114 protein-coding genes (1 of these 114 only partly in view) are annotated in these 109,347 nt (G+C 64.2%); 60 read left to right on the top strand and 54 right to left on the bottom strand.

What is annotated here, in order from left to right:
• The first annotated feature begins 1,542 nt into the window (after positions 1-1,542).
• From EJ071_RS39365 to EJ071_RS11335, 3 genes are read left to right on the top strand one after another with little or no spacing between them, the layout of a single operon-like run.
• A complete protein-coding gene (locus EJ071_RS39365) occupies positions 1,543-1,905 on the top strand; it encodes a hypothetical protein (RefSeq protein WP_245460202.1) in 363 nt (120 codons plus the stop codon).
• Positions 1,859-2,218, top strand: a complete 360-nt coding sequence (locus EJ071_RS39360; protein ID WP_245460201.1) for a sugar ABC transporter permease — start codon at positions 1,859-1,861, stop codon at positions 2,216-2,218. Before EJ071_RS39365 ends, EJ071_RS39360 begins: the two co-directional genes overlap by 47 nt.
• The gene (locus EJ071_RS11335; RefSeq protein WP_126097940.1) at positions 2,215-3,075 is read left to right on the top strand and encodes a carbohydrate ABC transporter permease; all 861 of its coding nucleotides are present in this window, start codon (positions 2,215-2,217) and stop codon (positions 3,073-3,075) included. The genes EJ071_RS39360 and EJ071_RS11335 overlap by 4 nt, the downstream gene beginning before the upstream one ends.
• A 60-nt stretch (positions 3,076-3,135) precedes the next feature.
• Here EJ071_RS11335 and EJ071_RS11330 read toward each other — a convergent pair whose 3' ends face one another.
• Positions 3,136-3,795 carry a methyltransferase domain-containing protein gene (locus tag EJ071_RS11330; protein WP_126097939.1) on the bottom strand — a complete coding sequence of 220 codons (660 nt, stop codon included), beginning with the start codon at positions 3,793-3,795 and terminating at the stop codon, positions 3,136-3,138.
• A gap of 235 nt (positions 3,796-4,030) precedes the next feature.
• On the opposite strand from EJ071_RS11330, the gene EJ071_RS11325 reads away from it, so the two are divergent.
• The gene (locus tag EJ071_RS11325) at positions 4,031-4,657 is read left to right on the top strand and encodes a TetR/AcrR family transcriptional regulator (protein ID WP_126097938.1); all 627 of its coding nucleotides are present in this window, start codon (positions 4,031-4,033) and stop codon (positions 4,655-4,657) included.
• Here the strand turns inward: EJ071_RS11325 and EJ071_RS11320 are convergent, their stop codons facing one another.
• On the bottom strand, positions 4,658-5,305 hold the full coding sequence (locus EJ071_RS11320) for a hypothetical protein (protein WP_245460200.1): 648 nt from the start codon (positions 5,303-5,305) through the stop codon (positions 4,658-4,660).
• Positions 5,306-5,389: 84 nt separating this feature from the next.
• Positions 5,390-6,574: a Gfo/Idh/MocA family oxidoreductase gene (locus EJ071_RS11315; protein ID WP_126097937.1), complete on the bottom strand. Its 1,185-nt coding sequence runs from the start codon at positions 6,572-6,574 to the stop codon at positions 5,390-5,392.
• A gap of 428 nt (positions 6,575-7,002) precedes the next feature.
• Between EJ071_RS11315 and EJ071_RS39355 the strand changes: the two genes are divergently transcribed.
• The 4 genes from EJ071_RS39355 (at position 7,003) to EJ071_RS11285 (ending at position 11,405) form a co-directional block, all read left to right on the top strand.
• Entirely contained in the window at positions 7,003-8,847 is a 1,845-nt protein-coding gene (locus tag EJ071_RS39355; protein WP_245460199.1) for an ATP-binding cassette domain-containing protein, read from the top strand.
• Positions 8,844-9,830 carry an ABC transporter permease gene (locus EJ071_RS11295; RefSeq protein ID WP_126097936.1) on the top strand — a complete coding sequence of 329 codons (987 nt, stop codon included), beginning with the start codon at positions 8,844-8,846 and terminating at the stop codon, positions 9,828-9,830. Before EJ071_RS39355 ends, EJ071_RS11295 begins: the two co-directional genes overlap by 4 nt.
• A complete protein-coding gene (locus tag EJ071_RS11290; protein ID WP_126097935.1) occupies positions 9,827-10,813 on the top strand; it encodes an ABC transporter permease in 987 nt (328 codons plus the stop codon). Before EJ071_RS11295 ends, EJ071_RS11290 begins: the two co-directional genes overlap by 4 nt.
• 70 nt (positions 10,814-10,883) lie before the next feature.
• Positions 10,884-11,405: a hypothetical protein gene (locus EJ071_RS11285; RefSeq protein WP_189521444.1), complete on the top strand. Its 522-nt coding sequence runs from the start codon at positions 10,884-10,886 to the stop codon at positions 11,403-11,405.
• Between the two features lie 55 nt (positions 11,406-11,460).
• Here EJ071_RS11285 and EJ071_RS11280 read toward each other — a convergent pair whose 3' ends face one another.
• Complete coding sequence (locus EJ071_RS11280; RefSeq protein WP_126097934.1) at positions 11,461-12,960, bottom strand: ATP-binding protein; 1,500 nt, start codon at positions 12,958-12,960, stop codon at positions 11,461-11,463.
• Between the two features lie 424 nt (positions 12,961-13,384).
• On the opposite strand from EJ071_RS11280, the gene EJ071_RS11275 reads away from it, so the two are divergent.
• Positions 13,385-13,639, top strand: coding sequence for a hypothetical protein (locus tag EJ071_RS11275; RefSeq protein WP_126097933.1), 255 nt, complete (start codon positions 13,385-13,387; stop codon positions 13,637-13,639).
• A gap of 320 nt (positions 13,640-13,959) precedes the next feature.
• Here EJ071_RS11275 and EJ071_RS11270 read toward each other — a convergent pair whose 3' ends face one another.
• Positions 13,960-14,445 (bottom strand): hypothetical protein, encoded by a 486-nt coding sequence (locus tag EJ071_RS11270; protein WP_126097932.1) that lies wholly within the window; start codon positions 14,443-14,445, stop codon positions 13,960-13,962.
• Between the two features lie 202 nt (positions 14,446-14,647).
• Here EJ071_RS11270 and EJ071_RS11265 point away from each other — a divergent pair, with 202 nt between their 5' ends.
• Both EJ071_RS11265 and EJ071_RS11260 read left to right on the top strand, forming a co-directional pair.
• A complete protein-coding gene (locus tag EJ071_RS11265; RefSeq protein ID WP_126097931.1) occupies positions 14,648-15,013 on the top strand; it encodes a RidA family protein in 366 nt (121 codons plus the stop codon).
• 28 nt (positions 15,014-15,041) lie between these two features.
• Complete coding sequence (locus EJ071_RS11260; protein WP_126097930.1) at positions 15,042-16,268, top strand: amidohydrolase/deacetylase family metallohydrolase; 1,227 nt, start codon at positions 15,042-15,044, stop codon at positions 16,266-16,268.
• 156 nt (positions 16,269-16,424) lie between these two features.
• Here EJ071_RS11260 and EJ071_RS11255 read toward each other — a convergent pair whose 3' ends face one another.
• Positions 16,425-18,215, bottom strand: coding sequence for an NAD(P)/FAD-dependent oxidoreductase (locus EJ071_RS11255; RefSeq protein WP_126097929.1), 1,791 nt, complete (start codon positions 18,213-18,215; stop codon positions 16,425-16,427).
• An 83-nt stretch (positions 18,216-18,298) separates the two neighbouring features.
• Entirely contained in the window at positions 18,299-19,246 is a 948-nt protein-coding gene (locus EJ071_RS11250; RefSeq protein WP_189521443.1) for a MurR/RpiR family transcriptional regulator, read from the bottom strand.
• Positions 19,247-19,522: 276 nt separating this feature from the next.
• Here EJ071_RS11250 and EJ071_RS11245 point away from each other — a divergent pair, with 276 nt between their 5' ends.
• From EJ071_RS11245 to EJ071_RS11185, 11 genes are all read left to right on the top strand, one after another.
• Positions 19,523-20,356, top strand: coding sequence for an ABC transporter ATP-binding protein (locus EJ071_RS11245; protein ID WP_126097928.1), 834 nt, complete (start codon positions 19,523-19,525; stop codon positions 20,354-20,356).
• Complete coding sequence (locus EJ071_RS11240; RefSeq protein ID WP_126097927.1) at positions 20,353-21,213, top strand: ABC transporter permease; 861 nt, start codon at positions 20,353-20,355, stop codon at positions 21,211-21,213. The genes EJ071_RS11245 and EJ071_RS11240 overlap by 4 nt, the downstream gene beginning before the upstream one ends.
• Positions 21,214-21,290: 77 nt before the next feature.
• Complete coding sequence (locus EJ071_RS11235; protein WP_126097926.1) at positions 21,291-22,463, top strand: ABC transporter substrate-binding protein; 1,173 nt, start codon at positions 21,291-21,293, stop codon at positions 22,461-22,463.
• A 320-nt stretch (positions 22,464-22,783) separates the two neighbouring features.
• Positions 22,784-23,875, top strand: a complete 1,092-nt coding sequence (locus EJ071_RS11225) for a Gfo/Idh/MocA family oxidoreductase (protein WP_126097925.1) — start codon at positions 22,784-22,786, stop codon at positions 23,873-23,875.
• 624 nt (positions 23,876-24,499) lie between these two features.
• On the top strand, positions 24,500-24,589 hold the full coding sequence (locus EJ071_RS11215; RefSeq protein WP_036257910.1) for a K(+)-transporting ATPase subunit F: 90 nt from the start codon (positions 24,500-24,502) through the stop codon (positions 24,587-24,589).
• Between the two features lie 21 nt (positions 24,590-24,610).
• The gene (kdpA, locus tag EJ071_RS11210) at positions 24,611-26,314 is read left to right on the top strand and encodes a potassium-transporting ATPase subunit KdpA (RefSeq protein WP_126097924.1); all 1,704 of its coding nucleotides are present in this window, start codon (positions 24,611-24,613) and stop codon (positions 26,312-26,314) included.
• Positions 26,298-26,552, top strand: a complete 255-nt coding sequence (locus EJ071_RS11205) for a hypothetical protein (RefSeq protein WP_245460198.1) — start codon at positions 26,298-26,300, stop codon at positions 26,550-26,552. Before kdpA ends, EJ071_RS11205 begins: the two co-directional genes overlap by 17 nt.
• Positions 26,549-28,645: a potassium-transporting ATPase subunit KdpB gene (kdpB, locus tag EJ071_RS11200; RefSeq protein WP_126097923.1), complete on the top strand. Its 2,097-nt coding sequence runs from the start codon at positions 26,549-26,551 to the stop codon at positions 28,643-28,645. The genes EJ071_RS11205 and kdpB overlap by 4 nt, the downstream gene beginning before the upstream one ends.
• 12 nt (positions 28,646-28,657) lie before the next feature.
• Positions 28,658-29,221, top strand: coding sequence for a potassium-transporting ATPase subunit KdpC (gene kdpC, locus EJ071_RS11195; protein ID WP_126097922.1), 564 nt, complete (start codon positions 28,658-28,660; stop codon positions 29,219-29,221).
• A gap of 56 nt (positions 29,222-29,277) precedes the next feature.
• A complete protein-coding gene (locus EJ071_RS11190; protein WP_126097921.1) occupies positions 29,278-32,001 on the top strand; it encodes a sensor histidine kinase KdpD in 2,724 nt (907 codons plus the stop codon).
• The gene (locus EJ071_RS11185; protein WP_126097920.1) at positions 31,998-32,690 is read left to right on the top strand and encodes a response regulator transcription factor; all 693 of its coding nucleotides are present in this window, start codon (positions 31,998-32,000) and stop codon (positions 32,688-32,690) included. The genes EJ071_RS11190 and EJ071_RS11185 overlap by 4 nt, the downstream gene beginning before the upstream one ends.
• A 46-nt stretch (positions 32,691-32,736) precedes the next feature.
• Here EJ071_RS11185 and EJ071_RS11180 read toward each other — a convergent pair whose 3' ends face one another.
• Both EJ071_RS11180 and EJ071_RS11175 read right to left on the bottom strand, forming a co-directional pair.
• Positions 32,737-33,678, bottom strand: coding sequence for an IS110 family transposase (locus tag EJ071_RS11180; protein WP_126097919.1), 942 nt, complete (start codon positions 33,676-33,678; stop codon positions 32,737-32,739).
• A 427-nt stretch (positions 33,679-34,105) separates the two neighbouring features.
• Positions 34,106-34,699, bottom strand: coding sequence for an invasion associated locus B family protein (locus EJ071_RS11175; RefSeq protein WP_126097918.1), 594 nt, complete (start codon positions 34,697-34,699; stop codon positions 34,106-34,108).
• Positions 34,700-34,961: 262 nt separating this feature from the next.
• Here EJ071_RS11175 and EJ071_RS11170 point away from each other — a divergent pair, with 262 nt between their 5' ends.
• The gene (locus tag EJ071_RS11170) at positions 34,962-35,213 is read left to right on the top strand and encodes a hypothetical protein (protein ID WP_320221957.1); all 252 of its coding nucleotides are present in this window, start codon (positions 34,962-34,964) and stop codon (positions 35,211-35,213) included.
• A gap of 248 nt (positions 35,214-35,461) precedes the next feature.
• Complete coding sequence (locus tag EJ071_RS11165) at positions 35,462-35,929, top strand: NUDIX hydrolase (RefSeq protein WP_126097917.1); 468 nt, start codon at positions 35,462-35,464, stop codon at positions 35,927-35,929.
• A gap of 9 nt (positions 35,930-35,938) precedes the next feature.
• On the opposite strand, the gene EJ071_RS11160 is transcribed toward EJ071_RS11165, so the two are convergent.
• The 5 genes from EJ071_RS11160 to EJ071_RS11140 form a co-directional block, all read right to left on the bottom strand.
• Positions 35,939-36,781 carry a citryl-CoA lyase gene (locus tag EJ071_RS11160; protein WP_126097916.1) on the bottom strand — a complete coding sequence of 281 codons (843 nt, stop codon included), beginning with the start codon at positions 36,779-36,781 and terminating at the stop codon, positions 35,939-35,941.
• The gene (locus tag EJ071_RS11155; RefSeq protein ID WP_126097915.1) at positions 36,778-37,962 is read right to left on the bottom strand and encodes a CoA transferase; all 1,185 of its coding nucleotides are present in this window, start codon (positions 37,960-37,962) and stop codon (positions 36,778-36,780) included. The genes EJ071_RS11160 and EJ071_RS11155 overlap by 4 nt, the downstream gene beginning before the upstream one ends.
• 15 nt (positions 37,963-37,977) lie before the next feature.
• On the bottom strand, positions 37,978-39,501 hold the full coding sequence (locus EJ071_RS11150) for a tripartite tricarboxylate transporter permease (RefSeq protein ID WP_126097914.1): 1,524 nt from the start codon (positions 39,499-39,501) through the stop codon (positions 37,978-37,980).
• Positions 39,502-39,505: 4 nt separating this feature from the next.
• The gene (locus EJ071_RS11145) at positions 39,506-40,042 is read right to left on the bottom strand and encodes a tripartite tricarboxylate transporter TctB family protein (protein WP_126097913.1); all 537 of its coding nucleotides are present in this window, start codon (positions 40,040-40,042) and stop codon (positions 39,506-39,508) included.
• Between the two features lie 125 nt (positions 40,043-40,167).
• Positions 40,168-41,133 (bottom strand): tripartite tricarboxylate transporter substrate-binding protein, encoded by a 966-nt coding sequence (locus tag EJ071_RS11140; protein WP_126097912.1) that lies wholly within the window; start codon positions 41,131-41,133, stop codon positions 40,168-40,170.
• A gap of 201 nt (positions 41,134-41,334) precedes the next feature.
• Here EJ071_RS11140 and EJ071_RS11135 point away from each other — a divergent pair, with 201 nt between their 5' ends.
• The 7 genes from EJ071_RS11135 to EJ071_RS11105 all read left to right on the top strand — a co-directional run bounded on the left by EJ071_RS11135 (position 41,335) and on the right by EJ071_RS11105 (position 44,597).
• Positions 41,335-42,087 (top strand): IclR family transcriptional regulator, encoded by a 753-nt coding sequence (locus EJ071_RS11135; RefSeq protein ID WP_126097911.1) that lies wholly within the window; start codon positions 41,335-41,337, stop codon positions 42,085-42,087.
• A 97-nt stretch (positions 42,088-42,184) separates the two neighbouring features.
• Positions 42,185-42,508, top strand: a complete 324-nt coding sequence (locus EJ071_RS11130; RefSeq protein WP_126097910.1) for a metalloregulator ArsR/SmtB family transcription factor — start codon at positions 42,185-42,187, stop codon at positions 42,506-42,508.
• Positions 42,505-42,915, top strand: coding sequence for an SRPBCC domain-containing protein (locus tag EJ071_RS11125; RefSeq protein ID WP_126097909.1), 411 nt, complete (start codon positions 42,505-42,507; stop codon positions 42,913-42,915). Before EJ071_RS11130 ends, EJ071_RS11125 begins: the two co-directional genes overlap by 4 nt.
• A 77-nt stretch (positions 42,916-42,992) precedes the next feature.
• Positions 42,993-43,385 (top strand): VOC family protein, encoded by a 393-nt coding sequence (locus EJ071_RS11120; RefSeq protein WP_126097908.1) that lies wholly within the window; start codon positions 42,993-42,995, stop codon positions 43,383-43,385.
• 37 nt (positions 43,386-43,422) lie between these two features.
• The gene (locus tag EJ071_RS11115) at positions 43,423-43,656 is read left to right on the top strand and encodes a hypothetical protein (protein ID WP_126097907.1); all 234 of its coding nucleotides are present in this window, start codon (positions 43,423-43,425) and stop codon (positions 43,654-43,656) included.
• Positions 43,656-44,120, top strand: a complete 465-nt coding sequence (locus EJ071_RS11110) for a DUF1801 domain-containing protein (RefSeq protein WP_126097906.1) — start codon at positions 43,656-43,658, stop codon at positions 44,118-44,120. Before EJ071_RS11115 ends, EJ071_RS11110 begins: the two co-directional genes overlap by 1 nt.
• 78 nt (positions 44,121-44,198) lie before the next feature.
• The gene (locus tag EJ071_RS11105; RefSeq protein ID WP_126097905.1) at positions 44,199-44,597 is read left to right on the top strand and encodes a DUF1801 domain-containing protein; all 399 of its coding nucleotides are present in this window, start codon (positions 44,199-44,201) and stop codon (positions 44,595-44,597) included.
• On the opposite strand, the gene EJ071_RS11100 is transcribed toward EJ071_RS11105, so the two are convergent.
• Positions 44,598-45,152, bottom strand: a complete 555-nt coding sequence (locus EJ071_RS11100; RefSeq protein WP_126097904.1) for a GNAT family N-acetyltransferase — start codon at positions 45,150-45,152, stop codon at positions 44,598-44,600.
• Between the two features lie 223 nt (positions 45,153-45,375).
• Positions 45,376-45,651 (bottom strand): YdeI/OmpD-associated family protein, encoded by a 276-nt coding sequence (locus EJ071_RS11095; RefSeq protein WP_245460197.1) that lies wholly within the window; start codon positions 45,649-45,651, stop codon positions 45,376-45,378.
• Between the two features lie 97 nt (positions 45,652-45,748).
• On the opposite strand from EJ071_RS11095, the gene EJ071_RS11090 reads away from it, so the two are divergent.
• Entirely contained in the window at positions 45,749-46,204 is a 456-nt protein-coding gene (locus EJ071_RS11090; RefSeq protein WP_126097903.1) for a DUF2214 family protein, read from the top strand.
• Between the two features lie 82 nt (positions 46,205-46,286).
• Here EJ071_RS11090 and nth read toward each other — a convergent pair whose 3' ends face one another.
• A complete protein-coding gene (gene nth, locus EJ071_RS11085; RefSeq protein ID WP_126097902.1) occupies positions 46,287-47,093 on the bottom strand; it encodes an endonuclease III in 807 nt (268 codons plus the stop codon).
• Positions 47,094-47,115: 22 nt separating this feature from the next.
• On the opposite strand from nth, the gene EJ071_RS11080 reads away from it, so the two are divergent.
• From EJ071_RS11080 to EJ071_RS11045, 8 genes are all read left to right on the top strand, one after another.
• Entirely contained in the window at positions 47,116-47,610 is a 495-nt protein-coding gene (locus EJ071_RS11080; protein ID WP_126097901.1) for a DUF2244 domain-containing protein, read from the top strand.
• 158 nt (positions 47,611-47,768) lie between these two features.
• Positions 47,769-48,674 (top strand): methylated-DNA--[protein]-cysteine S-methyltransferase, encoded by a 906-nt coding sequence (locus tag EJ071_RS11075; RefSeq protein ID WP_189521442.1) that lies wholly within the window; start codon positions 47,769-47,771, stop codon positions 48,672-48,674.
• A gap of 232 nt (positions 48,675-48,906) precedes the next feature.
• Positions 48,907-49,377, top strand: coding sequence for a hypothetical protein (locus tag EJ071_RS11070; RefSeq protein ID WP_126097900.1), 471 nt, complete (start codon positions 48,907-48,909; stop codon positions 49,375-49,377).
• Between the two features lie 23 nt (positions 49,378-49,400).
• Positions 49,401-49,796, top strand: a complete 396-nt coding sequence (locus tag EJ071_RS11065) for a hypothetical protein (protein WP_126097899.1) — start codon at positions 49,401-49,403, stop codon at positions 49,794-49,796.
• On the top strand, positions 49,763-50,284 hold the full coding sequence (locus tag EJ071_RS11060) for a hypothetical protein (protein ID WP_126097898.1): 522 nt from the start codon (positions 49,763-49,765) through the stop codon (positions 50,282-50,284). Before EJ071_RS11065 ends, EJ071_RS11060 begins: the two co-directional genes overlap by 34 nt.
• Positions 50,259-50,741, top strand: coding sequence for a hypothetical protein (locus EJ071_RS11055; protein WP_126097897.1), 483 nt, complete (start codon positions 50,259-50,261; stop codon positions 50,739-50,741). Before EJ071_RS11060 ends, EJ071_RS11055 begins: the two co-directional genes overlap by 26 nt.
• Positions 50,742-50,893: 152 nt before the next feature.
• Positions 50,894-51,796: a ribokinase gene (locus EJ071_RS11050; RefSeq protein ID WP_126097896.1), complete on the top strand. Its 903-nt coding sequence runs from the start codon at positions 50,894-50,896 to the stop codon at positions 51,794-51,796.
• Between the two features lie 5 nt (positions 51,797-51,801).
• Complete coding sequence (locus tag EJ071_RS11045; RefSeq protein ID WP_126097895.1) at positions 51,802-53,253, top strand: amidase; 1,452 nt, start codon at positions 51,802-51,804, stop codon at positions 53,251-53,253.
• Positions 53,254-53,350: 97 nt separating this feature from the next.
• Here EJ071_RS11045 and EJ071_RS11040 read toward each other — a convergent pair whose 3' ends face one another.
• The 3 genes from EJ071_RS11040 to EJ071_RS11030 form a co-directional block, all read right to left on the bottom strand.
• Positions 53,351-53,827 (bottom strand): YbaK/EbsC family protein, encoded by a 477-nt coding sequence (locus tag EJ071_RS11040; protein ID WP_126097894.1) that lies wholly within the window; start codon positions 53,825-53,827, stop codon positions 53,351-53,353.
• The gene (locus EJ071_RS11035; protein ID WP_126097893.1) at positions 53,824-55,257 is read right to left on the bottom strand and encodes a tryptophanase; all 1,434 of its coding nucleotides are present in this window, start codon (positions 55,255-55,257) and stop codon (positions 53,824-53,826) included. The genes EJ071_RS11040 and EJ071_RS11035 overlap by 4 nt, the downstream gene beginning before the upstream one ends.
• 61 nt (positions 55,258-55,318) lie before the next feature.
• Positions 55,319-56,146 (bottom strand): AraC family transcriptional regulator, encoded by an 828-nt coding sequence (locus EJ071_RS11030; protein WP_189521441.1) that lies wholly within the window; start codon positions 56,144-56,146, stop codon positions 55,319-55,321.
• A 205-nt stretch (positions 56,147-56,351) separates the two neighbouring features.
• Here EJ071_RS11030 and EJ071_RS11025 point away from each other — a divergent pair, with 205 nt between their 5' ends.
• The gene (locus EJ071_RS11025) at positions 56,352-56,966 is read left to right on the top strand and encodes a LysE family translocator (protein WP_126097891.1); all 615 of its coding nucleotides are present in this window, start codon (positions 56,352-56,354) and stop codon (positions 56,964-56,966) included.
• Between the two features lie 41 nt (positions 56,967-57,007).
• Here EJ071_RS11025 and EJ071_RS11020 read toward each other — a convergent pair whose 3' ends face one another.
• Positions 57,008-57,949 carry a nucleoside hydrolase gene (locus EJ071_RS11020; RefSeq protein WP_126097890.1) on the bottom strand — a complete coding sequence of 314 codons (942 nt, stop codon included), beginning with the start codon at positions 57,947-57,949 and terminating at the stop codon, positions 57,008-57,010.
• A 141-nt stretch (positions 57,950-58,090) separates the two neighbouring features.
• On the opposite strand from EJ071_RS11020, the gene EJ071_RS11015 reads away from it, so the two are divergent.
• Both EJ071_RS11015 and EJ071_RS11010 read left to right on the top strand, forming a co-directional pair.
• Complete coding sequence (locus EJ071_RS11015) at positions 58,091-58,516, top strand: Hsp20 family protein (protein WP_126097889.1); 426 nt, start codon at positions 58,091-58,093, stop codon at positions 58,514-58,516.
• A gap of 65 nt (positions 58,517-58,581) precedes the next feature.
• On the top strand, positions 58,582-58,839 hold the full coding sequence (locus tag EJ071_RS11010; protein ID WP_126097888.1) for a DUF1150 family protein: 258 nt from the start codon (positions 58,582-58,584) through the stop codon (positions 58,837-58,839).
• 87 nt (positions 58,840-58,926) lie between these two features.
• On the opposite strand, the gene ptsN is transcribed toward EJ071_RS11010, so the two are convergent.
• From ptsN to lptC, 6 genes are all read right to left on the bottom strand, one after another.
• Positions 58,927-59,391: a PTS IIA-like nitrogen regulatory protein PtsN gene (gene ptsN, locus EJ071_RS11005; protein ID WP_027165361.1), complete on the bottom strand. Its 465-nt coding sequence runs from the start codon at positions 59,389-59,391 to the stop codon at positions 58,927-58,929.
• A gap of 61 nt (positions 59,392-59,452) precedes the next feature.
• Positions 59,453-60,037, bottom strand: coding sequence for a ribosome-associated translation inhibitor RaiA (gene raiA, locus EJ071_RS11000; protein WP_126097887.1), 585 nt, complete (start codon positions 60,035-60,037; stop codon positions 59,453-59,455).
• Positions 60,038-60,352: 315 nt separating this feature from the next.
• Positions 60,353-61,882: an RNA polymerase factor sigma-54 gene (gene rpoN, locus EJ071_RS10995; RefSeq protein ID WP_126097886.1), complete on the bottom strand. Its 1,530-nt coding sequence runs from the start codon at positions 61,880-61,882 to the stop codon at positions 60,353-60,355.
• Positions 61,883-62,070: 188 nt separating this feature from the next.
• The gene (lptB, locus tag EJ071_RS10990) at positions 62,071-62,889 is read right to left on the bottom strand and encodes an LPS export ABC transporter ATP-binding protein (RefSeq protein ID WP_126097885.1); all 819 of its coding nucleotides are present in this window, start codon (positions 62,887-62,889) and stop codon (positions 62,071-62,073) included.
• Positions 62,889-63,491, bottom strand: coding sequence for an LptA/OstA family protein (locus tag EJ071_RS10985; RefSeq protein WP_126097884.1), 603 nt, complete (start codon positions 63,489-63,491; stop codon positions 62,889-62,891). Before EJ071_RS10985 ends, lptB begins: the two co-directional genes overlap by 1 nt.
• Positions 63,478-64,191: an LPS export ABC transporter periplasmic protein LptC gene (gene lptC / locus EJ071_RS10980; RefSeq protein WP_126097883.1), complete on the bottom strand. Its 714-nt coding sequence runs from the start codon at positions 64,189-64,191 to the stop codon at positions 63,478-63,480. Before lptC ends, EJ071_RS10985 begins: the two co-directional genes overlap by 14 nt.
• Before the next feature lie 294 nt (positions 64,192-64,485).
• On the opposite strand from lptC, the gene sppA reads away from it, so the two are divergent.
• The 4 genes from sppA to EJ071_RS10960 all read left to right on the top strand — a co-directional run bounded on the left by sppA (position 64,486) and on the right by EJ071_RS10960 (position 67,345).
• The gene (gene sppA / locus EJ071_RS10975; protein WP_126097882.1) at positions 64,486-65,439 is read left to right on the top strand and encodes a signal peptide peptidase SppA; all 954 of its coding nucleotides are present in this window, start codon (positions 64,486-64,488) and stop codon (positions 65,437-65,439) included.
• A 77-nt stretch (positions 65,440-65,516) separates the two neighbouring features.
• Complete coding sequence (locus EJ071_RS10970; protein WP_027165368.1) at positions 65,517-65,801, top strand: integration host factor subunit beta; 285 nt, start codon at positions 65,517-65,519, stop codon at positions 65,799-65,801.
• Between the two features lie 164 nt (positions 65,802-65,965).
• Entirely contained in the window at positions 65,966-66,298 is a 333-nt protein-coding gene (locus tag EJ071_RS10965; protein WP_126097881.1) for a LapA family protein, read from the top strand.
• A gap of 84 nt (positions 66,299-66,382) precedes the next feature.
• Positions 66,383-67,345 carry an ornithine cyclodeaminase family protein gene (locus tag EJ071_RS10960; protein ID WP_126097880.1) on the top strand — a complete coding sequence of 321 codons (963 nt, stop codon included), beginning with the start codon at positions 66,383-66,385 and terminating at the stop codon, positions 67,343-67,345.
• 81 nt (positions 67,346-67,426) lie between these two features.
• Here EJ071_RS10960 and EJ071_RS10955 read toward each other — a convergent pair whose 3' ends face one another.
• The gene (locus tag EJ071_RS10955) at positions 67,427-67,798 is read right to left on the bottom strand and encodes a VOC family protein (protein WP_126097879.1); all 372 of its coding nucleotides are present in this window, start codon (positions 67,796-67,798) and stop codon (positions 67,427-67,429) included.
• 70 nt (positions 67,799-67,868) lie between these two features.
• Complete coding sequence (locus EJ071_RS10950) at positions 67,869-68,579, bottom strand: YafY family protein (RefSeq protein WP_126097878.1); 711 nt, start codon at positions 68,577-68,579, stop codon at positions 67,869-67,871.
• A 124-nt stretch (positions 68,580-68,703) separates the two neighbouring features.
• On the opposite strand from EJ071_RS10950, the gene EJ071_RS10945 reads away from it, so the two are divergent.
• The 6 genes from EJ071_RS10945 to EJ071_RS10920 all read left to right on the top strand — a co-directional run bounded on the left by EJ071_RS10945 (position 68,704) and on the right by EJ071_RS10920 (position 75,712).
• Positions 68,704-69,765, top strand: a complete 1,062-nt coding sequence (locus EJ071_RS10945) for a class I SAM-dependent rRNA methyltransferase (protein ID WP_126097877.1) — start codon at positions 68,704-68,706, stop codon at positions 69,763-69,765.
• Position 69,766: 1 nt separating this feature from the next.
• The gene (locus tag EJ071_RS10940; RefSeq protein WP_126097876.1) at positions 69,767-70,627 is read left to right on the top strand and encodes an RNA methyltransferase; all 861 of its coding nucleotides are present in this window, start codon (positions 69,767-69,769) and stop codon (positions 70,625-70,627) included.
• 10 nt (positions 70,628-70,637) lie between these two features.
• On the top strand, positions 70,638-71,126 hold the full coding sequence (gene lspA, locus EJ071_RS10935) for a signal peptidase II (RefSeq protein ID WP_126097875.1): 489 nt from the start codon (positions 70,638-70,640) through the stop codon (positions 71,124-71,126).
• Positions 71,127-71,237: 111 nt separating this feature from the next.
• A complete protein-coding gene (locus EJ071_RS10930) occupies positions 71,238-72,227 on the top strand; it encodes an MDR family oxidoreductase (RefSeq protein WP_126097874.1) in 990 nt (329 codons plus the stop codon).
• A gap of 134 nt (positions 72,228-72,361) precedes the next feature.
• Positions 72,362-74,641 carry a PAS domain-containing sensor histidine kinase gene (locus EJ071_RS10925; protein WP_126097873.1) on the top strand — a complete coding sequence of 760 codons (2,280 nt, stop codon included), beginning with the start codon at positions 72,362-72,364 and terminating at the stop codon, positions 74,639-74,641.
• Between the two features lie 186 nt (positions 74,642-74,827).
• On the top strand, positions 74,828-75,712 hold the full coding sequence (locus EJ071_RS10920) for a GNAT family N-acetyltransferase (protein WP_126097872.1): 885 nt from the start codon (positions 74,828-74,830) through the stop codon (positions 75,710-75,712).
• 168 nt (positions 75,713-75,880) lie between these two features.
• Here EJ071_RS10920 and EJ071_RS10915 read toward each other — a convergent pair whose 3' ends face one another.
• Positions 75,881-76,513 carry a trimeric intracellular cation channel family protein gene (locus EJ071_RS10915; RefSeq protein WP_126097871.1) on the bottom strand — a complete coding sequence of 211 codons (633 nt, stop codon included), beginning with the start codon at positions 76,511-76,513 and terminating at the stop codon, positions 75,881-75,883.
• Positions 76,514-76,611: 98 nt separating this feature from the next.
• A complete protein-coding gene (gene grpE / locus EJ071_RS10910; protein WP_126097870.1) occupies positions 76,612-77,274 on the bottom strand; it encodes a nucleotide exchange factor GrpE in 663 nt (220 codons plus the stop codon).
• A 218-nt stretch (positions 77,275-77,492) separates the two neighbouring features.
• On the opposite strand from grpE, the gene EJ071_RS10905 reads away from it, so the two are divergent.
• Entirely contained in the window at positions 77,493-77,693 is a 201-nt protein-coding gene (locus tag EJ071_RS10905; RefSeq protein WP_126097869.1) for a hypothetical protein, read from the top strand.
• A 156-nt stretch (positions 77,694-77,849) separates the two neighbouring features.
• On the opposite strand, the gene EJ071_RS10900 is transcribed toward EJ071_RS10905, so the two are convergent.
• The 6 genes from EJ071_RS10900 to cysG form a co-directional block, all read right to left on the bottom strand.
• Positions 77,850-78,470 (bottom strand): DJ-1/PfpI family protein, encoded by a 621-nt coding sequence (locus EJ071_RS10900; RefSeq protein WP_126097868.1) that lies wholly within the window; start codon positions 78,468-78,470, stop codon positions 77,850-77,852.
• A gap of 220 nt (positions 78,471-78,690) precedes the next feature.
• Positions 78,691-79,224, bottom strand: coding sequence for a DUF934 domain-containing protein (locus tag EJ071_RS10895; RefSeq protein WP_126097867.1), 534 nt, complete (start codon positions 79,222-79,224; stop codon positions 78,691-78,693).
• 97 nt (positions 79,225-79,321) lie between these two features.
• Entirely contained in the window at positions 79,322-80,086 is a 765-nt protein-coding gene (locus EJ071_RS10890; RefSeq protein ID WP_126097866.1) for a phosphoadenylyl-sulfate reductase, read from the bottom strand.
• Positions 80,061-81,731: a nitrite/sulfite reductase gene (locus tag EJ071_RS10885; RefSeq protein ID WP_126097865.1), complete on the bottom strand. Its 1,671-nt coding sequence runs from the start codon at positions 81,729-81,731 to the stop codon at positions 80,061-80,063. Before EJ071_RS10885 ends, EJ071_RS10890 begins: the two co-directional genes overlap by 26 nt.
• Positions 81,732-81,774: 43 nt before the next feature.
• A complete protein-coding gene (locus EJ071_RS10880) occupies positions 81,775-82,080 on the bottom strand; it encodes a DUF2849 domain-containing protein (protein ID WP_126097864.1) in 306 nt (101 codons plus the stop codon).
• A complete protein-coding gene (cysG, locus tag EJ071_RS10875) occupies positions 82,077-83,540 on the bottom strand; it encodes a siroheme synthase CysG (RefSeq protein ID WP_126097863.1) in 1,464 nt (487 codons plus the stop codon). Before cysG ends, EJ071_RS10880 begins: the two co-directional genes overlap by 4 nt.
• A gap of 431 nt (positions 83,541-83,971) precedes the next feature.
• On the opposite strand from cysG, the gene EJ071_RS10870 reads away from it, so the two are divergent.
• Entirely contained in the window at positions 83,972-84,418 is a 447-nt protein-coding gene (locus tag EJ071_RS10870; RefSeq protein WP_126097862.1) for a host attachment family protein, read from the top strand.
• A 219-nt stretch (positions 84,419-84,637) separates the two neighbouring features.
• Complete coding sequence (locus EJ071_RS10865; RefSeq protein ID WP_126097861.1) at positions 84,638-86,419, top strand: cation:proton antiporter; 1,782 nt, start codon at positions 84,638-84,640, stop codon at positions 86,417-86,419.
• A gap of 43 nt (positions 86,420-86,462) precedes the next feature.
• On the opposite strand, the gene EJ071_RS10860 is transcribed toward EJ071_RS10865, so the two are convergent.
• Positions 86,463-87,272: a helix-turn-helix transcriptional regulator gene (locus EJ071_RS10860; RefSeq protein WP_126097860.1), complete on the bottom strand. Its 810-nt coding sequence runs from the start codon at positions 87,270-87,272 to the stop codon at positions 86,463-86,465.
• 125 nt (positions 87,273-87,397) lie between these two features.
• On the opposite strand from EJ071_RS10860, the gene EJ071_RS10855 reads away from it, so the two are divergent.
• Positions 87,398-88,318, top strand: a complete 921-nt coding sequence (locus tag EJ071_RS10855; RefSeq protein WP_126097859.1) for a zinc-binding dehydrogenase — start codon at positions 87,398-87,400, stop codon at positions 88,316-88,318.
• Positions 88,319-88,345: 27 nt separating this feature from the next.
• Here EJ071_RS10855 and EJ071_RS10850 read toward each other — a convergent pair whose 3' ends face one another.
• The 3 genes from EJ071_RS10850 to EJ071_RS10840 form a co-directional block, all read right to left on the bottom strand.
• Complete coding sequence (locus tag EJ071_RS10850; protein WP_126097858.1) at positions 88,346-89,095, bottom strand: SDR family oxidoreductase; 750 nt, start codon at positions 89,093-89,095, stop codon at positions 88,346-88,348.
• Positions 89,096-89,190: 95 nt separating this feature from the next.
• Positions 89,191-91,443, bottom strand: a complete 2,253-nt coding sequence (locus EJ071_RS10845; protein WP_126097857.1) for a transglycosylase domain-containing protein — start codon at positions 91,441-91,443, stop codon at positions 89,191-89,193.
• A gap of 532 nt (positions 91,444-91,975) precedes the next feature.
• Complete coding sequence (locus EJ071_RS10840; protein ID WP_126097856.1) at positions 91,976-92,977, bottom strand: ribonuclease Z; 1,002 nt, start codon at positions 92,975-92,977, stop codon at positions 91,976-91,978.
• Between the two features lie 42 nt (positions 92,978-93,019).
• Between EJ071_RS10840 and EJ071_RS38420 the strand changes: the two genes are divergently transcribed.
• Both EJ071_RS38420 and EJ071_RS10830 read left to right on the top strand, forming a co-directional pair.
• Positions 93,020-93,325: a hypothetical protein gene (locus tag EJ071_RS38420; protein WP_189521440.1), complete on the top strand. Its 306-nt coding sequence runs from the start codon at positions 93,020-93,022 to the stop codon at positions 93,323-93,325.
• A gap of 16 nt (positions 93,326-93,341) precedes the next feature.
• The gene (locus EJ071_RS10830; protein WP_126097855.1) at positions 93,342-93,608 is read left to right on the top strand and encodes a hypothetical protein; all 267 of its coding nucleotides are present in this window, start codon (positions 93,342-93,344) and stop codon (positions 93,606-93,608) included.
• Here EJ071_RS10830 and acs read toward each other — a convergent pair.
• The 7 genes from acs to EJ071_RS10795 form a co-directional block, all read right to left on the bottom strand.
• Entirely contained in the window at positions 93,605-95,635 is a 2,031-nt protein-coding gene (gene acs, locus EJ071_RS10825; RefSeq protein ID WP_126097854.1) for an acetate--CoA ligase, read from the bottom strand. The two genes, EJ071_RS10830 and acs, sit on opposite strands and share 4 nt — an antisense overlap.
• Before the next feature lie 393 nt (positions 95,636-96,028).
• Positions 96,029-96,277, bottom strand: a complete 249-nt coding sequence (locus EJ071_RS10820) for a hypothetical protein (RefSeq protein ID WP_126097853.1) — start codon at positions 96,275-96,277, stop codon at positions 96,029-96,031.
• Positions 96,278-96,909: 632 nt separating this feature from the next.
• Positions 96,910-97,293, bottom strand: a complete 384-nt coding sequence (locus tag EJ071_RS10815; RefSeq protein WP_126097852.1) for a hypothetical protein — start codon at positions 97,291-97,293, stop codon at positions 96,910-96,912.
• A 166-nt stretch (positions 97,294-97,459) separates the two neighbouring features.
• Positions 97,460-97,606, bottom strand: coding sequence for a hypothetical protein (locus tag EJ071_RS10810; RefSeq protein WP_126097851.1), 147 nt, complete (start codon positions 97,604-97,606; stop codon positions 97,460-97,462).
• Positions 97,607-97,663: 57 nt separating this feature from the next.
• Positions 97,664-97,867, bottom strand: coding sequence for a hypothetical protein (locus tag EJ071_RS10805; RefSeq protein WP_126097850.1), 204 nt, complete (start codon positions 97,865-97,867; stop codon positions 97,664-97,666).
• 61 nt (positions 97,868-97,928) lie between these two features.
• A complete protein-coding gene (locus EJ071_RS10800) occupies positions 97,929-98,549 on the bottom strand; it encodes a ribonuclease D (RefSeq protein ID WP_126097849.1) in 621 nt (206 codons plus the stop codon).
• Between the two features lie 136 nt (positions 98,550-98,685).
• Positions 98,686-100,071 (bottom strand): M20/M25/M40 family metallo-hydrolase, encoded by a 1,386-nt coding sequence (locus EJ071_RS10795; protein WP_126097848.1) that lies wholly within the window; start codon positions 100,069-100,071, stop codon positions 98,686-98,688.
• A 447-nt stretch (positions 100,072-100,518) separates the two neighbouring features.
• On the opposite strand from EJ071_RS10795, the gene polA reads away from it, so the two are divergent.
• Positions 100,519-103,479: a DNA polymerase I gene (gene polA, locus EJ071_RS10790; RefSeq protein ID WP_189521439.1), complete on the top strand. Its 2,961-nt coding sequence runs from the start codon at positions 100,519-100,521 to the stop codon at positions 103,477-103,479.
• Positions 103,480-103,720: 241 nt separating this feature from the next.
• On the opposite strand, the gene EJ071_RS10785 is transcribed toward polA, so the two are convergent.
• The 6 genes from EJ071_RS10785 to EJ071_RS10760 all read right to left on the bottom strand — a co-directional run.
• Positions 103,721-104,125 carry a Fur family transcriptional regulator gene (locus EJ071_RS10785; RefSeq protein ID WP_126097846.1) on the bottom strand — a complete coding sequence of 135 codons (405 nt, stop codon included), beginning with the start codon at positions 104,123-104,125 and terminating at the stop codon, positions 103,721-103,723.
• Between the two features lie 126 nt (positions 104,126-104,251).
• Complete coding sequence (gene mgrA / locus EJ071_RS10780) at positions 104,252-105,298, bottom strand: L-glyceraldehyde 3-phosphate reductase (protein ID WP_126097845.1); 1,047 nt, start codon at positions 105,296-105,298, stop codon at positions 104,252-104,254.
• A 168-nt stretch (positions 105,299-105,466) separates the two neighbouring features.
• Positions 105,467-106,609 (bottom strand): Gfo/Idh/MocA family oxidoreductase, encoded by a 1,143-nt coding sequence (locus tag EJ071_RS10775; RefSeq protein ID WP_126097844.1) that lies wholly within the window; start codon positions 106,607-106,609, stop codon positions 105,467-105,469.
• Between the two features lie 12 nt (positions 106,610-106,621).
• Positions 106,622-107,368 (bottom strand): sugar phosphate isomerase/epimerase, encoded by a 747-nt coding sequence (locus EJ071_RS10770; protein WP_126097843.1) that lies wholly within the window; start codon positions 107,366-107,368, stop codon positions 106,622-106,624.
• Positions 107,369-107,398: 30 nt separating this feature from the next.
• On the bottom strand, positions 107,399-108,508 hold the full coding sequence (locus EJ071_RS10765; RefSeq protein ID WP_189521535.1) for an ABC transporter ATP-binding protein: 1,110 nt from the start codon (positions 108,506-108,508) through the stop codon (positions 107,399-107,401).
• Positions 108,508-109,347, bottom strand: partial view of a carbohydrate ABC transporter permease gene (locus EJ071_RS10760; protein ID WP_126102534.1) — the 3' portion only. It continues 87 nt past the right edge of the window; 840 of the gene's 927 nt are visible here — the last part of the coding sequence; its start codon lies beyond the right edge, outside the window; the stop codon is at positions 108,508-108,510. Before EJ071_RS10760 ends, EJ071_RS10765 begins: the two co-directional genes overlap by 1 nt.

Below are 109,347 nucleotides of genomic sequence, written 5' to 3'. Positions count from 1 at the left end.
TCCACGCGTAGCGCAGCGGTTCCCTTCGGCGATCTTCTGTACCTCCGCTGCGCTCGGCAGGTGTGGCGGCCTCCGCCGAAACGGGCACGACAGATAGACGGCGGCATCTACGATTCTGTGGCTCCAAGGAACTGGGCAAGTGGACAAACTCGTCGCCCTCGCCCGAAGCGATGCCAATGAAGGGAAGTAGCGCTGCTGGCCGCGGCGTCGTCCACGCCGCTCGGTCGCGCGGCACGCTCTTCGGCATCCCGAACGGATATCGCGTCTAACGCGCTGAGACTCACAACATAGGATGTTCAGGAGGTCAGGCATGTGCCGCGCCCGCCAAGACGCTGGGCGACTTCAAGGATGTGGCCGCGCAAACTGACCAACAAGGATAGGGCCACAGGGTTTTGGCATGAATCACACTCATGGGCGGCAGGCTGGGTCTCATCCTTTCGCCTCGCTGCTGCGTGTGCTCATGGTGGCAACGCTGGTCGAGGATGTGCAAGGACCGGGCGCTGGACTATCCGCCAGGGCGCGGCGAGACTTCGGGCTCTTACGAAGACTTGATAAAGTTCCTGGAGCTAAGCAATCCGGCGATGGCGACGGCCGACGCCAACAGCCAAACCGGTCCCGGTTCCTCGTAAATGGTACGTCTCCGCAAGGACACGGCCGAGTGATATCATGGCCAACTGGGTGAGAAAGCGTGCGCTACGCGAAGGACCAGGCTAGGGACAAGGTCGCAAACGCTCGCCACCAGCGCTGCGGCGTGGCGGCCAGTCCGCCGATCCCCAGTACGTGGTTCCGCGAGGCCGCGACAAGGCCCGCATCATCTCCTATCTCTGGATGACCGTGGTCCACGCCAAGGGCGCGAGCACGGGAGCAGAAGGCCCGGCCCTGCCCGGGAATGTCCTCGCCGCGGGCTAGAGCAGCCCGATTAATCGGCAGAAGGCGCTTGGCCTATGTTCCCTGACATTCTCGTGATTGTCGAATTGTTGTGCTTATATCGCTGGCGTCTGGGCGCCAGCTGCGCCGAGATATCGAGGCGACACACAAGGACAGGCTCGCTCCGAATTTCCATCCCTCGGCTAATTGGTCGGCCAGGAGGCGTGCCGGACGCTCGGGCACCTTCCAGGACCCGTACCGTGCCCTAGTCCGGCCTGAGTTCTCGTGAATCCCTGCCAGCTCACAACGTCCCGAGGCGTTGCAGTATGGCCAGGTCCTCGGCCTCAGGATAAGCGCAACGTGAGCGACTGAGACGGCCAGAGCTACGTGCCACGTCGATCCTGGAGCGCGCGGCGAAATAGGCTCGGGTCTTCGACCCGTAGCCATCGGAAGCATAGGAATGGCCAAAGCTTTTCGTGCCCCGGCGGGCATCATGCTTGCGCCCGCCGTGACATTGATCGGCGTCTTCGTGCTCTTGCCGATGCTGCTCACCATCTGGCTCTCCTTCCACGACTGGTCGACGCAGACGCCTTTTTCCGAAGCGAGCTTCGCCGGCTTGGTAATTTCCGCGAGATTTTCGGCCCGACCTCGGTCGGGCGCGATTTCAAGACCGCCTTGCTCAACACCGCAGTCTATACCGCGCTTTCGGTCGTCCTCATCCTGCCGCTGTCGGTCGTCTTCGGACTGATGGTCTACCAGCGTGACGTGCCCGGCGGCACGGCGCTGCGGACGGTGCTGTTCTCCACCTACATGGTGCCGATGATCGCGGTGGCCCTGGTCTGGTCGAAACTCTATTCGCCGAGCGAAGGCCCGCTCAACCATTTGCTCGGGCTGATCGGCATCGGCCCGCAGCCCTGGCTCTCCTCGCCGCGCTCGGCCGCTGGTGTCGATCGTCCTGCTCAATGTCTGGCAGCAGGTCGGCTACTTCACCGTGCTGGCGATCGCCGGGCTGACGCAGATTCCCGGCAGCCTCTATGAAGCCGCGACGCTCGACGGCGCCAACGGCAAAGAGCAGTTCCGCTTCATCACGTTGCCCTTGCTTCGCCGCACGCTTTTGTTCAGCGCCGTCATCGCCATCATCAACGCGGTGCAGGTTTTCGAGCCGGTGGCGCTGATCACCCAAGGCGGGCCGGTGGGCTCGACCAATGTGCTCACCTACCATATTCGCCGCGTCGGCATCGAACGCGCGCAGGGCGGGCTGGGCTCGGCCATGGCTGTGATGCTGATGCTGTCGCTGATCGTCTGCGTCTCGGCGCTGTTCTCACTTGTCAACCGCAAGGACGGCGAATGAGTACGGCCGCCCGTTCGCTCACCCGCAAGCGCCCCTCGGGCCGCAAGGCCTTGCTTGCAACGGCGATGCTCCTGGTCGCCGTGGCCTCCGCCTTTCCACTGGCCTGGATGGTGCTTTCCAGCCTGAAGACGCCGGCCGAGACCATGCAGGTGCCGCCAGTCTGGATCCCGCACGCGCCGACGCTCGAGGCGTACGAAAAGGTCGCCGGCGTCATCAATCTCGGCCGCTCGATGTGGAATTCCTTGGTCATCGCTTCGGTCACCACCGCCGGCATCCTGGCGACCAGCATGATGGCCGGCTATGCCTTTGCCAAATATTCCTTCCCAGGCCGCTCGCTGCTGTTCTCGCTGCTGATCGCCACCATGTTCCTGCCGCCGATCGTCACGCTGATCCCACTCTACCGCATGGTCGGCTCGCTCGGGCTCAACGCCAGCCTCGCCGGCATCATCGTGCCCAACCTCGCCAACGCCTTCGGCATCTTCCTAATGCGCCAGTTCATCGCCGGCGTGCCGGACGACCTGATCGACGCCGCGCGCATGGACGGCGCCTCCGAACTGCTCATCCTGTTCAAGATCGTGGCGCCGAGCGTCGCGCCGGCGATCGCCGCCCTCGCGTTGTTCGCCTTCGTCTACCACTGGAACAGCTATCTCTGGCCGCTCACCGTGCTGCAGGGCAATGCCGACGCCTATCCGATCGTCATCAGCCTGAGCCGGCTGCTCAGCTACAACCGCGGCGCTGTCAACACCGGCCTGGTGATGGCCGGCGCAACGCTCGCCGTGCTGCCGCCGCTCGTCCTGTTCGTCTTCCTGCAGCGCTTCTTCGTCGACTCGATCGTGGGTTCAGCTATCAAGGGGTAAGTCGTTCGGCCATAGGTTCATGTCGGACGCCTGCAGCCACCAGCGGCGTTGCCGCAATCCTCACACCTTGATACCGCGCAGGAAATGCAGGCCGAGCCAGCCGAGCGGGCCACTTTCAATGCGCTCGAAGCCCGCCGCCGCCAGCGGTTCGCGGAGGCGATGCAGGTCGAACTGGCCATGCAGGCCGTGCTTTGCCGACATGTGTCCACGCTCGCTGACGGGGCCGGCATAATCGATCAGCAACAGCCGTCCGCCGGGCGGCAGGACGCGAGCCGCCTCGCGCAGGCAAAGGCTGCGTCGTGCTTCCGGCACCATGTGCAGCACCGTGGTGAAAGTGACCGCATCGAAGCGTCCGTCCTCGAAGGGCAATTCGGCCGCATCGGCATGATGAAACGCGATATCGAGGCCAGCCCGGCTCGCCTTGCGGCGAGCGGCGGCAAGCATCTTTTCGGAGACGTCGACGCCAACCACCGATCCACCGGGTTGCACGCGGCGCCAGGCCGAAATCGCCTGCGTGCCGGTGCCGCATCCGACGTCCAGCAGTTGGAAGCCCGGCGCCAGGCCGGCCAGATCGAGCAGAGCGTCGCGATAGGCCAGGTCCCGCCCACGCGTCAGCACGAGAACGAGCAGGTCGTAAAGACGCGGGAAGCCGATGCCCTTGTTGGCTTCCGGGCCGATTGCGGTTTCAGCGGTACGCACTTCGCTTCGCATATGATGCATGTCCGTCACGTCCTTTCTTCGAAAGCGCCAGATCTTCAACAGCGCCAAGCTGGCGAATGCCGGTACAGTGGCTGCCAACTGGTGAAGCTTCGAAACAATGCGTATGATAATGGACACTCTGTCCGGAATTTTCGACGGACGATGCAACTGGAACGTCCGTTAGTGGACAATCCGGGCCTGCCGTCCTGGAAAACGTGCAGAGAAGGGAGCGGATTGGCAAAGGGAGGAGTGATTCATGCCGCGCGGAATCGATCGACGGGCCGCCCGTACGCGCAAGGCCCTTCACCAGGCGCTGCTGGCGCTCATGCTGCGCAAGGGCTATGAGGCCCTCTCGGTGCAGGACATCATCGATGAAGCCGATGTCGGCCGCTCGACCTTCTATGCGCACTATACCGGCAAGGAGGATCTCCTGCGCAGCGGCTTCCAGCTGCTTCGGGAAGAGCTGAAAGAGGCGCAATCCGCGGCGCCTGCAACAGCTGAAGCATCACACGACGACCCGCTTGGCTTCAGCACGGCCATGTTCGAACATGCGGCCCGGTATGCCGACCACTACCGGACGATGATCGGCGGGCGAGGCGGCGCCGTGACGGACAACGAGATCCGCCTGATCCTGTCGGAAATGGTCCGGCAAGAGCTGTCCTCGACGCTCCGAGACGATGCCATCCCGCGCGACTTCGTCGTGCAATTCATCGTCGGAGCCTTCCTGACGGCTCTGAGCTGGTGGTTCGAGCGGAAGCCTGGACTGCTGCCGTCTGAGGTCGACGCCATGTTCCGGAGCCTGGTGCTTGACGGGCTTTCACCCTTAATCGGCGACGAGCGCGGACGGACGGATCCCCCTGCCGCAAATGGGCATGCTGAGTGATCAATCCGAAGGGCCAGGCCCCGCCCGCAAGAGCCGATCAGAGAGAACTGTCACGCCGGGTGCTTGCCCATCGACATTCGGCAAGTCGAGCGCGGAACGCAGCAAGCCGGCATCCCGCTGGTAGAGCGTCGAATAGCGGACCGGTGCCAGGAGGTCGGCGTAAGGTTGGAAATCCGCAATACGCTTGTTGAAGGGTATCGCTCCGCAACCGGGAACCAGACAGTCTTCCTTTCCTTTCGGACATTGGCTGAAGGAACAGAGCCGGCCAAGGTAGCGGTCGCTGCCGGGCTCGAACAGGAATACGTCGAGCTGATGGTTGGCGACGCTGATGCCCACGCCTGCCTCGAAGGCCTTTCGCAGCGAGGCGGCTCCCGCGCGGCGCAACTCGCCGAGCCGATGTTGCGAGTCGATCCACACCGCCAGATCGAGATCGCCGCACTCGTGCCAGACCTCGATGCGCGCGCGGCGGAATTCGCTGAACCGGGGGACCTCCTTCCAGAGCGGTTTTGCCACTGACCCTATGACAGCGATCGCCTCGATCTCGGGGAACGCCATCCAGGACTGCGTGACGACATCGGCGGCCTGGCGGAATTCGCGCTGGCGCCGCAGGAGGTAACGGTTCTGCTCTTCGATCTGCGCGCGCTTCATGGTTCACCCAAGCAGCTTCATCAAACTGCGTTTGCGGCCATCGGAGGCCGAGTTCGGCAAGCCGTCAAGAGTGCGACTGCCCCCTCACTCAAACCTCGCCGCTATCCACACGCCGCCTGCCGCGTTCGACTCCACCGCCGCCGCCACGAACTTCACGCCGCGCGCACCGTCGACCACGTCGGGCACCTGCGCCACGCGTGCCGTATCGACCACCTCGCCCGAACGATGCGCGCGGATGATGTCGGCGGCGTCGCGGTAGAAATTGGCGAAGGCCTCGATATAGCCCTCGGGATGCGCGGCCGGCGTGCGCGAGACGCGCCGGGCTTCCGCCGTCGATCCGTGGCCGCCGCGCACCAGCGTGCGCGTCTCCTCGCCATAGGGCGAGAAGCGCAGCTCCTCCGGCCGCGTGCCCGACCATTCGAGCCCGGCCTTGTCGCCATAGATGCGCACCGAGAGGTCGTTGTAGTGGCCGGGCGAGGTCTGGCTGGCGAGGATCGTGCCGTGCGCGCCGCCCATCCAGCGCACCAGCACATGCGCATTGTCGTCGAGCCGCCGGCCGGGCACGGCGGTGAAAAGGTCGGCCGAGACCGCCTCCGCCTCGAAGCCGGAGATGAAGCTCGCCAGGTTGAAGGCATGCACGCCGATGTCGGCAAGCACCGCCGACTGCCCGGCGCGCGCCGGGTCGGTGCGCCATTCGGCCTGCTTCTGCCCTTGCGCGTCGATCGGCTGCGTCAGCCAGTCCTGCATATAGGCGCCATGCACGGAAACGATGCGGCCGAGCGCGCCCGCCGCCACCATCTCGCGCGCCTGGCGCACCATGGCGTAGCCGGTGTTGTTGAGCGTGACGACGAAGCGGCGCTTCTTCGCTTTGGTTAGCGTCACCAGCGCCTCGGCCTCGGCAAGCGTCGTCGATAGCGGCTTGTCGCAGATGACGTCGATGCCGGCCTCGAGGAAGGCGGTCGCGATCGGCGCATGCAGATGGTTGGGCGTGACGACGACCACCGCCTCGATGCCGTCCGGCCGCGCCGCTTCGGCTTTCGCCATGGCACGGTAATCGGCATAGCTGCGCTCGGGTGCGATGCCGATCTCGGCGGCCGAGGCGGCTGCGTTCTCCGGATCGGAAGACAGCGCGCCCGCCACGAGGGCGATCTGGTCGTCGAGCCGCATGGCCAGCCGGTGCACAGCGCCGATGAAGGCGCTGCGGCCGCCCCCGACCATGCCGACCGTCAGGCGCTTGCGCGAGGTTCCGTTAGCGGTTGCATGGACCATGTTTCGATTCCTCCCCGATGGCTGTCATTGGCCGGGCAGGACTATAGGGGGCGCTCCGCCAATTTCGAACAGTTATTCCAAATTTTGTTTTGTGAAACGACCGCACCGCGCTAGCCTTGCACGGCATTGTCGAAGGAGGGTTCGATCAGTTTGCGCGATTTTCCTAGCGCTGGCGCTGCCCCTCATCCGCCTGCCGGCACCTTCTCCCCGTATAGTGACGGGGAGAAGGGGACTGGCCGCGGCGCCGGCTCGTTTCCTGCAAAGTTGGCGATTGTCGAAACCGCTGATGAGAGCGCCCCTCTCCCCGTCACTATACGGGGAGAGGATGCCGGCAGGCAGGTGAGGGGCGGCGCCGACTTGGACAATTGGCGGTCTCCACCGCAATGTTGGGTCGCCTCATACACGACAGCTCAAACCCGGCCCGTCCCATGAGCAACGCCCGAACTTCACCCGGCCGCGTCGGCGCCGGCGAGAGCGCCCCCCGCAAACAGGGCCGTTCGCTGACAGCACTTGGCTACACCAAACCGCAAACCTATGAAGAACTGCGCGCCGTGCTCTCGTCCGGCACCGTGCATTTCCCGAAAAGGCTGCGCCAGGTCGCCATCTTCCTGTGGCAGCATCCGAGCGCCGTGGCGCTGGGCACTATCGCCCAGGTGGCCGACCAGGCCGGCGTGCAGCCCTCGACTCTGGTGCGCTTCGCGCAGATCTTCGGCTATGCCGGATTTTCCGATTTCCAGGGCCTGTTCAAGGACCATATGAAAGGCTCCTGGCCGGACGGTCGTGGACAGGGCAGCCATGAGCCAGCTAAGGAGCAGAGCGCCAACCTGCATTTCCTCCACGGCATGGTCGGCGCCTCGCAGGCCTCGCTCAGCCGCATCGGCAGCGGCTTCGACACCGACAGTTTCGAAAAGATGGTCGACCTGCTTGCGGGAGCCGAGCTGATCTATGTCATCGGCAGCAAGCGTGCCTTCCCCGTCACCACCTATGTTTCGCTGACGCTGTCGCAACAGGGCGTGCGCAACGTGCTGGTCGACAATGTCGGCTCGACCGCGTTCGACCAGGTCGGCTGCATAAGCCGGCGCGACGCGGTGCTCGCCGTCTCCTTCAGCCCGTACAATTCGATCACGCCCGACCTGGTCGCCGTCGCGCATGAGCGCGGGGCATCCATCGTCGCCATCACCGACAGCACCTTTTCGCCGCTGGTGAAACTTTCCGACACCTGGCTGGAGGTGGTCGAGTCCGACTTCGCCGGCTTCCGCTCGCTGGCCGCCTCGCTGGCCGTCGGGATGGCTTTGGTCCACGGCGTCGTCGCGCGCCGGACAGGCCGCGCTACGGTGCTGCGCGACGGCGCCACCGTCGGCGTCGTCGATATCGAGCCCGGCATCGAGGAAAAGATCGTCGAGATGATGCTTGGCGCCCGCATCGAGAAGACCAGCGTCGCAGCTGCGCGCGTGGCAAGCCAGGGCTCCGCCGCACAAGACAGCCATCCGCGGCTATCGGTGCGCAACCTGCAGCTCGGCACCAAGCTGCACGACGTCTCCTTCGATCTCGCCAATGGCGAGGTGGCTGGCGTCGTCGCGCTCGAGGGCCAGGGCCAGGACGAGCTCTTCGCCGCCCTTGCCGGCTCGATCCGGCCGGCCGGCGGCACGATTGCCGTCGACGGCGCGCCGGTGAAGTTCTCGCATCCGAGCGACGCGATTCAAGCTGGCATCGCTTACGTGCCTGGCGACCGCACCGAGGCTTTAGCCATGCAGCGCTCGGTGCGCGAGAACATCGCGCTGCCCTTCAGCGCGGCACTGCGCAAATGGGGGCCTATCCGGGTGCAGCGGGAACGCATGGTGGTTTCCAGCGCCATTGCCAGGCTGCAGATCGATACCCGCGCGCAGGGCGAAGTGCAGCGCCTTTCCGGCGGCAACCAGCAGAAGGTGACCATCGCCCGCTGGATCGCGGCGGACGCCCGCACCATCCTCTGCTTCGACCCGACGCGCGGCATCGATGTCGGCACCAAGCAGGAAATCTACAAATTGCTGCGCGAGCTCGCCGGCCTCGGCAAATCGGTGCTGTTCTACACATCCGAGCTGGAGGAGGTGCAGCGTGTCTGCGACCGCGTCATCGTCATCTTCGGCGGCCGTGTCGTCGACACTTTCCCGGTCGAGCTTGCCGACGAGCCGGCGCTGATGCGGGCTGCCTACGGCCTGCCGCGCGGCGCCAGGGAGGATGTCGGCATCCTTGCCGATGTCAGGCCCACCCCCGATGCGGAGGCCGCGTCATGACCCGTTTCCTGCGCCGCCAGGGCTGGGTCGCCGGCCTGCTCGCCCTGCTCATCTTCCTGTTCGTCATCACCAAGCTGATCCAGCCGGGTTATGGCAGCGGCGACTTCGGCTCGCTCGCGCGGGCAGTTTTGCCCTACGCTTTTGCAGTGGCTGCGCAGACCGTCGTCGTCATCGCGGGCGGCATCGATCTCTCGGTCGCCGCCATGATGGCGCTGACAAGCGTTACCGCCGCCTCGATGATGAACGGCGCCAGCGAGGAATATGCGTTTTTCGTCGTGCCCTTCGTGCTGGCTATGGGGCTAGTGCTCGGCGCGCTCAACGGCCTCCTTATCGTCGTCACCCGCGTGCCGGATATCGTGGTCACCTTGGCCACGCTGTTCGTGCTGCAGGGCGCGGCGCTTCTGGTGCTCGATGCGCCCGGCGGCGCCGCCGCCGAGTGGCTGAAGGCAAGTGTCGTCGGCATCATGCCGATCGCCGGCCTGCCGGATTGGGCCGATGCCTGGGTTCCGAAGGCGCTGGTGCTGCTCGTGGTCTGCCTCTTCGCCATATGGATTCCGCTGAGAAGCTCGCGGCTTGGCCTCTCCATCTACGCCATCGGCAGCGACGAGCTTGCCGCCTTCCGCAGCGGCGTGCCGGTGGCGCGCACCAGGATCGTCGCCTACGCGCTCTCCGGCCTGTTCGCGGCACTTGGCGGGCTGTCGCTCACCATCAGCACCGGCATCGGCGCGCCGATCCCCGGCCCCTATCTGCTCGCCAGCGTCGCGGCGGTGGTGCTTGGCGGCGTCGCGCTCGGCGGCGGCAAGGGCGGGCTGCTCGGGCCGATCATCGCCGTCTTCGTGCTCAGGCTGGTGCGCACAGACCTGACGCTTCTCGCCATCGACCCCAACGTCACCGCCATCATCGAGGGCGCAATCATGGTCGCCGTGGTGATGTTCGGCGCCTTCATCACCATCCGGGGCCGCCCGGCAGGAGCAACGCCATGACGAGCAGCGCGACCATGCCCCAGCCTGTCTCGTTCGGCCGCCGCCTGAAGCGCTTCATGGCGGACCGGCCGCTCATTCCGCTGATCATCCTGCTCGTCATCCTGGTGGCGATCCTGCAGGTCCTGCGCCCCGGCATCGTCAACGAGCGCTGGATCGCCAACACGGCGAAGTTCGCCATTCCGCTGGCGATCCTCGCCGGTTGCCAGACCATGACGATGCTCACCGGCGGCATCGACCTCTCGGTCGGCACGGTGGCGACGATGAGCGCCTTCATCATGGCAACGCAGATCGTCAATCAGGATCCGACGGTAGCCTTTCTGCTGGCCATGCTGCCGGCGGTGCTGATCGGCCTCGTCAACGGCATCGGCGTCGGCGTCTTCCGCGTCCATCCGCTGATCATGACGCTGGGCACCAGCCTGATCGGCACCGGCTTCCTGCAGGTCTACCAGCGCACCGTCATCGCCTCCGGCGCCAGGATCCCGGATTTCCTCAACTGGCTGGGCACCGGCCTCACCTACGGCTTTCCCAACGCGCTCTTCCTGTTCGTGCCGGTGGCGATACTGATCGTCTTCACCCTCAACCGCACCGGCTTCGGCCGCCTGCTCTACGCCGTCGGCGACAATGAACGCGCCGCACGTTTGTCCGGCGTCCGCTACTGGCAGGTGATCACCGCGCTCTACGTCATCTCCAGCCTGCTCGCCGGCATCACCGGCCTGCTCTATATCGGCTTGATCAAGGCGCCGTCGCTGTCGCTCGCCGAGCCGCTGGTGCTGCCTTCGGTGGCGGCGGCCGTCATCGGCGGCACCTCGATCTTCGGCGGCCGCGGCGGCTATATGGGAACAATCATCGGCGCGCTGATCCTGACCGTGCTGACGACGCTGCTCACCATCCTGCATATGCCGGAAGGCGGTCGCCGCATCCTTTTCGGTTTCATCGTGCTGTTCGTGACCGCAGCGTATTTGAGGATCATCGAGGACCGGTAGGCGGAAGCGCGGAAGCGGCGCTTTTTGGCTCAAGGGATTTGAACCGTCCCTATCCCATGGGAGAAGCCCGATGGCCAAACGTTCGAGTGCAGGAGAAACCGAAAGAACCGTCGCAAGCGATCTTGCCGACGACGATCCTCGTCTTGCGTTCATCTATCAGGAGGCCGTGAGAGGTCTCACTCACCAGCAGACCGTCGTGGAGAACATGAATACTCGCGCCGGCAGCCTTATCTTTGCCACCGCGTTCGCAAACTCACTGCTCGGCGGTGCGGCCCTTTCCAACGGACTTGGGCTGTGGGACTGGACCGCGGTGGCTTTCCTGTTCGGCATCGGCGGGCTGATCGTCTTCATGCTTTGGCCCTACCACCAATACGCATTCCGCTTCGATCCGGAGGAACTGCTCAATCAATATGTCGATGGCGACAGGCTGGCAACGATGTCGGCCATGCATCGCGCGCTCGCCCTTCGCATCAAGGCGGACATGGCCGGCAACTGGCGAATTATCCAGCGGCTCCGTATGGCGTTGCAGATAGCGCTGCTCTTTCTGTTGCTCGATATCCTGGCCTGGCTTCTGGCGATCGCGGGCGTTTGAGCCAAAGTATTGGGGCAGTCAACGCATCTGTCGGCGTCCGCTACCGGCAGGTCCATCAGGCGGCCGAACTGCCCGGCTCCTGCTCTTCGGCATTCGGATCGCCCGGCGCCGTCGCCCAGGCGAGTTCCACCAGCGTCACCGTGCGGCGGCCGGCGCCGTCGATCTGGCAGACGATGAGGCCTTGCTCCTCGATATAGTCGAGCAGCCGCCGCGCGCGGCGCAGCGAATGCGAGCCATAGGCCCGCGCTATCGCCGAGTCGCTCGGGCAGGGCCAGCCTTCCTTTGCCGCCCTCGCGATCATCATGAAAACGCCCTGCATGTCCTCAGGCAGCAGCGAGGCGCGCACTGAGACGTCCCGCCACGCGTCATCCTCCGCCATGTCGGAACCGACACCGGCGCGGGCGCGCGTCAGCATGCGACGGAACTCCGAAAGGTCGGGCACGACCGACGCGAGCCCTTCGATCCGGCAACGAACGACGAACTCCTGATAGAGCACGCCGATGACGCGGAATCCCGCGTCGGGCTCGGCCAGGATGGCGCGCAGGATGCGGTCCATCCGCTCACGCCGCTCGGCGAGATCCTCGGCGCTCGGCTGCGGTTCGGCCGGCTCCGGGCGGATGTCCAGTGGTGCGGCCTTGGCCGCCATCAATTGATCGAGGAGATCGGGCGAGGGCCGGCGCTGCGCCCGCACCGTCTCCGGCGGCGGCGCCGCCAGGATGATCGAGCGCGCATCCTCCAGCGCCGCTTCCGGCAGCGGCATCAGCCGCGGCGTGCCGTTGCGTGGGCTCGTTTCCGTCGATCCGATCCGCAGGCTTAGCGGGCGGCGCGACAATGCGGGCCCGAGCGCCATGAAATGCCCCCGCTCCAGGTCGCGAAACGCTTCCGCCTGCCGGCGCTCCATGCCGAGCAGGTCGGCCGCGCGCGCCATGTCGATGTCGAGGAAAGTCCGGCCCATCAGGAAGTTGGAGGCTTCCGCCGCGACGTTCTTGGCGAGCTTCGCCAGCCGCTGCGTGGCGATGATGCCGGCAAGCCCGCGCTTGCGGCCGCGGCACATCAGATTGGTCATGGCGCCCAGCGAAAGCTTGCGCGCCTCGTCCGAAACCTCGCCGGCGGCGGCCGGCGCGAAGAGCTGCGCCTCGTCCACCACCACCAGCATCGGGTACCAATGGTCGCGCGCGACCTCGAACAGGCCGCCGAGGAAGGCGGCTGCGCGCCGCATCTGGTTCTCGGCGTCGAGTCCCTCGAGATTGAGCACCGTCGAGACGCGGTGGATGCGCGCCCGCTCGCCGGCCGCCTGCAGGCCGCGCTCGGTGTGCTCCTCGGCATCGATCACCAGATGGCCGTAGCGTTCGCCGAGCGACACGAAGTCGCCTTCGGGGTCGATGATGGTCTGCTGCACCCAGGGCGCGCTCTGTTCGAGCAGCCGGCGCAAAAGATGCGACTTGCCGGAGCCCGAATTGCCCTGCACCAGCAGGCGGGTCGCCAGCAGTTCCTCAAGGTCGAGGGCCGCCGGCGCGCCTGCCGTCGTCTGCCCCATCTCGATTGCAACCGTCATGTCTCGACTCGACTAGTCTCCCTGCGCGGGAGCGGGCTTAGCAACCGGTGCGCGGTGCGTCGAGTATGGGTCTTCGCCCTCGGCACGATGTTCCACATCTAACGCTCGTCGTGCAAAAGTGCGCAGCGGTCTTGGGAAAACGACATGCGTGATACAAGGATTTAAAGCGCGTCGCCTGAGCCCGTTTCAGCGTGACGTGCTTTAATGCATGTCGCGCAAAAGTGCGCAGCGGTTTTGCGAAAACGACATGCATAAAAACAAAGACTTAAAGCGTGTCGCCTGATCCATTCCAGAACGACGTGCTTGAAAGAGCAAATGGCGGCAGGCTGTCGCCAATCGCTCTGGTCGGACCACCATTTTGCTGGCGCAATCCCACCATTGGCGTATCATCCTTTTGGAGAGGGTTCATGGCAGGAGGAGGCTAATGAGCGTCGCTTCGGAAGTGCCCGTCATGGACCCGACGGTGCAAGATCTTGTTTCCTCTGCGCTTTCGAAATTTCGCGCCGGCGACACCATCTCGACCCGCGCAATGCTCGACACCATCCGCCGATCCGGCCCAGCTTGCGAGGACAGCGACGACCATCTGGTCGAACTGATCGTCATGGCTGCCGTTGGTAAGACCATGGGCGTCGTCTTCGACCATCGCTCGCCCGACGAGCGGTTGCCGCGCTTGTCTTAGACTGCCTCTTCGAGCCCCTTAGCTCTCAAAGTGGTCGCGCTCTTGGGTCTGTTGAGATTCAGGTCAGGCCGAGCCGAGAATGGTGGTTTCCGAGAACCGGCCTACGCCGGCCGTAGCCTTCATAGAGCGGAGACACTTACGAGGGCTTCGGCAGGCGAAGGCCGGAGCGGAGCGTACTTCAAGTACGTGAGCACCGGCCTACGCCGGCCGTAGCCTTAATTTGGCTGCCACGCCATTCGTGAATGCTTCGGCCGGCGAAGGCCGGAAGCGCAGGAAGCCGCCATTCGCAGGCCGGCATCACCTGAATATCGACAGACCCTCTAGCTTCCCAACGGATGCGGCATATAACCGACGAAACCGGCGATCTTCCAGCGGCCGCCGACCTTGCGGCAGAAATAGAGCGTCTGCCATTTGAGGCGGTCGACGCCGCCGTCGGCCTTGGCGACGGAACCGTCGAACTTCTTGTGCAGCACCGCGCGATCGCCGTCGACGTCAATGTCGCGCATGTTGGTGATGCGGAACAGCGCCTCGCGCAGCGGCTCGGCGAATGTCGTCGCGGCGGTTTCCTTGGCCTGCCGCAGCCATTCGTCGCGATAGACCTCCAGCCTCGGGAACTGCAGCCGCCAGGCATCGGCATTGGCAAGGAAATGCGCATGCATGCCGAAGAAGCCTTCGGCGATGAAGTCGTCCTCGACCATCGACCAGTCCTGGCCGAGGAAGGCATCGATGTCTCGCCGCACCAGCATTTCCCACAGCGCATGGCGGTCGGCATCGCCTTCCGGAAACGGATTCTTGTCGAAGATCATCGGATCCCCTCTCTCTCGTATCTGCCGGCGGCCACGAGTTGCCGGCCCGGCTTCGAGGCGCAGGATGCTCAGGCTTCTGTAATAAAGCAACATGGATTTTCGAAAAAATGTTGCTTTCCAACAAATGCTCTATGAGGATCACGCCGACAGGCGTAGACGGCTATAAGAACCGTCCCATCAAGTCGACAATCAGGAGGCTCACTTGCCCAAGCAATGCTTTGGAAAATCGCATGTCCCGCTCTCGCCCGCCGTGCGTGCCGGCGATTTCGTCTATGTCTCCGGCCAGGTGCCGGTGGGCAGCGACGGGCTGGTGGTCAAGGGCGGCATCGCCGAGCAGGCCGAGCAGGTGCTGCAGAACGTCAAGGCGGCGCTGGCGCTGGCCGGCTGCACCATGGACGATGTGGTCAAGACCACCGTCTGGCTCGAGGACGCCCGCGACTTCGGCGCCTTCAATACGGTCTATGCAAAGCATTTCCCGAATGACCCGCCGGCTCGCACCACCGTCGAATCCCGCCTGATGATCGACATCAAGATCGAGATCGAAGCGGTCGCCTACCGGCCAGTTTGATCGCGACCAAACAACAAGGGAGGCGCCGATGCAGTTCGATCTGCTGATCAAGGGCGGCCGTGTGATCGACCCGGCCTCCGGGTTGGATGCGCCGCGCGACGTGGCCATCGCCGATGGCCGCATCGCCGCGATCGACGCCGCCATCGATGCCGAGGCCGCCGCTGAGATCGTCGACGCGAGGGACTGCATCGTCACGCCCGGCCTCGTCGACCTGCACAGCCACGTCTATTGGGGCGGCACCTCGCTCGGCGTCGACGCCGACAGGCTCGCCGCCAAGAGCGGCACCACCACCTTCATCGACGCCGGCAGCGCCGGCGCCGGCAATTTCCTCGGCTTTCGTCGCCATGTCATCGAGCGCGCGAAGGTCCGTATCCTCGCTTACGTCAACATCTCCTTCGCCGGCATATTCGGCTTCGCCAAGACCGTGTCGGTCGGCGAATGCAGCGACCTCAGGCTCTGCGAGCCGCGCGAAACGGTGGCGGCGGTGCGCGAGCACGCCGATATCGTCGTCGGCGTAAAGGTTCGTTCCGGCAAACATGCCGGCGGCACCAGCGGCATCGCGCCGGTCGACCTCGCGCTCGAAGCCGCCGACAAGGTCGGCCTGCCGCTGATGGCGCATATCGACGAGCCGCCGCCCGGCCGCTCCGAAGTACTGCCCAGGCTGCGCCGCGGCGACGTCCTCACCCACTGTTTTCGGCCATTTCCCAACGCACCGGTCTTCGCGTCCGGCGCGGTGCGGCCGGATATGCGGCTGGCGCGCGAGCGCGGCGTCATCTTCGACATCGGCCACGGCATGGGCTCCTTCGACTTCGACGTCGCGAAGGCCATGCTGGCGGAGGGCCTGGCGCCCGACGTCATCTCGAGCGACGTGCATCTCTACTGCGTCGACGGCCCCGCCTTCGATATCCTCGTCTGCATGTCGAAGCTCATGGCGCTCGGCATGCCGCTGGTCGAAGTGCTGCGCGCGGCGACGCAGCGCCCGGCTGAGGCGATCGCGAGGCGCGAGCTCGGCACGCTGAAAGTCGGCGACATCGGCGATGTCGCGGTGCTCAAATTGCTGCCCGGACGCTTCACCTTCGTCGATGCGGTCGGCGCCGCACTGGTCGCGGATCGGCGGCTGGTCTCCAACGGTATCGTTGTCGGCGGCAAATGGTGGCCGAACGAGGCCGCGAACCACGATGAGACCGAGCGCTTCGAGGCGCATGCGCACCACACGCATGTCGAGGTTGCGGCGAGGCATTTTAGGCGCGGGTGATCTCCCCCTCGAGGGGGAGATGTCGCCGAAGGCGACAGAGGGGGTCGCCGCGCGTGAAGCGCCAACCCTCGTCCGGCGCAGAAGGGCGAACCCAGTCGGACCGACCCCCTCTGGCCTGCCGGCCATCTCCCCCCATTGGGGGGGAGATGGGCAGCTTCACCGTCTCGCGTTGCTCGGCTCGCCGTAAACCGGCGTGGCAATCCCCTCCATCCGCGCCTTGAGCTGCAGCGCCACGAATTTCGAATAGAAGCGCGACAGCGCGAGGTTGCCGCCGTGGAACCACAGCGCTTCCTGCGCGGTCGGCTTCCACATGTTGCGCAGTTCGCCCTGCCACGGTCCGGGATCGCCCTTCACGCCGGAGCCGAGCCCCCAGCACGGACCGACCTCGTCGGCGACTTCGCGCGAGACGATCGCCGCCACCGTCTCGTTCATCGACTGGTAGCCCGTGCAGCAGACGATCGCGTCGACATCCAATTCGCTGCCGTCCTCGAAGAGAATGCCGTTCGCTGTCAGCGACTTGATGCCGACGCCGCTCTTCACCGCGATCTCGCCGTTCAGGATCAGCTCGCAGGCGCCGACATCGATGTAGTAGCCCGAGCCCGTGCGGTAGGCCTTCATCAAAAGCCCGGTCTCGTCCTCGCCGAAATCGATGGCGAAGCCGCTGTCGCTGAGCCGCTTGTAGAAATCCGCGTCGCGCTCGCGGATAACATCGTAGAGAGCCCGCTGGCCCTTGTGCACCAACGCGAACGGCGTCGAGGCTACGATCATGTCGGCCTTGTCGGTGGTGATGCCGCGCGCCAGCGCCTTCTCGGAAAAGATCTCGAAGCCGACCTCCATCAGCGTGTCGGACTTCACCACCGTCGTCGGCGAGCGCTGCACCATGGTGACCTTGGCGCCCGCCTCCCAGAGGTCGACGCTGACATCGTGGCCCGAGCTTGCAGCACCTATCACCGCAACGCGTTTGCCGCGGAATCTCTCGCCGGTGGAATACTGGCTGGAGTGCAGGAGCTCGCCTTTGAAGCTGTCCGCGCCCGGCAGTTCGATCTGCCGCGGCGGCCCGTAGGCGCCGGTGGCAAAGACGATGTGCTTGGGCCTCAGCGTGATGCGCTGGCCGACCCGGTCGACCACCACCGCCCAAACCTTTTCCGCCTCGTCATAGGCGGCGCTGATGCATTTGGTGGCGACCCAATAGTTCAGCTCCATGACGCGCGCATACATTTCCAGCCAGTCGCCCATCTTGTCCTTGGGCGTGAAGACCGGCCAGTTCTCCGGGAACGGGATGTAAGGCAGATGGTCGTACCAGACCGGATCGTGCAGCACGAGCGAGCGGTAGCGGTTGCGCCAGGAATCGCCGGCGCGCGCGTTCTTCTCGATGATGACGGTTGGAACGCCGAACTGCCGCAGCCGCGCCCCCAGCATGATGCCGCCCTGACCGCCGCCGATCACCAGGCAATAGGGCTGCTCGCGCACGCCGAGGTCGCGCGTCTCGCGGGCCCTGGCTTCCACCCAGGTTTCGCGGTCCGGGTCGGCCTTGTGGCGGATGCCGAGCGGCCGGCCCGGACCTTTCTGCTCTTCAAAACCCTTGAGCTCGCTCATCGCCGTGAACAGCGTCCGGCAGCGGCCGTCCTTGAGGCGCAGGATACCCTCGCCGCGCGCCACGGCCGTCTCGAAGCTGAGCCAGGCTTCGACGATGCCGTCGTCGACGCTCGCCTCCCCGGACAGACGCCAATGGGACGGCTGTGCCAAGGGCAGCGTCGCCTTCAGCATCTCGCGGACCGCTGCCTGGCCCTCCATGGTTTTTATGTTCCATGTGAAGGTGAGCAGATCGCGCCAGTAGCAATCCTCGACGAAAAGGTTGGCCGCCGCCTCGATGTCGCCCGCCTCGAGCGCCCGCCCGAAGGAGCCGAGCCAGGTTGCCGCCTGTTGCGATGGTGCGATGTCGAGCATTCTTCTTCGCTCCCTTCAGTTCGAATCTTTATCGAAGCCGGCGCCGTCGCCTTCTCCCCTTGTGGGAGAAGGAAGAACCTGCCTCAATCGCCCAATGGCTCCATCTCCTTCCCTGTCCGATGGATCTGGGCGTTGTACTTGATGCGACGCACCGTCTCGCGCGCCGGGCCGTCGATCCTATATGCGGTCGCCACCGCAAGAAGGTCGATGGCCGCCAGAAAGGCGTAGCGCGAAGCGGTCGGCTTCAGCGTGTCGGGATATTCGGGAACCGCCATGGTCAGCCGGACATCGCAGACGCGCGTCAGCTCGGTGTCCGGCGCCGTCACGCAGATCGCGTCGGCGCGGTAGTGCTTGGCAAGCTCCACCGCCTCGATTACTTCCCGGGTACGGCCAGTTGCCGAGATCGCAATCACAAGATCGCCGGGCTTCAGCGTCGAAGCGGTCATGCGCATCAGATACGGATCGCATTGTGCGCTGATCGTGATGCCATAGCGGAACAGGCGGTATTGCGTCTCCTGCGCCAGCGCCGATGAGCTGCCGCCGAGCCCGAACACCGTCACCTGCCGCGCCTTGGCGATCAGTTCCGCCGCCTTCTGCAGCTGCCCGGGGTCGATCTGCCGTTCGGCCTCCTGCAGCGCGCGCCGCGCCTCGCCGAACACAGCACTCCAGAACGGCATGCCGCTGTCGCTGTTCGCGGGTCGGGGCTTGGTGCTGAGATAGAGCGCGCCGACGACCAGGCTCTGCGCCAGCTTCAGCTTGAAGTCGCGAACGCCCTCGCAGCCGATGGCGCGGCAGAAGCGGGTCACTGTCGGCTCGCTGACCCCGGCGCGCTGGGCAAGCGCGGCGTTGGAAGCGTCGACGGCATATTTGACGTCGTCGAGCACGACATCGGCGACGCGGCGCTCGGCCGGGCGCAGCTCGGCGTAGCTGTCCTTCACCTGCGAAATGATGTCCGGGATGCGCCTGACATGGTCGTGCCGGTCGTCATCCTCGTCCGGAATTCGCAACGCCTGGCTGTCAGTTTCGGTCATTGGCCAGTCCTTCCCTGCCCGCTTCTGGACCCACCATATTTGCGATTATCCGCCCGCTGGCCATAGGCAATCAACCGGGGTGAGTATGTAGGAAAGTAACACACACTGCAAGTTGGTCGAAAATGACGAAAAATCAGACGCTTAGATAAGAACTGATTGAGCCTGATTGCGTCAGTCCTTTGTCGCCGCTTGACAGTAAAGTAGGATAGTTACAGACTGATTTCGCGGACAGATGGGGGCCTCCGGCAACCCATCGCGCAGTCTCCGAGGGGGAGCATGAATACGGGCAGCGCAAGAACGCCGAAGCTCGGCGTGCAGGCAGCGAGCAAGGTTTACAACACGGCCTCCGGCGATCTCCTCGCCCTGGACCGCTGCAGCCTTGATGTGCACGCCAACGAGATCGTCTCCATCGTCGGTCCTTCCGGCTGCGGCAAGACCACGCTCTTATGGTCGATGTCGGGCCTGCACCGCCTGACCAGCGGCGCGATCCTGCTCGACGGCAAGGAGATCACCGGCCCGCGGCCCGAGATCGGCATCGTCTTCCAGGAAGCGAACCTGCTGCCCTGGCGCAACCTCGACGCCAACATCAACTTCCCCTTCGAGATCAAGGGCGAGAAGCCCGACCGCGCCTGGATCGCGCATCTCTTGAACCGCGTCGGACTCGACGGCTTCGGCGGCAAGTTCCCGCGCGAGCTTTCCGGCGGCATGCAGCAGCGCGCCGCGATCGTGCGCGCTCTGGCGCTGAAGCCCTCTGTGCTTCTGATGGACGAACCCTTCGGCGCCCTCGACAGCTTCACCCGCGAGGAGATGAACCGCCTCGTCGAGGAGATCTGGCTCGACACCAAGACCACCATCGTCTTCATCACTCACAGCATCGAGGAAGCGATCTTCCTCTCCGACCGGGTCGTGGTGTTGACCACCCGGCCGGGCCGTGTCGCCAAGATTTACGATGTGCCGTTCCAGCGGCCGCGTTCGCTGGAGATCATGGCGACCAAGGAAGTCTTCGACCTCACCAACCGCATCAAGATGGACATCGTCGGCGAGCGCCGGCCGAAGGGGCCGGAACAGCCAGAACACAAGAGCGCTGAAATCGTGAGGATCAGGCCGTGAGCGGGGGCGACGCCATTCCGGAATTCGCAAAGACGAAGTCGGGAGCCAAATCAGGCGACGGCCAGGATGTCAGCCTCACCAATCTTTCCGCCTTCGCCAGCGGTCCCGGCATCAAGTCCGGCGCCGAGGTGGCGGCGATCCTCGCTGTCGCCGTGGTGATCATAGGCGGCATCGAGCTGGCGCTGCGCATCTTCCACGTCCCGCAATACATCATGCCGCCGCCGAGCTCGATCGTTTACGCTCTATTCGACGAGTTCCCGCTGATAGCCCCGCATCTCGGCTACACGCTGGTCGAGCTCGTCTCGGGCTTCGCCATCGGCGCCATCGTCGGCCTGGTGATGGCGGCCGTGATCACGCAGTTCCCCTTCGCCGAAAAGATCGTCGCGCCTTATATCCTCATCCTCGTCACCACGCCGATGCTGGCGCTGGTGCCGCTGCTCATCTTGCGCTTCGGCTTCGGCTATACGCCGCGCATCATCGCGGTGGCGCTCGCCGCCGGTCCGATGGTGATGATCAACGCCGCGACCGGCTTCCGCCGCGTCGACAGCGCCAAGATCGCGCTCGCCCGCTCCTATGGTGCAAGCACCTTGCAGATCTTCTGGAAGATCCGCGCGCCGATGGCGCTGCCGATGATCCTGGTCGGCCTGATGATCGGCGCGATCTTCGGGCTGCTCACCGCCGTCGGCGCCGAGATGGTCGGCGGCGGCTTCGGCCTCGGAAACCGGCTCACATCCTATTCGTCGATGATCCAGATGCCGCAATTCTTCGCGGTGGTACTGATCCTGTCGATCCTCGGCATCCTGATCTACGTGCTGTTCTTCCTGATCGGCAAGAAATGGGCGAGCTGGGAGACGTAAGCGCGGAAGGATGATGCCGCCCGGGAGGCGGGCGAAGGCGAGCAACCAATAAAGGGCAATCAACAAAGGGGAATGCGATGACCAACGAAAGCTCATTCGACACAGCGACAAGAGCAGGCATCAGCCGCCGCTACTTCCTGCAGGTGACGGCGGCCGGCGTGGTGACCGCCACAGCGCTCGGCGCATCAGGCCTGAGAGCCAGGGCCGCGGCCTATGAAAAATTCACCTGGATCTCGCCGCGCGGCACGCTCGAGGTGCTGGACGACTATCCCTACTGGTCGGCCAAGAAGGCCGGCTATTTCGGTGACCTCGCCACCGACATGCAGCCGGGCCCGTCCGACGGCACCGCGACCGTGAAGTTCGTCGATGTCGGTCAGGCCGACATGGGCTTCCCGTCGCCCGGCGTCTTCTCCTTCGCCATCCAGAACGGCATGAAGCTGAAGTCCGTCTTCCATATGGGCGCGCGCGACACCTTCAGCATCGCCTTCCGCAAGGGCCAGGGCACCAAGAACCTCAAGGACCTCGAAGGCAAGACCATCCTGCTCGGCTCCGCCGCCTGGCAGGCGATCACCGATCCGCTGCTTGCAGCACAAGGCGTCGACATCAAGAAGGTGAAATATGTCGAGGCCGGCTGGCCGACCTGGGGCACCGCGCTTGCCGGCGGCCAGGGCGATGCGGCACTCTCCTGGGAAGGCCTGCGCGCCGAGTGGATCGCCAAGGGCCTCGACTTCGAGTACTGGCTGGGCGTGCAGAACTCCAAGTTGCCGGCCAACACCTTCGTGGTCCGCACCGCCGATCTCGAGGATCCCGACAAGAAAGCCTTTCTGGAAAAATACCTGCGCGGCTGGGCGATGGGCCTCGAATTCGGCTACCAGAACCCGCGCGCGGCGGTCGAAGCCGTGTTCGATCAGTTCCCGACTCTGGCCAAGAACCTTGGTCCTGAGCTCGGCACCACCTCGATCCTTCAGCAGATCAACGTCTTCCGCGGCGACATGGACAAGCGCGGCGGCTGGGGCTCGCATGACATGGCGAGCTGGCAGGGCTTCTTCGACGAGATCCTGAAGATCGGCCAGATCACCGCGCCGGTGAAGGCCGAGGACGTCTGCACCAACGACCTGATCCCCGCGGCCAACGACTTCGACAAAGCCAAGGTCAAGGCGGACGCCGACGGCGTGAAACTGTCAGAAGGCTTTGCGGCGCTCGACGTCGAAAAGATCAAGGCGCACCTGTTCGACTCGGCGGTGAAGTGAGGGTGCAGAAAGAGGGCAAAGTCGCACGTGCTTTGGAGGATTATTGAGGTCAGCGCCGCCCCTCATCCGCCTGCCGGCACCTTCTCCCCGTATAGTGACGGGGAGAAGGGAGATGGCCGCGATCTCGGCACTCTATCTGCCACGCTGGCGATTGGCGAAACCTTCGGCGAAAGCTTCTTTCTCCCCGTCACTATACGAGGAGAAATGCCCGGCAGGGCAATGAGGGGCAGCGCCAGCCTAAGGTGTTGCCTGGATTAGACACATGGGCGGCGGCAGCACATCGCCGCCCACCATTCAATCAAAGAATCGGGGAGGCTGACATGGCCGACAAAGTGAGAATCCTGGTGGTTGGTCTGGGCAATATGGGCGCCTCGCATGCCAGCGCCTATCACCGCTCCGACGGCTTCGAGATCGTCGGCATCATGAGCCGCACCATCAAGAGCAACAAGAAGATCCCCAAGGAGCTCGCCGGCTATCCGCTCTATGAGGATTTCGACCTGGCGCTGAAGGAGACGAAGCCGGATGCCGTCTCGATCAACAGCTGGCCGAACACGCACGCCGAATATGCGCTGAAGGCGATCGCCGCCAACTGCCATGTATTCATGGAAAAGCCCTTGGCCACCAACATCGAGGATGCGGAGAAAGTGGTGGCAGCCGCGCGTGCAAAGAACCGCAAGCTGGTGCTCGGCTACATCCTGCGCGTCCACCCGTCCTGGATCAAATTCATCGAGGTCGGCAAGACGCTCGGCAAGCCGCTGGTGATGCGCCTCAACCTCAACCAGCAGAGCAGCGGCAGCGCCTGGCATTGGCACAAGAACCTGATCGACTCGCTGATCCCGATCGTCGATTGCGGCGTGCACTATGTCGACGTCATGTGCCAGCTGACCGGCGCCAAGCCGGTGCGCGTGCATGGCATTGGCGCAAAACTCTGGGCCGAGGCCGACAAGCAGAATTACGGCCACCTGCATGTCACCTTCGATGACGGCTCGGTCGGCTGGTACGAGGCCGGCTGGGGCCCGATGATGAGCGAGACGGCTTATTTCGTGAAGGACGTGGTCGGCCCGAAGGGCGCCGTCTCGATCGTCGCCGGCCAGTCGGGAAGCGGCGCCAAGGAGGCCGAGGAGGTTTCCGATTCCGCCGATATCGACCGCCACACCAAGACCGACGCGCTGAAGATCCATTATGCGCAGGTCGACGGCGACAAGAATTTCTCGAAGCCCGACGAGATCGTCAGCATGGAGGACGAGCCCGGCCATCAGGAGCTTTGCGACCGCGAGCAGGCCTTCTTCCTGCGCGCCATCCGCGAGGATCTCGACCTGACCGAGCAGATGGATGCGGCCGTCAACAGCCTGCGCATCGTGCTCGCGGCCGAGCAGAGCATCGCGGAGAAGCGCACCGTCGAGCTGGCCTGAGGAGTTCTGTTCAGGCCGATTGCCACCGTCGGCGCTGCCCCTCACCCTTACCCTCTCCCCGTGAAGAACGGGGAGAGGGGGATCGCAAGCGTCGCGGCCAGCCTCCTTCTCCCCGTCACTATACGGCGTAGTGACGGGGAGAAGGGAAATAGTCGTAACCTAGGCGCCCTTTCTGCAACGCTGGCGATTGGCGAAACCATCGATGACGGCGTCTTTCTCCCCGTCCCTATACGGGGAGAAATGCCCGGCAGGGCAATGAGGGGCGGCGCCAGCCTCCGCGAGGCAAGAACTACAGCAACTTCACCTACGTTGTTCGCTCCAGACTGAAAGTCGACGGGCCAAAACCCCTATAAAATTCCTATATCTTTCCTCTCCGGCCCGCCTCGAACCTTTATGGCGATCGGGTCCATATTTCCTTCGAAAAACGCTTTGATCGCCGTCGCCGCTAAGGTGACGTGCGTCCGCGTGCAGTTTTGAGCCAGCCACTGCGAGCCGCAAACACAAAGTGGAAAAAAGGAACGCCTGCCATGGACCTCATTGTTCTCGGGATCGGGATTTTGTTCTTCGCCCTGTCCTTAGCTTACGTCAAAGCCTGCGACAGAATCTGAGCGAAAAGGTCGGATCATGCTTTTCGATTACATACTCGGCGGCGCGGTGACCTTGTTCCTGCTTGCCTATCTCACTTACGCGCTCATTCGCCCAGAGCGCTTCTGACCGGCACGCGGAGAGCTCATCATGACTATGAATGGCTGGATACAGATCCTCATTTACTGCGGCATCCTCGTCGCGCTCGTTAAGCCGCTTGGCGGCTACATGTACCGCGTCTTCGACGGTGATCGTACCTTTCTGTCGCCGGTGCTCGCGTCGGTCGAGCGCGGCCTCTATCGCCTCGCGGGAATGAACGAGAAGGAAGAACAGCACTGGGCCCTCTACGCGACCGGCATGCTGCTCTTCAATCTTGCCGGTTTCCTGGTTCTTTACGCGCTGCAGCGGCTGCAAGGCGCCCTGCCCTACAATCCCGCGGGCATGACCGCGGTCGAGCCGGGGCTTGCCTTCAACACCGCCGTCAGCTTCGCCACCAATACCAACTGGCAGAACTACGGCGGCGAAAGCACGATGTCCTATCTCGTGCAGATGGCCGGCCTCGCCGTGCAGAACTTCGTCTCGGCCGCCACTGGCATTGCCATCGCGATTGCCTTGATCCGCGGCTTTGCCCGCGCCTCCGGCAAATCGATCGGCAATTTCTGGGTCGATCTGACCCGCTGCATGCTCTACGTGCTGCTCCCGCTCTGCATCGTGTTGACGCTCGCCTATGTGTGGCTGGGCATCCCGCAGACGCTTGGTCCTTATGTCGACGCCACCACCCTGGAAGGCGCCAAGCAGACGATCGCGCTTGGACCGGTCGCCTCGCAGATCGCCATCAAGATGCTCGGCACCAATGGCGGCGGCTTCTTCAACGCCAACGCCGCGCATCCGTTCGAGAATCCGGACGCCATCTCCAACCTGATCCAGATGCTGTCGATCTTCGCGCTTGGCGCTGCCCTCACCAATGTCTTCGGCCGCATGGTCGGCAGTGAGCGCCAGGGCTGGGCGATCCTGGCCTCGATGGGCGTGCTGTTCCTCGCCGGCGTCATCGTCTGCTACTGGGCCGAGGCCGCCGGCAACCCGCTCGTCCATGCGCTTGGCATCGACGGCGGCAACATGGAAGGCAAGGAGACGCGCTTCGGCATCGCGCTCTCGGCGCTGTTCGCGGTCATAACCACGGCGGCCTCCTGCGGCGCCGTCAACGCAATGCATGATAGTTTCACCGCGCTTGGCGGCATGATCCCGCTCATCAACATGCAGCTCGGCGAGGTCATCGTCGGCGGCGTCGGCGCCGGCTTCTACGGCATCCTGATGTTCGTCGTCCTCGCCGTCTTCGTCGCCGGCCTGATGGTCGGCCGCACACCCGAATACCTCGGCAAGAAGATCGAGGCCAAGGAGGTCAAGATGGCGATGCTTGCCATCCTGTGCCTGCCGCTGGCGATGCTGATCTTCACGGCGATCGCCGTGGTCCTGCCGAGCGCCGTGGCCTCGATCGCCAATGGCGGCCCGCACGGCTTCACCGAGGTGCTTTACGCCTATACCTCGGCGGCCGCGAACAACGGTTCGGCCTTCGGCGGCCTCTCCGGCAACACGCCCTGGTACAACATCACGCTCGGCATCGGCATGCTGATGGGTCGCTTCCTGGTCATCATCCCGGCTTTAGCCATCGCCGGCTCGCTGGCCGCCAAGAAGACCGTGCCCGCTTCGGCCGGCACCTTTCCGACCGACGGCACGCTGTTCGTCGGCCTGCTGGTCGGCGTCATCATCATCGTCGGCGGTCTCACCTTCTTCCCGGCGCTCGCCGTCGGGCCGATCGTCGAGCACCTGGCAATGATTCATGGACAGACTTTCTGAGATGACCATGCCCTGGTTCAATCACATTCGCCGGCACGACCGTCACCAACCCGGTGACGGTCAGCCTGATGACGGAAGGGACGAGAGGCCTCGTCCTTTCCCGACGCTCTCCACCTTCCTCGGCATGGCAGCCGTGCTTTTCGTGCTGTGGCTGCTGGCTTCCGCTCTTCCGCACCTGTTCCCGAAGACCGAGCACCCCGCGCCGTCCAACATCACCGATACTGGAGCCTCGAAATGAGCCAGTCCAAATCCGCGGGCATTCTGGATGCCCGCATCCTGGTGCCCGCCATCGGCGGTGCCTTCCGCAAGCTCGATCCGCGCACGCTCATCAAGAACCCGGTGATGTTCGTCGTCGCCATCGTCTCGGCGCTCACCACCGTTCTGTTCGTCAAGGAACTCATCACCGGCGGCGGCGATCTCGGCTTCACCCTGCAGATCATCATCTGGCTGTGGTTCACCGTGCTGTTCGCCAACTTCGCCGAAGCCGTCGCCGAAGGCCGCGGCAAGGCCCAGGCCGACTCGCTGCGCAAGGCGCGCACCGAGACCCAGGCCAAGCTGCTCGTCAACGGCGAGGATCGCGGCAAGTTCAAGCTGGTGCCGGGCACCAGCCTGAAGGTCGGCGACATCGTGCTGGTCGAGGCCGGCGACATCATCCCCTCGGACGGCGAAGTGATCGAAGGCGTGGCTTCCGTCAACGAGGCGGCGATCACCGGAGAATCCGCGCCCGTCATCCGTGAATCCGGCGGCGACCGTTCGGCCGTCACCGGCGGCACGCAGGTGCTGTCCGACTGGATCCGCGTGCGCATTTCCGCCGCCTCCGGCCAGACCTTCCTCGACCGCATGATCTCGCTGGTCGAAGGCGCGGAGCGCCAGAAGACGCCGAACGAGATCGCGCTCAACATCCTTCTCGTCGGCATGACGTTGATCTTCGTGCTGGCGACCGCGACCATCCCCAGCTTCGCCTCCTATTCGGGCGGCTATATTCCGGTGACCATCCTCGTCGCTCTGTTCGTGACGCTGATCCCGACCACGATCGGCGCCCTGCTGTCGGCCATCGGCATCGCCGGCATGGACCGCCTGGTGCGCTTCAACGTGCTCGCCATGTCCGGCCGCGCCGTCGAGGCCGCCGGCGACGTCGACACGCTGCTGCTCGACAAGACCGGCACCATCACCCTCGGAAATCGGCAGGCGACCGAATTCCGTCCGGTCAAGGGCGTCACCGAGCAGGAGCTGGCCGATGCTGCCCAGCTCGCCTCGCTGGCCGATGAAACCCCGGAAGGCCGCTCGATCGTCGTGCTCGCCAAGGACAAATACGGAATCCGTGCGCGCGATATGGCGAGCTTGCACGCGACCTTCGTGCCCTTCACCGCGCAAACCCGCATGAGCGGTGTCGACATCGACGGCTCGTCGGTGCGCAAGGGCGCGGTCGATGCTGTGCTGACCCACGTAAATCAGGCAACCGTCGCAGCTCATGGCTTACGTCCGACCAGCGACACCATCCGCGATCTGCAGGCCATCGCCGACGAGATCGCCAAGGCCGGCGGCACGCCGCTGGCGGTCGAGCGCGACGGGCGCCTGCTCGGCGTCGTCCACCTCAAGGACATCGTCAAGGGCGGGATCAGCGAGCGTTTCGCGGAACTGCGCAAGATGGGCATCCGCACGGTGATGATCACCGGCGACAACCCGCTGACCGCGGCGGCCATCGCCGCCGAAGCCGGCGTCGACGACTTCCTCTCCCAGGCGACGCCGGAGAACAAGCTGTGGCTGATCCGCGAGGAGCAGGCCAAGGGCAAGCTGGTCGCCATGTGCGGCGACGGCACCAACGACGCGCCGGCGCTCGCCCAGGCCGATGTCGGCGTCGCCATGAACACCGGCACGGTGGCCGCCCGCGAGGCCGGCAACATGGTCGATCTCGACAGCGACCCGACCAAGCTGATCGAGATCGTCGAGATCGGCAAGGCGCTGCTGATGACGCGCGGCTCGCTGACCACCTTCTCGATCGCCAATGACGTTGCCAAGTACTTCGCCATCATCCCGGCCATGTTCGCGGTCTTCTACGTCGCGCCCGGACAGTCCACTGGTCCGCTGCAGGCGCTCAACATCATGCACCTGGCGACGCCGCAGAGCGCCATCCTGTCGGCCATCATCTTCAACGCGCTGATCATCATCGCGCTGATCCCGCTGTCGTTGAAGGGCGTCAAGTATCGCGCCATCGGCGCCGGCGCGCTGCTCACCCGCAATCTTGTCGTCTACGGCCTCGGCGGCATCATCGTGCCGTTCGTCGGCATCAAGGCGATCGACTTGATCGTCACGGCCCTCGGCCTCGCATAAGGATCTATTCCGATGTTCAAGCAACTCAGACCCGCTTTTGTCATGATCGTCTTTTTCACGGTGCTTGCCGGCCTCATCTATCCGATCGGCATGACCGGCATCGCGCAGGCGCTGTTTCCCAAACAGGCCAATGGCAGCCTGATCGAAAAGGACGGCAAGATCATCGGCTCCGAACTGATCGGCCAGGCCTTCGCCGGCGACCGCTATTTCCACGGCCGGCCGTCGGCAGCCGGCGACGGATACAACGCCGCCTCTTCCAGCGGCTCGAATCTCGGTCCGACCAATCCGAAGCTGATCGAGCGCATCAAGGGCGATGCCGACAAGTTGAAGGCCGAAAACCCGAACGCGCCGGTGCCGATGGACCTCGTCACCACTTCCGGAAGCGGCCTCGACCCTGACATCAGCCCGGAAGCCGCCCATTTCCAGGTGCCACGGATTGCCAAGGCCCGGGGCATCGACGAAGCCAAGGTGAAATCCCTCGTCGACAGCCATATCGAGGAGCGCGAGCTGGGCTTCATGGGCGAGCCCGTGGTCAATGTGCTGGCGCTCAATCTCGCGCTCGACGACCTGAAATAATCAGCACCCGCGCCGGGGATCGACACGATCCCCGGCGCAATTCATGATTGGACTTGATGCCGGACGACAGGACCAACCCCGAGAACAGACCATCTCCCGACGCGCTGCTCGAGCATGCCGAGCGGGAGGGCCGCGGCCGGCTGCGCATATTCCTCGGCGCCGCGCCCGGTGTCGGCAAGACCTACGAGATGCTGATGGCGGGCCGTGCCCGCCGCGCCGACGGCATCGACGTCGTCATCGGCGTCGTCGAGACGCACGGCCGCAAGGAGACCCAGGCGCTGGTCGACGGCTACGAGGTGATCCCGCGCCGCGGGGTCGAGTACAGAGGCCGCGCTCTCGAGGAGATGGATATCGACGCCATCCTGAAACGGCGTCCGGCATTGGTCCTGGTCGACGAGCTCGCCCACACCAACGCGCCCGGCAGCCGCCACCCCAAGCGCTACCTCGATGTGCAGGAAATCCTGTCGCAAGGCATCGACGTCTACACCACGCTCAACATCCAGCATGTCGAAAGCCTGAACGACGTCGTGGCGCAGATCACCCGCGTCAGGGTGCGCGAGACCGTTCCCGATTCCATCATCGACGAGGCCGACGATATCGAGGTCATCGACCTCACCCCCGACGACCTGATCCAGCGGCTGCAGGAAGGCAAGGTCTATTTCCCTCAAACTGCCCAGCGCGCGATCGAGAACTATTTCTCGCCGGGCAATCTGACGGCGCTTCGCGAGCTGGCGCTGAGGCGCACCGCCCAGCGCGTCGACGAGCAGCTGCTCAATCACATGCAGTCCCACGCCATTCCGGGACCGTGGGCTGCCGGCGAACGCGTCCTTGTCTGCATCGACTCGCGTCCGGGCGGAGCCGCCCGCATCCGCTACGCTCGCCGGCTGGCCGATCGGCTGCGCGCCCCCTGGGCGGCGCTGCATGTCGATACGCCTCGCCTTGCCGGCACGTCGGAAGAGGACAAGGACCGGCTGGCGACCAACCTGCGCCTGGCCGAGCAGCTCGGCGCCGAGGTGGCGACCATCCCGGGCCAGAACGTCGCCCAGGACATCGTGCGCCACGCGACGGCGAACAACTTCACCCATATCGTCATCGGCAGGCCGACCCGCTCGCGCTGGCGGGAACTGATCGAGGGCTCGCTCACCTACGATCTGATCCGCAATGCCGGCGACATCAGCGTCCACGTCATTTCGGGAACCGAACGCGACGCACAGACGCCGGCCGCGAAGGTGAAGGCAGCGGCCGAGCAGAAGCCTTTCCAGATCTGGCCCTATTTGTTCTCCACGGCTTATGTCGCCGGTGGGTTGGCCGTCAGCACCGTTCTCGACCAGTTCTTCGATGTTCGCAATCTTGCCAGCGTCCTGCTCTTGGCGGTGCTGACATCGGCGGTGACCTTCGGGCTGTGGCCGGCGCTCTATGCCTGTTTCCTGAGCGCGCTTGCCTTCAACTTCTTCTTTCTCGAGCCGCGCTACACGCTGACGATCAGGGACCCTGAGAGCATCGTCGCCTTTGCCGTCTTCCTCGTTGTCGCCGTCATCGCCAGCAATCTGACCGCCCGCGTGCAGCGCCAGGCGGTCGCCGCCCGTTCGCGCGCACGTGCAACCGAGGACATCTACTCCTTCTCGAGGAAGCTCGCCGGCGCCGGCACGCTCGACGACGTTCTCTGGGCCACCGCCTTCCAGATCGCCTCGATGCTGAAAGTGCGCGTGGTGCTGCTTCTGCCCGAAAACGGCACCATCACCGTCAAGGCCGGCTACCCGCCGGACGACACGCTGGCCGAGGCCGACATCGCGGCCGCCCGCTGGGCCTGGGAGCACGACCGCCCGGCCGGCCGCGGCGCCGATACGCTGCCCGGCGCCAAGCGGCTCTATCTCCCCTTGCGGACGGGGCGCACCGCCATCGGCGTTGTAGGCCTCGACAACGACAGGCAGGGACCGCTGCTGACGCCCGAGCAGCAGCGTCTTCTCGATGCGCTTGCCGATCAGGCGGCGGTCGCCATCGAGCGCATCCAGCTCGTTGCCGATGTCGACCGCGCCAGGCTCGCGGCGGAAGCGGACCGGCTGCGCACGGCGCTGCTCACCTCGATCTCGCATGACCTGAAGACGCCGCTTGCCGCCATCATGGGCGCGGCCGGCACGCTGCGGGAATACGCCGCCGCCCTTCCCGAAAAGGACCGCGCGGACCTTCTGTCGACCGTGGTCGATGAGTCGGAGCGACTGAACCGCTTCATCACCAACCTGCTCGACATGACCAAGATCGAGTCTGGCGCCATGGAGCCGAACTACGCTCTCCATTATATCGGCGACATCGTCGGCTCGGCGCTCGATCGAGCGCGAAAGATCACCGGTGAGCACCGGATCGACACCGACATTCCGCCGGACCTGCCGATGCTGCGCCTCGACCCCGTTCTGTTCGAGCAGGCGCTGTTCAACCTTCTCGACAATGCCGCCAAATATGCGCCGCCCGGCTCGGCCATCCGCCTGCAAGGCTGGCTCGACAATGGGTCCGTCATCCTGCAGGTCATGGATGAGGGCCCGGGCATTCCGCCCGGCGACCTCGAGCGGATCTTCGACACCTTCTACCGCGTCCGCAAGCGCGATCAGGTCCGCGCCGGCACGGGCCTCGGCCTGTCGATCAGCCGCGGCTTCATCGAGGCCATGGGCGGCGCGATTTCGGCGGCTAACCGCACCGACCGGCCGGGCGCGATCTTCACCATCCGCATGCCCGTGCCGGAAGCAATTCCGAACCTGACCGTCGCCAAAACGGATGACGCCGCATGACCAATCCGAACGTCAGCATCCTGGTCGTCGACGACGAGCCGCCGATCCGCAAGCTGCTGCGCGTCGGCCTTGGCAGCCAGGGCTATGCCGTATCGGAGGCGCCGAATGCCAAGGCCGCGATCGAACTCATTGAGGCGCAGCCGCCCGACCTGATCCTGCTCGACCTCGGCTTGCCCGGCATGACCGGCCTCGAGCTGCTCGGCAAATGGCGCAACGACGGCCTCGACATTCCGGTGGTCATCCTGTCGAGCCGGACCGACGAGGCCGGCATCGTCCAGGCGCTCGAGCTCGGTGCCGACGACTATGTGACAAAACCCTTCGGCATGAACGAGCTCGTCGCCCGCATCCGTGTGGCGCTGCGCCACAAATTCCAGCAGCAGGGCGAGAAGCCGGTTTTTCAAACGGGCGATCTCTCCGTCGACCTCGTCAAACGCATCGTCAAGGTCGAGGGCAAGGAAGTAAAACTATCGCCGAAGGAATACGACATCCTGCGCATGCTCGTACAGTATGCCGGCAAGGTGCTGACCCACCAGTTCCTGATGAAGCAGATCTGGAACGACTCGACCGACGTGCAATATCTCAGGGTCTATGTCCGCCAGTTGAGGCAGAAGATCGAGAAGACGCCGGACCAGCCACGCTACATCATCACCGAGACAGGCGTCGGCTATCGGCTGCGTGAGGTGGAGTAGCTGACGCAAAACCGTGACGGTTGGCCGAAGCATCTCAAGGTCGTCATCAACTCTGAGGAATGGCGGCGTCTCTGAGCCTAGCGTTTAGGGTGACGATGATCTTTCGCATGACGGCGGCGATGGCCACCATTGGCTTTTTGCCGTTGGCGCGGAGGCGTTTGTAGAAGGCTGCGAACTCGCCCCTTCCGGCAGCGGCGTGCAACGCGGGCATGTAGAGCATGCTCCTGATCTCTGGTCGTCCGCCACGGATTTTGCGGTAGCCGTGTTTTTGGCCGCTGTCGTTTGGGTGCGGCGCGAGGCCGGCAAGGGCTGCCGCCTTGCGGCGTGTCATGGAGCCGAGCTCGGGCAGGATGGCGAGCAGCTTGGCCGCCACGATCGGGCCGAGACTGTCCATGGCCGTGCAGATGGCTGCCCGGTGCTTGAGAGTGCTGCTGTTGGCAATCAGCTCGCGGATCGCGGCATCGATGACCTGGATCTCGCGCTCGAGGACTTTAGTCACGACCTTGAAGGATCTGGCGAGGTCGTAATCGCCAGGTGCCTTGGCGCGGTTCTTCTCGGCGCCCCTGAAGGCCATAAGCTCCTGGCGGCGCCGGACCAGGGCGCGCAGGCGGGTCGCATCGGCATCCGGAGCCTGCCAAAGCGACAGTTTTGCCCAGCGCTCACGGCCGTAGGCCCAAAGCATGCGGGCATCGATGGCGTCGCTCTTGCCGTGCGTGCCGAAGGAGCGGATGAAGCTCTTGACCTTGAGCGTGTCGGCGCGGTGGCAGGCGATGCCGGCGCGCAGGCACTCCTCGAGCAGCAGGCTTTCATGACCTCCGGTCGGCTCGCACACGACAAGGTCGATGTGTTTGTAGCTCTTGAGCAAGGCACGGATGGCGCGCCGCTGATTGGCGATGGTGCGGGTGGTGGCGCCGTCACAGACGGTGATGGTGTCCTTGGCGATGTCGAAGCCGAGGCACAATTGCGGTTGTTGATGCAAGAAGGCCATGCTGGTGGTATCCTTCTAAAGGCTTCGGATTGTTTGCGGGCGTGGCTCAGGCCAGCGGCCAATCAACTCTCCAAGCGATGGCGGACAAAGGCGGCAGGGACCATGATGACGTCGGGTGTTACCCGGTCCTAAGGGCGGTCGCCTGCCGCCGGGACTGCTGGCTGTGATGGGCCGCAGTCCCGGCCGCCAAACTACCCGATCCTTCTCAAACAATCCTAGGGCGGAGCGACGCGAAGCGACGCGGCGCAGACCATAGGACGACGAAGCGATAGGCGTTTCAGCAAATCTCCGGATCCGCCAACACATGCCGGCGGTCCCGACGAAACTAAAGCATGTCTCCCGAAAGTGGGCCCGGTTTCGGGACGAAGACATGCTTAAAATCAAAACCTAAAGCAGGTCGCGTGAATCCTTTTTCACGCGATCTGCTTTAGTCCGCCGACAGGTCCGCCGTCCTGGCGAGCGCGCTGGCGAATCCGTTGAGCGAGATGGTGAAGGCGACCGGCTGCATCGTGTCCGCGGCCGTGGCGTTGATTTTCAGCGTGGTGCTGTTCTGCAGCTGTGAGGCGGTGTCGGCATCGAACGCCACCGGCACCAGGCAGCCCACGGCCTGGCACGTGTTGAACTGCAGGGTTCCTTCCAACTTCTTGTCGTCGGCCTCGAGCGAGATGCCGTTGGCCAAAGCCAGCCCGAAGGGCAGCGCCAGCGTGCCCATGGCGTCCTGGCCGGTCTTGGTCGTCAACTCGATAGCCAGCAGGCGCTGTCCGCTTTGCTTGTTGAACTGCTGATGCGACAGGCTGCACAGCTTGTTCGTGCCGGTGACCTGGCAGTTGACCGTCCAGTCGCCATGCGTCTCCGACAGCGCCGAAGCGCCGCCCGGCAGCTGCGGCTTGGCCGCGGCGTCGGCTGGTTGGCTGGCGGCCGGCGCGACCTTGTCGCCCTTGTTCTGCGCGGCGAGCGCCGGCAGGCCGACGACACCAGCTACGACCAACATCGCGACGGACAATTTGTACCTGCTTCTCATGGAATTCCTCTTGACCCCGGCCCGTCCACTAGGCCGCGCGATAGAGCGGCGAAACCACCGCTCCCGTCAAGCGCAATGCTGGTTCGCCAGCCGGATTTTCTTTGGCATGACAATCGATCGACTAGCCGCATCCCAGCCTTGGACCATGGCACATCCGGACAAACACCCTATATTGGGTGAGGTTTTGGTTTCATGCGGGAAGGACACGATGTCTCATCCTCGCCTCTCGGCGGTTTTGATATCGGCAGCTGTGGCGACTGCTGTGTTGTCGGGCACCGCTTTCCATGCCTCGGCCCAGGTCGTCATCCCGACAAACCGTAACGCCCTGATCCAGCAGAACGAACTGCAGGCGCTGCGGAACCAGCTGCAGCGACAGCAGTTCCAGCAACAGCAGCAGTTTTATCGCGAGCAGGACCGGCAGGTCGTGCCGAAGCCCCGCCCCGAAGTGCCGATTGTCAAGCAGAATTGCCAGTCCCAAGTGATCGGCACCACGATTTCGCGGGTTTGCCGCTGACATCCGGCTTTTTTCGGTTTATTTAGCCGACTTACTTGCTGGCGAAAGCCGGGATTGCAAGGGTGACGGTTTTAGAGCAATTCCAGGAAAGTGTATAACGGTTTTCCGTCCGGAATTGCGTAAAAACAAATAGTTAGAGCAGTTCAGCGTTTCCGTGAAACGATGAACTGCTCTAGGGTTTGCAAGGGCAGGATTTTGCCGTGCGCGGACAGCGCCCGGTGTGAATGCTGCTCTTATCGGATTTTGGGATGGCAACAGCCAAGAAGAAAGCGGTACGCAGGGCAAAGAAGGGGGAGCGGATCCGCCAGGTGGCGGCCATCCCCTTTCGTGTGAGCGAGGGCGGCAACCTCGACGTGTTGTTGGTCACGTCGCGCACGACCAGGCGCTTCATCGTGCCCAAGGGCTGGCCGATGAAAGGCAAGAGCGGGCGCAAGGCAGCCATGATCGAGGCTCAGGAAGAAGCCGGCGTGCTTGGCAAGGCGCTGAAGCAACCCGCCGGCGGCTACTCCTACTGGAAGCGGATGGCCAACCGTTTCGTCCGCGTCGACGTGGTCGTCTACCTGCTTGAGGTCACCGAGGAAATGGCCGACTGGCGGGAAGCAGCGAACCGGCAACGCGCCTGGCTGCCGGCGGCCGATGCGGCTCTGCTCATCGACGAGCCGGAGCTTTCGACCCTTCTGAGGGATTTGACGGTCCCAACGACCGAGCCGGCCTGACAGGATGCCCTATTCGGAGTCGCCGGGAAAGGGCCGTACCGGTGTGCCGGTATAGGCCCACAGCCATTCCCTTGGCAGCGGACCTTTGTTGCGATCTGCCTCCTGCGATTGCTCCCAGGCATGCGCCAGGATGCCGACCGAACGCGACAGCACGAACAGGCCGCGCGTCAGTGCCGGCGGGAAGCCAAGCTCGCCATAGATGACGGCGGTGGCGCCATCGATATTGAGCGGGATCGTCTTGCCCTTGCGTGTTGCGACCTCCGCCTCGATCGCCTCGGCTATGTCGGCGAAGCGACCGCTGACGATCCCACGCGCGGCGAAATTGCGCGTCAGTTCGATGAGGCGCGGCACGCGCGGGTCGATCGGATGGAAGCGATGGCCGAGACCCGGCACATAGCCTTTTTCCTCGGCGAAGAAACGGTCGAGCCGCGCCGACACCGCATCGGCAAGCGTCGCGCCCTGGTCCACTGCCGCGGCGATGTCGCCATAAAAGGTGAGCGCCTGTTCGCCGGCGCCGCCATGCACGTCGCCCAGCACATTGATGGCGGAGGCCATGGCGTTGTTGATGCCGACGCCGCAGGTCGCGGCCATGCGCGCGATCGCGATCGACGGCGCCTGCGGCCCGTGGTCGACGGCCGCACCCAGCGCGATCCCGAGCAGTTCTGCCTGCTGCTCGCTCGGCAATTCGCCGCGCAGCATCAGCCAGATCATCGCCGGAAAACTGACGCGGCCGATGAGATCCTGGATTTCGTAGCCGCGCAGCCGGATGACGCCGGGCCGCATCTCGATGAGGCCGGTCCGCCACCATTCCTCGCCGCGCTCGCGGCCAGTCTTTTTCTCCGTACCGCTCATGCCCGCGCCCTTGTCTTGTCGCGGGCCGGCAACGCGGCGAAAACCTCGTCCATATGCTCGCCAAGCCGCGGCGGCGGTCCGGCGGGCATGGGTGCATCGCCATCGACCATGAAGCCGCCGCGCACCACCGTCAGCGGCTTGTCCATGCCTTGCACATCCGCGAAGCGGGTTGCCATGCCGCGCTCCGTCACCTGGCGTTCCTCGAGCACCTCTGGGATCGTTAGCACCCGTCCCGCCGGTACGCCCGCGCGGTTGAGCTTTTCTTCCCAGGCGGCGGCCGGAGCGCCGGCAAGCGCTTCCTCGATCAGCGTCTTCAATGCGGCCCGGTTCTGCTTACGCCTTTCGCGTTCGGCGAAACGTGGATCGGAGGCCAGTTCCGGCCGGCCGATCAGCCCGCAAAGCGTGACGAACTGCTCCTGCTTGTTGGCGGCGATGTTGAGCAGTCCCTCGCCGGTGCGGAACGCGCCGGAGGGCGCGGCCGTCATGTTTTCATTGCCCATGGGCTGCGGCTCGACGCCGGCCGTCAGGTAGTTCGATACCGGCCAGCCCAGCGCCGACAGCGTGCATTCGAGCATCGAGACGTCGAGGAAGGCACCCTCGCCGCTGGTCTTCTGCCTGACAAGCGCGGCGGCAATCGCAAAGGCCCCCACCAGCCCGCCCAGCGTGTCGGCCACGGGATAGCCGACACGCAGCGGCGCGGTCTCCGGCGTGCCGGTGATGCTCATGATCCCCGACAATCCCTGGATGATCTGGTCATAGGCCGGGTTGCCGCGCATCGGGCCGGTCTGGCCGAACCCGGATATCGCGCAATAAACGAGGCTCGGCCGGACTTCCTTGAGCTTTTCATGACCCAGGCCGAGGCGATCCATGACGCCCGGCCGGAAATTCTCAACCAGCGCGTCCGACGTGGCGACGAGATCGAGGAAACGGTCGCGGTCTTGCGCCTTCTTCAAGTCGAGCACGACCGATCGTTTGCCGGCGTTCTGCGCCAGGAACGATGCGCCCATGCCGGCCTGGTTGAGTTGCGGCGAGGCGCCGAGCTGGCGCGCCAGATCGCCGCCCGGCGGTGCCTCGACCTTGATGACGTCGGCGCCGAGCAGCGCCAGCTGGTAGGCGCAGTAAGGGCCTGCCAGCACGTTGGTGAGGTCGAGGACGCGGATGCCGGAAAGCAGGTCTGTCATGATGCTCCAAATCGATCAGGCATCGCCAGGCACATGCTCCGGCCCACGCATGCGCCGGTGTTCGATCCAGGCCCAGATATGCGGCCCGACCAGACCGATGAAGGCCAGCGTCAACAGCGTCAGCGACAGCGGATGCCGGTAGAACACGGTCCAGTCGCCATTGGCGATCGTCATTGCCCGGCGGAACTGCGTTTCGGCGAGCGGCCCGAGGATCATGCCGATGATGACCGGCGCGGTCGGGAAATCGAAGCGCCGCATCAGGAAGCCGGCAGCCCCCAGAAGATAAAGGATAACGAGATCGATCGGCGACTGCGAGATGCCGTAGGTGCCGACGGTGGCGAACACCAGGATGCCGGCATAGAGCTGCGGCGCCGGGATTTTCAGCAAACGCACCCAGAGGCCGATCAGCGGCAAGTTGAGGATGACCAGGATGACGTTGGCGATGAACAGGCTGGCGATCAGGCCCCAGACGAGATTGGCCTGCGTCGTCAACAGCAGCGGCCCAGGATTGATGCCGTAGCTCTGGAATGCCGAGAGCATGATCGCGGCGGTCGCCGAGGTCGGCAGGCCGAGCGTCAGCATCGGCACCAGGACGCCGGCGGCGGACGCGTTGTTGGCGGCCTCGGGTCCGGCGACGCCTTCGATGGCGCCGACCGTGCCGAACTCCTCCTTGTGCTTGGAGAGCTTCTTCTCGATGGCATAGGAAAGGAAGGTCGGGATCTCGGCGCCGCCGGCCGGCATCGCACCGATCGGGAAGCCGATCGCGGCACCCCTGAGCCACGGCTTCCACGAGCGTGCCCATTCCGCAGCCGTCATGTAGAGCGAGCCTTTCAGCGGCACGATCTCGTCCTTGCCGGCATAGCGGCGCGAGGCCATGTAGAGCGTCTCGCCGACCGCGAACAGGCCGACCGCGACGACGATGACGTCGACGCCGTCGAGCAATTCGCCCATGCCGAAAGTGAAGCGCGGCTGCCCGGTCTGCAGGTCGACGCCGATCATGCCGATGACGAAGCCGACGAACAGGCTGGTCAGCCCCCGCACCGATGACGAGCCGAGCACCGCCGACACCGTGATGAAGGCGAGCACCATCAGCGAGAAATACTCGGCCGGCCCGAAGGCAAGCGCAAACTTGACCACGATCGGCGCCAGGAAGGCGACGCCCAGCGTGCCGATGGTGCCGGCGACGAAGGAGCCGAGCGCCGAGGTCGCAAGCGCCGCGCCGCCGCGCCCCGAACGCGCCATCCGGTTGCCTTCGAGCGCGGTGACGATGGTGGCGCTTTCGCCGGGCGTGTTGAGCAGGATCGACGTCGTCGAGCCGCCATACATGGCCCCGTAATAGATGCCGGCAAACAGGATGAAGGAAGCTTCCGGCGCCACCTGGTAGGTGATCGGCAGGAGCAACGCGATGGTCAGCGCCGGCCCGAGGCCGGGCAGCACGCCGATCGCGGTTCCGAGCGTCGTGCCGAGCAGGCACCACAACAGATTGGTCGGCGTGAAAGCGACCGCAAATCCGTGCGCGAGATAGCCGAGCGTGTCCATTGCGTCAGCCCCTTACCAGGCCGACGACGGCGTTGATCAGCGTGTTGAGCTGGTTCTCGATGAAACCCGTGCCGATGTTGACGCCGAGCGCCCGGGCGAAGCCGAAATAGGCTGCCAGCGCCAATACCAGGCCGAGCAGCGCGTCGCGCAGCGGATGCCGGCTGCCGAAGCCGAAGCAGACCAGCACGAACATGATCACCGAGGCGGCGGTGAAGCCGAGCGGCTGGATGAGCAGAAGATTGGCGACGAGGCCCGCGACCACGAAGCCCATCCCCTTCCAGTCGGTCGGCGTTTCCTTCTCTTCCTCGGGTTGCCAGCCGCCGCGAACAGCGGCCAGGATGAGCAGCAGGGAAAGCAGGATCATCCCGGCCATGGTGATGTAGGGGAAGATCCTTGGGCCAACCTTGGAGTAGAGCGGCGACACCGGGATCGCCAGGGTCTGCCAGGCAACGGCGCCGGCGCAGGCGAGAAGCCCGGCGCCGATCAACAATTCGGGTATGGCAAGGCGCGGCGGTGACGCCTGCTGGTCGCTGGTGCTCATGATCTCCTCCCCGGAAGGCCGGCCTTCCACTGCCGGCATCGCCGCAGTCTCAATGCTGCTCGATCATCTGTCCATGCTGTTCCGAAGGGAGCCAGGCCCCCTTCGGACATTGCGCCGGCCAGAGCTCAGGCGAGGCCGAGATCCTTGAGGATGGCGCCGATCCGGGCGGTGTCTTCGGTGACGAACTTGGCGTAGTCGTCGCCGGTCAAAAGGATCGGCGTCCAGTTTCGGTTCTTGCACTCGGTCGCCCAGGCGTCGCTCTTGGCCATGGTCTCGACCAGCTTGATCATCGCCGCCTTGTCGTCGTCGGAAACGCCGGGCGGGGCAAAGACGCCGCGCCAGTTGAACAATTCGACATCGATGCCGGCTTCCTTCAACGTCGGCGCGTCGATGCCCTCCTGGCGCTTGTCGGACGAGATCGCCAGCAGCCTGAGCGCGCCCGCCTTGATCTGCTCGGAGAACTCGCCATAGCCGGAGATGCCGGCGGCGACCTGGTTGCCGAGCAGCGCCGACAGCGCCTCGCCGCCGCCGGCGAAAGGCACATAGGACAGGTTTGCAGCCGGCACGCCGGCCGTCTTGGCGATCAGGCCGAACAGGATGTGGTCGGAGCCGCCGGCCGAACCGCCGGCGACCGGAACCTTGGTCGGATCCTCCTTCAGCGCGGCGACGAAATCATTAGCCGTCTTGAACGGCGAGGCTGCCGGCACCACCAGCGCCTCGAACTCGCCGGTGAGGCGCGCGATCGGCGTGACTTCGGTGAGATTATTGGCGGCCTTGTTGGCGATGATGGCGCCGACCATGACCATGCCGGCGACCATCAGCGAATTGCCCTTGCCCTTCCACTGGTTGACGAATTGCGGCAGGCCGACCGTGCCGCCGGCGCCGCCGACATTGGTGATCTGCGAGCCGGAGATCAGCTTTTCGGAGCGCAGCACCTGGTCGATCGTGCGCGCGGTCTGGTCCCAGCCGCCGCCGGGCGCCGCCGGCACGAAGATCTGGATCTGCGGGGTGTCCTGCGCAAAGGCGGGTGCGAAATGCAAAGCCGCGAAGCCGGCGGCGGTGCTCGTCAAGAATCTGCGTCTGTTCAGCATGGGATTCCTCCAAATCACGACACCTCCTCCGGTGCCTGCCAAGACGTGGCCTGAGTACAGACCCGCATTTCGAGTTCAAGCAGATGTTACCGCGTTCTGTCAACGGGAATGGCATTCTACTAGACAGAACACGTCTATCCGGACTAAATCTCTTCGTCCGGGCCTGCCTGGACTGAACGATCACATGAAATCATCATCGGGATGAAAAATACACCTTCCAGTCCGACATCGTCCGACGGCGTTGCCGCGCTTGACCGCGCCATCTCCATCCTCAACGCGTTCACCACCGCTGACCGGTCGCTTGGCCTCGCCGAGATCGCGGCCCGCACCGGCCTCTACAAGAGCACGATCCTGCGGCTGGCCAACTCGCTGATGCGCGGGCAATTGCTGGAGCGCCTCGAGGACGGACGCTACCGCATCGGGCCCGCCAGCTTCCGGCTTGGCGCGCTCTACCAGCGTTCGGTCGTGGCGATGGAAATCCTGCTGCCGATCATGCGCGACCTCTCCGAGCGGAGCTGGGAAAGCGTCGCCTTCTATGTCCGCTCGGGCGACGTGCGCACCTGCCTCTACCGGGTCGAATCCAAGCACCCGATCCGCTACACGATACGGGAAGGCGACGTGCTGCCTTTGCTTGCGGGCTCCGGTGGCCGCGTTCTCGCCGCCTTCTCGGGTCAACCGGGCGAGCCCTACGAGACGATCCGCGAGACCTACAATTACATCTCGCTCGGCGATCGCGATCCGCAGACGGCGGGCGTCTCTGCGCCAGTGTTCGGACCGGGGCGGACATTGGTCGGCGCGCTGACGCTCTCCGGCCCGAGCACGCGGGTCGACGCGGCTTTTCTCGAGCGCATGAAGCGCCCGTTGATCGAGGCAGCCGCGCGCGCCACCCGGGCATTCGGCGAGGACGCATCCATGCTGGAGGAGGCAAGCCTCAACGCGGGTGCCGCTAGCTAGGTTCGAGAGCACGCCGGCTCACAGCCAGACATCCGCTTGACTCACACATATCTCAATGGTTATAGATCAATCAATAGCCAATGAGTTATTGATCAAGATGCCGGCCACGCATGATATGCTCTTTCGAACGCTTGCCGATCCGACAAGGCGCGCCATTTTTGAGCGTCTGTGCCGTCAAGGCGAGCAGACGGTCGGCGCGCTGACGGCTGAGGCCGGGGTCTCGCAGCCGGCGGTGTCGAAGCATCTCGGCCTGCTGAAGGAAGCCGGGCTGGTGCGCGACCGCCATGAGGGACGCCAGACGCATTACAGCGCGCAGCTTGCCGCGTTGGCGCCGCTGATGGACTGGACGCGTCAGATGGCGGGGTTTTGGGAGAGCCGGTTCGACGATCTCGAGGATCTGCTCAAAAGGATGGACCAATGAATGAAGTGCCGGCCGGAACGCGCTCCGTCGTCGTCGAGCGCGAGATTCCTTATCCGCCGGAAAAGATCTGGCGCGCGCTCACCCAACCGCATCTCATCGAGGAGTGGCTGATGAAGAACAACTTCAAGCCGGTCGTGGACCATCGCTTCAATCTGAGCGCGGACTGGGGCGGCGTCGAGTGCCAGGTCCAGACGGTCGAGCCCAACAAAACGCTGTCCTACACGTGGGACACCAAGGACCTGGAAAGCATCGTCACCTGGACGCTCACCCCGACGGGTATGGGCACTCATCTGCGCATGGAGCAGGTGGGATTCCGGACCGATCAGGAGCCGTATTACCGCGGCGCTACGGTAGGCTGGAAGAGGTACTTCGCAGCCCTGGAACAGGTGCTTTTGCGGATCGATTGAAGTCCGCCGCAAGGTTCAAAAAAGCGCAAACTGCCTGGCGGACGGCAAACCGCAGGCGCGATCAATGGAGACATGCCATGAAGATCAAGCTGACCAGCGTCTATGTCGACGATCAGGAGAAGGCTCTTGGCTTCTACACGGATGTGCTGGGCTTCACCAAGAAAGCCGATTTCACCAACGGGCCGTTTCGCTGGCTGACGGTCGCCTCACCCGACGACCCGGACGGGACCGAGCTGCAGCTGGCGCTGAACGACAATCCGGCGGCCAGGACCTACCAGCAGGCCATCTTCAAGCAAGGCCAGCCGGCGCTCATGCTGTTCACCGACGACATCAAGGGCGACCACGAGCGCATCACGGCGAATGGCGGCAGCTTCGCCATGGCGCCGACCGCGGTGACCGGTTCGACCATCGCGCAGCTCAACGACACCTGCGGCAATCTCATCCAGATCACCCAGCTGGCGCGCTGGTAAGGCCGGCGTTTCATTCGCTTTTCAAAAGGAGGCAGCATTGGACTGGAGCAAGTGGATCAGGCAGTTGCATCGCTGGTTGTCGATCATCTTTACCGCGACCGTCATCGCCAACTTCGTCGCCATGGCATTGGGCGAGCCGCCCGCCTGGGTGGTCTATTCGCCGCTCCTGCCGCTTTTCCTGCTGCTGTTCAGCGGCCTCTATATGTTCGTGCTGCCCTATGCCGTCAAATGGCGCGGCGAGCCGGCGCGCGAGCGCATAGGATCGGCCTGATGGCGAAGGCGAAATCGCCGAAGGTTGCCGCCAAGCCTTCAGAAGCCAGGCCCGCGGACGCGAAACCCGTCCTGCTTTCAGGCGGCAACCCGCAGATCGCCAAGGGCTATGGCGACGCCCCCGTGCAGGCCTATATCGCGGCGATGCCGGGCTGGAAGAGCGAGGTCGGCCGCCGGCTCGACCAACTGATCATGCAGGCCGTTCCGCAGGCTGAGAAGGCCGTGAAATGGAACTCGCCGTTTTACGGGATGGAAGGCGAAGGCTGGTTCCTCGGCATCCACTGTTTCACCGGATACATCAAGGTGGCCTTCTTTCGCGGCCTGTCGCTCAGGCCGGTGCCGCCCGGCGAATCCAAGAGCAAGGACACGCGCTATCTTCACATCCATGAGGACGACCAACTCGACGAAGCGCAGTTCGTCTCCTGGGTGAAACAGGCAAGCCAATTGCCCGGCGAACGAATGTAAGCGCATTATCGATCAAGCACGGTTCGCCTGAAGAGGCGCCATGGCGATCCATTTGTCCAGCATCGGAGGAGAACAGATATGGAGAAAAGCGGCGTGCAGGAAAGCAAATCTCCTTCCGAGCTGATCGATGGACGCATCGCGGAACTGGGCGATTGGCGAGGCGAGATGCTTGGCCGGCTGCGCGCCCTGATCAAGCAGGCTGATCCTGATGTCACCGAGGAATGGAAGTGGCGCGGCGTGCCGGTCTGGGAGGATGCCGGAATGATCTGCACCGGTGAGACCTACAAGGCCGTCGTCAAATTGACCTTCGCCAAGGGCGCGGCGCTGCCGGACCCCGCAGGCCTATTCAACTCCAGCCTCGAGGGCAACACGCGGCGCGCCATCGATTTTCGCGAGGGTGAAGACATCGACGAGGAGGCGTTCAAGGCTCTCGTTCGTGCCGCAGTGGCCCTGAACAAATTCAAAGCCAAACGCTGATCAACCGGGATTGCCTCCAGCCTGCCGCTCCAAAAGAATCGTCGGCGTGTCGTGATAGGTGGTGCGCAGGATCTCGCGATAGCCGTTCTTTTTCGCCACCTTGAGCGAAGCGCCATTGTCGGGATCTATGATGCAGACGGTCCTGGCCCGCCCGAACACCGCATCCCCCCAAGCGACGATGCGCCCGACGACTTCGCTCGCCAGCCCCTGGCCATGCGCGACCGAAGCCAGCGCCCAGCCAGCCTCCGGCACGCCTTCGATCGACGGCTCGATCTCGCGCTTCAGATCATGAAACCCCGCCTCGCCGATGAACCGGCCTGTGGCCTTGTCCTCGATCGCCCAGAACCCATAGCCAAGCAGCGACCATAGCCCGGCATGACGCAGGAAGCGCATCCAGCTTTCCTCGCGGGTGCGCGGCTTGCCGCCGATGAAACGGGTGACCCCGGGGTCTGCCCACATCGCGACATAGTTCTCGAAATCACCGAGCCGATGCGGCCGCAGAACGGTTCGCGGCGTCTCAAGGATCGGCACGCCGGCTTCCCTTGCAATGCTCATGGCATTTACCTCTAGGAGCAATTCCAGGAAAAGTGTGTAACGGTTTTCCGTCCGGAATTGCATAAAAAACAAAGAGATAGAGCGGTTCGGCGTTTCCGTGAAACGCTGAAACGCTCTAGTGAGGCGGCAGCGCTTAGCAAACCAGTGCGTTCGAACAAGGGCCAGGATGGCCCGAGGCATCTTCCAGAGGCAACAAAGGCCGGCAAACGCCGGAGGGCTGGCTTCAGCCGTGCCAGGCCATGTTCATATAGACGCCGCCGCGCGCCAGTTCGTCGAGCATCTGGTCAAGCCGCTTCTGCCTCGTGTCGGGGCGTTTAGCGCGCGCGATCCAGCCGAGATAGTCGTTCTTCTGATAGTCCGGCCGCGCGTCATAGGCGGCAGTCAATCCGCGCCCCGCCAGGGCGGTCCGCACGTCGTCAGGCATCGGATTGAGGGCACGCGTCAATCGGCTCATGATCCAAGCAATAGACTGCCGGTAGTTGGCGTCAACGCTGCACATGGCTAGCTTGCGCATATGGGATTTTTGTTCCGCGATGCTACTCTGCAACTTCTGAAAACTGATTCAACACTCGCGCTCTTCGACCAAAGGAAGACCCATGGACACCACCGACCTTCTGCTGGCGATCGCCCATCACCTTCTGGTGTTCTCGCTGGCCGGCATCATCGGCGCCGAGTTCGTGCTGGTGCGCGGCGACTTGGGGGCGGCGGCGCTCAAGCGTCTTGCCGGCATCGACCGCCACTACGGCATCATCGCCGCGCTGATCGTCATCATCGGCATCTGCCGGGTGTTCTTCGGGCTGAAAGGCTGGGAATTCTATGTCTACAACTGGGTGTTCTGGGCAAAGATGGTGGCCTTCGTCGTCGTCGGCCTGCTGTCGATCGTCCCGACCGTTCGCTTCCTCTCCTGGAGCAGGCAGGCGGGCGGCAATCCTTCTTTCTCGGTGCCGGCGGCCGAACTCGCCTCGGTGAAGAACTATGTCCGCGCCGAGGGCTTCATCTTCCTGCTCATCCCTGTCTTCGCCGCGGCGATGGCGCGCGGCTACGGCTACTGAGCAATCCCAGGAAAACCATGCAGCGGTTAGGCTCGGCGATTTCGCCGCAGCCCTCCGTCCGGAACTGCGAAAAACATAAACTCTAAACCTCGGCGGGAAACGCCTCCTTCAAGGGCGCGATCGGCACCAGCGGCGCCGGCACGTCGGTGGTCTTTTCCTTGGATTTGCAGATGTCGGCGATCACGCAGATCGGGCAGTCCGGCTTGCGCGCCTTGCAGACATAGCGGCCGTGCAGGATCAGCCAATGATGCGCGTGGCGCATATATTCGGCCGGGATAACTTTCAAGAACCCCTGCTCGACCTGCTCCGGCGTCTTGCCGGGCGCCAGCCCGATCCGGTTGCCGATGCGGAAGATATGCGTGTCGACCGCCATCGTGTGCTGGCCGAAGGCGACGTTGAGCACGACATTGGCGGTCTTGCGCCCGACGCCCGGCAGCTTGACCAATTCGTCGCGATCCTCCGGCACCTTGCCGGCATAGTCGTCGATCAGCGCCTTCGAGAGCGCGATCACGTTCTTGGCCTTGTTGCGCCACAGCCCGATGGTGCGGATATAGTCGCCGACCTTGGCCTCGCCGAGCGCCAGCATCTTCTGCGGCGTGTCGGCCGCCGAAAATAGCGCTTTCGTCGCCTTGTTGACGCCGGCATCGGTTGCCTGCGCCGACAGCACCACCGCGATCAGCAATGTGAAAGCGTTGATATAGTCGAGCTCGCCCTTCGGCTCCGGCCGCTGCACGGAAAAGCGCCGGAAAATCTCATGCAGCTCGGCGGCAGTATAGAGCGAGCGCGGCCCGCGCTTCCGGGACGGCGCCTTTGCTTTCGCGCCGCCGCCTGAGGCGGAGGCAGACTGCTTTTTGACGGGCAAGGAATTTTTGGACTTGGGAAGCGTCATTCCCCTCCTATAATATTCCCTCATGAGCGACACAAACGCCTCGTTCGAAGCCGACAAGCCGTTTTTCGAGGCTTTGCTGACGCCGCATCGTTCCCTCGGCCGCACCGGCTTTCTCATCCTGATGGGCGCGCTGATGTTCGGCTGGGCGGTCACCGGCGCGATCTTCCTGGCGCATGGCGCATGGCCGGTCTTCGGCTTCTGCGGGCTCGACGTGGTCGGTGTCTACATCGCCTTCCGCGTCAACTATCGCGCCGCGCGCGCCCGCGAGGAGATCTCGGTCTCGCGCACCAGCCTCGACATCCGCAAAACGGCGCCGTCGGGCCGTTTCGAGGATCATCGCTTCAACCCGTTCTGGACGCGGTTTTCGATCGCCCGCCATGCCGAGATCGGCATCACCAAAATGGCGGTGGAAGCACAAGGCAGGAGCGTCTCGATCGGCAGCTTCCTCAATCCTGACGACCGCGAAAGCTTCGCCACCGCCTTTTCGCGCGCGCTGGCGACCGCCAAGGCGCGCTGAGGTCTCCCTCGCCCCGGTCACACTAACTTTTCGCCGGCCATGATTGTCCCTCTGGTTGGAACCGATATGGGCGGCGGGAAGGCAAGTTTCGGGTGGTGGCAAAGCGCCGGAAGACCGATATTCGCGGTCAAAGAGATATTGCCATGGGAGATATTGCCATGAACGCCCAGATGACCATGAATACCCTGATGAAACCGTCCGCGATCCTGCAGAACGACATCACTCCCGAGGGCAGCGACTACGAAGTGGTTCGCCGCGCCATCGAAAAGATCAGCCTCGACTATCGCGACCAGCCTTCGCTGGAGGTTCTGGCCGAAGCAGTCGGCGAGACGCCGACCGGCCTGCAGAAGCTCTTTACCCGTTGGGCCGGCCTGTCGCCGAAAGCTTTCCTGCAGGCGGTAACCCTCGACCACGCGCGCAGGCTGCTCGATTCCGGCATGCCGCTGCTCGAAACCTCATTCGAGCTCGGCATGTCGGGCCCCGGCCGGCTGCACGACCTCTTCGTCACCCACGAGGCGATGTCGCCCGGCGACTACAAGACCCGCGGCGCCGGCCTCACCATCCGCTACGGCTACCACATCTCGCCTTTCGGCATCGCGCTCATCATGGTGACCGACCGCGGTCTGGCCGGCTTGGCCTTCTGCGATGCCGGCGGCGAGCGGGCTGCCTTCGCCGATATGTCCGGCCGCTGGCCGAACGCTTCCTATGTCGAGGATATGTCGGCCACCCAGCCTTATGCCGCGCGCGTCTTCGATCCGACGCTGTGGCGCGCCGACCAGCCGCTGCGCGTGGTGATGATCGGCACCGATTTCCAGCTGCGTGTCTGGGAGGCGCTGCTGCGCATCCCGATGGGCAAGGCCTGCACCTATTCCTCGATCGCGGCAAGCATCGGCGCGCCGAACGCAAGCCGGGCTGTCGGTGCGGCGGTCGGTGCCAATCCGATGTCCTTCGTGGTTCCTTGCCACCGTGCGCTGGGCAAGTCCGGAGCGCTGACCGGCTATCACTGGGGCTTGACGCGCAAGCGCGCCATCCTCGGCTGGGAAGCGGGGCAAGTGGCTTCCTGAAAGCTCGACTTTTCCGCACAGTTGCGAAAAAGCGCGCATCAAAGTATAAACAAGTATAACTGAAACAATTCCATCCAAATATCTGAAAAATACAACCGGCAGCAACCTCTGGTTTCGCCGGTTGTATTATAAGTTGCTTGGTGTTCTTATTTTAGTTAACGCTAAATTAACCATGATGAATGGATGATGCCCCTATGCTGAGCCGGCCATTCGGCTCGAAAGAGGGGTCTCGATGAAGTTCCTGCGCGTCGCAATGGCCGCGAGCCTGCTGGCCGCTTGCGCCGGCCAGACGGCATCGGCCGCCACCGGGAATGTGCTGTTCAACGGCACCATCACCGCCACCTGCACGCTGACCGTCAACTCGAACGGCACCATGACCGTGAGCAGCAACCTGCAATCGCTGAGCTCCCACAATGCGGGCGGCTCGGCCGGCAGCGTCCAGGTCGACACTACGGGCGGCGTTTCGCTGAGCGTCGACCCGGTGACCACGACCACCGCGCCGACGAGCGACGTCACAGCCACCACCTGGACACCGACCTTCGCTACAACCGGCGCGCAGACCATTGTCGAAACAGGCACCGCGACAGCGCTCACCGTGCCCGGCACGTCGACCGCCGCGATCAATCTTACGGGCACCAAGAGCGGCACCAACCGCTTCTCGGCCGGCGGCTACCAGGCGACGGTGACGGTGCGCTGCGAATAGTTCTCTCGCCAATGGAGCGGTCGTTGACAAAGGTTCGGATCTTCTTCGCGGCAGCGCTGGCAGCAAGCCTTGCTCCCCTTGCGGCGACGGCACAGTCGATGACGCCCATGCGCGGCGAAGTGAGATCCTTCACCGATGCCTTCGCCGTCCGGGTCTTTCCCGGCAATCCGTATGATCAGCGAATCCGGGTCGAGGTCCATGTCTACGACCAGGATTTTCAGCCCGTCGACGCCCAGATCACGCCGAGGGCCTTCCTGCTTGCCGGCCAGGCATCGCGTCCGGTTCTCGTGGTCGTGCCGTTCGACGGCGCGACCGAGCGTAAGGTGCGTATCTGTACCGAGAGTATCCCCTTTCCAGGCGAGCAGACGCAGATAAGGGCGCAGATATGCGGAAAGTTCTTCGGGCATCGCAGGTTCTGACCCTCTCGTTGCTGCCTGCCTTGGCGGTCGTCAGTCGGGGGTTCGCCGAGGATATCCTGAACCTGAACCAGAACCAGACGGGCTTCACCTTGCCCGGCGTCACCTTGCCCCAAGGCCAGGATGAGGTGCATGCCAGCGACGGCACGACCTGCCGCTCGGCCGTTTCAGGCAGCGGCGCCTATCTGGATGTCGGCGTCATACGGGGCAACAGCAGCAGCCAGTCGAACAGCGACGTCGCCACCTACGGCCGCGTGGTGATCCCGATCGGGCGGACGCCCAAGCGCCTGGACTGCAGCCGCCTCTACGAGCTCGAGGTCGAGCGCCTGCAAATGGAGTTGCGGCTCCTGAAGATGGGACTGGCTCCGGACGGCCAGATTACCGGGAGCGTGGCCGCCACGGCTCCCTCGGGCACGCCACCGGCATGGGCCAACGAAGGCTGGAGCATCAGAGGCGGAACCGACGGTGGCAGGAAAAAGAAGAAGAACTAGCCACGCGCTGCTTGCCGCAGCCGCGCTCGGCGGTTTCGGCCTCCCAGCGCAAGCCGCAATCGTCGGCACCTGCACGATCGTGATCGGCAGCTCAGGAGCGATGAAGGCGAACCCGGCGATCAACATATTCGGTTCCAGGCAGGCGGGCGGATCGAGCGCAACCGCCACCATCACCGCGAGCTCGCTGCTCTGCACGATCCTCAACCTGCTCGACTGCTATTCCGTCTCGGCGCCCGCGCCGATCGCCTTCACCTCGGCGCCGAGCGGCGGCGACGCCAACGTCACTTTTGACACCGTCTTCCGCCTCGACGGCTCGGGGGCGGACATACCGGGCAGCTCGCCGCAGCGCGTCACCAACGGCACCCACACCATCCAGGTCGACCTCACGGCGACGAAATCTGCCGGCATCTTCCCGGCGGGCAATTATCAGGGCATGGTCACAGTGCGCTGCGAATGAAGCTGTGGGCCAAGCCACACGCGCAACCGGCATGATCTGGCAACCGGCGATCTTTGCGGCTAGCCTCCCGCGCAATCAATCGCGTAAAAGCAAGGGCTTGGAGCACACCGGCCTTCGACCGAAGGCTGGACCGTTCCGGCAGGAGGCGTTTCTTGATCATCATCGTCGGCTCGATCAACCTCGACCTGATCGCCAATGTCGACCGCTTGCCGGAGCCCGGCGAGACGGTCCGCGGCTCCGGCTTCGCCACCGCTCCCGGCGGTAAGGGCGCCAACCAGGCGCTGGCCGCCGCCCGCGCCGGCGCCGAGGTGCGCATGGTGGGCGCCGTCGGCAAGGATAGCTTTGCCGCCGAGGCGTTGGCGCTGCTGAAAGCCGGCAATGTCGATCTTTCCGGCGTCGGCGAAAGCTTCGCCTCCACCGGCACGGCGCTGATCCTGGTCGGCGCCGACGGCGAAAACGTTATCGCGGTGGTGCCGGGCGCCAATGATTCAGTGCTGCCCGGCGATGTCGCCAAGGCCCATCTGAAGAAAGGCGATGTCGTGCTTCTGCAGCATGAGATCCCGCTGCAAACTGTCGATGCCACGCTCGACGCCGCGCGTGCGGCAGGTGCCGTCAGCATCCTCAACACCGCGCCTTTCCGCGCCGAAGCGGCCGGCTTCCTCGGCAAGGCGGACTTTGCCGTCGCCAACGAAACCGAATTCGACCTCTATGGCGAAGCGCTGGCGCTGTCGGGCCGCGACCGGCAGGCCCGGATGCGCGACTATGCCCGAAAGACCGGCCGCGCCATCGTCGTCACGCTCGGCGGCGACGGCGTGCTGGCCGCCACTGCCGACCATGTCCTCACCGTTCCGGCGCTGAAGATCACCCCGGTCGACACGGTCGGCGCCGGCGACACCTTTTGCGGCTATTTTGGCGCCGGCATGGCGTACGGCCTCTCGCTTGAACAGGCGCTCACGCGCGCCGCGGCGGCAGGCTCGCTCGCCTGCCTGAAGCCGGGCGCCCAGCCGGCGATCCCGCTGGCGAAGGACGTCGACGCGGCCCTGGCCGCACGGTGACGGCGATGCGCCCCTCGACGAAACATGCCGTGTCGCCGGCCGGCGACATCTGCCGCCTGTCCGCCCTGGAACTCGCAGACAAGATCAGGCAGCGACAGCTCTCGGTGCGCGAGGTCGTCAACGCTTTCCTCGACCGTATCGAAGCGGTGAACCCGCTGGTCAACGCCATCGTGTCGCTGCGCGACCCATCCGACATCCTCGCCGAGGCCGACCGGGCCGACGCCCATCTGGCGCGAGGTGGCGAGGCTGGATCGCTATTCGGCCTGCCGATCGCCATCAAGGACCTTGCTTTGACCAAGGGCTTGAGGACCACTTTCGGCTCGCCGATCTTCGCCGATTTCGTGCCCCAGGAAGACGACTTCTTCGTCGAACGCCTCCGCAAAGCCGGCGCCATCATCATCGGCAAGACCAATGTTCCGGAATTCGGGCTGGGCTCCAACACCTACAACCCGGTCTTCGGACCGACGCTCAACGCCTTCGATCCGGTCCTCACCGCCGGCGGCTCGAGCGGCGGCGCGGCGGTGGCGCTGGCGCTCGACATGCTGCCGGTCGCCGACGGCAGCGACTTCGGCGGCTCGCTGCGCAACCCCGCAGCTTACAACAACGTCTATGGCTTTCGCCCGTCGCAGGGGCTGGTGCCGGCCGGCCCCGACATCGATGTCTTCCACGCCCAGATGGGCGTCGAAGGGCCGATGGGCCGCAACGTGCGCGACATCGCGCTGCTGCTCGACGAGCAGGCCGGACACCATCCACGGGCTCCGTTGTCACATGACAAGCAGGGCTCTTTCCTGGAAGGGCTGCGCACGAAAGCGGTCGGCGGCCGCATCGCCTGGCTCGGCGATCTCGGCGGCCAGCTACCGACGGAGCCCGGGATCCTCGAGCTTTGCGAAAGCGCGCTGGCCCGCTTCTCCGATGCATCCTTCGCAACCGAGGCGCTGGTGCCGGACGTCGACTTCGAAGCGTTGTGGCAGGCCTTCGTGACGCTGCGCCAGGCAAGCAGCGGCTGCGGGCTGAAGGCGCACTATGACGATCCGGAAAAACGCAAGCTGCTGAAGCCGGAAGCCGTCTGGGAAGTCGAACAGGCGATACGCCTCACCGCGCCGCAAATCCACGCCGCCACGGTCCGGCGCTCTTTATGGCACCGCACGCTGCTGTCGCTGTTCGAGCGCTTCGATCTCATCGTCCTGCCGACGGCGCAGGTTTTCCCCTTCGACGTCGCCACCCACTGGCCGCGCGAGATCGCCGGGCGCGCCATGGACAGCTATCACCGCTGGATGCAGGTCTCCGCCTTTGCCACGCTGGGCGCCTGCCCGGCGCTCAACGTGCCGGTCGGCTTCGACGGCAAGGGTCGGCCGATGGGCATGCAACTGATCGGCCGCGCGCGCGGCGACCTCGCCGTGCTCAAGGCTGGCGCCGCCTATGAGGCGACGCTGCCCTGGCCGGCGGGCGCGAGCTGAAGCAATTCCCGAGAAGTGTAGCGATTTCCCGTCCGGAATTGCATCAAGCCAAATAGCTGGAGCAGTTCGGCACGGCCATATTGGACTGCTCCACCTGTCACATCGCAACCGGAGCCGGTGTGGCGAAATCGCCGAGCTCGCCGTCGGCGATGTCCAGCCACACGTCGCGGTCGATGATCAGTGTCGCCGTGTTGCGGCCTGTTCCGCAGACGATCTGATCGAGCCCGAGCACGGCGCGATCGATAAGCACGCGGGCGCTGCCGATGGGCAGCGGCACGATGCCGCCCTGCTCCATGTCGAGGTCCCTGCGCACGCTCTGGGCGTCAGCAAGCCACAGATCGGCCCTGCGCAGCCCGAGCGCGTCGGCGATCTTCTTGTAATCTGCCCGGTCGGCCGCTCTCAGCGCGACGATCGCGAAGCCGCCCGGCCGCGCGAAGGTCAGGCCCTTGACCATTTTCGCCGGGTCCAGCGACAGGATGGTCTTGGCTTCCTCGAAGGAGATGAGCGGCGCATGCGTCTCGACCTGGAAGCGCGCGCCGCGTTCTTCCAGGAACCGCTTGACCGAAGGGCTCATGCTTTCGCCATCTCCGCCGCTTGCAGTGTCGTCGCCGCTTTCCCGGCCCAGCAAAACCGCGCCGTGAAGTGGCGCAGGATCGGCGGCTCATAGACGAAGTCAAGGCCGCGGATCGTCTTTGCCCGCTTCGCGACCGCGATCAGCGCATCGGCGATGTAGTCCATATGGTCGTTGGTGTAGACCCGGCGCGGGATGGTGAGACGCAGGAGTTCGAGCGGCGATTTTTCCTGCTTTCCCGTCGCGGGATCGCGGCCCAGCATCAGCGAACCGATCTCCACGGCACGCACGCCCGCTTCCAGATAAAGTTCGCAGGCCAGCGCATGTGCAGGGAAACTGTCGGCGGGAATATGGGACAGCATCGCGGCGCCGTCGACGAATACGGCGTGCCCACCGGTCGGGTACTGGATCGGCACGCCCGCCTGCCGCAGCCTTTCGCCGAGATAGGCGACCTGGCCGACGCGGTATGCGAGATAATCGGTCTCGACCGCCTCCTCGAGGCCAATGGCGATCGCCTCCATGTCGCGGCCGGCAAGTCCGCCATAGGTGATGAAGCCTTCCATCGGCACGCAACGCACCTGCACCGCCCGGAACAGGTCGGCGTCCCGGCGGAAGGCGCAGAAGCCGCCGATATTGACCAACCCGTCCTTCTTGGCCGAGAGCGTGAGCAGGTCGCCATAGCACATCATCTCGCGAACGATGTCGCGGATCGAGCGGTCGGCATAACCCTCCTCGCGCTGCTGGATGAACCACGCATTTTCTGCAAAACGCGTGGCGTCGATCATCACCGGGATGCCGTGGTTGCGCGCCATTTCGGACGCGGCTCTCAGATTGGCCATCGACACCGGCTGTCCCCCGGCGCTGTTGCAGGTCACCGTCGCGACGATGCCTGCGACATTCGCCGCGCCATGCGTTTCGATCGCCGCCGCCAGCGCGGCAAGATCGAAATTGCCCTTCCAGTCGTCATAGTGCGCGGTGTCGTTGGCGGCCTTGGTGAGCACGTTCACGGCCTTGGCCCCGGCGAGCTCGACATGCGCCTTGGTCGTGTCGAAATGGTAGTTGGAGATGAAGACCGGCGCCTTCGAGCCGCGACGCTTGACCAATTCAGGGAAGACGATCTGTTCCGCGCCTCGCCCCTGATGGGTTGGGATCATATAGGGATAGCCGAACAGCCGTTCGACCGTTTCGGCAAGGCGGTAGAAGTTGCGGCTGCCGGCATAGGCTTCGTCGCCGAGCAGCAGCCCCGCCCACTGCCGGTCGCTCATCGCGCCGGTACCGCTGTCGGTCAGAAGGTCGATGTAGACGTCCTCGCTCCTGAGCAGGAAGGGATTGAGCCCCGCCTCGATAAGCGCCGCCTCGCGAAAGGCGCGGTCGGTCATGCGGATCGGCTCGACCATCTTGATGCGGAAAGGTTCGGGGATGCGCTTGTTCATGGCATGCTCCATCGTTGCGGCCTGAAGCGCCGCGTTCGTTGCAGGGATTGGCTGGATCAGGTCAGGCGGCGAAGGCCGCGCGATAGGCCCCGGGAGGCACGCCGACGCGCGCCTTGAAGATACGGGTCAGATGCGCCTGGTCGCTGAAGCCTGTGGCCATCGCCGCCGACAGCGGATCGAGGCCGCTGCGCAGCATCGCCTTGGCCGCGTCGACACGCCGGTTGATCAGGAAGGCGTGCGGCGACATCCCGGTCCTGCGGTGGAAGGCGCGGATCAGCCGCTGCCGCGACAGCCGCGCCTCGGCCGCCAGATCGTCCAGCGTCAGCCGCTCGGCGAAGCGCTCCGAGAGAAGCTCGACAATGCGGGCAACCGGCCCGCGCTCGCTGCCGGCGAGCGGGAAACGCACCCCGGCATGCACCGACAGGCAGTAGACATAGGCGGCGAGCAGCTTCTCCTCGGCCTCCATAGGCGAGCATTTCTCCTCCCACAGGCGATGCGCTGCGAAAAACAGGGCAGCACCGCGCGGGTCATGCACGATCGGCTCGCGGAATGTCGGCGTTCCGGTCCGGTCGAACGAGGTGTTTTCCGAGGCGATCTCGCGCAGCAGGGCAGCCGACGGATAGCTGACGCGGTAGCTGAAACCGTCATTGGCCGGCGCGCCGTCATGCACCTCGAAAGGATTGTAGAGCGTGAGATCGCCGGCGCGCACCGCATGGTTGCGCCCGCGAATGAAGATGGTGCCTGTGCCGTGCCACAACGTGCCGACAACGAAGGTATCGTGCGCATGCGGCTGATAGCGGTGGCGCTTGAAGGTGGCGGAGAGGCACTCGATACCGCCCACCGGCGCGGTGAAATAGCTCGCACTCTCGTCCTGGCTCAGCGCGTTCATGACCGTCTCCGTGCACTGCATGGCCGGAAATCTAACATCCTGGGGGTCACCGGTATTGCACAAAGATATCACCGGCCGAATTTGTGAAGCGCCGCAAAATCAGCCGATAGTCCTCCGACGCGCTATTTTCGTTGGCTTGCTTCCCCGGCACGTGCATTCTGGCGGCCGGCTGCCGCACGAGCCGCAGAAGAGCCGAGGGAAGATCATGTCGCTGGAGCTTTACGCCGCCTATGTCGTCGCCTGCATCGTCATCATGCTGGTGCCGGGGCCAACCGTCACGCTGATCATCGCCAACAGCATGCGCCACGGCTCGCGCGCCGGGCTTGCCAATGTCGCCGGCACCCAGGCGGGCCTCGCCATCATGATCGCCATCGTCGGCATCGGCCTCAACACGCTGATCGCCGGCATGGGCCACTGGTTCGAATGGGTGCGGCTGATCGGCGCCGCCTATCTGATCTGGATGGGCGTGCAGATGTTTCGTGCCAAAGGCACGCTGAACCCCGACGGCTCAGCCAGAAAGCCGCGTGGCGGCTTCTTCCTGCAGGGGTTCTTGGTGGCCATCTCCAATCCGAAGACGCTTGTCTTCTTCGGCGCCTTCTTCCCGCAGTTCATCGCCCCGCAGGGCAATTACACGCTGCAGATCTTGGTCATGGGCCTGACCGCGATGGTCTTCGCCGCCATGTCGGACTCGACCTACGCCCTTGCCGCCGGCCGCGCCGGTCGCGTCCTATCGGCCAGCCGCGTCAAGCTGCTCTCCCGCGTCAGCGGCAGCTTCCTGGTCGGCGGCGGGCTCTGGCTGGCGTTCTCGAAGGCGAAGTGAGCGCCTCCTCCCCTTCCCCCTTGCGGGGGAAGGAAGAGGCGTTACAGCCGCCCCAGCCTCTCGACCAGCAGCGCGAAGAAAGCGTCATGGTCGATGTCGCGCATCACCATGGCGTTCTTCTCGCGCCTGCTGACGCCCCACCAGTCGATGACCGTCATGCCCATGGCGAGCTCGGAGGTCGTCTCGACGCTGACGTTGCAGCGGCGGCCCTTGAACAATTCCGGCTTGATGAGATAGGCGATCACGCACGGATCGTGCAGCGGCCCGCCGTCGGTGCCGTATTTCTCCTCGTCGAAGCGCTCGAAGAATTCCAGCATCTCGGCGGTTGCGGTGCCGACCCTGGTGCCGAGCTCGCGAAAGGCCTTGGTGCGCCTGGCGGTGGTCAGCGCCTTGTGGGTTACGTCGAGCGGCATCATCACGATCGGAATGCCGGATTTGAACACCACGTCGGCCGCCTGCGGGTCGACATAGATGTTGAATTCGGCGGCGGGCGTGACGTTGCCGCCCTCGAAGAAACCGCCCCCCATCAGCACGATTTCCTTGATGCGCGGCGCGATCCGCGGCTCGCGGATCAGCGCCAGGGCGATGTTGGTGAGCGGCCCGAGCGGGCAGAGGGTGATCGTGCCGCTTGGCTCGTTCATCAAAGTCTCGACGATGAAGTCGACCGCGTACTTTTCCTGCAACGGCATCGTCGGTTCCGGCAGTTGCGGCCCGTTGAGGCCGGTCTTGCCATGCACTTCCTCGGCGGTGACGAGCTCGCGCGCCAGCGGCCGGATGGCGCCCGCATAGACCTTGATGTCGGGCCGGCCGGCAAGCTCGCAGATCTTGCGGGCGTTCTTTTCGGTGAGTTTCAGCGGCACGTTGCCGGCAACGGCGGTGATGCCGACGACCTCCAGTTCGGAGCTGCCGAGCGCCAGCAATATGGCGACGGCATCGTCCTGGCCGGGGTCCGTGTCGATGATGATCTTTCGTGACTGGGGCATTTCAATTCCTTTTTGGGGAGTCTTTTTGGGCGGGGTTTTGATGGCTTGAACTTGATCGCGCGGCGGACCATATCAAGACCATCGGGAAAAATGCCATCCGGGTTTTTCCAGTTTATGTCGCTCTTGAGAGGACAGTGTAACATGAGCCGAATGACGCCCTTCTCCAGCCCGCTTCTGCTGGGTTTCGACGCCATGGAAAAGACGCTCGAACGTCTGGCGAAGTCGGGCGACAGCTATCCTCCGTATAACATCGAGCGCCTGAGCGCCGCCGACGGCAATGCCGAGAGGCTGCGCATCACGCTTGCCGTGGCGGGTTTCGCCGAGAGCGACCTCGATGTCACCACGGAGGAGAACCAACTGATCGTGCGCGGCCGTCAGACCGACGACACCGAGCGCGAGTTCCTCCACCGCGGCATCGCCGCGCGCCAGTTCCAGCGCTGCTTCGTGCTGGCCGACGGCATGCGGGTCGTCGGCGCTGAGCTGAAGAACGGTCTTTTGTCGATCGATCTCGACCGTCCGGAGGCCGAACGGCTGGTACGGAAAATAAACATATCGGTGAAAGACTGATCTTTGCCGATGGCTCTAATGCGGGACGGCCGGAAGCGGCGTCCTCGCGCCAAGGAGGCTTGAAAATGACCAGAACTGACGAAACCCTGACCATGACCAGCGGCGAGTTCGCCCATCTCGGCGAAGGTTCGGTCGCTTACCTGAGGAAAGTATCGAGCGACGATCTGCGCGGCCGCTTCCCCGGCCTCGACGAGATCGCGCCCGGCCTGGAGCTGTGGGCGCTGTTTGCCGCCAACGGCCAGCCGATCCTGCTTTCCGATGCCCGAGACCGGGCGCTGGCGGGTGCGCTGGAGAACGATCTCACCACGGTCGCCATCCACTGATCCTGCACGTCGTCTGAACTGGAAAGGGCCGCTCCCGGCGGTCCCTGAAGGTTTTATCCCAAAAAACTACGTTTCGCGCGAGAAGCTTCAGGCCGCGTGCGAGGCCTGCGTATCCGACAACAGCGCGTGGATCGCCACCGCGTCGCGCGTCCCCCTGATCTTGGCCACCGTATCGGCATCGCGCAGCACGCGCGCGATGCGCGACAGCGCCTTGAGATGGTCGGCGCCGGCGCCTTCGGGCGCAAGCAGCAGGAACACCAGATCGACCGGCTGGTCGTCGAGCGCCTCGAAATCGACCGGCGTCTCCAGCCGGGCGAACACGCCCGCGATCCGCTTCACGCCCGCGAGCTTGCCATGCGGAATGGCGATGCCGTTGCCGACGCCGGTGGAGCCCAGCCGCTCGCGCTGCAGGATCGTGTCGAACACTTCCCGCTCCGGAATCCCTGAAATCGCTGCCGCCCTCTCCGACAGCAATTGCAGAAGCTGCTTTTTGGAATTCGCCTTCAACGCCGGCATGATAGCCGAGACGCTGATGAGATCGCTGAGATCCATGCTTGAAAAATCCCTTGCTCGCCTTGCCGCGCCAGTCGTCCCCCTCGCACGGCTGGCTTTCTTATCCCTGCGCGACTTTGGTCGTCGATGGATCGATCCAGCCGATGTTCCCATCCGGCCGGCGGTAGACGATGTTGAGATGGTCGTTTCCGGCGTTGCGGAAGACGAAGACCGGGCTGTCCTTGGTGTCGAGCTCGATGACAGCCGATGCCACCGACATGGTGCGAAGCGTCATGGTCGATTCGGCAACGATGGCCGGAGCGAAGTTTTCCGGGATTTCCTCGTCATCGTCGGCGAGCGGCTCCATCACGGTGTAGGCGATGTCGGAGGACTCGCCATTGCCATTGTTGGAAGTGTGCGACTTCAGCCGGCGCTTGTAGCGCCGCAGCCGCGTTTCGAGGCGATCGGCGGCCGCCTCGAAGGCAAGTGTGGGATCCTGGGCGTCGCCGGTCGCCTGCAGCGAGGCGCCGGAATCGAGTCGGATCATGCAATCGGCCGAGAAGCGCGACCCTGCCTTGATGACCGTTACATGTCCTGAAAAACCTCGATCGAAATACTTTTCGATCGCTTCGTTGACACGATCGTTGATGCGCGTACGGAACGCATCGCCGATGTCCATGTGTTTTCCCGAAATGCGCAGATTCATCTGAAAACTGACCTTCCTTGCTCAGGCTTCAAACTGTCCCGAGTTTATACCCGTGGTGCGCGCGCACAAGCTTTGCAGCGGCATGCGCGCCTATTTTAGACCCGAACTTTCCGGTTGATCACAAGTCGCCTTCTTGGCCGTCCGAGGCCTTCGCTTTGACGGACCCATTCGCGAGCGGGCATCACGGCCCGGCTCATGCGGGCGGGCTTCTAGACACTTCATTGCAGCTTGTCAATGAAGCTCGAAAACTGTGGAAATCCGCGCGCTCCTTAAGCCCACACCAACTAGGGCAGGCCGGCTGAATATCAACCGACCTTAGCGTCCGGCGTTGGCGAGCGCCCGCTTCTCGCGGCGGCGCTGCACCGATGAAGGGATGTTCATGCCTTCCCGGTACTTGGCGACGGTGCGGCGGGCGATGTCGACGCCGCTTTCCCTCAGCATGTCGACGATGGCGTCGTCGGAAAGCACGTCGGCGGGCTTTTCCTCGTCGATCAGCTGCTTGATGCGGTCGCGCACGGCTTCCGAGGAATGCGCCTCGCCGCCTTCCGCAGAGGCGATCGAAGCGGTGAAGAAATAGCGCAGCTCGAACACGCCGCGCGGCGTCAGCATGTATTTGTTGGCGGTGACGCGGCTGACCGTCGATTCATGCATGCCGATCGCGTCGGCCACTGTGCGCAGGTTGAGCGGTTTCAGGTGCCGTACGCCATGGACGAGGAACGCGTCCTGCTGGCGCACGATTTCCGAGGCCACCTTGAGGATGGTCTTCGCCCGCTGGTCGAGGCTGCGCGTCAGCCAGTTGGCGTTCTGCAGGCATTCGGCGAGAAAGTCCTTTTCCGCCTGGTCCTTGGCGTGGCTGGAAACACGGGCAAAATACACGTTGTCGACCAAAACGCGTGGCAGCGTGTCGGAATTGAGCTCCACCGCCCAACTGCCGTCGGCGGCGGCGCGCACCTCGACATCGGCGATGATCGCGTCGCTGGCGCCGCCCGAAAATGCCATACCGGGCCGCGGATCGAGCGCCCGGATTTCGGCCAGCATGTCGAGAAGGTCTTCCTCGTCGACGCCGCAGATGCGCTTCAGTGTCTGGAAATCGCGCCGCGCCAGAAGTTCGAGGTTGGCGACCAAGCTTTTCATCGCCGGGTCGAGCCGGTCGCGCATGGCAAGCTGCAAGGACAGGCATTCGGCGAGATCGCGCGCAAACAGGCCGGCCGGCTCGAAGGCCTGGCAGACCGCGAGCACGCGTGCCACGGCCGCCTTGTCCGCACCAAGCCGCGCGGCAACCTCGTCCAGGTCGGAGCGCAGATAGCCGGCCTCGTCGAGCCCATCGGCGAGTTCGCCTGCAATGAGGCGTTCGGCAGGGTTCGGGAAGGCCAGCGCGATCTGCTCGCCGACATGCTCGCGCAGCGTCACTACGGTCGCCGCCATCTCGCCGACATCGAAACCCTCGGACGAAGCACCGCCGGCGCTGCCTCCGGACGCCGACTTCCACTGCGCCGTGAGGTCCGGTCCCAGCCTCTCGCTCGTTCCGGGGTCGTCGGGGAACAGGTTCTCCAGCGACGAATCAAGCTTTTCCGAGATCGCCTCGGCGCTCCATTCCGTTTCGGTCTCGAACCAATCATCCCCGCTGGCGGGTTCCGCCGCGGTCTCGCTCTTCTGCGGCTGGTCGCCGCTCGCATCCTCCTGTGGCTCGGCCCGCTCCAAAAGCGGATTGCGCTCGATCTCCTCGTCGATGAAGCGTTCGAGCTCGACATGGGTGAGCTGCAGCAGCCGGATCGACTGCATCAGCTGGGGCGTCATCACCAGCGACTGGGACTGTCTGAGCTGCAGTTTGGCCGCCAGCGCCATGGTTGGATTCAAACGCCTCGTCTACGCATCGAACTGCCGTTTTTCAGTCGGGCATAGAAACTGGCCCGGCTTTTGCTTGTCAAGGCAAACGCTAGCAGCGACGGCTTACCGGAGCGTTATTCGCGGGCGGAACTGGCGGGAATCTCGAAAAACAGACGAAAATCCTGCCGGATTGGAGAATTTTACACCTAGAGCGTAAATCCCTCGCCGAGATAGAGACGCCGCACATCGGCGTTGGCGACGATTTCGTCGGCCCGGCCATGCGTCAGCACCTGGCCGGCATGGATGATATAGGCGCGGTCGATCAGGCCCAGCGTCTCGCGCACATTGTGGTCGGTGATCAGCACGCCGATGCCGCGCGCGGTCAGATGGCGAACGAGCTGCTGGATGTCGGCGACCGCGATCGGGTCGATACCGGCGAAGGGCTCGTCGAGCAGCATATAGGCCGGCCGCGTCGCCAGCGCCCGCGCGATCTCGAGACGGCGTCTCTCGCCGCCCGACAGCGACAGCGACGGCGCCTTGCGCAGATGGCTGATGTGGAATTCCTCGAGCAGCTCGTCGAGGGTGCGCTCGCGCTCCTTGCGGCTCTTTTCCACCACCTCCAACACCGCGCGGATGTTCTGCTCGACGCTCAAGCCGCGGAAGATCGACGCTTCCTGCGGCAGGTAGCCGATGCCGAGGCGGGCCCGCCGGTACATCGGCATCGAGGTGACGTCGAAGCCGTCGATCTCGATCGTGCCTTCGTCCACCGGGACAAGGCCGGTGACCATATAGAAGCAGGTGGTCTTGCCGGCGCCGTTCGGGCCAAGCAGCCCGACCGCCTCGCCGGCGCGCACGCCGAGCGTCACGCCGCTCACCACCTTGCGGCCCTTGTAGCTCTTGGTCAGGCCCTTGGCGATCAGGGTGCCCTTGAACTTCGCCTTGTCGACGCCGACCGTTGCCGGGGCAGCCGGTTTTGCGGCCGCCCGCCCCGGAAGGCGGGCCAGCAGCGACGATACGCCGGCCATTAGTTGCTCGACGCTCCCTGCTGGGCCGTTCCCTGCTTCTGGGGCGTTATCGACATGATGACGCGGCCGCTGCTGCCACAGCCGTCGACATTGGCAAGGCCGCTCTTCATCTGCACGGTGAGCTTGCAGCCCTTGAGCACATTGTCGCCCTGCGAGAGCACCACTTCATTGCCGGAAAGAACGAGCACCTGCGTCTTCATGTCGAAGGTGCCCTTGTCGCCGGTGGCGATCTGGTCGTTCGACTTGATGTAGACTTTGTTCTCGACCACGAGGTGGTCGATATTGGCCGCACCCGTCATCGCCGACGCGCCGGCCGCCGCGCCCTTGGGGGCGTTGGCATCCTTGACGTAAAAGACCGTCATCTTGCCGGCCTTGAGCAGCGTCGGCCCCTGGTTGACGGTGACGTTGCCGCTGAAAATCGCCGCGCTGTCGGCCTGCCGGACCTCCAGCTTGTCGCTTTCGATCTGGATCGGCTGGTCGCCCGACAATTTCAGGCCGGACATCTGGCTGGTGCCGCTCGACTGGGCAAGCGCGGGCGCCGCCCCCAGCAACAGCAAGAAAGAGGCCGCCGCTGCAAGCCTTGCCGAATTACTGCGACGCATTCTGTTCTCCGCTCTTTGCCTCTGCCGCCTTCAGACTGGCCGCATCGATGTTGACGCGCACCCGGTTCTCGAAGACCACCACCTTGCCGTTCTCTTCCACCGACATCGAGTCGGCGGTGATGCGCGACCCGGCGCGGCTGACATCGACCGGATTGTCCGTCTTCATAGAGCCTTTGCCCATGTCTAGGAAGACCGATTTGAACTTGGCTTCCATGCCGTCGCTGGTGGTCACCGAGACATCGCTGGTGAGGTCCATCGTGTTGGCGTCTCGGTTGTAGATGCCGTGCGCGGCGTTGACCGACACGACGTTGTCGCTGGCGACGGGCAATTTGGCATTGATGCCTTCGAGGTCGATGATGCCTTGCTTGCCGACATCCTGCGTCGCCCTGGTCGCCGTCAGCGAATAAGGCAGTTTCTGCTTGGTGAAGCCGTTGAGCTTGGGATTGGCCATCACCAGCTTGCCGTCCGAAAAGGCTGTGCCCTCGGCCTGCACCGAGATCGACACCGGCGCGGCGAGATAGGAATAGATTGGAAAGGCGATCGCAATTGCAGCCGCCAGCAGCGGCACGGCGAACTTCAGCACGCGCACGCGGCGCGAATGCCGCTGCGCACGGTCGAACGCGTCGCCCCGCGTGCCGCTTTCGCCAGCGGCAGCCGACACCATTTCGGCATCGCTCGTTTCGTCAGATCGCGCCAACATGACTGTTTTCTAATGAGCCCTTGCCCGCCAAACACCGCCTATAGGTGGTATGCCGGTCCCCGCAAGCAAGCACAAGCGGAGGAAAACTGCAAAAATGTGACGGCTACTACCGCACGACTAGGACGAATTCGGCTGAACTGCCAGCCCTTCATAGCAGATAGGGGCCGCCTGCGTTAATTTTTCGTGAGGTCATCTCCAGCATTCGATCAGCAGCCCCGGTGTACTCATGAAACGGTAGCCGCGCGCGGAGGCTTGCTTTAAAAGCGTCCTTTCCCACCGACTGTGAGGCTGACGATGGCAATGAGAGCCGACGACCTGATCGACCGCCGCCGCTTGCGCCGCAAGCTGACGTTCTGGCGCGTCGCCGCGTTTGTGGTTCTGGCGGCGGCGCTGATCGCATTTTCGGCATGGATCTACGGTGAGGATTTCACCGGCCAGGCGGTCGACCACATCGCCAAGGTCAAGATCGAGGGCACCATCACCGAGGACGAGGAGCTGATCAAAAGGCTGGAGACGATCCGCAAGTCCGCGACGGTGAAGGGCGTCATCCTGTCGATCGATTCGCCCGGAGGCACCACGGTCGGCGGCGAGTCGATCTATGAGGAAGTGCGCAAGCTCGCCGGCGACAAGCCGGTGGTGGCCGAGGTCGGCACGCTGGCGGCGTCCGCCGGCTATATGATCGCGAGTGCGGCCGACCACATCGTTGCCCGCAAGACCTCGATCGTCGGCTCGATCGGCGTGCTGATCCAGTATCCCGACGTCAGCGCCCTGATGGACAAGCTCGGCATCAAGCTCGAGGAAGTGAAATCCTCGCCGCTCAAGGCCTCGCCTTCGCCCTTCAAGCCGACCAACGACGACGAGCGCGCAATGGTGCGCAAGCTCATCCTCGACAGCTATGACTGGTTCGTCGGCATTGTCGCCGAACGGCGCAAGATATCGCATGAGCAGGCGCTCGCTCTGGCCGACGGTTCGATCTTCACCGGCCGCCAGGCGCTCGGCAATCACCTGGTCGATGCCGTCGGCGGCGAGACCGAGGCGATCGACTGGCTGGCGACCAAGGGCATCGACAGCAAGCTCAAGGTCGTCGAATGGAAAAGCACGGAGGGGCGCGGCTTCTTCTTTACGAGGAGCATGACCAAAGCCGTCGCCAACGCGCTCGGCCTGCCCGACGCCGGCGGCGACGTCATTCACGAGCTTGGCGCCGACCGCTTGTTCCTTGACGGTCTCGTTTCGGTCTGGCACCCTTGACAACCGTTAGGAAGAACCAAATAAAGCAATAAAATCATCCTGATAAGTGACTGCAGTGGTTTACGGGGAACGTTCTCATGATCAAATCCGAACTTGTGCAAATCATTGCCGCGCGCAACCCGCACCTTTTCCTGCGCGACGTCGAAAACATCGTCGGCGCAATCTTTGACGAGATCACCGATGCGCTTGCCGAAGGCAACAGGGTCGAGTTGCGCGGTTTCGGCGCCTTTTCGGTGAAAAACCGCCCTGCCCGCACCGGCCGCAACCCGCGCACCGGCGAGTCCGTCGAGGTCGAGGAGAAGTGGGTGCCGTTCTTCAAGACCGGCAAGGAGTTGCGCGAAAGGCTGAACGGCGGCAAATAGGCCCGTGCCGGCGGATCGAAACGACGTCTCGGCGCTTAAAGCATGTCTCCCGAAAGTGGGAACCGGTTTCGGGGCAAAGACATGCGTAAAATCAAAAACCTAAGCGCGCAGGGCGAACTCGAAAGATCGCGACGCGCTTTGAGCCGCCTCTCCATGGAGATCTGATGTTCAATCGCTTCATGCTCGTCGTGGTCCTCGTGCCGCTGGCCGTCATCTTGATCGCGCTTGCCGTCGCCAACCGCGGACCGGTCGCCTTCACGCTCGACCCGTTCCATCCGGGCAATCCGGCGCTGACGCTGAATTTGCCGCTTTTCATCTTCCTGTTCCTGGCTTTAGCCATCGGCATGATCGTCGGCAGCTTGGCGACCTGGGTGAAGCAGGGCCGCTACCGCAAGCTCGCGCGCCAGCGCGGCATCGAGGCCGAGAACCTGCGCCAGGCGGTGAGCCGCGCGCCGGCGGCGCCTAAGGGACCAGCGCTGCCGAAACCCTCGAACTGAAGCAATTCCAGGAAAAGCGGTTTTCCGCCTGGGAATTGCGTGAAAGCAAAACTCTAGCGGCGCTCTAATTCTACGGAGTCTTCGATGCTTACCATCTCGGCCGCGGAGGTCGATCAGGCGCTCACCTTTCCAGGGCTGGTCGAGACGCTGCGCACGGCCTTCCGCGACGGTGCGGTGCAGCCGGTGCGTCATCACCACGCCGTCGAACGCCCGGATGGAGCCGCCTCGACACTGCTGTTGATGCCGGCCTGGACCGACTTCAACGCCGCCGGCAGCTCGGCCGGTGGCCATATCGGCGTCAAGATCGTCACCGTGTCGCCGGACAACAACGCCATCGGCAAGCCGGCGGTGATGGGCCTCTATCTGCTGCTCGACGGCACGACGGGCGAGCCTGAGGCGCTGATCGACGGCCAGCGGCTGACGCAGTGGCGCACGGCCTGCGCTTCGGCGCTCGCCGCCTCCTATCTCGCCCGCAAGGATGCCTCGCGGCTTTTGGTGATCGGCGCCGGCGCGCTGTCGCCTTTCCTCGCCAGGGCGCATTCGGCGATGCGGCCGATCAAATCCGTCCGCATCTGGAACCGCACGCCGGCCAATGCCGAAAAGGTGGCGGCAGCGCTCCGCGCCGAAGGCCTTCCGGCGAATGTTGCCGGCGATCTCGAAGCGGAGCTTGGCGAGGCCGACATCGTCTCTTCGGCGACGATCTCGACCACGCCGCTGATCAAGGGCGCGCTGCTGAAGCCGGGCACCCATGTCGATCTGGTCGGCGGCTTCACACCGGAGATGCGCGAGAGCGACGACGATGCAATCGTCCGCGCGCGCGTCTATGTCGACACCCGGGCCGGCGCCACCAAGGAGGCCGGCGACATCGTCCAGCCACTGGCTTCCGGCGTGCTGAAGCCGGAAGCCATCGTCGCCGACCTGCATGAGCTGACGCGCGGGGAGAAACAGGGCCGGCAGGGCGACGGCGAGATCACGCTGTTCAAGTCGGTCGGCGCCGCGCTCGAGGACCTCGCCGCCGGCATCGCGGTCTACGAGGCGCTCAAATAGGCAATAGGGATTGGGCAGTAGGCAGTAGAGCCTCACATCCTACTGCCTACTGCCTACTGCCTACTGCCTACTGCCTACTGCCTACTGCTCATTCGGCCAGTAAACCCGCAGCCGATGACCATCGGGGTCGAGCGCGACGAAGGTGCGGCCGAAATCCATATCGGTCGGCGTCTGCAGGATTTTCAGCCCGCGCTTGGCCCAGTCGGAATGCGTAGCGTCGACGGAGGGTGCGTTCTCGACCGCAAGCACCAGTTCGCCGCCTCCACCAGCAGCGGCTGCAGCCGGCTCCACGGTGTGGCGCGACCAGAGGCCGAGCTTGAAGCCCTTGTCGAGCACGAACATGACGAAGGTCGGCGAAGTCTCGACCGGCTCGCTCCCGAGCAGCGAAGCGTAAAACGCACCGCTCCGCTCAGGGCTGTCGACATAAAGGATGACGAAATTTGGCGTGGCCATGTCTGATCTCCAAGCTGTTTGAACCTTGGCGACCTTAGATCGCGCCACTGTCAGATTCTGGCAGCAGTGTTCAGTCCTCGGAATTGTTCGACGCGTTCTGAACCGGCCTGTCGAGCGTCGCCCGCCATTCCTTCAGCATAGCCTGGCGGCGGCGCGGATAGCGAATATCCGTGGCACTGAGACCCGACATGCGATCGGCGCGAAAGTGGCGAAAATCCTGGCGCATCTCGCACCACGCCACCATCACCCGCACCTTGTCGAAGAAGCCGAGCGCGAACGGCCAGACCAAGCGCTCCGACGCGGCGCCCCCGGCATCGCGATAGAGGAAGCCGAGCTTGCGCTCGTCGCGGATCGCCTGCCGCACCACGCCGAGGTCGATCGCCTCGACGGTTCCCGAACCCGGCCCGACCAGCAGCGTCGTGGCGTCGAGATCCTCGCGCAGATCGTCCGGCAGGACAGCCGCGATCTTGGACAGCGCGTTCGTCGCGGCCGCGGCCAGCCGCTTGTCCGGCTGTTTCGCCACCCAGCGCGAGCCGAGCACGATCGCCTCGATCTCCTCGTCGGTGAACATCAGCGGCGGCAGCATGAAGCCGGGCTTCAGCACATAACCCAGCCCCGCCTCGCCTTCGATCGGCGCGCCCTGCCCCTGCAGCGTCGCGATGTCGCGGTAGAGCGTGCGGATCGACACGCCCATCTCGCCGGCAAGCGTGCGGCCGCTCACCGGCCGGCGGTGGCGGCGCAGGATCTGGATCAGGTCGAGCAGGCGTTCGGAACGGGACATGACCGGAGATTTGCCTGTTTCTTCGGGCGAGGTCCATCGCATCGCGACAGAGCAGCGGCGGACCATCTGGTTGCGAAGGCGGAGGGCCTATGCCAAAAGCGGCCTGCCGTTCCGGAGATTGTTCTTGAAGTCCTTTCGCGACCGAAACCGCGACAACCGTCCGCGCCAGCCGGCGAAACCCGGTTCCAGCCAGTCGCGCCTGCGCGAGACCGCTTCGGCGGCGAGGTCGGAGCCGCATCATCGCCAGGAGGCAAAACCAGCGCCGCGCCCTCTTATCCGCCGCGACGGCCCGCTGCCCGCCGAGCGCCTGCCGCTGATCCTCGAAGTCGCGCCCAACGCCGACTATGCGCTGCTGGACAGCGGCGCCGGCGAGAAGCTGGAGCAGTATGGGCCTTACCGCATCGTGCGTCCGGAAGGCCAGGCGATCTGGCAGCGGGCGCTGCCGGCGAAGGAATGGGAGCGCGCCGACGCCATCTTCACCGGCGACACCGACGAGGAAGGCATCGGCCGCTGGCGTTTCCCGAAAACGCCGCTCGGCGAAACCTGGCCGATGAAGCATGACGGCATCGACTATCTCGGCCGCTTCACCTCCTTCCGCCACGTCGGCGTCTTCCCCGAACAGGCCTCGCACTGGGACCATATGGCAGGGCTGATCGCGGCCGCCCGGCGTCCGGTGAAGGTGCTGAACCTGTTCGGCTACACCGGCCTTGCCTCGCTGGTGGCGGCCCGCGCAGGCGCCGAGGTCACGCATGTCGACGCCTCGAAGAAAGCGATCGGCTGGGCGCGGGAAAACCAGGAGATGGCCGGCCTCTCCGACAAGCCGATCCGCTGGATCGTCGAGGACGCGGTGAAGTTCGCCGAGCGCGAGGAGCGCCGCGGCAGCCGCTACGACATCGTCCTCTTCGACCCGCCGGCTTATGGTCGCGGCCCGAAGGGCGAAGTCTGGCAATTGTTCGAGGACCTGCCGGCTCTCACCGACCTCTGCCGCTCGATCCTGACGCCGAAGCCGCTCGCTGTCGTTCTGACCGCCTATTCGATCCGCGCCTCCTTCTTCGCCATCCATGCCTTGATGCGCGACACCTTCGCCGGCATGGGCGGCACGGTCGAATCCGGCGAGCTGATCATCCGCGAGAAATCGGCCGGCCGCGCGCTGTCGACCTCGCTGTTCTCGCGCTGGGTGGCTTGAAATGGTCGCGTATGACGGACACCGGCCGGTCGGCCAGGTCAAGGAAGTCACCAGCCTCGCCAATCCGCTGGTCAAGGACATCAAGGCGCTGGCGCTGAAGAAATTCCGCGACCAGCAGAACGCCTTCATGGCCGAAGGCTTGAAGCTGGTCATCGACGCGCTCGACCTCGGCTGGTCGATCAGGACGTTGGTCTTCGCCAAGGCAGGACGAGGCAACGCGGCCGTCGAAAAAGTCGCGGCGCGCACGGTCGCCGCCGGCGGCACCGTGCTCGAAGTCTCGGAAAAGGTGCTCACCGCAATCACTCGCCGCGAAAACCCGCAAATGGTCGTCGGCGTCTTCGCGCAGCAGACGCTGCCGCTAAAAGGTATCCGCGCCACAGACGGCGACGTCTGGGTCGCGCTCGACCGCGTGCGCGACCCAGGCAACCTCGGCACCGTCATCCGCACCGTCGATGCCGTTGGCGCCAAGGGCATCATCCTGGTCGGCGACACCACCGATCCGTTTTCGCTGGAAACGGTGCGCGCCACCATGGGCTCGATCTTCGCCGTGCCGGTCGCCAAGGCGACGGAGCAGGCTTTCCTCGCCTGGCGGCGCGATTTCCCGGGTCTGGTCGCAGGGACGCATCTGAAGGGCGCGGTCGACTACCGCTCGGTCGACTTCTCAAGGGGCCCGGTGCTGCTCTTGATGGGCAACGAGCAGCAAGGGCTGCCCGACAGCCTCGCCGAAAGCTGCGACCGGCTGTTGAGAATCCCGCAGGCCGGCCGCGCCGATTCGCTCAATCTGGCGGTTGCCACCGGCGTGATGCTGTTCGAGATCCGGCGCGGCGCGTTGAAGCTCGACCCCGCCACCGACACGCGATGAGGACTGCCAAGTGAAATCCTGGTCCCCTTACGCCCTGCTGGTCGTCGCGGCAATCGCGCTCGACCAATGGATCAAGCAGCTGGTCGAGAACGGCCTGGCCTTCCAGGAAAAGGTCGATCTCTTGCCGTTCCTGGCGCTGTTTCGCACCTACAACACCGGCATCGCCTTCTCGATGTTCTCTTCCTTCGGCGACACCGGCCTGGTGGTCATCGCCGCGCTCGTTGTCGCTTTCGTGCTCTATCTCGCCGTGCGCACGCCCCCCGGCCACGTCATTGCCCGCATCGGCTTCGCCCTGATCGTCGGCGGCGCGCTGGGCAACCTGATCGACCGCGCCGTCTACGGCCACGTCATCGACTACATCCTGTTCCACACGCCCGTCTGGTCCTTCGCGGTGTTCAATCTCGCCGACGCCTTCATTTCCGTCGGCGCAGCCCTAGTTGTCTTCGACGAACTGATCGGCTGGCGGCGGGAAACCAAGCCCCAGGACCGAGGCAATTGACCTAGCGCGGCCGCCGCCCCAAATTCGTTTCAAGGGCAATTCCAGGGAAAATGTGAAGGCGGTTTTCCGCCGCAACTGCGTAAACAAATCGCCAGAACCGAGGAGACAAAAGTGTCCGATACCTTCAAAGCCATCCTCGTTTCGCGCGACGCCGAGAAGAAGCAGTCGGTCGAGATCGTCGACCTCACCGAGGCCGAGCTGATGGAAGGCGATGTCACCGTCGCCGTCGAGGCGACGACGGTGAACTACAAGGATGGGCTGGCCATCACCGGCAAGGCGCCGGTCGTGCGCCGCTGGCCGCTGGTGCCCGGCATCGATTTCGCCGGCACCGTCATTTCATCTTCCCATGCCGATTGGCGCAAGGGCGACAAGGTGATCCTCAACGGCTGGGGTGTCGGCGAGACGCATTACGGCGCCTATGCCGGGCGCGCCCGCGTCAAGGGCGACTGGCTCGTGCCGCTGCCCGAGAGCATGAGCCCGCATGATGCGATGGCCGTCGGCACCGCCGGCTATACGGCGATGCTCGCCGTCATGGCGCTGGAGCGGCACGGCATCGTGCCGGACCGCGGGCCTGTGGTGGTGACGGGCGCTGCCGGCGGCGTCGGCTCTGTCGCCATCTCGATCCTCTCCACCCTTGGCTACCATGTCGTCGCTTCCACCGGGCGCAATGCCGAAAGCCCCTATCTGATCGATCTCGGCGCGGCCGAGGTGATCTCGCGCGACGAGCTCAGCCAGCCGGCAAAGCCGCTCGCCAAGGAACGCTGGGCGGGCGGCGTCGACTCGGTCGGCACCCATACGCTCGCCAATGTGCTGTCGATGACATCCTATGGCGGCGCGGTCGCCGCTTGCGGCCTGGCCGGCGGCATGGACCTGCCGACGAGCGTCGCCCCCTTTATCCTGCGCGGCGTGTCGCTGCTCGGCATCGATTCCGTCATGGCGCCGAAACCGGTCCGCCTCGAGGCATGGCGCCGCATCGGTGCCGATCTCGATTTGAAGAAGCTATCGACCCTGTCGCGGTCGATCGGCTTCGACGGGATCGTCGACGCCGCGCGCGACATTATCCATGGCAAGATCAGGGGCCGCGTGGTCGTCGATATGTAGCGCAATTCCAGGAAAAGTGTTCGGCGGTTTTCCGTCCGGAATTGCGCCAAAACAGCGTGAAATCGGCGTGGAAGGCTAAAATTCGAACGATCCGCCGCAAGCTTCCATAATCTCTGTCTGGCAAGGTTTCCCGCATGTTCGCGGACTCCGACATCAGACAGGACAGCAAGGTCGCAGGCGATGACGGGCTGGACGCCGGCGCGCCGAAGCGGCAGGTGCTCGTTGCGCCGCCGCTGGTCCCTGCCTTGCAAGCGGACAGCCGTGAAGGCCTGCCGTTCCTGACGATCGTCGCCATCGCCGTGCTGGCCGGGCTGGCGCATCTCACCGGAGCGCCGATCTTCATCACCGTCGGCCTGCTGGCGAGCGGCCTCGGCAGCCTCGCCATGCATCTGCGCAACAGGAACACGGAGCGCCGCACCACGGCTCTTCTCGACGAGACCGCCGCCCGCAGCCGCGCCGAGATCGAGACGCTCGCCGACCGCATGTGGGAGATGCAGGAGAGCGAGGAGCGTTTTCGTGGCCTGATCGATGCGCTCGGCGATCTCGTCGTCCATCGCGACCGCGACGGCCATATCGTCTATGCCAACAAGGTGTTCGCCTCGCTTGTCGACACCGACCAGCGCGACCTTGCCGGCAAGACGCTTTCCGAGCTCGGCATAGATGTCGGCGTCGTGCCCGACGCCGCCTTCTCGGACCACGAATGCCTGAGCTCCACCGATGTCGCCGTCCGCACGCCGAACGGACCGCGCTGGTTCTCCTGGATCGAGCTCTCGGTGCGCGACAAGGATACGGGCGCGGTGTCGCACCGGGCTATCGCGCGCGACATCACCGCCCGCAAGCGCGCCGAATCCTCGCTGATTACCGCCCGCGAGCGGGCCGAATATGCAAGCCAGGCCAAGTCGCGCTTCCTCGCCACCGTCAGCCACGAGATCCGCACGCCGATGAACGGCATCATGGGCATGGCGAAGCTGCTTGCCGACACCGACCTGTCGCCGGAGCAGCGCACCTATGTCGGCGCCGTCTCCACCTCCGCAAGCGCGCTTCTTGCGCTGATCGAGGACCTTCTCGACTATTCCAAGATCGAGGCCGGCCGCTTCGATCCCGAGCCGCAGCCGACCTCGCTGCGCGAAATCGCCGACAACATCATCGAGCTCCTGGCGGCGAGAGCCTTCTCCAAGAACATCGGTCTTGGCTGTTATGTCGAGCCCGACGTGCCGCAGATGATCACCGCCGATCCCGGCCGCGTGCGCCAGGTGCTACTCAATCTCATCGGCAACGCCGTCAAATTCACCGACGCCGGCGGCGTTCTGCTCACCGTCACGCGCGCCCGCACCGAGAGCACCGACCGCATCTGCTTCACCATCGCCGACACAGGTCCGGGACTGCGCGAAGAGGACATGGAGCGCATTTTCGAGGAGTTCGAGCAATCCGACGGCACCTCGACAAGGGTGCATGGCGGCGCCGGTCTCGGCCTTGCCATCTCCAAGCGGCTGGTGATCGCCATGGGCGGCACGATCTCGGTTTCGAGCCGGCTCGGCGAAGGGTCCGAATTCGTCTTCGATATCCCCGCCACCGCGGCGACCGAGCCGCCGCCGCATCGCCACAATATCCTCTCGGACCGGCGCGCGGTGATCGTGTCGAAAAACGCGGTCGAGGCCGATGCCATCGCCCGCGCCATCCGCGCCCATGGCGGCGCCGTCGATATCGCCGCGACGCCGGGCCAGGCCGCTTCGTTTGCCGCCGGCTGCAACGTGCTTCTGATCGATGCCGCGCTTGAAAACAGCGACGGCCGTTTGCTGAAGCGCCTGCGCGAGAGCGGCTTTGTCGATTGCGAGGCCATCACCTTGATCGCTCCGACCGATCGCGGCATGCTTGGCGAGTTCCGCGCCAACGGCTACGCGACGTTCCTCGCCCGGCCGGTGCGCGGCGAAACGCTGCTGCGTGTGCTGTTGACCAGCCATGTGGCGGCGCCGGCCGAGCCGCAGCCGAAACCCCGCGGTGCCGCGTCCGCGCGCCGCCGCGATCAGGGCCTGTCCGTGCTGATCGCCGAGGACAACGACATCAATGCAATGCTTGCCCGCGCCACGCTGCTCAAGGCCGGGCATCGCGTCAAGATCGTCGGCAACGGCAAGGCCGCGGTCGAGGCCGTAACCGATGCCGGGCTCAAGCATCGTTTCGACGTGGTTCTGATGGACCTGCACATGCCGGTGATGGACGGGCTGGACGCGATCGCCGCCATCCGCCGCCATGAGGAAGCGCTTGCCGTGCCGCCGATCCCGATCATGGTGCTTTCGGCCGACAGCCAGGAAAAGACGCGCCACACCGTGCTGGCTCACGGCGCCAGCGGCTTCGTCACCAAGCCCCTCGACCCCGATGCGCTCGTCCAGGCCGTCGAAGGCCAGGTTGCGGCGTAACGATTTTTTTGGTTTCGCGAACACCTTGGATTGCCTGGCTTTCGCAGCCGTAACATAGCCGGTTGAAGGTATTGCCCAGCCGACGAAGTATTGCCGGGCTCGCCGTATCACGGTACTGTCACAATCCTGTTGCACCTACACCGTATCCCCGTGCCAAGAGGGATGGCTCGAAGGAGAGAATCACTCGTGCATACAGTAATGCCTGAATGCGACACTCGGCCGAACGCCAGCGCTTTGCTCGGCGCGCGTACCGCCGACGCCGTCGCAAGCGGCGCACCGCTGGGCCGTATCGGCAACCTTGAAGTGCGGCTCGCCCGCAACGAGGCCGAGATCGCCGCCGCCCAGGAAGTGCGCTACCGGGTATTCTATGACGAGCTTGGCGCGAGGAAGGATTTGTTCCAGGCGCAGGACCGGCGCGATGCCGATCGCTTCGACCCGCTCTGCGATCACCTTTTGGTGTTCGACACGTCGCTTCCCGGTCCCGAGCACCGCCGCATTGTCGGCACCTACCGCCTTTTGCGGCAGGAGATCGCCACGGCCGCCGGCGGCTTCTACTCCGAGGGCGAGTTCGAGTTGACCAAGCTGGTCGCGCGCCATCCGGGCCAGCGCTTCCTTGAGCTCGGCCGCTCCTGTGTGCTGCCGGAATACCGCTCCAAGCGCACCATCGAGGCGCTCTGGCAAGGCATCTGGGCCTATATCAACCACTATGGTATCGGCGTGATGACCGGCTGCGCCTCCTTCCATGGCATCGTGCCGGCGGCCCATGCCGAGGCGCTCACCTATCTCGCCCATCATTGCCGCACCAACCAGGCCTGGGATGTCAAGGCGGTCGCGGGCCGCTACTGCGCGATGGACCTGATGCCGATCGAGGCCGTCAACGCCAAGGCGGCGATCGCCGCCATGCCGCCGCTGGTCAAAGGCTACCTGCGCGTCGGCGCCCGCATCGGCGACGGCTGCGTCATCGACCACGAATTCTCGACCGTCGATGTCTTCGTCGTCATGCCGGTCAAGGAAATCGGCGCCCGCTACGTCAACTACTATGGCGGCGAAGGGCAGCGCTTCGCGGCATAAGTCTAGCGAATAGCGAATAGCGAATAGCGAATAGCGAATAGCGAATAGCGAATAGCGAATAGCGAATAGCGAATAGCGAATAGCGAATAGCGAATAGCGAAAGAAATAAACGATGTTGGGTTGGTCACAACAACCCTATTCGCTACTCGCTACTCGCTATTCGCTCCCTCACGGAATATCTTCCGGCCTCCGGCCGGGCCGGCTTTTGTAGGCAGGAAACGACCAGCCGAATTTGAGCGCTCCCCCGCGTACCAGGAAAGCGGCCGCGAAGCCGAGCAGGCTGGATGGAAGCGCCGCCATGCCGATAAGGTCGCAAAGCGTGAAGAGCGCCGCCCCCGCAAGCGCCGCCGTGACATAGATCTCGGGTCTCAACAGCACAGACGGCTCGCCGGCGAGCAGGTCGCGCAATATGCCGCCGAAGGTCGCCGTGAGCACTCCGGTGATGACCGATACGACCGGCGAGCCCGTGATCGCCAGCCCCTTTGCAGCTCCCATCACCGCAAAGGCGGCAAGCCCGATCGCGTCGAGCCAGAGCAAGAGCTTATAGCGGGATTCGACGCGATGGGCGCTGAAGAAGACAAGCACCGCCACGACGGCGCAGATCAGCACATAACCGCTATTGGCGACCCAGAACACCGGCAGGTTGAGGATGACGTCGCGCAGCGTCCCGCCGCCGATGCCGGTGACGCTGGCCAGGAACAGGAAGCCGATGATGTCGAGCTCCTTGCGCGACGCGGCAAGCGCGCCCGTCGCCGCGAAAACCGCGACGCCGGCGTAGTCGAGCAGTTCGATCGGATTCATGGTGAGCGAGTAGTGAGTAGCGAATAGTGAGTAGTGGTGAATAACACGGTTAGTACCGGCTTCCCTACTCGCTATTCCCTATTCGCTACTCACTCTCTTCACGCATCCTTCTCGGCCTGCTCGTTCACCGGGCCCGGTTCGACCTTTGCCTCGCTTGCGGCCTTCGGGCCGCCCTTGGCGACGCCGACCATCGCGGGCCTCAAGACACGCTCGCCGATCGAATAGCCGGGTTGCACGACCTGGACGACGGTGCCGGCCGCAACGTCGGCGTTGGGCACCTCGAACATCGCCTGGTGGAAGTTCGGGTCAAACTTCTCGCCCTCGGGCGCGAGCTTCTTCACGCCGTGCCGCTCCAGCGCCGACAGCATGGCGCGCTCGGTGAGGTCGACGCCCTCGATCAACGCCTTGAAGCCGGCATCGCCCGCGGCCTTGGCCTCGGCCGGAATGGCATCCAGCGCGCGGCGCAGATTGTCCGACACCGACAGCATGTCGCGGGCGAAGTTGGCCACCGCGTAAGTGCGCGCGTCATGCACGTCGCGCGCGGTGCGCCGCCGCAGGTTCTCCATTTCGGCCGCGACGCGCAGCGCGCGGTCCTTCAGTTCCTCGTTTTCCTTCAGCAGCCGCACAAGCGCTTCATAATCGCCGTCGACGCCGCCTTCCGCACGTTCGCCAGAAGCCTGGGCGCCGGAAGCCTGAGCGTCGGAAGCCTGGGTGGCTTCGATTTCCTCGGGCGCGCGTTCGTCTTTTGCCTGGTCGCTCATCGCCGTATCCCGTCATTCGGATTGGTTTGGATTTGCGCCCGATATCGAGGTTTAAAGGCCAAAAATCAAGGGGCAAGCGCCATTGCCGACCATCCCCGGGTCATTCCAAATTAATTCAAATTTTACCCTACCGGACAGCTTCGCTTGCCTCTGTCGGCCGATGCGGGAACCATTGCCGGGCTAGAGGAGTTTCGAAGCCGACACAGGATTTTGGGACTATGAGCGGCACCAACAGTGAAAGGCGCGCCAGACTCGCCAACGATATCAGGCGGCAGGTCAGCAGCGAAGCGACCAAGCGCCTCTTGCGCACCCTTCCGGTATTTCGCCTGGAGAAAGAGGTGCCCAAGCGGCTTACCGACCTGCTCGACCGCCTGGACGGGGCGGAGGCGGAAAAGGTGGGCGGCGTGCGGCGCCGATAGCCGCGCTGCCCGCCTCCCCTATAACGCTCCGCAGCGTCGCGGCGGAAAGAGCCAAAGCATGTCTCCCGAAAGTGGGAACCGGTCTCGGGACAAAGACATGCGCAAAATCAAAAACCTAAAGCGCATGGAGCGAATCTGAAAGATCGCGACGCGCTTTTACGCCGCCTTGCGCTCGTCTCGCATAAGCGCTTCGCCATGGCGAATTTCGGTGCCGAGCACCTTCAGGCACTCCCGCATGAAAGCGGCAAGCCCCGGCCAACCCTTGGCTGACACCAGATTGCCGTCGACATGTGCGCCGGTCGGCGCAACATCGATATAGGTGCCGCCGGCGAGCGTAACCTCGGGCTCGCAATATTGCAGCGCCGCAACTTGCCTGCCGCGCACCACACCGTCGACGGCGATGAGGATCTGCACGCCGTGGCAGATGGTGAAGATCGGCTTGCCGGTCTCATGGAAATGCCTGACCAGCGCCTGCACGCGCTTGTCGATGCGGATATATTCCGGACCGCGCCCGCCGGCCGCGTAGACCGCATCGTAATCCGCGGGATTCACCTCGGCGAAGGTCTTGTTGAGGATGTAATCGTGGCCGAGCTTTTCGGTATAGGTCTGATGGCCCTCGAAGTCGTGCAATGAAGTCTTGAGCACATCGCCGGCCTTCTTGTCCGGGCACACGACATGGACGGTGTGGCCGACCGCATGCATGGCCTGCTCAAAGACGAAAATCTCGTATTCCTCGCTGAACTCGCCGACGAGCATCAATATCTTCTTGCCTGCCATGTCGATTCCTCCCTTGACGGCTATTTATTTCGGACCGCGAAATAATAAGCCTATCCTAAGGGCAACACGGCGGAAGGGAAAGCGCAAATCGCGCAAGTGGTCCGGCCAGATCGGTGACGGCTTCCAACTTCCGCTCATTGCAATGCCAGCCAACCGGGAAAATCCGCAATCTTGGTCCGACCAGGCTGGCCCGAAACGAACCCGGCATGCCGTCACGCCGTCAGCCCGGGCGCTTGCGCCGCCAGGAATATTTCGGACCCTTGGCTTCCGGCTCCACGGCCGGCTGGTAGTAGACCGGCAAGCCGCCGGTGCGCCCCTCCTCCAGCCGCTTCAGCAGCACCGGGTTGGAAACTTCGAATTCGTCGAAGCCGAGCCTCAGCATATGCGGCAACTGGTCGACCAGCACCTGGCCCGTTGCGCGGACCGCGCCCTTGAAGTTGTGCCGGCTGCGCAGCAACTCGCCCTTTGAGAAGGAGCGGCCGTCATTGAACGCCGGAAAGGCCAGCGCCACCAGCGACAACTGGTCGAGCAGGCCGACGATCTTGTCGAGCTCGTCGCCTGGCTGCAGCAACACGCCGATGCGCTCCTTGGCCGACTTGCGGACGTCGTCGTCGAGCACGAGGAAGGCCTGCAGCGGCAGGATGAAGCGGCCATTGCCAGCAAGCGCCTCGGCGCCTTCGGCATGAACCCAGTCGTCCTCGCGAAATCCCTTCGGGGTCCAAAGGCGGGTCCCTGATGTCGTCGATTCAGTCATCAAAATTCCTAAAGCCCAAAGGTCCTCAGGCGAACGGTGCCTCCAGTAAACCGGAAGCTGCCGTTGCAGGCCCGCATCAGATGAATAGCGATATACCCTAAAGCGAGGCGTCGGTCAGCGACTTCTCCAACCCCGACAGATGGATGCCGCACTCGGTCTTGGCGTGCCCTGCCCAGCGGCCGCTGCGCGCATCCTCGCCAGGCTGTACCGGCTGCGTGCATGGGAAGCAACCGATCGAGAGATAGCCATAGGCGACCAGCGGATTTTCGCGTAGCGCATGCGCGCGCATGTAGTCGGCCTGGTCCGACGTCGTCCAGCGCGCGAGCGGATTGATGCGGATGCGCGAGCCGACCGCCTCGAAGACCGGAAGCGCGGCGCGCGTCGAAGCCTGGAAGCGCTTGCGTCCGGTGAACCAGGCGCGGAACGGCTCGACGCCGCGGGCCAGCGGCTCGACCTTGCGCACGTTGCAGCAGGCGTCCGTGTCGGTCTCGTGCAGTCTGCCGGTAGGATCGACGCGCTCGAGCGCCGCCTCGTCCGGCTTGATCACCCTGACATCGGTCAAGCCGAAATCGGCGACCAGCGCGTCGCGGTAGCCGAGCGTTTCCTCGAAATGCTTGCCGGTATCGAGGAAGATCACCGGCAGCGACCGGTCTATCTTGGCGATCATGTGCAGGAGCACCGCCGAATCCGCGCCGAAGGACGACACGGCGGCGACCTCGCCGCGGAAGAATTCGCGCACCGACCGCTCGATGATCTCGATCGGCTTCAGATGACCGAGCAGCGCGTCGAGCCCCGCCGCTTCCGCGGCGACGCCGGCCTCGACGCCGTCCGTGCGATCAAGCGGCCTTGGTTTCGCCAGCATAGAGCGCCTCCTTGAACGGCGAGGGACCGACACGGCGGTAGGCGTCGATAAAACGTTCATCGGGACTGAGCCGAAGGCCGAGATAGGTATCGACGATCTGCTCGATGGCATCGGTGATCTCTTCCGAGGAGAAGCCGCGGCCAATGATCTCGCCGACCGAGGTGTTCTCGTCGGCCGAGCCGCCGAGCGTCACTTGGTAGAGCTCGGTGCCCTTCTTCTCGACGCCGAGAATGCCGATGTGGCCGACATGGTGGTGGCCGCAGGCATTGATGCAGCCGGAGATCTTCAGCTTCAACTCGCCGATCTCGCGCTGCCGCTCCAGCGAGGCGAAGCGGCGCGAGATTTCCTGCGCCACCGGAATGGAGCGCGCCGTGGCCAACGCGCAGTAGTCGAGGCCCGGGCAGGAGATGATGTCGCTGATCAGGTTTGAATTGGCTGTCGCGAGACCAATCTCGACCAGCGCGTCATAGACCGTCTTGAGGTCGGCGCGGGCCACATGCGGCAGGATCAGGTTCTGCTCGTGACTGACGCGCAGCTCGTCGAAAGCGAATTTCTCGGCGATGTCGGCCACCGCTTCCATTTGGCTGTCGGTGGCGTCGCCGGGCACCTCGCCGATGCCCTTCAGCGAGATCGTCACCGCCGCATAGTCAGGATGGCGATGGGTCACGACATTCTGGTCGAGCCATTCCGAGAAGCTTTTGGAATCGAGCCGCGCCTGCTTCACTTGCGCGTCGCCTTCCGTCCGGTCCGGCAATGCCGGCGGCGCGAAATAGGCGTTGATCGCCTGGATGTCGGCTTCCGGCAGCTTCAGTTCGGCGTCCTTCAGCTCCTGCCATTCGGCCTCGACCTGGCGGGTGATTTCCTCGACGCCGGTCTCGTGGACGAGGATCTTGATGCGTGCCTTGAACTTGTTGTCGCGGCGGCCATAGAGGTTGTAAACGCGCAGGATCGCCGTGCAGTAGGACAGAAGGTCGGCTTCCGGCAGGAAGTCGCGGATCTTCCTGGCGACCATCGGCGTGCGGCCCTGGCCACCGCCGACATAGACGGCAAAGCCCAGCTCGCCGGCCGCGTTCTTCTTCAGATGCAGGCCGATATCGTGCGTCTGGATGGCGGCGCGGTCGCGCTCGGCGCCGGTCACCGCGATCTTGAACTTGCGCGGCAGGTACGAGAATTCCGGATGCACCGAGGACCACTGGCGCAGGATTTCCGCATAGGGGCGCGGATCGGCGACCTCGTCGGCGGCGGCTCCCGCGAAATGGTCCGCGGTGACATTGCGGATGCAGTTGCCGCTGGTCTGGATGGCGTGCATTTCGACACTCGCCAAATCGGCGAGGATCGCCGGAATGTCCGACAGCGCCGGCCAGTTGAACTGGATGTTCTGGCGTGTGGTGAAATGGCCGTAGCCCTTGTCGTATTTGCGGGCGATGTGGCCGAGCATGCGCAACTGCCGGCTGTTCAGCGTACCGTAGGGCACCGCGATGCGCAGCATATAGGCGTGCAATTGCAGATAGACGCCGTTCATCAGCCTGAGCGGCCGAAACTGGTCCTCGGTGATCTCGCCGGCAAGCCGGCGCTGCACCTGGTCGCTGAACTCGGCGACCCGGGCGCGAACGAAATCTTGGTCGAACTCGTCGTAACGGTACATGCTTCGTCTTCCGGGGGCGCGTCCGCCCTCTCTTTCCTTGAACTTATGCCGCCCGGGCCGGTGCCGGGGACGCCTGCTTGCCGATGTCGGTGCGGATGGTCGGGCCCGCGGCGCGGATCTTCTCGCGCAGCCGCACCGGCTCGACCAATCCATCGACCGCGGTGACGTCGATCAGGTTGACGTCGACCACCTCGTTGTTGGCGGCGGCCGCGGCGCCGATCGCTTCCAGCCGGTCCTCCGCCGCTTTGTCATGGGCGATGTCGGCATGGCCGACTATCTCCGCCCAGCCGCCATCGGCGTACCAGACGGCAATGCCGTCGGAGAGCCTGTTCGCGGTCAGAACCTTCATTGCCGTACTCCTTCGGCCACCGTGCTGGCGGCTTCTTCATGCCCTGTGTCTTCGCGCTTGTGTGTCACGAGCGGCTCGGATCGCTCGAAATTGGCGCCGGCGACTGCGTCGCCGATGATCGTCATGACCGGACCGGTGAGATCGGCGCGCGCTTCGAGCGACGGCAGGTCGGCCAGCGTGCCGTGGAAGCGGCGGCGGTTACCGAGGCTTGCATTCTCGACGACGGCGACGGCGGTGTCGGGCGACAGTCCCGCTTCGATCAGACGGCCAGCGACTTCGGCGGCGACCGAGCGGCCCATATAGACGGCGACGGTGGCGCCGGAGATGGCGAGCTTGGCCCAGTCGGGCAGCGAGTTGCCCTTGAGGTCGTGGCCGGTTGTGAACACCATCGAGGAGGTCACGCCGCGCAGCGTCAGCGGCAGTTCGAAATCGGCGGCTGCGGCGAAGGCGGCGGTGACGCCCGGAACCACCTCATAAGCGATGCCGGCCTCGCGCAGCGCCGCCATTTCCTCGCCGGCCCTGCCGAACACCAGCGGATCGCCCGACTTCAGCCGGACCACCCGCTTTCCGGCGCGGCCAAGCTCGATGAGCAGCGCGTTGATCTCTTCCTGGCTCTTGGAATGGCAGCCCTTGCGCTTGCCGACAGGCAGGCGCTCGGCGTCGCGGCGGCCCATGGCGACGATCGCCTCCGGCACCAGCGCGTCATAGACGATCGCGTCCGCTTCCATCAGCAGACGGTGGGCGCGCAGCGTCAACAGATCCTCCGCGCCCGGACCGGCGCCGACGAGCGCGATATGGCCTGCCGCCGGCGTGTTCGAAACCAGAAGGTCGAGCGCCGCACCATGCGCCCTGTCGAACTCTCCGGCTTCGATGGCCTTGGCAGGAGCGCCGGCGAAGAAATCGCTCCAGAAACGGCGGCGGCGATTGCCCTTCGGCAGCCGCTCGGCCGCGGCACGGAACGAAGCCGCCAAGGCCGCCAACCGGCCGAGCGACGGCGACAGCATGCGGTCGATGCGCACGCGCAGCATCTGTGCGAGCACCGGGCCGGCGCCCTCGGTGCCGATGGCGATGGCGACCGGCGCCCGGTTGACCAGCGCCGGGGTGAAGAAATCGCAGAGTTCCGGCCGGTCTACGACATTGACCGGAATGCCCAGCCGGCGCGCGTCCTCGGCGACGCGGCGATCGAGCGCCTCGTCGCCGCCGGCGGCGAACACCATGGCCGCGCCTTCGAGCTGCGCAGCGTCATAGGCGACTTCGATGTGGATGGCGCCGGTGGATGCGATGAATGCAAGCAGCTCCGCATCGGCATTGTCGGCAATGATGCGCAGCGAAGCGCTAGACTGCGCAAGCAGCCTCGCCTTGGCAAGCGCCTCCTCGCCGTTGCCGACGATGGCCACAGCTTCGCCGTCGACCCGCACGAAGACGGGGAAGGCGTTGAGCTTGGCGTTGGCTGGCGACATGGCGATAAGCATTAGTTGAACAGTTTGGCAGTTTTACGCGGGCGCGGCAAAAACCAGAAGGCAAGCACTCGCGCATCCCTCGGAGGCAGGCAATCGCTTTTTCGCAACCGCGAAATGCAGGAGAAAAAAATTCTACGCCTGAGCCTGAGGTGGCCAGACACCTCGCCGGCACCCATTGATCCAGCATATTTTTTAGCGCTGGCCGGTCATGGCGGCAAAATAGTTTTTTCTAATTTCTACTAAGTTAGTAGATTAAAGCCTTACTCGCGCCGAGCGGCTGCTTGATGCGCCGCGCAAAGAGCGAGCGGGCAGTCATCGCTGACTGGAACAATCGCGCTCGGCGGCACGTTTGGCTAACGATCCCATCGCAGCCGGCAGATCGCATTTTGAAGCTCGGTCGGCAGGCCCGGAAGCTGAAAAGGAGGAGCGCTATGAGCATCAGGCTGAAACATGATCTTTGGGTCATCGTGGCTGACGGCGAAAAGGCGCTTTTCCTTCGCAACCAGGGCGATACCAAATGTCCGGACCTGCAGGTCGTGCAGGAGCTGGAGCAGGAGAATCCGGCCACCCGCGAGCAGGGCAGCGACAGGCCGGGCCGCTACAGTGACGGGCCGACAGTTCACCGCAGCGCGGTTGAAGACACCGATTGGCACCGTCTCGGCAAGGAACGCTTTGCCGATACCATCGCGGAGCGGCTCTACAAACTCGCGCATCGGGGTGACTTCCACGAGGTCGTGCTGATCGCTCCACCGCAGGTGCTCGGCGAGATGCGCCAGAAGCTGCACAAGGAGGTCTGCGACAAGGTAAAGGCGGAGATACCGAAGACGCTGACCAACCACACCATTCCCGAGATCGAGAAGCTGCTCCAAGCGCCCTGAGCCAGGCAGCGAGAGGCTATCGAACGCCATTTAGGTTGATGCTGCACGACCGCCGCGCAACGGCCGGCTGCGGTTTTCGTCCTCCGGTGGCCTCCAGGGCGCCGATTTCAGCGCACCAGCGGTTGCGTCACCACCGCTCTCCCCACCATATTGCGAAAGGCGACGGCCTCGGGCGGCGCTTATCCGACATCGCAGTTTCTGAAAGGCGCTCCATAGACCATGCCGCATGACACGCCCCTTATCGCCACCATCGTCGCCGGTTTGGGGCTTGCTTTCGTCTTCGGAGCATTGGCCAACCGTTTCCGCATCCCGCCGCTGGTCGGCTATCTCGTCGCCGGCGTGCTGGTCGGGCCGAACACGCCGGGCTTCGTCGCCGACGCCAGCCTCGCCAATGAACTGGCCGAGATCGGCGTCATCCTCTTGATGTTCGGCGTCGGCCTGCATTTCTCGCTGAAGGACCTTCTGTCGGTTCGCGCGATTGCCGTGCCCGGCGCCGTCGTGCAGATCGGCTTTGCCACGCTGCTCGGCGTTGGTCTCGCTTGGCTGCTCGGCTGGTCCTTGGGCGCCGGCCTGGTCTTCGGCCTGGCGCTTTCCGTCGCCTCGACCGTCCTGCTGCTGCGCGCCATGCAGGAGCGACGGCTGATCGAGACCGAGCGCGGCCGCATCGCCGTCGGCTGGCTGATCGTCGAGGATCTGGCCATGGTGCTGGCGCTGGTGCTTTTGCCGGCGCTCGCCGGCGTGCTCGGCGGCCAGCCGCAAGCCGACGACCATGCGAGCCTGCTCTCGCTGCCCGCGAGCTACGGCATCTGGGGCGTCGTCGGCGTGACGCTGGCCAAGGTCGCCGCTTTCGTCGCCGTCATGCTGGTCGTCGGCCGCAGGGTCATCCCGTGGATCCTGCATTATGTCGCCCATACCGGCTCGCGCGAGCTGTTCCGGCTTGCGGTGCTGGCGATCGCGCTCGGCGTTGCCTTCGGCGCATCAAAACTGTTCGGCGTCTCGCTGGCGCTCGGCGCCTTCTTCGCCGGCATGATCATGAGCGAGTCCGAGCTCAGCCATCGTGCGGCCGAGGAATCGCTGCCGCTGCGCGATGCCTTTTCGGTGCTGTTCTTCGTCTCGGTCGGCATGCTGTTCGACCCGCTCAGCCTGATCAGCAACGGCCTGCCTATACTCGCCACGCTTGCCATCATCGTCGTCGGCAAATCGATTGCCGCCTTCGTCATCGTCATCGCCTTCCGCTATCCGATCGCGACGGCACTGATGATTTCCGCCAGCCTCGCCCAGATCGGCGAATTCTCCTTCATCCTGGCCGAGCTTGGTGTCGGGCTGAAGCTGTTGCCCGAGCAGGGCCGCGACCTGATCCTGGCCGGCGCCATCCTGTCGATCCTGCTCAATCCGTTGATGTTCCTCGTCGTCGACTGGATGAAGCCGTGGCTGGAAGCGCGTGCCACCAAAGCAGCGCCCCCAGTCGAGGCAAGGCCGATTGGCCCGGCGACCGAGCCAGGCCAGGTGGCTTCGGTGGTGGCAGCTCCGGAAAAGGAAGATGGCCCGCCGCCGCGCACCGCGCTCACCGATCATTCCATCCTGGTTGGCTATGGCCGTGTCGGCAGTCTCGTGGGGGCCGCGATGAAGGAAGCCGACCTGCCCTTCCTGGTCATCGAGGATGCCGACAAGACGCTTGCGAAGCTGAAGTCCGACGGCATCGAAAAGGTGGCCGGCAATGCCGCCAACGCGGAGGTCTTTTCCGCCGCCAATCCGGAAGGCGCCAAGCGGCTGATCCTTGCCATTCCCAATGCCTTCGAGGCCGGGCAGATCGTGCTTCGGGCCCGCGCCGTCAATCCTGCGATAAACGTCATTGCCCGTGCCCATTCCGATGCCGAGGTCGAGCATCTGAGAGGCCTCGGCGCCGACACGGTGATCATGGGTGAGCGCGAGATCGCGCGCGGCATCGTCGAGGTGGTGACGGGCGCGGCCGTTGTGGCGCCGGTCAAGGCGGAAGCCTGAAACCAACTCTTCGCATTGCCGATTTGCGCGGAGTGAGCGGGGTTCAAGCAACGAACGCGGAACCGCCGTTTTGCGCGATGTCGCTGAGATATTTCGCTGGCGGCTTGCCGAGCGCCTTCTTGAACATGGTGATGAAGGCGGTGACCGATTCATAGCCGAGATCGGCCGAAACCTGCTGCACGCTGGCCCCGGCGGCCAGCTCTCGTATTGCGACGATCAAGTGCAATTGCTGGCGCCAGCGCCCGAAGCTCAGCCCTGTCTCCTTGACCACGAGACGGGCGAGGCTGCTCTCGCTCAGCGCAACGCGGCTGGCCCACTCCGCCAGGGTGCTGCGGTCGGCGGGATTTTCTGCCAGCGCTTCGGCGATCCGCCTCATGCCCGGTTCGGATGAGATCGGCAGATGCAGTTGCTGGACAGGCATGCGCGGCAATTCGGTAAGCAGGATCCTGGTCAGGAGCTCGCCCCTCGCATCGTCGTCGTTCGCACGATCCGACAGCTCGATGATCAGTTCGCGCAGCAGCGGCGAGATCGAAAGCGTGCAGCATCGGTCCGGCAGATCGGCGGCCCCGGGCTCGATGTAGACAAAGAAAATCCGGGCATTGGCGGTTGCGATATTGCTGTGTTCCATGCGGCTCGGAATCCACACGCCGCAATGCGGCGGCACCATCCAAAAGCCGCTCGGAACGCGGCATGTGACGCCGCCTCCCACCGCAAAGACGAGTTGCCCTTTGCGGTGCCAGTGCTCAGGCACTTCAGTCTTGTTCCCGGTAACGTCGACGCGCACCGCGATTGCTGGCGCCAGCACATTGTCGACGTCGAAATCGGGCCAGGGCCAGCGAAGAGGCTGTCTCATGATTGACGACTTTTAGCGATCGTTTGACTTTATGTCTAAATTTTTCGGCGCAAAAGTCGATAGATTGAGCGGTGACCGTCGCAGTCGATCGCGGCTCCCTAATCGCCAATTTCAAAGGTGGGCCTATGCTCGCTCTCGCCATTTCTTCCGACGGCCCCGACCGGCTGAAGCTCACCCAGGTCGACGAGCCAAACTGCAATGGAAATGAAGCATTGGTGGCAGTTCATGCAACATCGTTGAATCGTGGCGAGCTGCGCTTGCTCAGCATACGACCTGACGGGTGGATACCTGGCCAGGACATCGTCGGCATTGTCGAGCGCGCGGCGGCCGACGGCTCAGGCCCGACTGCGGGCACGCGCGTTGCGGCCCTGGTCGACCAGGCCGGCTGGGCCGAACATGTCGCCGTTCCGACCGACCGTCTCGCCGCCCTGCCGGACAACGTCGGCTTCGCCTCTGCCGCCACGCTTCCGGTCGCTGGCACAACGGCGCTAAGAACTTTGCGCCATGGCGGTGACCTGACCGGCCAGCGGGTCCTGATCACCGGCGCAAGCGGCGCGGTCGGCCGATTCCAGATCCAGATCGCTCGTCAACAGGGCGGGCGCGTGACCGCAGTCGCCGCCTCCCGGCACGGCGAGGATCTCCGTCGCCTGGGCGCCGAGCAGGTGGTCGAGGCGATCGAACTGGCCGAGGGACCGTTTTCGCTGATCACCGAGTCGGTCGGTGGTGAAAGCCTCGCACACGCGATCGAACGCGTCGCACCCGGCGGGACCATCGTCATGTTCGGTTCGAGCAGTGGCGAACTCACTCCGATTGGCTTCCGCCAGTTCGTTCCGGGTCACGAGGGGGCGAGGCTTCAGACTTTCGCCTATTACACATCCGGTTCAGCCATCGGCGCCGACATCGCCTGGCTGCTTGGCTTAGTCGCGGTCGGCCGGCTGGAAACCCGCGTGGCCATGACCGTGCCGTGGACGGACATCGCCCAGGCCCTGGACGCGCTGCGACAGCGCGGCATCAGCGGCAAGGCCGTTCTCACCATAACCGGATGAGCGGTCCTTGGCTTGAAGTCAGCCGTCTCACACGTGCTGGCCGCCATTGATGTGGATTTCCGAGCCGGTCACGTAGGAGGCTTGGCCCGAACACAGGAAGAAGATGATGTCGGCGACTTCCGCCGTAGCGCCGAGGCGTCTCAGCGGGATCGTCTCGACTATTCTGTCGGTGCCGGGCGACAAGATCGCCGTGTCGATCTCGCCAGGCGCGATCGCGTTGACGCGGATGCCGTGCGGGCCGAAGTCATGCGCCATCTCGCGCGTCAGCGAGCCGAGCGCCGCCTTGGATGTCGCATAGGCCGTTCCGGCGAACGGATGCACCCTGGTGCCGGCGATCGAGGTGACGTTGACGATCGAGCCCTTGGCCGCGGCGAGTTCCTTGAACAGGCCGCGTGCCAGCATGATCGGCGCGAAGAAATTGACCTGGAACACGTCACGCCAGACATGCATCGGCGTCTCGATCGAGTTCATCCGGCCGCCGTCCCTCAGCTTCGGCGAGATGCCGGCATTGTTCACCAGCGCGTGCAACTGCCCGCCATGCGCTTCCAGCCGATGCCGGATTTCCGAGACGGCGATGCCGACGTCCTCCTGGTCTGCGAGGTCAACCTTGATGTGGTCCTCAGGGCCGGCGGGCCACGGACAATCCTCGGCAAAGGCCTGTCGCGAGCAGGTGATGACGCGCCAGCCCTCACGCGAAAAGCGCTTCACCGTCGCATGGCCGATGCCGCGGCTGGCCCCGGTGAGCACGATGGTTTTTCTGCTGTCGATTTCGGCCATGGCTTGATCTCCGGCCGGACATGTAGCCGAAGGCGCTTGCCATTGCGAGAGGCGAGTTGCCGGCTGGACCACGATCCCGAAAGCGGGATCAGGCTTTAGCCGCCACTCAGAATATCGAGAATGGACGTCTGCCGCCGTTTCTTCGGGCCGCCGACGTCGCCGGGCGGCACCGGATGCCCGACCGACGCGGTGGTGCCGCCGTCGCTGGGCATGTCGAAACCGTCGGCATCGACCGTCTGGGCCGGACGCGCCTGGCGCGCAGGCGCCTGGGCAACCGGCGCCGACTGGCCGACCGGCGCGGGCGGCGCCGGCGGCGGCTGTGAGCCATCCGCCGACGGGATCTCGTCCGGGACGACCGTATCGGAGGGCGTCGACTTCCACGTGCCGGGCAGCGGCCTGACCGGCACGCCTTCATGCGCCGCCACCATGAACTCGTGCCAGGCCTGCGCCGGCAATGCGCCGCCGGTCACTTTCTTCATCGGGCTGCCGTCGTCATTGCCGAACCAGACGCCGGTGGTGAGGTTGGCGGTGTAGCCGACGAACCAGGCGTCGCGCGAATTCTGGCTGGTGCCGGTCTTGCCGGCCGAAGGCCAGTTGAAGGCCGCCTTCTTGGCGGTGCCGACCTCGACCGTGCCCGTCATCATCGAGTTCATCATGCCGACGATGTCGGCCTTGATGACGCGCGGCGCGCTCCCGCCATTGTTCTCGTAGAGCACCTTGCCGCCGGCCGTGGTGACGCGGCTGATAAAATGGATGTCCGGCTTGTAGCCCCCGTTGGCGAAAGGCACATAGGCGGAGGTCAGTTCCAGCGGCGTCACTTCCGACGTGCCGAGCGCGATAGAGGTGTTCGACTGCAGGTCGGACTGGATGCCCATGCGGTGCGCCGCCTCGACCACCGCGTCGGGCCCGACTTCCATGGTGAGTTGCGCCGCGACCGAGTTCAGCGACTTGGCCAGCGCGGTGGCTAAAGTCACCTTGCCATAATATTTGCCGCCGTAATTGTCGGGCGTCCACTTGCCTATTCTGATGGGGGCGTCGTTGCGCACGCTGTCCGGCGTGCGGCCGGCCTCGAGCGCCGCCATGTAGACGAACGGCTTGAAGGCGGAGCCTGGCTGGCGCCGCGCTTCCGAGGCGCGGTCGAACTGGCTGGTCGAATAATCATAGCCGCCAACCATTGCGCGCACGGCGCCGGAATCGTCGATCGACACCAACGCGCCTTGCGTGACGTTGAGCTTCTTGCCGCTCTCGTCGATCAGCCGGCGGATCGACTGCTCGGCGAGTTTCTGCAGCGTCAGGTCGACCGTGGTGTCGATGACGATGTCGCCGCGCACGTCGCCGATAAGGTCGGGCAGTTCCTCCATGACCGTGTCGGCGACATAGTTTTCCGAGCCGGTCCAGTAGGAGGGCGAGCGCGTCGCCGGCGCGCTCAGCGCCACCTTGTATTCCTTGTCGCTGATCTTGCCTTCCTCGCGCATGGCGGCGAGCACGAGCTGCGCGCGCTCTTCCGCCGCCTTCGGGTCGCGCGCCGGTGAAAGCCGCGACGGCGCCTTCAACAGACCGGCGAGAAGCGCTGCCTCCGACAGCGAGACGTCGCGCGCGCTCTTGCCGAAATAACGCCGCGAGGCCGCTTCCACGCCATAGGCGCCGGAGCCGAAATAGACCCGGTTGAGGTACATTTCGAGAATCTGGTCCTTGCTGTGCTTGTGTTCCAGCCACAGCGCCAGGAGCACTTCCTGCACCTTGCGCTCCAGCGTCCGGTCCGGCCTCAGGAACAGGTTCTTCGCCAGCTGCTGCGTCAGCGTCGAGCCACCCTGCGAGAAATGACCGCCGAGCACGTTGGTGACCATGGCGCGCGTCAGCCCGATCGGGTCGATGCCGAAATGCGAATAGAAGCGGCGGTCCTCGATGGCGACGACGGCCTCGGGTATATAGGGCGACATCTCATTGAGGCCGACGGCCTCGCCGCCGCTCATGCCTCTGTTGGCGATGAGCTGCCCGTCGACCGAGACGATCTTGATGTTGGGCGCGCGGTCGGGGATCGACCAGGTGGTCGCCGCCGGCATCTTGGCGCCGTAATAGACGACGATGCCGGCCACCGCGATGCCGCCCCAGATGCAGAGCACGAAACACCAGTAGAGCAGGCGGCCGAAGATGGAAAACAGACCGCGCCGGTTGCGGTCTCGGCCGCGACGCGACGATTTCGCCTTGCCGGATTTGCGTTTTGCTCCGGATTTGCGACTTGCCGGCACGACGCGATCCTCCTCGCTGACCGAAAAGCCGTCGGAGGGTTTCGCCCGCGGCGAGCCCTCGAAGCTCGGTTCGATGCGACTGTCTCTGCGGTTCGCCATGCGCTGTGCTTGCTTGTCCCCGGTGCCGATGGCGCTCGAGGTGCAGAGTAGATGCGGCGGTTTAAAGGCGCGTTAAATTGGCACTCGGCCAGCCCTTTGAGATTCCTTACGAAATTCTTAATCCGTTACCGTGTGTTACCGCTCTGTTCACGACACTTAAGCCGAGCCTCGGCGAAGCGATCGGCGGCCGTGGTCGGAGGCGAAGAAGCTATAGCGGCCCGCGCCGGACGATGCGTTGGTGATCATCGATAAGCCGTCGAGGCAGATCAAGTTTCCCCACCGAGCCGCCGGCGCAAAGGAGAACTGCCGTGAATCACATGATCATCGCTCGGGCCCCTGCCCCAACGGAATAAGGGGCTATGTCTTTTCGTCATTCAGACGAATGCCGCGGGCAGGGTGGACCTCCGTCGATTGCGGACTTGCTAGCAAATCGGACAGTCTGCGCTCGCGCCGGCTGATAAGCCCTAAGCCCCCCGCCCGTCAGTCTCCGGCCGTGCGCGCAATAGTAGGGGCCTTACAAGGGGAACGAGCCTTATCTCGCTGTAACGGAACTTCCGAGAAATCCGGCTTCGAATTCGGTCCGCAGCTCGTCCTCACGTCCGAGATACCGAGGCGAAAGGTGTATCTGGTGGGCGGAGATAGCGCCGGCTTGCCTGGCGATCGCGCCTGCCTGCGCGGCAGTCAGATGCTTCTTCGACGCCGCGAGGTCTCGGTCTTCCTCCAAGAATCCGGCTTCGATGAAAAGATGATCGGCGCGGCGCACCAAGTTAGAGAGACGTGTGACGTTCTCCGGACCGAAGGCTAAATCGGTTGCATACGCGATGCGTTGACCCGGCCCACAGACCAGCGCCCGATCCCGCAGCAGTTCCCCAAGCGTTACCTTCCTGCCTGCAATCGGCGTGAACTCGGTGGCCGCATCAGCGCCGCATCGCGCCGCCCGCTTGGCGTTTGTGAGCCAAGGTCCGACAGGAAGATCAAGCTCGTCTAGACGCGACCGGTGCACGTTCACCCGCAGTTTTTCCTGGAAGGCGAAGGCTAAGCAAGGAATCCCGTGATCGAGCGTGACGGCTTCGATCGTGAACTCCGGATCGTCCAGGGGGAACAGGGTGTCCGGGTTCTGCCAATTCTCCCGCGCGAAAGCCCTGCGCGCCCGGAAGGCGGCTGCAGTGGAAAAGCCTTCTTCCGTCCAATCAGAGGCGGAGATCGTAAAGTCCTGCGACTGCTCGTTGAGGAGATTCCACGTGTAGGCCCGCAGCTTGGCCTCTACGGCATCGGCCAGTCCGGGCGGGCCGATGATATGGACCTGCTTGTCACGATAGAGCGACACCCCCAACAGGCGATCGAACCCGCTAAAGTGATCCATGTGCATGTGCGACACGAATACGTGCGAAACGTGCAGGATCTCACGTGGCGAAAGCGCCGACAGATCGCCGAGGTCAAAGAGGACTGCCCTACTGCCGAAGCGGAAATCGAGAAGCAGTCCCGGGCGGGAAAACGGCTCATTCACTAAGCGCGGCTGGACGAGAAGAGTCATGATAGGGAAGGCAAGAGTTGCATCCTCCACAATTCAGGACGCGTGCCGTTCGTTCCGCCGCCGGTCCGAATAGGCTATGGGGACGCCCATCACGTCTACACGGTCGAACGTGTCGTCGGGGATCTCGGCGTCTGCGAAGGGCTCATCCAGGAACTGCCCCACGATCTCGAGCCCGAGCACGGCGTCATCAGGGTCTACGGGGTCAATGATGACGACGGGATCTTGGCCTTCGCCGATAATGGCATCAAGGAGATCGAACTGCCGCGGCGCGACGGCCGGAGATCAAAGTCGGCGTTCCTCGCAAACGCAAAGAACCGCCCCGAGCGTTCAGATCGAGACGGCGAGTGAGTTATGATGAAAGTGGTTGCGGGGACCCGCAACCATCACCATCGGACCCGACAACAACGGCGAGATCGCTTTTGGCGCCCTGCAAGCCGGCCTCGATCCGAGCTACGCTCCCCATAGTCTAGCTCACGTCACATGGGGCGGATGTGACGAGATCGACGAAGTCACAGGCGATGGCCATTCCGAATTGCTCGGCGACGACCCGATCGAAATCACGTTCGCCTGCCACGATGGCGACGAGGCCATCCTCAAGGCAATACGGCAGACTTCTTCAACAGCCTGCTAGACCTTCATCCTTCGAATCTCATCGACGACTTCGGGATTAGCCAGGGTTGAGACGTCACCGGCATCCTCATCATTCGAGATCGCCCTTAGGACACGGCGCATGATCTTGCCGGAACGGGTCTTCGGCATGTCGGGGACCATCACGACACGGCGCGGTCGGGCAATGGGCCCGATCTCACGGATCACGGCGTCTTCCACTCGCTTGCGGATGTCCTCGCTTGGGGCCAGCCCGGGCTTCAGCGATACGTAGAGGTCGGGTACCCTGCCTTTGATTTCGTCCCTGGCGGGGACCACCGCAGCCTCGGCGACCTCCTCAACAAGGAGACTGGCGGACTCGATCTCCTTGGTTCCGAGCCGATGCCCAGCCACATTGATGACGTCATCGATCCGACCCAAGATGCGATAATAGCCGTCGGCCGCCTGCAAGGCACCGTCGTTGGCGAAGTACGGCCAGTCGCGCCAGTCGCGACTCTTTCGGTTCTTGCAATATTTTGCGTAGTATTGTTCGACGTAGCGATCGGGATTCTTCCAGATCGTCTGAAATGTGCCCGGCCACGGATTTTGGATGCAGATGTTTCCAGCGCGGCCGGAGCGCGGCGGTATCTCGTTGCCGTCCTCGTCATAGATGATCGGATGGATGCCAGGCACGCCTGGCCCCGCGCTCCCAGGCTTCATCGGGTGGATGGCCGGCACTGTGCTGCACAAGAAACCGCCGTTCTCAGTTTGCCACCATGTGTCGACGATGACCGCTTCGCCCTTGCCTACAACGTCGTGGTACCACCGCCACACCGCCGGCTCTATGGGCTCGCCCACTGTCGTCATATGCTTGAAGTGGTAGTGGTATTTTGCCGGCTCATCGGGTCCGGCGCGCCGAAGCGCTCGGATTGCTGTCGGCGAGGTGTGAAAGATGTTGACGTCGAGCTCTTGGGCGATGCGCCACGGACGCCCCGCGTCAGGATGGGTCGGGAGCCCCTCATATACGACCGAAGATGCGGCGAGCGCCAATGGTCCGTAGACGATATAGGAATGACCGGTGATCCAACCGATATCGGCCATGCACCAATAGACGTCCTCCGGATGGATGTCCTGAATGTACTTTGAGGTCCCCGCGACGTAGGCGAGATATCCACCGGTGCTGTGCTGGCAGCCCTTGGGTTTGCCGGTGGTGCCGCTTGTGTACATGAGGAACAACGGGTCTTCGGCGGGCATTTCCACAGGGTCGATCCTGCGGTGCCGGTAACCCGACAAAACTTCGTTCATGATGAAGTCGCGGCCCTCGACCAGCGGCGTCTTGCTCGAGTAGCGCCCCGGGTACCTCTGCCACACGAGCACTTTCTCGAGCGTTACGCCATCCTTCTTTGCTTCGGTGAAAGCGATGTCTGCTTTCTCCTTGTGATCGAGGAGCTGGCCGCCTCGGTAATAGGCGTCCATTGTGATCAGCGCACGGCTTTCGGAATCAACGACCCGGTCCGCCGTGGCTTTGCCGCTGAAGCCGCTGAAGACCTGCGAGTGAATGATGCCGAGCCGCGCGCAGGCTAGCATCGTGATGGGAAGCTCCGGGACCATCGGCATGTGCAGCGTCACTCGGTCACCTTTCTTGAGACCGCAGAAGTCCCGCAACAGCGCGGAGACTTCGTTTACGCGCACGTAGAGTTCCTGGTAGGTGACATGCTGGATGGCTTCGTGCTCGGGCTCGGGGACAAAGTGGATCGCGGTCTTGTTTTTGTGCTTGGCGAGATGGCGGTCGACGCAGTTGTAGCTGGCGTTGAGCCGGCCCCCAATGAACCACTTCCAGAACGGCGGATTACTCGTGTCGAGTGTGACGTCCCAAGGCTTATACCAGTCGAGAAGATCGGCGTACTCTTTGAAGCAATTCGGGAATTTCTTGAGGCTGAATCGCTCAAAGACCGTCTGGTCAGTCAGATTGGCTTGAGCAATGAATTTCTCCGTTGGTTTGACATAGTCCTCTTCCTGCCAGTGCACTGCGATCTCGGCCTCGGACACCTCTGTGGCTCGATCCTGTGACATATGCTGCCTCCCAGGTTTTGTGGCTTGAGGAAGCCGTTGCTCTCAAGCGAAGCAAAAAGGATAACACCCGCAGGCCTGTGGCCGAAAGCCTGGCGCTGGCCGCCAGCGCAACAGGCGCTGCTCGAACGGAAAGTGAACACCGCACCCGATCTGGATGAGTTGACTGACCTTTGATCGCAAAACCCGAAGGCCAGCGTGCTCCCGGAGGGGAGCAAATAGAGTCCTCTATACCCAGGGCGAGGTCCACACCCACAGGAACAGGCTGCGCACCTAAGCGGGGTGATTGGGCGAAGCTGGCCAATGGCAATGTTATCGGACTTGCGTCGCCCAACCCGTCAGCCAAGGCGCCGCCTACAGCGACGATCTCTGCAGTTGAGCCCCGCAGCATAGCGTTCAGACTGGAGTGTACCCTTCGATCATCGTCAGAATCTCTTCCTCGATCGCTCTGCGCCGATCATGCAGAATGCGCGCTTCCGGGCTTGTCTCTCCGTTCTCGGTCCGCACGATCTTTGTAACTTCACGATCGGTATCAGCATACTGCTGACAAAGAGCATCGAAAACCTGGCTGTCCTGGATCAGTTGTCGAACCGCGGCCTCATTCTCCGGGAACCGTGCCAGTATATCGCGTATACGGTCGACCATAGCAGCCTCCTAGTTCCTCCTCCTGAACTGCTTGATAATGTAGCTGTCGGCCGACGCCGGAAAAGATGCGAGTGCCTGCATTTTCAAATTCCGGCGCCTCGGGCCGCTCGAGAGGATGGTGGGGCCGTGCTCACCACGGGGCGGAGCTCGTATGGCGGCAGAAACAGCAGCAACGCTCCCCTTTTGCGAACCGCGTCTTGTTCAAAGATGCGAAATCATGGCACCTCCCGATCTGTGGCGCGATAGATTCCATAGCCAACCTTGATAAGCAGGCCCTTTTTACACATTCAAGCTAAATAGCAGCGGGGAATGCCGACGTCCGTGAGATCGCGCGTTCGCACGACCCCCTCGTTCTCGGGCGAGAGCGACTGCCCGCTCCCTGAGGGATGGCTTCGGCCCACCAGCCAACGAACGCCGTGCATGCTCGCCCTGCCACTGAGTGCGAGCGGCCGGTAACGGTCAACAACAAAAACAATCACTTACCTTTAAAGGCGCGTTAAGTGCGGAAAAATCGAAGCGATTGAAAATCAAATGCCCGGCAATCGCGATCTGACCCGATTTCGCGGACGCAGGAGCGCAAGCGGCGGCAACACCCGATCGCGCTCCTACTTTGTGGTTCGTCGCGACGCGCTTTAGTCGAGCACGGCACGAACCGACAGCGCCGCTCTCGATGCCTGCATGACGTCGCCGACATGGCAGTAGCAGACGATCTCGTGCAGCTGATAGTCGCTCAGCTCGAAGAAGCGCTTTGCTTCCCCGTAAGTGTCGTCCTTCAAACCCTCGCCGTGCAAAATCGGGTCTTCGAGAGCGACCGATATCGGCGAGCCGTCGCCGCGCATGATGTCGCGCTCGGGCCGGGCACGGTATTCGGTGCCGGTAAGCGCGGTTAGCAGCCGGGTTGGCTCACGTTCGAGAAGCTCCGCCCAACGTGCGAGGCGCTGGGTTCGGCTCATGATGGGTCTGGCAGTTTTGACCTCGGCAACGGCGTGCAGCTGGTCCAGTGTTTGGTGCCTCATGGCAACCTCCTAGTGGCTAGGTTGGTTGGCCCCAAACTCCCTATGCCGTGATGATACCGCCGAACCGCCCGGACGTCACTCTCGTTGCCGTCCCGTTCCCGCAAGATTGATGGGAGCTGTTATCCGGAGCAAGCCGGTCAAGCCGCAAGATGCGCACGCGACCGGATCAATTCTGTTGGATCGAAATGCCCTTGTCGTCGATCTTGAGCTCCACGCCTTTCGGCCTGGTCTGCTCGCGATAGATGTAGACGCCAAGTCCAATGATCACGACGACCAATACCCCGATAACGAGGTAGAGCATGTTCTGTCTCATTGCGCCCCCTTGTTGCGGCCGGACCTCATGCTCGCTTCAGAAACTGTCAACGATTGCTCACTGGTCGTCGTCGTCGCCGGATGCCGGCCGCCAGCTCGTTGGATCGACTTTTTTCTGGGTGTCGCTGTCGGTGTAGACCCACCAACCGCCGTCACGATACTGACCGGCGGATTCGTTGATCACGCCGTCGACGTCCTTCCAGATGATCGTGACCTTCGAGCCGTCTTTCGGCGCGGTCGCTATCGGTTTGCGCTCTGCCATTTCATTCCCTCTCACTCCAACAATGGACCGGCAGGAACGCGGCTCGACGCGCCAGGTTCCGTCAGCTGTGCGCGAAGATATCTTCTTCCCCCCAGCCCATCAGGTCGAGCTTGGCGCGCGTCGGCAGGAAGCGGAAGCAGGCGTCGGCCTCCTTGGTACGGCCCTCGCGCGCCAGCCGTGCCGCAAGCACCTCGCGCAACCGGTGCAGGTAGAGCACGTCCGATGCCGCATATTCGAGCTGCTCGGGCGAGAGCGTTTCCGCCGCCCAGTCCGACGATTGCTGCGCCTTGGAGAGACCAATGCCGAGCAGTTCGTTGCAGATATCCTTCAGCCCGTGCCGGTCGGTATAGGTGCGGGTCAGCCGCGAGGCGATCTTGGTGCAGAACACCGGCTCGGCCATGACGCCGAAGGTGTGGTAGAGCACGGCGATATCGAAACGGCCGTAGTGGAACAGCTTGGTGACAGTGCGGTTCCGGAGCAGGCTGACGAGGTTCGGCGCTTTCCGCTGACCGGGGGCGATCTGGATGACGTCGGCGCTGCCGTCGCCGGGCGAAATCTGCACCACGCAGAGCCGGTCGCGATGCGGATTGAGCCCCAGCGTTTCCGTGTCGATGGCCACCGCCCCGACATTGTAGCGGGACAGGTCCGGCAGATCGTTCTTGTGGAAACGGATGTCGGTCATTCTCTTCTCCGGATCGCGGCCTGCAGCGCCGCGCATCCTTTGGGATGCGCAAAGGACGCTGCAGCACTTTGCGCTAGAAAGCCCGTCCTCGCCGCGATCCGAAGAAAAATCAACAAAAACTTGTCTTTCCCGCCTCTCAACGGGTCAGCGCATCGAGAATGCGCGCCCAGGAGCGCTGCCCCTTATGGAAGGAGGAGAGCTCGTATTTCTCGTTGGGCGAATGGATGCGGTCGTCGTCGAGGCCGAAGCCGACCAGCAGCGATTCCATGCCGAGATAGGTCTGGAAGTCGCCGACCACTGGAATAGAGCCGCCGCCGCCGGTGGTGACGGCCTGCTTCTCCCATTCGTCGGACAGCGCGTCCTTGGCCTTGGCGAGGAACGGCGAGTCGTAGGAGAGCTGGATTGCCGGCGAGCCGCCATGCGGATGGAATTCGACCGAGCAGTCGGCAGGGATGCGCTCACGCACGAAAGCCTGGAAGGCGGCGCGGATCTTCTTCGGATCCTGCTTGTGCACGAGGCGGAACGACACCTTCGCCGAGGCTTCCGCAGCGATCACCGTCTTGAAGCCCTTGCCGGTGTAGCCGCCGATGATGCCGTTGAATTCGGCGGTCGGCCGCGCCCAGGTGAGCTCGAGCAGCGAGCGGCCCTTTTCGCCGGCGGGAATGGAAAGCCCGACTGGTCCGAGGAAGGTCTCGGCCGTTTCGCCGAGCCCCTCCCAGGACTTCAGCACCTGCGAGGGCGTCTCCTCGACACCCTCATAGAAGCCCGGGATGGTGACATGGCCGTCCTTGTCGTGAACGTCGGCCAGGATCCTGGCGAGGATCCGGATCGGATTGGCCGCCGGGCCGCCATAGAGGCCCGAATGCAAGTCGCGGCTGGCCGCCTTGACCGTGACTTCCTCGCCGACCATGCCGCGCAGCGACACGCAGATCGACGGCGTCTCGCGGTTCCACATGCTGGTGTCGCAGACCAGCGCGAAATCCGCTTTCAATTCGGCGGCATTCGCCTCGAGGAAGGGCTTCAGCGACGGCGAGCCGGACTCCTCCTCGCCTTCGAACAGGATGGTGACGCGGCAAGGCAGGTTGCCATGCACCTGCTTCCAGGCGCGGCATGCCTCGACGAAGGTCATAAGCTGCCCCTTGTCGTCGGCCGAGCCGCGCCCGGTGACCACCTTGCGGCCGGGCTCGATCTCCTTGATCGACGGCGCGAACGGATCGCTCTCCCAAAGCTCGACCGGGTCGACCGGCTGGACGTCGTAGTGGCCGTAGAACAGGACATGCGGCGCGCCGGCCGGCCCTTCGTGATGCGCCACCACCATCGGATGTCCGGGCGTGTCGCGCACGCTGGCGTCGAAGCCGATCAGCTTGAGGTCGGCGACCAGCCATTCGGCGCCCTTGCGGCAGTCGGCGGCAAAGGCCGGATCGGTGGAGATGGACTTGATGCCGAGCAGGCCGAAAAGCCGTTCCAGGCTCTGGTCGAGGTTCTGGTCGAGACGGTCGAGGACGGGGGAGATTCTGGACATTTTTTCAGCCTTTCGATTCTGGCCCGACCCTAAAGGGGCGAGCAGAAAACGCAAAGCCGTGATCATTGGACCACGGGCTTTGGCGTCAGTGACGCGGAGGCTGCAGGGCAAAAAAGAACCGCCGTGGTGGAGGGGGAACCACGGCGGTCTTTACTCGAAACGTTGCGGCAGCCCGGAGAGGGGGGATAGGCTGCCGCAGTTGCCCGGGATAGGCGGGGGACGGGCCTTACTCCGGACTTCGGCGAAAACTGCCGATGACAACTATTTGGGTCCGTGAACATGGCGATTCAAGGGCACGAGCATTACACTTTTGTAACATACCCGTGAGTGGCCGGATGAGCAGCCGGATTCCGGCGTGATCGGCACTTGTCAGGGTGTTGCCGGAACCGGTGGGTTGCGCCGCCTTTGGCATGGACCGCGAAGCCTGGCCGCGCTATCCCTGCCGGCATGAAAAAAGGCGATCACCTCTTCCTTGTCGACGGCTCCGGCTACATTTTCCGCGCCTACCACGCGCTGCCGCCGCTGAACCGCAAATCCGACGGCTTGCCGACCAGCGCCGTGCTCGGCTTCTGCAACATGGTGTGGAAGCTGATGCAGGATGCCCGCAACACCAGCGTCGGCATCGTGCCGACGCATTTCGCCGTCATCTTCGATTATTCGTCAAAGACCTTCCGCAGCGATCTCTATCCCGAATACAAGGCCAACCGCTCGGCGCCGCCGGAAGACCTCATCCCGCAATTCGGCCTGATCCGCCAGGCGACCGTAGCCTTCAACCTGCCCTGCATCGAGATGGAAGGCTTCGAGGCCGACGACATCATCGCCACCTATAGCCGGCTGGCCTGCGAGGTCGGCGCCGACACCACCATCGTCTCGTCCGACAAGGACCTGATGCAATTGGTCGGCCCGACGGTCGGCATGTACGACCCGATGAAGGACCGCCAGATCGGCATCCCCGAAGTGATCGAGAAATGGGGCGTGCCGCCGGAAAAGATGATCGACCTGCAGGCGCTGACCGGCGACTCCGTCGACAACGTGCCCGGCGTGCCCGGCATCGGCCCGAAGACCGCGGCGCAGTTGCTGGCACAGTTCGGCGACCTCGACGGGCTTTTGGCTCGTGCCAGCGAGATCAAGCAGGACAAGCGGCGCGAAACCATCATCGCCAATGCCGACAAGGCGCGCATCTCGCGCGAGCTGGTGACGCTGAAGAACGACGTGCCGCTGAAAGAGGGGCTGGACGACCTTGTGCTGCATGCGCCGGACGGGCCGAAGCTGATAGGCTTCCTGAAGACGATGGAATTCACCACGCTGACCCGCCGCGTGGCGGAAGCGACCGCAACCGAGATCGGCGACGTCCAGGCCGCGCCGGTCACCATCGAGCGCGCCGATACCGCGCATGGCCCCGACGTCGGCGCCGGCGCGCCGGCCCCAAGACCAGCCCCGCCAAACGGCGCCGCGGAGCCCTCCCGGCCGCCGGTCCGAGGGGAGGACGCGCCGCCGCAGGGCGACACCCCTTCCCTGCTCTCGGCGCTGCGGCTGGAGCAGGCGACGGCGCGCAAGATCGACGCTTCGGCTTATACGGCCATTCGCGATGTGGCCGCGCTGAAAGCCTGGGTCGCCGAGGCGAGAGAAGCCGGCATCCTTGCTTTCGATGCCGAGACCACCTCGTCCGACCCGATGCAGGCCGAGCTGATCGGCCTCTCCATGGCGATCGCGCCGGGCCGCGCCGTGTACGTTCCCCTCGCCCATATGAGCGGCAATGGCGACCTGCTTGGCGGCGGCCTGCTGGCGGATCAGATCCCGGTCCGCGAAGCGCTGGCGCAGCTCAAGCCGCTGCTCGAGGACAGGTCGGTTCTCAAGATCGTCCAGGACATGAAATACGACATCGTCGTGATGAGCCGGCACGGCATCGAGATCGGACCGTTCGACGACACGATGCTGGTCTCCTATGTGCTCGATGCCGGCACGTCCGGCGGCCATGATCTCGCCTCGCTGTCGGAGAAATGGCTGGGCCATGCTCCGGCCTCCAAGAAGGAACTTGCCGGATCGGGCAAGAGCGCCATCGGCTTCGGCCAGGTCGATATCGAGCGGGCGACCGCCTATGCCGGTGAGCAGGCCGATCTGGCGCTGCGCCTCTGGCAGCTGCTGAAGCCCAGGCTCGCCGCCAAGGGCCTCGTTTCCGTCTATGAACGGCTGGAGCGGCCGCTGGTGCCCGTGCTCGCCCGCATGGAGCAGCGCGGCATCTCGGTCGACCGCCAGATCCTGTCCCGACTCTCCGGTGAGCTGGCGCAAGGGGCCGCGCGCGTCGAGGAAGATATCTACGGCATCGTCGGCGAGCGCATCAACATCGGCTCGCCGAAGCAGCTCGGCGACATATTGTTCGGCAAGATGGGCCTGCCGGGCGGCTCCAAGACCAAGACCGGCCAATGGTCGACCTCGGCGCAGCTTTTGGAAGACTTGGCCGCCGAAGGCCACGAGTTGCCACGCAAGATCGTCGACTGGCGCCAGCTCACCAAGCTCAAATCGACCTACACCGATGCGCTGCCGGGCTTCATCAACCCCGGCACCAATCGCGTCCACACCTCCTATGCGCTGGCCGCGACGACCACCGGGCGTCTGTCCTCCTCCGAACCCAATCTGCAGAACATCCCGGTGCGCACCGCCGAAGGCCGCAAGATCCGGACCGCCTTTATCGCCGAAAAGGGCCACAAGCTGGTCTCGGCCGACTACAGCCAGATCGAATTGCGCGTGCTGGCGCATGTCGCCGAGATCCCGCAGCTCAAGCAGGCCTTCGCCGACGGCGCCGACATCCACGCCATCACCGCCTCGGAGATGTTCAACGTGCCGGTCGAGGGCATGCCTTCGGAAGTGCGCCGCCGCGCCAAGGCGATCAATTTCGGCATCATCTACGGCATCTCGGCCTTCGGCCTCGCCAACCAGCTGTCGATCCCGCGCGAGGAAGCGGGCGCTTACATCAAGCGCTATTTCGAACGCTTCCCGGGCATCCGGGACTATATCGAGGAAACCAAGGCCTACGCGCGCGAGAATGGCTTCGTCGAGACCATCTTCGGCCGCCGCATCCACTATCCGGAGATAAGGTCGTCCAACCCGTCGGTTCGCGCCTTCAACGAACGCGCCTCGATCAACGCCAGACTCCAGGGCACCGCGGCCGACATCATCCGCCGCGCCATGGTGCATATGGAAGAGGCGCTGGACAAGGCGAAGCTGTCGGCCCGCATGCTTTTACAGGTTCATGACGAGCTGATCTTCGAGACGGTGGAAGCGGAGGTCGAGGCGACTATCCCCGTCGTGCGCCGCGTGATGGAGAACGCGCCGATGCCGGCGGTCTCGATGTCGGTGCCGCTGCATGTCGATGCCCGCGCCGCGGATAATTGGGACGAGGCGCATTAGGCGCCTCACCTTCGTTCGTCATCCACGGGCGGAGCAAGGAGCGAAGCGACGCGCGCAGACCCGAGGATCCATGCCGTGACGCAGGCCGTAAAACGCGGCGGTTGCAGATAGCCTTGCAAGGCTCGCGGCGCTTCGATCCAGATTCTGCGCCGTGGCGGCGCGTCTATGTCACGGAATGGATACTAGGGTCTGCGCGCGTCGCTTCGCTCCTTGCTTCGCCCTAGTATGACGAAGCGAAGGCTTACGCCGCCTCGGCCCGGCACTTCGCGCATACCCCCCTAAACTCGATCACCGCCTTCTTCGCCGCAAATCCGGTCGAGCGCACCCACTCGTCCAGCCGGTGGTCGACATCGTGGTCGGACATCTCGGTCACCTGGCCGCAACTGTCGCAGATGGCAAAGGCCGTCATCGAATGGCTATGATCGTGCGGCTCGGCGCAGGCGACGAAGGAATTGAGGCTTTCGAGCCGGTGCACGAAGCCCGATTTCACCAGCGTGTCGAGCGCGCGGTAGACCTGCAGCGGCGCCCGGAAGCCGCGCTCGCGCAGCTGGTCGAGCAGCATATAGGCGCTGAGCGGCCCGGTGGCGGCCTCGAGCTTCTCGAGCACGCACAGCTGGTTCTTGGTCAGCGCATCCCTTGCCGTCATCTTGTCCGTCCGGTCGTCGCGTCGTTTCGCGTGCCGATTGTGCACGCAAACGGTCTCTGGTCCATGAGATAGCGACGAACGCGCATCTTTGCCACTGTTTCCGCAGTTGGCCGCCCGACGCAGCCCTTACTTGCGTGGTGGTCCCTTGCGCTCGGCGGATGCCGCCCAAAGGTTTATGTCGGCCTCGCGTGCGTAAGTGTCGATCTCGGCGAGTTCGGCATCGCTGAATTCGAGCGCCTTGAGCGCGCCGACGCAATCCTCGACCTGCTCCGGCCGGCTGGCGCCGATCAGCGCCGAGGTCACGCGGCCCTTGCGCAGCACCCAGGCCAGCGCCATCTGCGCCAGCGTCTGGCCGCGCCGGCCGGCGATGGCGTTGAGCGCCTTGATGTTGGCGACCGACTTGTCGTTGATGAAAGCGGGCCTGAGCGACTTCCCCTGGGATGCGCGGCTGCCTTCGGGGATGCCGCCGAGATATTTGTCGGTCAGCATGCCCTGCGCCAGCGGCGAGAACACGATCGAGCCGATGCCCAGCCCCTCCAGCGTGTCGAGCAGCCCGTCGTCCTCGACCCAGCGGTTGAGCATCGAATAGCTCGGCTGGTGGATCAGGCAGGGCGTGCCGAGCCGCTTCAATATGTCGGCCGCCTCGCGCGTGCGCTGCGAATTATAGGAGGAGATGCCGGCATAGAGCGCCTTGCCGGAACGCACCGCATGGTCGAGCGCGCCCATCGTTTCTTCCAGCGGCGTCTCGGGATCGAAACGGTGGGAATAGAAGATATCGACATAGTCGAGCCCCATCCGCTTCAGGCTCTGGTCGAGGCTGGCCAGCACATATTTGCGGCTGCCCCATTCGCCATAGGGACCGGCCCACATCTCATAGCCCGCCTTGGTCGAGATGATCAGCTCGTCGCGATAGCCGGCGAAATCGCTGCGCAGGATCTCGCCGAACGCGGTCTCGGCCGATCCGGGCGGCGGGCCGTAATTGTTGGCGAGGTCGAAATGCGTGATGCCGAGGTCGAAGGCCTTGCGCACGATCGCCTGCTTGGTCCTGTGCGGCGTGTCGTTGCCGAAATTGTGCCACAACCCCAGCGAGATCGCCGGCAGCTTGAGGCCGGACCGTCCGCAGCGGTTGTAGATCATCTTCTCGTAGCGGTTCTCGGCGGCGACATAGGGCATGGGAAATCCTCGGGATCGAAGAGCGCGGCGATCGCCGCTAGAGCATGATGCCGAAAAGTGTGGAGCGGTTTTCGGACGACATCATGCTCCGGCTCTAGTGTGAATTGAATCGATGCTTGCCCGACACCCTTACCCTCTCCCCGCCGAAACGGGGAGAGGGGCTGCCACCTACTTTTTCTTCGCCAGCAGCGCCTTCGCCTCCTTGATGCCGAGCGCTGCCGGCCGCTCGCAGGTCGTCTGCATGGCGACGAACTTGCCGCTTTCGCCGGAGCGCAGGATGCCGGTCATGACGTCGACGGCATGCAGGGCCAGCTCCATCGAGCAGCGGTGCGGCCGCCCTTCGGCGATTGCGATCGCCATGTCGGCGAGCCCTGCGGTGCGGTAGTTGGCCATCATGCCTTGGCTGTGCATCTCGTTGGGCACGCCGAACGGATGATCCCACTTCGGCAGCTTCTTCACCGGCTTGGTGGCATCGGTGAAGCGAACCTCGCCGCCGAAAAAGTTCGGGTCCGGCACAAAGACGGTGCCCGCCTCGCCGTAGAGCTCCATCGGCGCGTGGCCATGGCTCCAGACGTCCCAGCTGGTGTTGAGCGTCACCACGGCGCCGTTCTCGAATTCCAGCAGCGCATGGATGGTGGTCGGCGTGTTGACCGGGATTTTTTCGCCCGCGCGCGGTTTGGAGCTGATCGTGCGCTCCTTGGCCGGCATCGCCGCGAAGGCCGCAACCTGCTTCACCGGTCCGATCAGCTGGATCAGGTTGGTGACATAGTACGGACCGATGTCGAGCACCGGGCCGGCGCCCGGCTGGAAGAAGAAGTCCGGATTGGGGTGCCAGTGCTCCATGCCGTGGCCCATGACATGACAGGTGCCGCTGGTGATCCTGCCGAGCTTGCCATTGTCGATCAGCTCGCGCGCCAACTGGTGCGCGCCGCCGAAGAAAGTGTCGGGCGCCGAGCCGATGCGCAGGCCCTTCTTCTCGGCCCGCTTCTTCAAGTCCAGCCCTTCCTTGACCGACAGCACGAAGGGCTTTTCCGAATAGACATGCTTGCCGGCGTCGAGCACCCGCTTCGACACTTCATAATGCACGGCCGGAATCGTCAGGTTGACGACGATATCGATGTCGTCGGCTTCGAGCAGCTCGTCCACCGTTTGCGCGCGCAGCTTGAACTCCTTCGCCCGCGCCTTCGCGGCGTCCATGTTGATATCCGCGCAGGCGCGCATCTCGATGCCGCGGAAGAGCGGCGCCAGCGAGAAATACGCCTTCGAGATGTTGCCGCAGCCGATGACGCCTACGCCAAGTTTCCTTGCCATTGTGATCTGCTCCTACCAGCTCTTGGCTGCCGCGATCGAGCGACGGGCGAAGCGCTCGATGTCGTTGGGGTTGTCCTGTTCCATGACGAAATACTGCGCAGCGCTTCTAGCGCGCAACGCCTTGATAAGGCCTGGCCAGTCGATGGTGCCGTGGCCGACATCGGACCAGCCGTCTTCGTCGAGCCCCTCGCCGGGCTTCGCCATATCCTTGACGTGAACGGCAACGATGCGCTTGCCGTGCTTTTCGATCCAGGGCAGCGGATCGGCGCCGCCGCGCACCACCCAGGCGACATCCATCTCCCAGCCGATGTCGGGCGTCGCGGACAGGATATGGTCCTGCGGCAGCGAGCCGTCGGCGAGCGCCTTGAATTCGAAATCGTGGTTGTGCCAGGCAAAGCCGTAGCCGCCTTTCTTCGCGGCTTCGCCGACCTTCGCCAGGCGCTCGCCGAAGCCGCGCCAACCGGCTGCGTCGCCCGGCCGCGCATCGGGCATCAGGTAGGGGCAGATCAGCAGCTTGACGCCGAGCGTATCGGCGATCCTGCGCACGCCATCGAAATCCTTTTCGAGCGCGTCGATGGAAAAATGCCCGGTCGGCATGGCGAGCCCGTTCTTGTCGAGCGCGGCGCGGAATGCCTTTGGATCGTCATAGACGCCGCCAAAGCCTTCGACTTCCTTGTAGCCGAGCTCGCCGAGCATTTTCAGCACGCCGTCCCATGGCTGGAAATTGCGGGCACTATAAAGTTGGAATGACCAGTTCATCTGTCTGTCCGTTCTTGGTGGTTTGGGAGGTTAAAGTCGGCTGTCGGTCTCGGCGTCGAACAGCGAAGCGCGCGCCGGATCGAAGCCGATGCGGATCGCATCGCCGTTGCGCAGCGTCTTGTCCGCTTCGACGCGGAAGGAAAGAATCTGGCCGCCGAGCTTGGTCCACACCAGCGTGTCGGAACCCATCGGATCGACGATCTCGACGGTGGACTCGGCGCTAAACGGCATCGCCTTGGCGGCGTCGCCCAAGGCAATGTGCTCGGGCCTGATGCCGAACACGCAGGGCTTGCCGGCACGACCGTTGTCGCCATCGAATGTGTAGCGGCCGAGCGGCACCGAAACACCGTCGGCCTTGAAACTAGGCGCATCGCCCGCTTCCAACTCCCCTTTCAGGAAATTCATCGCCGGCGAGCCGAGGAAGCCGGCGACGAAGCGGTTGACCGGGCGGTTGTAGATGGTCTGCGGCGCATCGAGCTGCTGGATGACGCCACCCTTCATCACCGCGATACGGTCGGCCAGCGTCATCGCCTCGATCTGGTCGTGGGTGACGTAGATCATCGTGTTCTGCAGCCTGCGATGCAGGAGCTTGATCTCGACGCGCAGTTCCGAGCGCAGCTTGGCGTCGAGATTGGACAGCGGCTCGTCGAACAGGAAGACGTCGACGTCGCGCACCAGCGCCCGCCCGATCGCCACGCGCTGGCGCTGGCCGCCGGAAAGCGCCGAGGGCTTCCGCTGCAGGAGCGGCTCGATCTGCAGGATCTCGGCCGCGCGCGCGATGCGTTTGGCGATCTCGTCCTTGGGCACGCCGGCGACGCGCAGGCCGAAGGAAAGGTTCTTCTCCACCGTCATCTGCGGATAGAGCGCATAGGACTGGAACACCATGCCGATGCCGCGATCCTTCGGCTCCTCCCAGGTGACGTTCTTGCCCTTGATGAAGATGCGGCCCTCGGAAATGTCGAGCAGGCCGGCGATGCAGTTGAGCAAGGTGGACTTGCCGCAGCCGGACGGCCCGAGCAGCACGATGAACTCGCCCTCGGCGACGTCGAGGTTGAGCGTCTTCAGCACCGACATCACGCCGAAATTCAGCGACAGGTCCTGGATCGAAACGCTGGGATTGGCGATCGCTGCTGCCATCATCATCCTTTCACCGCGCCGGCTGCGATGCCGCGCACGAAGAGCTTGCCGGAAACGAAGTAGACGATGAGCGGCACGAGGCCGGTCAGAATGGTCGCCGCCATGTTGACGTTGTATTCCTTCACGCCCTGCACCGAGTTGACGATGTTGTTGAGCTGCACCGTCATCGGATAGGTGTCTGGGCGGGTGTAGACGACGCCGAACAGGAAGTCGTTCCAGATGCCGGTCACCTGCAGGATGACGGCGACGACGAAGATCGGCAGCGACATCGGCAGCATGATGCGCAGGTAAATGCCCCAGAAGCCGGCGCCGTCGACGCGCGCGGCCCTGAACAGCTCCTCCGGCATCGACGTGAAATAGTTGCGGAACAGAAGCGTCAGGATCGGCATGCCGAAGATCGAATGCACGATCACCAGGCCGGTCAGCGTTCCGTAGATGCCGATCTCACGCAGGATGATGACGATCGGGTAGATCATCACCTGATAGGGGATGAAGGCGCCGACGATCAGGATGATGAAGAAGGTGTCGGCCCCCTTGAAGCGCCAGTTGGCCAAAGCATAGCCGTTCACCGAGGCGATCGCGATCGACAAGAGCACCGACGGCACGGTGATGCGCACCGAATTCCAGAAGCCGCGCGAGAGCCCGTCGCAATTGAGGCCGGTGCAGGCCTGCGACCACGCCTTCACCCAGGGCTCGAAGGTGACCTCCAGCGGCGGCGAGAAGATGTTGCCGAGCCGGATTTCCGGCATGCCTTTGAGCGACGTGACGACCATCACGTAAAGCGGCAACAGATAATAGAGCGCCACCACGATGAGCGTGCCGTAGAGGAAGATGTTGCGGCG

The sequence above is a fragment of the Mesorhizobium sp. M1B.F.Ca.ET.045.04.1.1 genome (assembly GCF_003952465.1).
GTDB classification, from domain to species: Bacteria; Pseudomonadota; Alphaproteobacteria; order Rhizobiales; family Rhizobiaceae; genus Mesorhizobium; species Mesorhizobium shonense.
The sequence above is the reverse complement of the archived record's forward strand: the minus strand, read 5'-3'. Positions and strand labels throughout refer to the sequence as shown.

Excerpts from the sequence above, each read along its gene's own strand:
- EJ071_RS10985 (WP_126097884.1), bottom strand. The coding sequence starts at position 63,491 with ATGCGTCGCAGTAATTCGGCAAGGCTTGCAGCGGCGGCCTCTTTCTTG.
- EJ071_RS11315 (WP_126097937.1), bottom strand. The coding sequence starts at position 6,574 with ATGGTCCATGCAACCGCTAACGGAACCTCGCGCAAGCGCCTGACGGTC.
- EJ071_RS10855 (WP_126097859.1), top strand. The coding sequence starts at position 87,398 with ATGCTCGCTCTCGCCATTTCTTCCGACGGCCCCGACCGGCTGAAGCTC.
- EJ071_RS11190 (WP_126097921.1), top strand. The coding sequence starts at position 29,278 with ATGCCGGACGACAGGACCAACCCCGAGAACAGACCATCTCCCGACGCG.
- EJ071_RS11025 (WP_126097891.1), top strand. The coding sequence starts at position 56,352 with ATGTCGCTGGAGCTTTACGCCGCCTATGTCGTCGCCTGCATCGTCATC.
- EJ071_RS10965 (WP_126097881.1), top strand. The coding sequence starts at position 65,966 with ATGTTCAATCGCTTCATGCTCGTCGTGGTCCTCGTGCCGCTGGCCGTC.
- EJ071_RS10765 (WP_189521535.1), bottom strand. The coding sequence starts at position 108,508 with ATGATGGCAGCAGCGATCGCCAATCCCAGCGTTTCGATCCAGGACCTG.
- EJ071_RS11075 (WP_189521442.1), top strand. The coding sequence starts at position 47,769 with ATGAACGCCCAGATGACCATGAATACCCTGATGAAACCGTCCGCGATC.
- EJ071_RS39355 (WP_245460199.1), top strand. The coding sequence starts at position 7,003 with ATGAGCAACGCCCGAACTTCACCCGGCCGCGTCGGCGCCGGCGAGAGC.
- EJ071_RS11280 (WP_126097934.1), bottom strand. The coding sequence starts at position 12,960 with ATGACGGTTGCAATCGAGATGGGGCAGACGACGGCAGGCGCGCCGGCG.
- EJ071_RS11150 (WP_126097914.1), bottom strand. The coding sequence starts at position 39,501 with ATGGACACGCTCGGCTATCTCGCGCACGGATTTGCGGTCGCTTTCACG.
- EJ071_RS10870 (WP_126097862.1), top strand. The coding sequence starts at position 83,972 with ATGAGCATCAGGCTGAAACATGATCTTTGGGTCATCGTGGCTGACGGC.
- EJ071_RS11225 (WP_126097925.1), top strand. The coding sequence starts at position 22,784 with ATGGCCGACAAAGTGAGAATCCTGGTGGTTGGTCTGGGCAATATGGGC.
- EJ071_RS11105 (WP_126097905.1), top strand. The coding sequence starts at position 44,199 with ATGGAGAAAAGCGGCGTGCAGGAAAGCAAATCTCCTTCCGAGCTGATC.
- EJ071_RS11080 (WP_126097901.1), top strand. The coding sequence starts at position 47,116 with ATGAGCGACACAAACGCCTCGTTCGAAGCCGACAAGCCGTTTTTCGAG.
- EJ071_RS10805 (WP_126097850.1), bottom strand. The coding sequence starts at position 97,867 with ATGGCAGAGCGCAAACCGATAGCGACCGCGCCGAAAGACGGCTCGAAG.
- EJ071_RS10860 (WP_126097860.1), bottom strand. The coding sequence starts at position 87,272 with ATGAGACAGCCTCTTCGCTGGCCCTGGCCCGATTTCGACGTCGACAAT.
- EJ071_RS10800 (WP_126097849.1), bottom strand. The coding sequence starts at position 98,549 with ATGACCGACATCCGTTTCCACAAGAACGATCTGCCGGACCTGTCCCGC.
- EJ071_RS11295 (WP_126097936.1), top strand. The coding sequence starts at position 8,844 with ATGACCCGTTTCCTGCGCCGCCAGGGCTGGGTCGCCGGCCTGCTCGCC.
- EJ071_RS10795 (WP_126097848.1), bottom strand. The coding sequence starts at position 100,071 with ATGTCCAGAATCTCCCCCGTCCTCGACCGTCTCGACCAGAACCTCGAC.
- EJ071_RS11165 (WP_126097917.1), top strand. The coding sequence starts at position 35,462 with ATGGCAACAGCCAAGAAGAAAGCGGTACGCAGGGCAAAGAAGGGGGAG.
- ptsN (WP_027165361.1), bottom strand. The coding sequence starts at position 59,391 with ATGGATCTCAGCGATCTCATCAGCGTCTCGGCTATCATGCCGGCGTTG.
- EJ071_RS11160 (WP_126097916.1), bottom strand. The coding sequence starts at position 36,781 with ATGAGCGGTACGGAGAAAAAGACTGGCCGCGAGCGCGGCGAGGAATGG.
- polA (WP_189521439.1), top strand. The coding sequence starts at position 100,519 with ATGAAAAAAGGCGATCACCTCTTCCTTGTCGACGGCTCCGGCTACATT.
- EJ071_RS11235 (WP_126097926.1), top strand. The coding sequence starts at position 21,291 with ATGACCAACGAAAGCTCATTCGACACAGCGACAAGAGCAGGCATCAGC.
- EJ071_RS11320 (WP_245460200.1), bottom strand. The coding sequence starts at position 5,305 with ATGAAGCGCGCGCAGATCGAAGAGCAGAACCGTTACCTCCTGCGGCGC.
- EJ071_RS11180 (WP_126097919.1), bottom strand. The coding sequence starts at position 33,678 with ATGGCCTTCTTGCATCAACAACCGCAATTGTGCCTCGGCTTCGACATC.
- EJ071_RS11010 (WP_126097888.1), top strand. The coding sequence starts at position 58,582 with ATGACCAGAACTGACGAAACCCTGACCATGACCAGCGGCGAGTTCGCC.
- EJ071_RS10850 (WP_126097858.1), bottom strand. The coding sequence starts at position 89,095 with ATGGCCGAAATCGACAGCAGAAAAACCATCGTGCTCACCGGGGCCAGC.
- EJ071_RS11040 (WP_126097894.1), bottom strand. The coding sequence starts at position 53,827 with ATGAGCCCTTCGGTCAAGCGGTTCCTGGAAGAACGCGGCGCGCGCTTC.
- EJ071_RS11130 (WP_126097910.1), top strand. The coding sequence starts at position 42,185 with ATGCCGGCCACGCATGATATGCTCTTTCGAACGCTTGCCGATCCGACA.
- EJ071_RS11060 (WP_126097898.1), top strand. The coding sequence starts at position 49,763 with ATGCGGAAAGTTCTTCGGGCATCGCAGGTTCTGACCCTCTCGTTGCTG.
- EJ071_RS11260 (WP_126097930.1), top strand. The coding sequence starts at position 15,042 with ATGCAGTTCGATCTGCTGATCAAGGGCGGCCGTGTGATCGACCCGGCC.
- EJ071_RS10885 (WP_126097865.1), bottom strand. The coding sequence starts at position 81,731 with ATGTACCGTTACGACGAGTTCGACCAAGATTTCGTTCGCGCCCGGGTC.
- EJ071_RS10915 (WP_126097871.1), bottom strand. The coding sequence starts at position 76,513 with ATGAATCCGATCGAACTGCTCGACTACGCCGGCGTCGCGGTTTTCGCG.
- nth (WP_126097902.1), bottom strand. The coding sequence starts at position 47,093 with ATGACGCTTCCCAAGTCCAAAAATTCCTTGCCCGTCAAAAAGCAGTCT.
- EJ071_RS10840 (WP_126097856.1), bottom strand. The coding sequence starts at position 92,977 with ATGACTCTTCTCGTCCAGCCGCGCTTAGTGAATGAGCCGTTTTCCCGC.
- EJ071_RS11145 (WP_126097913.1), bottom strand. The coding sequence starts at position 40,042 with ATGAGCACCAGCGACCAGCAGGCGTCACCGCCGCGCCTTGCCATACCC.
- EJ071_RS10880 (WP_126097864.1), bottom strand. The coding sequence starts at position 82,080 with ATGAAGGTTCTGACCGCGAACAGGCTCTCCGACGGCATTGCCGTCTGG.
- rpoN (WP_126097886.1), bottom strand. The coding sequence starts at position 61,882 with ATGGCGCTGGCGGCCAAACTGCAGCTCAGACAGTCCCAGTCGCTGGTG.
- EJ071_RS11030 (WP_189521441.1), bottom strand. The coding sequence starts at position 56,146 with ATGAACGCGCTGAGCCAGGACGAGAGTGCGAGCTATTTCACCGCGCCG.
- raiA (WP_126097887.1), bottom strand. The coding sequence starts at position 60,037 with ATGAATCTGCGCATTTCGGGAAAACACATGGACATCGGCGATGCGTTC.
- EJ071_RS10925 (WP_126097873.1), top strand. The coding sequence starts at position 72,362 with ATGTTCGCGGACTCCGACATCAGACAGGACAGCAAGGTCGCAGGCGAT.
- EJ071_RS11045 (WP_126097895.1), top strand. The coding sequence starts at position 51,802 with ATGCGCCCCTCGACGAAACATGCCGTGTCGCCGGCCGGCGACATCTGC.
- EJ071_RS11290 (WP_126097935.1), top strand. The coding sequence starts at position 9,827 with ATGACGAGCAGCGCGACCATGCCCCAGCCTGTCTCGTTCGGCCGCCGC.
- EJ071_RS11245 (WP_126097928.1), top strand. The coding sequence starts at position 19,523 with ATGAATACGGGCAGCGCAAGAACGCCGAAGCTCGGCGTGCAGGCAGCG.
- grpE (WP_126097870.1), bottom strand. The coding sequence starts at position 77,274 with ATGAGCGACCAGGCAAAAGACGAACGCGCGCCCGAGGAAATCGAAGCC.
- kdpC (WP_126097922.1), top strand. The coding sequence starts at position 28,658 with ATGTTCAAGCAACTCAGACCCGCTTTTGTCATGATCGTCTTTTTCACG.
- EJ071_RS10865 (WP_126097861.1), top strand. The coding sequence starts at position 84,638 with ATGCCGCATGACACGCCCCTTATCGCCACCATCGTCGCCGGTTTGGGG.
- EJ071_RS11325 (WP_126097938.1), top strand. The coding sequence starts at position 4,031 with ATGCCGCGCGGAATCGATCGACGGGCCGCCCGTACGCGCAAGGCCCTT.
- EJ071_RS11175 (WP_126097918.1), bottom strand. The coding sequence starts at position 34,699 with ATGAGAAGCAGGTACAAATTGTCCGTCGCGATGTTGGTCGTAGCTGGT.
- EJ071_RS10890 (WP_126097866.1), bottom strand. The coding sequence starts at position 80,086 with ATGCTGGCGAAACCAAGGCCGCTTGATCGCACGGACGGCGTCGAGGCC.
- EJ071_RS11215 (WP_036257910.1), top strand. The coding sequence starts at position 24,500 with ATGCTTTTCGATTACATACTCGGCGGCGCGGTGACCTTGTTCCTGCTT.
- EJ071_RS10815 (WP_126097852.1), bottom strand. The coding sequence starts at position 97,293 with ATGAGGCACCAAACACTGGACCAGCTGCACGCCGTTGCCGAGGTCAAA.
- EJ071_RS11100 (WP_126097904.1), bottom strand. The coding sequence starts at position 45,152 with ATGAGCATTGCAAGGGAAGCCGGCGTGCCGATCCTTGAGACGCCGCGA.
- EJ071_RS11285 (WP_189521444.1), top strand. The coding sequence starts at position 10,884 with ATGGCCAAACGTTCGAGTGCAGGAGAAACCGAAAGAACCGTCGCAAGC.
- acs (WP_126097854.1), bottom strand. The coding sequence starts at position 95,635 with ATGTCACAGGATCGAGCCACAGAGGTGTCCGAGGCCGAGATCGCAGTG.
- EJ071_RS10970 (WP_027165368.1), top strand. The coding sequence starts at position 65,517 with ATGATCAAATCCGAACTTGTGCAAATCATTGCCGCGCGCAACCCGCAC.
- EJ071_RS11275 (WP_126097933.1), top strand. The coding sequence starts at position 13,385 with ATGAGCGTCGCTTCGGAAGTGCCCGTCATGGACCCGACGGTGCAAGAT.
- sppA (WP_126097882.1), top strand. The coding sequence starts at position 64,486 with ATGGCAATGAGAGCCGACGACCTGATCGACCGCCGCCGCTTGCGCCGC.
- EJ071_RS11120 (WP_126097908.1), top strand. The coding sequence starts at position 42,993 with ATGAAGATCAAGCTGACCAGCGTCTATGTCGACGATCAGGAGAAGGCT.
- lptC (WP_126097883.1), bottom strand. The coding sequence starts at position 64,191 with ATGTTGGCGCGATCTGACGAAACGAGCGATGCCGAAATGGTGTCGGCT.
- EJ071_RS11255 (WP_126097929.1), bottom strand. The coding sequence starts at position 18,215 with ATGCTCGACATCGCACCATCGCAACAGGCGGCAACCTGGCTCGGCTCC.
- EJ071_RS11140 (WP_126097912.1), bottom strand. The coding sequence starts at position 41,133 with ATGCTGAACAGACGCAGATTCTTGACGAGCACCGCCGCCGGCTTCGCG.
- kdpA (WP_126097924.1), top strand. The coding sequence starts at position 24,611 with ATGACTATGAATGGCTGGATACAGATCCTCATTTACTGCGGCATCCTC.
- cysG (WP_126097863.1), bottom strand. The coding sequence starts at position 83,540 with ATGTCGCCAGCCAACGCCAAGCTCAACGCCTTCCCCGTCTTCGTGCGG.
- EJ071_RS10955 (WP_126097879.1), bottom strand. The coding sequence starts at position 67,798 with ATGGCCACGCCAAATTTCGTCATCCTTTATGTCGACAGCCCTGAGCGG.
- EJ071_RS11270 (WP_126097932.1), bottom strand. The coding sequence starts at position 14,445 with ATGATCTTCGACAAGAATCCGTTTCCGGAAGGCGATGCCGACCGCCAT.
- EJ071_RS10785 (WP_126097846.1), bottom strand. The coding sequence starts at position 104,125 with ATGACGGCAAGGGATGCGCTGACCAAGAACCAGCTGTGCGTGCTCGAG.
- EJ071_RS11250 (WP_189521443.1), bottom strand. The coding sequence starts at position 19,246 with ATGACCGAAACTGACAGCCAGGCGTTGCGAATTCCGGACGAGGATGAC.
- EJ071_RS10950 (WP_126097878.1), bottom strand. The coding sequence starts at position 68,579 with ATGTCCCGTTCCGAACGCCTGCTCGACCTGATCCAGATCCTGCGCCGC.
- EJ071_RS11020 (WP_126097890.1), bottom strand. The coding sequence starts at position 57,949 with ATGCCCCAGTCACGAAAGATCATCATCGACACGGACCCCGGCCAGGAC.
- EJ071_RS11205 (WP_245460198.1), top strand. The coding sequence starts at position 26,298 with ATGGACAGACTTTCTGAGATGACCATGCCCTGGTTCAATCACATTCGC.
- EJ071_RS11135 (WP_126097911.1), top strand. The coding sequence starts at position 41,335 with ATGAAAAATACACCTTCCAGTCCGACATCGTCCGACGGCGTTGCCGCG.
- EJ071_RS10895 (WP_126097867.1), bottom strand. The coding sequence starts at position 79,224 with ATGACTGAATCGACGACATCAGGGACCCGCCTTTGGACCCCGAAGGGA.
- EJ071_RS10960 (WP_126097880.1), top strand. The coding sequence starts at position 66,383 with ATGCTTACCATCTCGGCCGCGGAGGTCGATCAGGCGCTCACCTTTCCA.
- EJ071_RS10810 (WP_126097851.1), bottom strand. The coding sequence starts at position 97,606 with ATGAGACAGAACATGCTCTACCTCGTTATCGGGGTATTGGTCGTCGTG.
- EJ071_RS11330 (WP_126097939.1), bottom strand. The coding sequence starts at position 3,795 with ATGCATCATATGCGAAGCGAAGTGCGTACCGCTGAAACCGCAATCGGC.
- EJ071_RS10900 (WP_126097868.1), bottom strand. The coding sequence starts at position 78,470 with ATGGCAGGCAAGAAGATATTGATGCTCGTCGGCGAGTTCAGCGAGGAA.
- EJ071_RS10770 (WP_126097843.1), bottom strand. The coding sequence starts at position 107,368 with ATGAACTGGTCATTCCAACTTTATAGTGCCCGCAATTTCCAGCCATGG.
- mgrA (WP_126097845.1), bottom strand. The coding sequence starts at position 105,298 with ATGCCCTATGTCGCCGCCGAGAACCGCTACGAGAAGATGATCTACAAC.
- EJ071_RS10820 (WP_126097853.1), bottom strand. The coding sequence starts at position 96,277 with ATGGTCGACCGTATACGCGATATACTGGCACGGTTCCCGGAGAATGAG.
- EJ071_RS11095 (WP_245460197.1), bottom strand. The coding sequence starts at position 45,651 with ATGTGCAGCGTTGACGCCAACTACCGGCAGTCTATTGCTTGGATCATG.
- EJ071_RS11125 (WP_126097909.1), top strand. The coding sequence starts at position 42,505 with ATGAATGAAGTGCCGGCCGGAACGCGCTCCGTCGTCGTCGAGCGCGAG.
- EJ071_RS11110 (WP_126097906.1), top strand. The coding sequence starts at position 43,656 with ATGGCGAAGGCGAAATCGCCGAAGGTTGCCGCCAAGCCTTCAGAAGCC.
- lptB (WP_126097885.1), bottom strand. The coding sequence starts at position 62,889 with ATGGCCGGCGTATCGTCGCTGCTGGCCCGCCTTCCGGGGCGGGCGGCC.
- EJ071_RS11015 (WP_126097889.1), top strand. The coding sequence starts at position 58,091 with ATGAGCCGAATGACGCCCTTCTCCAGCCCGCTTCTGCTGGGTTTCGAC.
- EJ071_RS10845 (WP_126097857.1), bottom strand. The coding sequence starts at position 91,443 with ATGGCGAACCGCAGAGACAGTCGCATCGAACCGAGCTTCGAGGGCTCG.
- EJ071_RS10775 (WP_126097844.1), bottom strand. The coding sequence starts at position 106,609 with ATGGCAAGGAAACTTGGCGTAGGCGTCATCGGCTGCGGCAACATCTCG.
- EJ071_RS11155 (WP_126097915.1), bottom strand. The coding sequence starts at position 37,962 with ATGACAGACCTGCTTTCCGGCATCCGCGTCCTCGACCTCACCAACGTG.
- EJ071_RS11090 (WP_126097903.1), top strand. The coding sequence starts at position 45,749 with ATGGACACCACCGACCTTCTGCTGGCGATCGCCCATCACCTTCTGGTG.
- EJ071_RS11070 (WP_126097900.1), top strand. The coding sequence starts at position 48,907 with ATGAAGTTCCTGCGCGTCGCAATGGCCGCGAGCCTGCTGGCCGCTTGC.
- EJ071_RS11035 (WP_126097893.1), bottom strand. The coding sequence starts at position 55,257 with ATGAACAAGCGCATCCCCGAACCTTTCCGCATCAAGATGGTCGAGCCG.
- EJ071_RS11185 (WP_126097920.1), top strand. The coding sequence starts at position 31,998 with ATGACCAATCCGAACGTCAGCATCCTGGTCGTCGACGACGAGCCGCCG.
- EJ071_RS10940 (WP_126097876.1), top strand. The coding sequence starts at position 69,767 with ATGGTCGCGTATGACGGACACCGGCCGGTCGGCCAGGTCAAGGAAGTC.
- EJ071_RS10905 (WP_126097869.1), top strand. The coding sequence starts at position 77,493 with ATGAGCGGCACCAACAGTGAAAGGCGCGCCAGACTCGCCAACGATATC.
- kdpB (WP_126097923.1), top strand. The coding sequence starts at position 26,549 with ATGAGCCAGTCCAAATCCGCGGGCATTCTGGATGCCCGCATCCTGGTG.
- EJ071_RS11335 (WP_126097940.1), top strand. The coding sequence starts at position 2,215 with ATGAGTACGGCCGCCCGTTCGCTCACCCGCAAGCGCCCCTCGGGCCGC.